General features: G+C 71.3%; 91 protein-coding genes and 1 pseudogene (1 of these 92 cut by a window edge). 41 read left to right on the forward strand and 51 right to left on the reverse strand.

All coding sequences use genetic code 11. The features are described from left to right. Both AB0L00_RS32630 and AB0L00_RS32635 read left to right on the forward strand, forming a co-directional pair. Positions 1-1,826, forward strand: the 3' portion of a protein-coding gene (locus AB0L00_RS32630; RefSeq protein WP_364440933.1) for a sodium-translocating pyrophosphatase. The gene continues 565 nt to the left of window position 1, outside the view; only the last 1,826 of its 2,391 coding nucleotides appear in the window; its start codon lies beyond the left edge, outside the window; it ends in the stop codon at positions 1,824-1,826. A gap of 333 nt (positions 1,827-2,159) precedes the next feature. After that, entirely contained in the window at positions 2,160-2,630 is a 471-nt protein-coding gene (locus AB0L00_RS32635) for a histidine phosphatase family protein (protein ID WP_364440935.1), read from the forward strand. A gap of 42 nt (positions 2,631-2,672) precedes the next feature. Here the strand turns inward: AB0L00_RS32635 and AB0L00_RS32640 are convergent, their stop codons facing one another. Beyond that, complete coding sequence (locus AB0L00_RS32640) at positions 2,673-3,044, reverse strand: hypothetical protein (RefSeq protein WP_364440937.1); 372 nt, start codon at positions 3,042-3,044, stop codon at positions 2,673-2,675. 347 nt (positions 3,045-3,391) lie between these two features. On the opposite strand from AB0L00_RS32640, the gene AB0L00_RS32645 reads away from it, so the two are divergent. Further along, positions 3,392-5,545, forward strand: coding sequence for an FUSC family protein (locus AB0L00_RS32645; RefSeq protein WP_364440938.1), 2,154 nt, complete (start codon positions 3,392-3,394; stop codon positions 5,543-5,545). Between the two features lie 41 nt (positions 5,546-5,586). Here AB0L00_RS32645 and serB read toward each other — a convergent pair whose 3' ends face one another. The 4 genes from serB to AB0L00_RS32665 form a co-directional block, all read right to left on the reverse strand. Then, positions 5,587-6,792: a phosphoserine phosphatase SerB gene (gene serB / locus AB0L00_RS32650; RefSeq protein WP_364440940.1), complete on the reverse strand. Its 1,206-nt coding sequence runs from the start codon at positions 6,790-6,792 to the stop codon at positions 5,587-5,589. A gap of 134 nt (positions 6,793-6,926) precedes the next feature. Next, entirely contained in the window at positions 6,927-7,970 is a 1,044-nt protein-coding gene (locus tag AB0L00_RS32655; protein ID WP_364440941.1) for an S-adenosylmethionine:tRNA ribosyltransferase-isomerase, read from the reverse strand. Next, positions 7,963-9,294, reverse strand: coding sequence for an MFS transporter (locus AB0L00_RS32660; RefSeq protein WP_364440942.1), 1,332 nt, complete (start codon positions 9,292-9,294; stop codon positions 7,963-7,965). The genes AB0L00_RS32655 and AB0L00_RS32660 overlap by 8 nt, the downstream gene beginning before the upstream one ends. Then, positions 9,291-9,959 carry an SDR family oxidoreductase gene (locus AB0L00_RS32665; protein ID WP_364440943.1) on the reverse strand — a complete coding sequence of 223 codons (669 nt, stop codon included), beginning with the start codon at positions 9,957-9,959 and terminating at the stop codon, positions 9,291-9,293. The genes AB0L00_RS32660 and AB0L00_RS32665 overlap by 4 nt, the downstream gene beginning before the upstream one ends. Positions 9,960-10,056: 97 nt before the next feature. Here AB0L00_RS32665 and AB0L00_RS32670 point away from each other — a divergent pair, with 97 nt between their 5' ends. From AB0L00_RS32670 to AB0L00_RS32700, 7 genes are all read left to right on the forward strand, one after another. Beyond that, the gene (locus AB0L00_RS32670) at positions 10,057-10,458 is read left to right on the forward strand and encodes a DUF2752 domain-containing protein (RefSeq protein WP_364440944.1); all 402 of its coding nucleotides are present in this window, start codon (positions 10,057-10,059) and stop codon (positions 10,456-10,458) included. Positions 10,459-10,469: 11 nt separating this feature from the next. Further along, a complete protein-coding gene (locus AB0L00_RS32675; protein ID WP_364440945.1) occupies positions 10,470-10,787 on the forward strand; it encodes a hypothetical protein in 318 nt (105 codons plus the stop codon). Between the two features lie 65 nt (positions 10,788-10,852). After that, complete coding sequence (locus AB0L00_RS32680; protein ID WP_364440947.1) at positions 10,853-11,959, forward strand: GAF domain-containing sensor histidine kinase; 1,107 nt, start codon at positions 10,853-10,855, stop codon at positions 11,957-11,959. Between the two features lie 164 nt (positions 11,960-12,123). After that, a complete protein-coding gene (locus AB0L00_RS32685) occupies positions 12,124-12,750 on the forward strand; it encodes a response regulator transcription factor (RefSeq protein ID WP_364440949.1) in 627 nt (208 codons plus the stop codon). Between the two features lie 115 nt (positions 12,751-12,865). After that, positions 12,866-13,615: a protein phosphatase 2C domain-containing protein gene (locus AB0L00_RS32690; protein ID WP_364440950.1), complete on the forward strand. Its 750-nt coding sequence runs from the start codon at positions 12,866-12,868 to the stop codon at positions 13,613-13,615. A 430-nt stretch (positions 13,616-14,045) separates the two neighbouring features. Beyond that, positions 14,046-14,372, forward strand: a complete 327-nt coding sequence (locus AB0L00_RS32695) for a DUF2752 domain-containing protein (protein WP_364441049.1) — start codon at positions 14,046-14,048, stop codon at positions 14,370-14,372. Positions 14,373-14,444: 72 nt separating this feature from the next. Then, positions 14,445-15,248: an RDD family protein gene (locus AB0L00_RS32700; protein ID WP_364440951.1), complete on the forward strand. Its 804-nt coding sequence runs from the start codon at positions 14,445-14,447 to the stop codon at positions 15,246-15,248. 67 nt (positions 15,249-15,315) lie between these two features. Here the strand turns inward: AB0L00_RS32700 and AB0L00_RS32705 are convergent, their stop codons facing one another. After that, positions 15,316-16,089 carry a hypothetical protein gene (locus AB0L00_RS32705; protein WP_364440953.1) on the reverse strand — a complete coding sequence of 258 codons (774 nt, stop codon included), beginning with the start codon at positions 16,087-16,089 and terminating at the stop codon, positions 15,316-15,318. 104 nt (positions 16,090-16,193) lie between these two features. Here AB0L00_RS32705 and AB0L00_RS32710 point away from each other — a divergent pair, with 104 nt between their 5' ends. Together AB0L00_RS32710 and AB0L00_RS32715 are read left to right on the forward strand one after the other, a co-directional pair. Next, complete coding sequence (locus AB0L00_RS32710; protein WP_364440955.1) at positions 16,194-16,991, forward strand: ABC transporter ATP-binding protein; 798 nt, start codon at positions 16,194-16,196, stop codon at positions 16,989-16,991. Positions 16,992-17,186: 195 nt separating this feature from the next. Then, positions 17,187-18,122 carry a PrsW family glutamic-type intramembrane protease gene (locus AB0L00_RS32715; RefSeq protein WP_364440956.1) on the forward strand — a complete coding sequence of 312 codons (936 nt, stop codon included), beginning with the start codon at positions 17,187-17,189 and terminating at the stop codon, positions 18,120-18,122. Between the two features lie 216 nt (positions 18,123-18,338). Here AB0L00_RS32715 and AB0L00_RS32720 read toward each other — a convergent pair whose 3' ends face one another. Continuing rightward, entirely contained in the window at positions 18,339-18,869 is a 531-nt protein-coding gene (locus AB0L00_RS32720; protein ID WP_364440957.1) for a hypothetical protein, read from the reverse strand. Positions 18,870-19,002: 133 nt separating this feature from the next. Between AB0L00_RS32720 and AB0L00_RS32725 the strand changes: the two genes are divergently transcribed. Next, positions 19,003-19,251 carry a hypothetical protein gene (locus AB0L00_RS32725; protein WP_345365921.1) on the forward strand — a complete coding sequence of 83 codons (249 nt, stop codon included), beginning with the start codon at positions 19,003-19,005 and terminating at the stop codon, positions 19,249-19,251. 66 nt (positions 19,252-19,317) lie between these two features. On the opposite strand, the gene AB0L00_RS32730 is transcribed toward AB0L00_RS32725, so the two are convergent. Beyond that, on the reverse strand, positions 19,318-20,226 hold the full coding sequence (locus tag AB0L00_RS32730) for a Rieske 2Fe-2S domain-containing protein (RefSeq protein ID WP_364440958.1): 909 nt from the start codon (positions 20,224-20,226) through the stop codon (positions 19,318-19,320). Between the two features lie 201 nt (positions 20,227-20,427). On the opposite strand from AB0L00_RS32730, the gene AB0L00_RS32735 reads away from it, so the two are divergent. The 3 genes from AB0L00_RS32735 to AB0L00_RS32745 all read left to right on the forward strand — a co-directional run bounded on the left by AB0L00_RS32735 (position 20,428) and on the right by AB0L00_RS32745 (position 22,596). After that, on the forward strand, positions 20,428-20,880 hold the full coding sequence (locus AB0L00_RS32735; protein ID WP_364440959.1) for an NfeD family protein: 453 nt from the start codon (positions 20,428-20,430) through the stop codon (positions 20,878-20,880). Continuing rightward, complete coding sequence (locus tag AB0L00_RS32740; RefSeq protein WP_364440960.1) at positions 20,862-21,938, forward strand: SPFH domain-containing protein; 1,077 nt, start codon at positions 20,862-20,864, stop codon at positions 21,936-21,938. The genes AB0L00_RS32735 and AB0L00_RS32740 overlap by 19 nt, the downstream gene beginning before the upstream one ends. Positions 21,939-22,023: 85 nt before the next feature. Then, a complete protein-coding gene (locus tag AB0L00_RS32745) occupies positions 22,024-22,596 on the forward strand; it encodes an NAD(P)H-dependent oxidoreductase (protein WP_364440962.1) in 573 nt (190 codons plus the stop codon). Between the two features lie 18 nt (positions 22,597-22,614). Here AB0L00_RS32745 and AB0L00_RS32750 read toward each other — a convergent pair whose 3' ends face one another. After that, positions 22,615-23,127 carry an O-acetyl-ADP-ribose deacetylase gene (locus tag AB0L00_RS32750; protein ID WP_364440963.1) on the reverse strand — a complete coding sequence of 171 codons (513 nt, stop codon included), beginning with the start codon at positions 23,125-23,127 and terminating at the stop codon, positions 22,615-22,617. Between the two features lie 154 nt (positions 23,128-23,281). Here AB0L00_RS32750 and AB0L00_RS32755 point away from each other — a divergent pair, with 154 nt between their 5' ends. Continuing rightward, positions 23,282-23,788, forward strand: coding sequence for a hypothetical protein (locus AB0L00_RS32755; RefSeq protein WP_364440964.1), 507 nt, complete (start codon positions 23,282-23,284; stop codon positions 23,786-23,788). Between the two features lie 106 nt (positions 23,789-23,894). Here the strand turns inward: AB0L00_RS32755 and AB0L00_RS32760 are convergent, their stop codons facing one another. After that, positions 23,895-25,136: a lipase family protein gene (locus tag AB0L00_RS32760; protein ID WP_364440965.1), complete on the reverse strand. Its 1,242-nt coding sequence runs from the start codon at positions 25,134-25,136 to the stop codon at positions 23,895-23,897. A gap of 179 nt (positions 25,137-25,315) precedes the next feature. After that, a complete protein-coding gene (locus AB0L00_RS32765) occupies positions 25,316-25,777 on the reverse strand; it encodes a hypothetical protein (protein ID WP_364440966.1) in 462 nt (153 codons plus the stop codon). Positions 25,778-25,868: 91 nt separating this feature from the next. On the opposite strand from AB0L00_RS32765, the gene AB0L00_RS32770 reads away from it, so the two are divergent. After that, a complete protein-coding gene (locus AB0L00_RS32770) occupies positions 25,869-26,477 on the forward strand; it encodes an HAD family phosphatase (protein WP_364440967.1) in 609 nt (202 codons plus the stop codon). 40 nt (positions 26,478-26,517) lie between these two features. Here AB0L00_RS32770 and AB0L00_RS32775 read toward each other — a convergent pair whose 3' ends face one another. Continuing rightward, on the reverse strand, positions 26,518-26,613 hold the full coding sequence (locus tag AB0L00_RS32775; protein WP_364440969.1) for a DUF397 domain-containing protein: 96 nt from the start codon (positions 26,611-26,613) through the stop codon (positions 26,518-26,520). Positions 26,614-26,632: 19 nt separating this feature from the next. Beyond that, positions 26,633-27,496: a helix-turn-helix transcriptional regulator gene (locus AB0L00_RS32780; RefSeq protein WP_364440970.1), complete on the reverse strand. Its 864-nt coding sequence runs from the start codon at positions 27,494-27,496 to the stop codon at positions 26,633-26,635. A 201-nt stretch (positions 27,497-27,697) separates the two neighbouring features. On the opposite strand from AB0L00_RS32780, the gene AB0L00_RS32785 reads away from it, so the two are divergent. Next, entirely contained in the window at positions 27,698-28,225 is a 528-nt protein-coding gene (locus tag AB0L00_RS32785; protein ID WP_364440971.1) for an ATP-binding protein, read from the forward strand. 56 nt (positions 28,226-28,281) lie between these two features. Here the strand turns inward: AB0L00_RS32785 and AB0L00_RS32790 are convergent, their stop codons facing one another. Both AB0L00_RS32790 and AB0L00_RS32795 read right to left on the reverse strand, forming a co-directional pair. Beyond that, positions 28,282-28,767: a Fur family transcriptional regulator gene (locus tag AB0L00_RS32790; RefSeq protein ID WP_364440972.1), complete on the reverse strand. Its 486-nt coding sequence runs from the start codon at positions 28,765-28,767 to the stop codon at positions 28,282-28,284. Positions 28,768-28,835: 68 nt separating this feature from the next. After that, positions 28,836-29,996, reverse strand: coding sequence for an aminotransferase class V-fold PLP-dependent enzyme (locus AB0L00_RS32795; RefSeq protein ID WP_364440974.1), 1,161 nt, complete (start codon positions 29,994-29,996; stop codon positions 28,836-28,838). A gap of 65 nt (positions 29,997-30,061) precedes the next feature. On the opposite strand from AB0L00_RS32795, the gene AB0L00_RS32800 reads away from it, so the two are divergent. After that, positions 30,062-31,117 carry a CapA family protein gene (locus AB0L00_RS32800; protein WP_364440975.1) on the forward strand — a complete coding sequence of 352 codons (1,056 nt, stop codon included), beginning with the start codon at positions 30,062-30,064 and terminating at the stop codon, positions 31,115-31,117. Here the strand turns inward: AB0L00_RS32800 and AB0L00_RS32805 are convergent, their stop codons facing one another. Continuing rightward, on the reverse strand, positions 31,118-32,407 hold the full coding sequence (locus AB0L00_RS32805) for a GH1 family beta-glucosidase (RefSeq protein WP_364440976.1): 1,290 nt from the start codon (positions 32,405-32,407) through the stop codon (positions 31,118-31,120). It lies immediately after the preceding gene. A gap of 148 nt (positions 32,408-32,555) precedes the next feature. On the opposite strand from AB0L00_RS32805, the gene AB0L00_RS32810 reads away from it, so the two are divergent. Further along, positions 32,556-33,110 (forward strand): TetR/AcrR family transcriptional regulator, encoded by a 555-nt coding sequence (locus AB0L00_RS32810; protein ID WP_364441050.1) that lies wholly within the window; start codon positions 32,556-32,558, stop codon positions 33,108-33,110. 165 nt (positions 33,111-33,275) lie between these two features. On the opposite strand, the gene AB0L00_RS32815 is transcribed toward AB0L00_RS32810, so the two are convergent. The 3 genes from AB0L00_RS32815 to AB0L00_RS32825 form a co-directional block, all read right to left on the reverse strand. Further along, positions 33,276-33,854 (reverse strand): biotin transporter BioY, encoded by a 579-nt coding sequence (locus tag AB0L00_RS32815; RefSeq protein WP_345365886.1) that lies wholly within the window; start codon positions 33,852-33,854, stop codon positions 33,276-33,278. A 224-nt stretch (positions 33,855-34,078) separates the two neighbouring features. Further along, positions 34,079-35,716 carry a ribosomal protection-like ABC-F family protein gene (gene abc-f, locus AB0L00_RS32820; RefSeq protein ID WP_364440977.1) on the reverse strand — a complete coding sequence of 546 codons (1,638 nt, stop codon included), beginning with the start codon at positions 35,714-35,716 and terminating at the stop codon, positions 34,079-34,081. A 309-nt stretch (positions 35,717-36,025) separates the two neighbouring features. Then, positions 36,026-36,922 carry an SDR family oxidoreductase gene (locus AB0L00_RS32825; RefSeq protein ID WP_364440979.1) on the reverse strand — a complete coding sequence of 299 codons (897 nt, stop codon included), beginning with the start codon at positions 36,920-36,922 and terminating at the stop codon, positions 36,026-36,028. A gap of 444 nt (positions 36,923-37,366) precedes the next feature. Here AB0L00_RS32825 and AB0L00_RS32830 point away from each other — a divergent pair, with 444 nt between their 5' ends. The 3 genes from AB0L00_RS32830 (at position 37,367) to AB0L00_RS32840 (ending at position 39,461) form a co-directional block, all read left to right on the forward strand. Then, complete coding sequence (locus AB0L00_RS32830; protein ID WP_364440980.1) at positions 37,367-38,011, forward strand: helix-turn-helix domain-containing protein; 645 nt, start codon at positions 37,367-37,369, stop codon at positions 38,009-38,011. Between the two features lie 3 nt (positions 38,012-38,014). Further along, the gene (locus AB0L00_RS32835; RefSeq protein ID WP_364440981.1) at positions 38,015-38,392 is read left to right on the forward strand and encodes a hypothetical protein; all 378 of its coding nucleotides are present in this window, start codon (positions 38,015-38,017) and stop codon (positions 38,390-38,392) included. Between the two features lie 145 nt (positions 38,393-38,537). Continuing rightward, entirely contained in the window at positions 38,538-39,461 is a 924-nt protein-coding gene (locus tag AB0L00_RS32840) for a hypothetical protein (RefSeq protein ID WP_364440982.1), read from the forward strand. Between the two features lie 318 nt (positions 39,462-39,779). Here AB0L00_RS32840 and AB0L00_RS32845 read toward each other — a convergent pair whose 3' ends face one another. The 3 genes and pseudogenes from AB0L00_RS32845 to AB0L00_RS32855 all read right to left on the reverse strand — a co-directional run. Further along, positions 39,780-40,208 (reverse strand): ATP-binding protein, encoded by a 429-nt coding sequence (locus AB0L00_RS32845; RefSeq protein ID WP_364440984.1) that lies wholly within the window; start codon positions 40,206-40,208, stop codon positions 39,780-39,782. A 74-nt stretch (positions 40,209-40,282) separates the two neighbouring features. Further along, positions 40,283-40,591 carry a hypothetical protein gene (locus AB0L00_RS32850; protein ID WP_364440985.1) on the reverse strand — a complete coding sequence of 103 codons (309 nt, stop codon included), beginning with the start codon at positions 40,589-40,591 and terminating at the stop codon, positions 40,283-40,285. 119 nt (positions 40,592-40,710) lie between these two features. After that, positions 40,711-40,842: pseudogene (locus tag AB0L00_RS32855) on the reverse strand (integrase core domain-containing protein); the annotation flags it as partial. On the opposite strand from AB0L00_RS32855, the gene AB0L00_RS32860 reads away from it, so the two are divergent. Continuing rightward, complete coding sequence (locus AB0L00_RS32860) at positions 40,841-41,209, forward strand: DUF5753 domain-containing protein (RefSeq protein ID WP_364440987.1); 369 nt, start codon at positions 40,841-40,843, stop codon at positions 41,207-41,209. The pseudogene AB0L00_RS32855 and the gene AB0L00_RS32860 sit on opposite strands and share 2 nt — an antisense overlap. A 23-nt stretch (positions 41,210-41,232) precedes the next feature. On the opposite strand, the gene AB0L00_RS32865 is transcribed toward AB0L00_RS32860, so the two are convergent. From AB0L00_RS32865 to AB0L00_RS32920, 12 genes are all read right to left on the reverse strand, one after another. Further along, positions 41,233-41,508 (reverse strand): hypothetical protein, encoded by a 276-nt coding sequence (locus tag AB0L00_RS32865; RefSeq protein WP_364440988.1) that lies wholly within the window; start codon positions 41,506-41,508, stop codon positions 41,233-41,235. A 56-nt stretch (positions 41,509-41,564) separates the two neighbouring features. Then, entirely contained in the window at positions 41,565-42,170 is a 606-nt protein-coding gene (locus AB0L00_RS32870; RefSeq protein ID WP_364440989.1) for a response regulator transcription factor, read from the reverse strand. Between the two features lie 32 nt (positions 42,171-42,202). After that, complete coding sequence (locus tag AB0L00_RS32875) at positions 42,203-43,360, reverse strand: sensor histidine kinase (protein ID WP_364440990.1); 1,158 nt, start codon at positions 43,358-43,360, stop codon at positions 42,203-42,205. Further along, complete coding sequence (locus tag AB0L00_RS32880; RefSeq protein WP_364440991.1) at positions 43,360-44,103, reverse strand: ABC transporter permease; 744 nt, start codon at positions 44,101-44,103, stop codon at positions 43,360-43,362. The genes AB0L00_RS32875 and AB0L00_RS32880 overlap by 1 nt, the downstream gene beginning before the upstream one ends. 29 nt (positions 44,104-44,132) lie before the next feature. Next, positions 44,133-45,014 (reverse strand): ABC transporter ATP-binding protein, encoded by an 882-nt coding sequence (locus AB0L00_RS32885; RefSeq protein ID WP_364440992.1) that lies wholly within the window; start codon positions 45,012-45,014, stop codon positions 44,133-44,135. Positions 45,015-45,094: 80 nt separating this feature from the next. Then, positions 45,095-45,760: a response regulator transcription factor gene (locus tag AB0L00_RS32890; RefSeq protein WP_345365870.1), complete on the reverse strand. Its 666-nt coding sequence runs from the start codon at positions 45,758-45,760 to the stop codon at positions 45,095-45,097. Beyond that, on the reverse strand, positions 45,757-46,869 hold the full coding sequence (locus AB0L00_RS32895; RefSeq protein WP_364440993.1) for a histidine kinase: 1,113 nt from the start codon (positions 46,867-46,869) through the stop codon (positions 45,757-45,759). The genes AB0L00_RS32890 and AB0L00_RS32895 overlap by 4 nt, the downstream gene beginning before the upstream one ends. Positions 46,870-47,311: 442 nt before the next feature. Beyond that, positions 47,312-47,893, reverse strand: coding sequence for a septal ring lytic transglycosylase RlpA family protein (locus tag AB0L00_RS32900; RefSeq protein ID WP_364440994.1), 582 nt, complete (start codon positions 47,891-47,893; stop codon positions 47,312-47,314). A 279-nt stretch (positions 47,894-48,172) separates the two neighbouring features. After that, entirely contained in the window at positions 48,173-49,282 is a 1,110-nt protein-coding gene (locus AB0L00_RS32905; RefSeq protein ID WP_364440996.1) for a ferritin-like domain-containing protein, read from the reverse strand. A 90-nt stretch (positions 49,283-49,372) separates the two neighbouring features. Continuing rightward, positions 49,373-50,239 carry an NAD(P)-dependent oxidoreductase gene (locus AB0L00_RS32910; protein WP_364440998.1) on the reverse strand — a complete coding sequence of 289 codons (867 nt, stop codon included), beginning with the start codon at positions 50,237-50,239 and terminating at the stop codon, positions 49,373-49,375. A gap of 78 nt (positions 50,240-50,317) precedes the next feature. Then, positions 50,318-51,067 (reverse strand): IclR family transcriptional regulator, encoded by a 750-nt coding sequence (locus AB0L00_RS32915; protein WP_364441052.1) that lies wholly within the window; start codon positions 51,065-51,067, stop codon positions 50,318-50,320. A 142-nt stretch (positions 51,068-51,209) separates the two neighbouring features. Next, on the reverse strand, positions 51,210-52,271 hold the full coding sequence (locus tag AB0L00_RS32920) for a hypothetical protein (protein ID WP_364440999.1): 1,062 nt from the start codon (positions 52,269-52,271) through the stop codon (positions 51,210-51,212). Between the two features lie 490 nt (positions 52,272-52,761). Between AB0L00_RS32920 and AB0L00_RS32925 the strand changes: the two genes are divergently transcribed. Together AB0L00_RS32925 and AB0L00_RS32930 are read left to right on the forward strand one after the other, a co-directional pair. Continuing rightward, on the forward strand, positions 52,762-53,109 hold the full coding sequence (locus tag AB0L00_RS32925; RefSeq protein WP_364441000.1) for a hypothetical protein: 348 nt from the start codon (positions 52,762-52,764) through the stop codon (positions 53,107-53,109). A 129-nt stretch (positions 53,110-53,238) separates the two neighbouring features. Continuing rightward, positions 53,239-53,472, forward strand: coding sequence for a zf-TFIIB domain-containing protein (locus AB0L00_RS32930; protein ID WP_364441053.1), 234 nt, complete (start codon positions 53,239-53,241; stop codon positions 53,470-53,472). On the opposite strand, the gene AB0L00_RS32935 is transcribed toward AB0L00_RS32930, so the two are convergent. The 5 genes from AB0L00_RS32935 to AB0L00_RS32955 all read right to left on the reverse strand — a co-directional run bounded on the left by AB0L00_RS32935 (position 53,456) and on the right by AB0L00_RS32955 (position 60,400). Then, positions 53,456-55,720, reverse strand: coding sequence for an ATP-binding cassette domain-containing protein (locus tag AB0L00_RS32935; protein WP_364441001.1), 2,265 nt, complete (start codon positions 55,718-55,720; stop codon positions 53,456-53,458). The genes AB0L00_RS32930 and AB0L00_RS32935 overlap by 17 nt on opposite strands. After that, positions 55,717-57,423: a thiol reductant ABC exporter subunit CydD gene (cydD, locus tag AB0L00_RS32940; protein WP_364441002.1), complete on the reverse strand. Its 1,707-nt coding sequence runs from the start codon at positions 57,421-57,423 to the stop codon at positions 55,717-55,719. Before cydD ends, AB0L00_RS32935 begins: the two co-directional genes overlap by 4 nt. Continuing rightward, a complete protein-coding gene (locus AB0L00_RS32945; protein ID WP_364441003.1) occupies positions 57,423-58,298 on the reverse strand; it encodes a cytochrome d ubiquinol oxidase subunit II in 876 nt (291 codons plus the stop codon). The genes cydD and AB0L00_RS32945 overlap by 1 nt, the downstream gene beginning before the upstream one ends. A gap of 13 nt (positions 58,299-58,311) precedes the next feature. Continuing rightward, positions 58,312-59,478 (reverse strand): cytochrome ubiquinol oxidase subunit I, encoded by a 1,167-nt coding sequence (locus AB0L00_RS32950; RefSeq protein ID WP_364441004.1) that lies wholly within the window; start codon positions 59,476-59,478, stop codon positions 58,312-58,314. A gap of 247 nt (positions 59,479-59,725) precedes the next feature. After that, positions 59,726-60,400 (reverse strand): response regulator transcription factor, encoded by a 675-nt coding sequence (locus AB0L00_RS32955; protein WP_364441005.1) that lies wholly within the window; start codon positions 60,398-60,400, stop codon positions 59,726-59,728. A 319-nt stretch (positions 60,401-60,719) separates the two neighbouring features. Here AB0L00_RS32955 and AB0L00_RS32960 point away from each other — a divergent pair, with 319 nt between their 5' ends. The 3 genes from AB0L00_RS32960 to AB0L00_RS32970 all read left to right on the forward strand — a co-directional run bounded on the left by AB0L00_RS32960 (position 60,720) and on the right by AB0L00_RS32970 (position 64,924). Next, a complete protein-coding gene (locus AB0L00_RS32960; RefSeq protein WP_364441006.1) occupies positions 60,720-61,934 on the forward strand; it encodes a serine hydrolase domain-containing protein in 1,215 nt (404 codons plus the stop codon). 187 nt (positions 61,935-62,121) lie between these two features. Next, positions 62,122-62,520 (forward strand): VOC family protein, encoded by a 399-nt coding sequence (locus AB0L00_RS32965; RefSeq protein ID WP_364441007.1) that lies wholly within the window; start codon positions 62,122-62,124, stop codon positions 62,518-62,520. 511 nt (positions 62,521-63,031) lie between these two features. Then, positions 63,032-64,924 carry a substrate-binding and VWA domain-containing protein gene (locus AB0L00_RS32970; RefSeq protein WP_364441008.1) on the forward strand — a complete coding sequence of 631 codons (1,893 nt, stop codon included), beginning with the start codon at positions 63,032-63,034 and terminating at the stop codon, positions 64,922-64,924. 14 nt (positions 64,925-64,938) lie between these two features. Here AB0L00_RS32970 and AB0L00_RS32975 read toward each other — a convergent pair whose 3' ends face one another. From AB0L00_RS32975 to AB0L00_RS32985, 3 genes are all read right to left on the reverse strand, one after another. Then, positions 64,939-65,604, reverse strand: a complete 666-nt coding sequence (locus tag AB0L00_RS32975) for a TMEM175 family protein (RefSeq protein WP_364441009.1) — start codon at positions 65,602-65,604, stop codon at positions 64,939-64,941. 302 nt (positions 65,605-65,906) lie between these two features. Continuing rightward, the gene (locus AB0L00_RS32980) at positions 65,907-66,383 is read right to left on the reverse strand and encodes a GNAT family N-acetyltransferase (protein ID WP_364441010.1); all 477 of its coding nucleotides are present in this window, start codon (positions 66,381-66,383) and stop codon (positions 65,907-65,909) included. A 10-nt stretch (positions 66,384-66,393) separates the two neighbouring features. Continuing rightward, entirely contained in the window at positions 66,394-67,512 is a 1,119-nt protein-coding gene (locus tag AB0L00_RS32985; protein ID WP_364441012.1) for a hypothetical protein, read from the reverse strand. Between the two features lie 556 nt (positions 67,513-68,068). Here AB0L00_RS32985 and AB0L00_RS32990 point away from each other — a divergent pair. Continuing rightward, positions 68,069-68,308 (forward strand): hypothetical protein, encoded by a 240-nt coding sequence (locus AB0L00_RS32990; protein WP_345365833.1) that lies wholly within the window; start codon positions 68,069-68,071, stop codon positions 68,306-68,308. Between the two features lie 28 nt (positions 68,309-68,336). Next, a complete protein-coding gene (locus AB0L00_RS32995) occupies positions 68,337-68,762 on the forward strand; it encodes an ATP-binding protein (RefSeq protein WP_345365830.1) in 426 nt (141 codons plus the stop codon). Positions 68,763-68,841: 79 nt separating this feature from the next. Here AB0L00_RS32995 and AB0L00_RS33000 read toward each other — a convergent pair whose 3' ends face one another. Then, positions 68,842-69,969 carry a sensor histidine kinase gene (locus AB0L00_RS33000; RefSeq protein WP_364441015.1) on the reverse strand — a complete coding sequence of 376 codons (1,128 nt, stop codon included), beginning with the start codon at positions 69,967-69,969 and terminating at the stop codon, positions 68,842-68,844. 171 nt (positions 69,970-70,140) lie between these two features. Between AB0L00_RS33000 and AB0L00_RS33005 the strand changes: the two genes are divergently transcribed. From AB0L00_RS33005 to AB0L00_RS33015, 3 genes are read left to right on the forward strand one after another with little or no spacing between them, the layout of a single operon-like run. Further along, positions 70,141-71,880, forward strand: a complete 1,740-nt coding sequence (locus AB0L00_RS33005; RefSeq protein WP_364441017.1) for a fatty acyl-AMP ligase — start codon at positions 70,141-70,143, stop codon at positions 71,878-71,880. A gap of 13 nt (positions 71,881-71,893) precedes the next feature. Next, positions 71,894-74,557 (forward strand): MMPL family transporter, encoded by a 2,664-nt coding sequence (locus AB0L00_RS33010; protein WP_364441019.1) that lies wholly within the window; start codon positions 71,894-71,896, stop codon positions 74,555-74,557. A gap of 2 nt (positions 74,558-74,559) precedes the next feature. Further along, positions 74,560-75,594 (forward strand): alpha/beta hydrolase family protein, encoded by a 1,035-nt coding sequence (locus AB0L00_RS33015; protein ID WP_364441021.1) that lies wholly within the window; start codon positions 74,560-74,562, stop codon positions 75,592-75,594. Positions 75,595-75,674: 80 nt separating this feature from the next. Here AB0L00_RS33015 and AB0L00_RS33020 read toward each other — a convergent pair whose 3' ends face one another. Further along, on the reverse strand, positions 75,675-76,139 hold the full coding sequence (locus AB0L00_RS33020) for a hypothetical protein (RefSeq protein ID WP_364441023.1): 465 nt from the start codon (positions 76,137-76,139) through the stop codon (positions 75,675-75,677). A 230-nt stretch (positions 76,140-76,369) separates the two neighbouring features. Next, a complete protein-coding gene (locus AB0L00_RS33025) occupies positions 76,370-76,807 on the reverse strand; it encodes a hypothetical protein (RefSeq protein WP_364441025.1) in 438 nt (145 codons plus the stop codon). 240 nt (positions 76,808-77,047) lie between these two features. Between AB0L00_RS33025 and AB0L00_RS33030 the strand changes: the two genes are divergently transcribed. The 3 genes from AB0L00_RS33030 to AB0L00_RS33040 all read left to right on the forward strand — a co-directional run bounded on the left by AB0L00_RS33030 (position 77,048) and on the right by AB0L00_RS33040 (position 80,449). Further along, positions 77,048-77,170, forward strand: a complete 123-nt coding sequence (locus AB0L00_RS33030; RefSeq protein ID WP_364441027.1) for a hypothetical protein — start codon at positions 77,048-77,050, stop codon at positions 77,168-77,170. A gap of 216 nt (positions 77,171-77,386) precedes the next feature. Next, the gene (locus tag AB0L00_RS33035) at positions 77,387-78,682 is read left to right on the forward strand and encodes an MFS transporter (protein ID WP_364441029.1); all 1,296 of its coding nucleotides are present in this window, start codon (positions 77,387-77,389) and stop codon (positions 78,680-78,682) included. Between the two features lie 420 nt (positions 78,683-79,102). Then, positions 79,103-80,449, forward strand: a complete 1,347-nt coding sequence (locus AB0L00_RS33040; RefSeq protein WP_364441030.1) for a sialidase family protein — start codon at positions 79,103-79,105, stop codon at positions 80,447-80,449. 101 nt (positions 80,450-80,550) lie between these two features. Here the strand turns inward: AB0L00_RS33040 and AB0L00_RS33045 are convergent, their stop codons facing one another. After that, entirely contained in the window at positions 80,551-81,093 is a 543-nt protein-coding gene (locus AB0L00_RS33045) for a YceI family protein (RefSeq protein ID WP_364441032.1), read from the reverse strand. A gap of 107 nt (positions 81,094-81,200) precedes the next feature. On the opposite strand from AB0L00_RS33045, the gene AB0L00_RS33050 reads away from it, so the two are divergent. After that, entirely contained in the window at positions 81,201-82,091 is an 891-nt protein-coding gene (locus AB0L00_RS33050; RefSeq protein ID WP_364441033.1) for a LysR family transcriptional regulator, read from the forward strand. 159 nt (positions 82,092-82,250) lie between these two features. Here the strand turns inward: AB0L00_RS33050 and AB0L00_RS33055 are convergent, their stop codons facing one another. Continuing rightward, complete coding sequence (locus AB0L00_RS33055; protein ID WP_364441035.1) at positions 82,251-83,486, reverse strand: hypothetical protein; 1,236 nt, start codon at positions 83,484-83,486, stop codon at positions 82,251-82,253. 205 nt (positions 83,487-83,691) lie between these two features. Here AB0L00_RS33055 and AB0L00_RS33060 point away from each other — a divergent pair, with 205 nt between their 5' ends. Continuing rightward, positions 83,692-84,303 carry an RNA polymerase sigma factor gene (locus AB0L00_RS33060; RefSeq protein ID WP_364441037.1) on the forward strand — a complete coding sequence of 204 codons (612 nt, stop codon included), beginning with the start codon at positions 83,692-83,694 and terminating at the stop codon, positions 84,301-84,303. Beyond that, positions 84,300-85,313 (forward strand): CU044_5270 family protein, encoded by a 1,014-nt coding sequence (locus tag AB0L00_RS33065; RefSeq protein ID WP_364441038.1) that lies wholly within the window; start codon positions 84,300-84,302, stop codon positions 85,311-85,313. Before AB0L00_RS33060 ends, AB0L00_RS33065 begins: the two co-directional genes overlap by 4 nt. 148 nt (positions 85,314-85,461) lie before the next feature. On the opposite strand, the gene AB0L00_RS33070 is transcribed toward AB0L00_RS33065, so the two are convergent. The 4 genes from AB0L00_RS33070 to AB0L00_RS33085 form a co-directional block, all read right to left on the reverse strand. Then, positions 85,462-86,268 (reverse strand): alpha/beta fold hydrolase, encoded by an 807-nt coding sequence (locus AB0L00_RS33070; protein ID WP_345365799.1) that lies wholly within the window; start codon positions 86,266-86,268, stop codon positions 85,462-85,464. Position 86,269: 1 nt separating this feature from the next. Further along, the gene (locus AB0L00_RS33075) at positions 86,270-86,491 is read right to left on the reverse strand and encodes an MbtH family protein (protein WP_364441040.1); all 222 of its coding nucleotides are present in this window, start codon (positions 86,489-86,491) and stop codon (positions 86,270-86,272) included. Beyond that, complete coding sequence (locus tag AB0L00_RS33080) at positions 86,488-90,231, reverse strand: amino acid adenylation domain-containing protein (RefSeq protein WP_364441041.1); 3,744 nt, start codon at positions 90,229-90,231, stop codon at positions 86,488-86,490. The genes AB0L00_RS33075 and AB0L00_RS33080 overlap by 4 nt, the downstream gene beginning before the upstream one ends. Continuing rightward, on the reverse strand, positions 90,228-99,281 hold a 9,054-nt coding region (locus AB0L00_RS33085), incomplete at its 5' end, for an amino acid adenylation domain-containing protein (protein WP_364441042.1). The genes AB0L00_RS33080 and AB0L00_RS33085, both read right to left, overlap by 4 nt.

Raw genomic sequence — 99,281 nt, forward strand, 5'->3', positions numbered from 1 at the left:
CGCTGCTCGCGATGTTCATGCGGGTCGGTGGCGGCATCTTCACCAAGGCGGCCGACGTCGGCGCGGACCTCGTCGGCAAGGTCGAGCAGGGCATCCCGGAGGACGACCCGCGCAACGCGGCGACGATCGCCGACAACGTGGGAGACAACGTCGGGGACTGCGCCGGCATGGCGGCCGACCTGTTCGAGTCGTACGCCGTCACGCTCGTCGCGGCGCTCATCCTCGGCCGGGTCGCGTTCGGCACCGAGGGCCTGGTCTTTCCGCTGATCGTGCCGATGATCGGCGTGATCACCGCGGTGGTCGGCGTCTTCGCGGTCGCGCCGCGGGCCAAGGACCGGTCGGGCATGACCGCGATCAACCGCGGCTTCTTCATCTCGGCGATCATCTCCGCGATCGCGGTCGCGGTGGCGACGTTCCTGTACCTGCCCGACTCGTTCGCCAAGCTGCACGGGGCCAACGCCTCGATCACCGGCGACTCGAACCTCGCCGACGTCGATCCGCGCTGGGTCGCTCTCGGCGCCGTGCTGATCGGCATCGTGCTGGCCAGCGCGATCCAGCTGCTCACCGGCTACTTCACCGAGACGAACCGCCGTCCGGTCAAGGAGACCACCGACAGCGCCCGTACGGGCCCGGCGACCGTCATCCTGGCCGGCATCTCGCTCGGCCTGGAGTCGGCCGTCTACACCGCGCTGGTGATCGCCGCGGCCGTCTACGGCGCGTTCCTGCTCGGGTTCGACAACACGACCGTCGCGCTGTTCGCGGTCGCGCTCGCCGGCACGGGTCTGCTCACCACGGTCGGCGTGATCGTCTCGATGGACACGTTCGGCCCGGTGTCCGACAACGCGCAGGGCATCGCGGAGATGTCCGGTGACGTCGAGGGAGAGGCCGCCGGCGTGCTGGAGCGCCTCGACGCGGTCGGCAACACCACGAAGGCGATCACCAAGGGCATCGCCATCGCCACCGCGGTGCTCGCGGCGACCGCGCTGTTCGGCTCGTTCCGCACGACGGTGGTCAACGAGCTGTCCGGCGCCAGCGACAGCGTCAAGAAGGCCCTCGGCCCGACGTTCCGGACCTTCAACCTGGGCGTCGACAACCCGAACGTCCTGGTCGGCCTGATCATCGGCGCCTCGGTGGTGTTCCTGTTCTCCGGTCTGGCGATCTCGGCGGTCGGCCGCGCGGCCGGACGTGTCGTGGTCGAGGTACGCGAGCAGTTCCGCACCAAGCCCGGGATCATGGACTTCACCGAGAAGCCCGACTACGACCGGGTGGTCAGCATCTGCACCGCCGACGCGCAGCGCGAGCTGGCCACGCCCGGTCTGCTGGCGATCATGACGCCGATCGCGGTCGGCTTCGCGCTCGGGTACGCGCCGCTCGGCGCGTACCTCGCGGGCGCGATCGCGGCCGGCGCGCTGATGGCGGTGTTCCTGGCCAACTCCGGTGGCGCCTGGGACAACGCCAAGAAGCTCGTCGAGGAGGGCCACCTCGGCGGCAAGGGCTCGGAGGCGCACGCGGCCACGGTCATCGGCGACACGGTCGGCGACCCGTTCAAGGACACCGCGGGCCCGGCGATCAACCCGCTGATCAAGGTGATGAACCTCGTGTCGCTGCTGATCGCCCAGGCCGTCGTCACGTACGCCGCGAACACCGCCCTGCGGGTCGTCGTCACCGTCATCGCGGTCGGCGTCATCGTCGGCGCGATCGTCGTGTCGAAGCGGCGGGCCTCCTCCATCGGCGGGGAGGCCGAGCCGGCCGTCGAGAGCGGCGCGAAGGCGCCGGGCGGCGCGGAGGACACGGACGAGGAGGCCGCGTCGGCCAAGGCGTCGTGACCGCATCAGCCACTCTGTGAAGAGGGCAGAGGGGGCCGGACGGATCACCGTCCGGCCCTCTCCGCGTGTAGGGACCCTGGCCGGGTGCTCGCCTGAGGCCATCGCGCCGCAACCCCTGGCCGGTGCGTCTCGGGCCAGGAGGCGGGGCGTGGTCGGGGCACCGTGGTCGAGGCACCGTGGTCGGAACACTGCGGGGAGGCGGCAGACTGGAGGCATGCAGAAGTCCCAGCCGTCCGGCGCGAAGGGGTTCGCGATCCTCGTCGGCGTGATGTTCGCGATCGTCCTGACGATCATGCTGATCGCCGTGATCTTCTCGCCGCACCACCGCGTCTGATGCCCACGCTGATCGTGCTGCGGCACGCCAAGGCCGAGTCCCCGCTCGGCACGGCCGACATCGATCGGCCGCTCGCCAAGCGGGGACGGCGCGACGCGCGGGCGGCCGGCGACGAGTTGCGCGCCACCGGCCGCGTCCCCGATCGAGTGATCTGCTCGCCGGCCCTGCGTACCCGGCAGACCCTTCAGGAGCTGCGGCTGGACGCCCCGGTGGACATCGAGGACGGGGTGTACGACAACGATCCCGAGGCGATCCTCGACCTGCTGCGCGGTCGGCCCGATGCCCCTGGAACGCTTCTGCTGGTCGGACACAACCCATCCATGCATCGGTTGGTGTCCGACCTCAGCGGCGGGGCGGGCGAGGGCTTCCCGACGACCGCGACGGCGGTCATCGAGTTCGACGGGGACTGGAGTGACCTATGGCCGGGCATCGGCCGTCTGGCGTCGCTGTGGACTCCGCGCGCCCGGTAGTCGTCGCAGCGTCGACACGACGGCCGTCATCACCGAAGACCGTCAGCCGCAGTGCGACGGACGCCCCGAGTACCACACCTTCCAGCCGGGACCGGTGCCGCCTCCCCAGTCGATGCAGGTGTGCGGCGCCGTGACCTTCACCGGGCCGGCGTAGGTGCCGTAGGTGCCGTAGTTGTTGATGTACTTGAAGTTGTAATGCGTCTTGGTCCCGGTGTTCTTCGCGATGGAGGCGAGCATCTTCGTGCGCTTGCCGACGTAGGCGCGCTTCTTCCACGTGACCACGCAGTCCGTGCGGCCGTTGTAGAGCAGGTAGACGGTGGCGATCTTGCCGAGATCATGGTGGCCGATGACGTGGTAGCTGCCGCCGCCGCAGGCCGCGATCGGTGAAGACGCCGCGTCCGCGGGACCGGTCACCGCAATCGATCCGGCGATTGCCGCCGCGGTACTGAGCGCCAGCACCGCTTTCCGCATGAAGCCGTGCACGAATTCGTCCCTTCTGTTGGTGATCTTGATGGTTCGGCAGCCTAGAGGACGATGATCACGTCGCGTGTGCTTATCGGGACGGTCCGATGTCCCTCTTTCGGAAGCGGACGGAGCGTGGTGGCACCGGCCGGGGCATGCGGGAGAGGCGACAGACTGGTGGCATTGACCTGACGCGCCCGCCGCGCCGCGTACGGGACTCGGCATGCCGGTCGCCGTAGCCGCGATTACCTGGCCTTTCGTAGGCTTACTCCGGGTGGTTCCGGACGAAGGGGCGTGTTTTGCGGTCGTCGCTTGCCTGGCTGCGGGAGACGTACGCGGAGTCCGAGGGGCGCGCGTCGCCGATGTACGGCGTGGTGGCCTCCATCGGCATCGCCGTCCCGCTGGTGATCGGGACGGTGACCGGGCATCCGGCCCAGGGCGGCGTGGCGGCTCTCGGGGCCTTCTTCGTGGTCAACACCACGCCCCAGGGCCCGTACGGCGCCCGCGCCCGCGCGCTGCTCGCGGCGGTCCTGGTGGTGACGGGCTTCTCCGTGCTCGGCGGCCTGCTGGCCGGTCACCCTCTGCTCGCGGTGGTCGTCGTGCCCGTCGTCGCGGCGCTGGCCGCGGCCGTCCCCTGGCTGGGCGTGACGGCGACACTGGTCATGATCGCCGCGACGGTCCGGCCGGCGGGCAGCCCGGTGCTGTTCAACGGCTTCCTGGAGATGCTCGGCGGGCTGTTCGTCGCCCTGCTCATGGTCGTTCCCCTGCTCACCCGCCGCCTGCAGCCGCTGCGAGCCGCACTCGCGGAGGCGGGCGGCTCGGTGGCCTACGCACTGGACCTCCTGGCCGAGCCGGAGCCACAGGCGGGCGAGTGGGAGCGGCGGCGCCGCCAGGCGTACGACGCGATCAGGAAGGCTCGGGCGACGTACGGGCTGTACCTGTCGGGCGGGCGGGACGACGAACAGCGCCCGAGACGGCTGATCGACGCGTTCAACCGCGTCATGGACGAGACCGTCGCGCTGCGCACGCACCTCGAGGCGGCGCGGCAGACGTCCCCGCCCGAGGAGTGGGAGCGCGAGCGCCGGGTCGCCGTCGCAGCGATCGCCGCCCGGCTGCGGCTGGTCGCCGGAGGGATCGCGGCGGGCGGCGGCACACCGCTCGGCGCGGACCAGCCGGTCGCGCTGCACCGGTTCGCCCGGGTCAGCGAGGAGGTACGCCAGGCGTGGCTCCCGGACGACCTGGTACGGACGGCGCTCATCGTGCAGGTCCGGCAGTCGATCGGCCGGATGGCCGCGACCGTCGACGGCGCCCGGGAGATCATCGCCCCCGGCCTGAAGATCGGGATCGACTCGCCGCGCCTCCCCGAACGCCCGACGGGCGGCTGGACCCGCTTCACCGAGGGCGTCCGTACGCGCTCGCCCGGCTTCCGGCACTCCACACGCATGGGGGTGGCGATCGCCGTCGCCATGGCCCTCACCACCTGGCTGCACCTGACGCACGGCCACTGGCTGACCATCACGGTCGTCGCCAGCCTGCGCGACTCGTACGGCGACACGGTGACGCGGGTCGTGAAGCGGATCGGCGGCACGGCGATCGGCGCGATCGTCGCCGCGCTGGCCCTCGCGCTCGTGCCGCACCAGGCCACGCTCATCGTGCTGGTCTTCATCGGCGCGGCCATCGGGTTCACGGTGCGGCCGGTGAACCACGGCCACTGGATGGCCGTCGCCACGCCGATGATCATGTTGCTGATCGACTACTCCGCCCCGATGAGCTGGTCCGCCGCCGGGTGGCGGATCGGGCTGACCGTCGTGGGCGGGCTGTTCGCGCTGGCCGCCGCCCGGGTGCTCTGGCCGGCCGGCACGATCGGCCTCCTGCCCGGCCGGCTGGCCCGCCTGATGCGGGCGCACGCCGGGCTGGCCAGGGCCGTCGCGGCGCGCTTCGACGGCGATCCCGAGACGTCCGTCCGCAGGCGGATGGAGGACGCCGCGGCGGCGGCCGCCGACGTCGAGGAGTCGGCGACCCGGCTCGGGCACGAGCCGGCGCCACCGGCGGAGCTGGTACGGCGGCTGCTCGACGCCACGTCGATCGCCCGGCGGCTGCGCGACGACGTGCAGGCCGTCGGCACGCTCTGGGAGGACCGGACGGACGCCGGCCCGCTGCCCGCCATCCTCGAACGGGTCGCCGACCAACTCGACGAGAGCGCGGACGCCCTGCTGTCCCCCGACGGCGCCGTCGCCGAACTGCGGCTGGACGACCTTCTGGAGGAGTTCGACCGGCACCTGGCCGAGCTGACACGCCGCCGCCGCGTCGAGCTGGACGACGTGGGAACGGACGCGGTCACGACGCTGCGCCGCTCACTGGTCCAGGTCGCGGCCGCCCGGCACGCGCTGCGCGGCCTCGCCTCCGACGCCGAACGCCTCCGTCGGACCGTCCTGAGCGACGCGACCCCGTGACTCGCCGTTTCCTGCGGTCGGCCTGATCGACGCGGCGCTGGTCAGAGCAGGCCGGCGTCCTCGGCGTCCGCGGCGTCGATGTCCTCACGGGAGATGCCCAGCAGGAAGGCGATGCTGTCCATGTAGGGCACGTTGAGGGCCGTGTCGGCGGCCTCGCGTACGACGGGCTTGGCGTTGTAGGCGATGCCGAGCCCGGCGGCGGCGAGCATGTCGAGGTCGTTCGCGCCGTCACCGATCGCGACGGTCTGGCTGATCGGCACGCCGGCGTCGGCCGCGAACCGGCGCAGCGCCTCCGCCTTGCCCGCCCGGTCGACGATGGGGCCGACGAGCTGCCCGGTGAGCTTGCCGTTCTCGACCTCGAGCACGTTGGCGGCCGTGTAGTCGATGCCGAGGTCCGCCGCGAGCGCGTCGGTGATCTGGGTGAACCCGCCGCTGACGATCGCGAACTTGTAGTCGAGCCGCTTCAGCGTGCGCACGAGGGTGCGGACGCCCGGCGAGAACTCGATGCGGTCGCGCACCTGCGCCAGGACGCCCTCGTCGAGCCCGGCCAGCATCGCGACCCGCTCCCGAAGCGCGCCCTCGAAGTCGAGCTCCCCGCGCATAGCGGCCTCGGTGATCTCGGCGACCTTGGCCTCCAGCCCGGCGTGCTCGGCGATGAACTCGATGACCTCGCCCTGGATGAGGGTCGAGTCGACGTCCATCACGATGAGCCGCTTCGCCCGCCGGGCGAGCCCGCCGCGCTGGACGGCCACGTCGACGTGCTGCTCGGCCGCCTCCGCGGCGAGCGCGGCGCGCAGGCCGTCGGGGTCGGCGCCGGACACGTCCATCTCGATGCACGTGACCGGGTGGTGGGCGAGCCGCTCGATGCGGTCGATGTTGGCGCCGTGCGCCGCCACGCGCCCCGCCATCCCGGCCATCGCGGCGGGCGTCAGCGGGTGGCCGAGGATGGTGACGTGCAACCGGCCGCGGCGGCGCCGCGGGTTGCCGTTGCCGGTCCCCGTGGCCAGCTCGATCTCCATGCCGAGGTCGGCGGCGATCTTCTCTGCGGCGGCCCAGACCTGGCCGATGTCGGTGTCGGGACCGTACGAGACGAGGACACCGAGCACCAACCGGCCGCGGATCACGACCTGCTCGACGTCGGCGACGGTGACGGGAAAGGCGGCGAGAGTACTGAACAGGCGGGACGTGACTCCGGGGCGGTCACGGCCGGTCAGCGTGATCAGCAGCGTGCGCGTCTTGGCATCCATGCTGTTCACCACGGTACTTGGCCCTCATAGTGCGCCGCTCGACGGTCCACCATCCGGACACCGAGGGTTCGCCGCCCGGACCCTTCGCGCCCGCCTGGCGTTACCGCAGGTCACCCCCTTTCAGGACACGTCCCTCAGGGCAGCAGCAGGTTGACGTCGCCGAACTCGTGCCATCGGTAGCCGCCCGCCAGGGCCTCGGTGTAGACGCGTTCGAGCAGCTCCTCTCCGGCGATCGCGGTGAGCATCCGCAGGTGCGAGGAGCGCGGTTCGTGCAGCCCGGTGAGCAGACCGTCCACCACCCGTACGCCCTTGTCCGGGGTGACCACGTGTGAGGTCCAGCCGTGCGCGGCCCGGACGAACCCCTTGTCGGTGACGGCGCTCTCCAGCGCGCGTACGACGGTCGTCCCCACGGCGATCACCCGGCCTCCTTGCGAGTCTCCCCCGACCGACCGACCCCGACCGACCTCCCGGCGCACGTGGTTGACGAGTGCCGCCGTGGTGGCCGGGACCTCGTAGCGCTCCGGGTACGGCGGCTCGTCCTTCTCCGGGGACGCCACGCCGGTGTGCAGGGTCAGCGGCGCGAGGAGCACGCCGCGCGCGACGAGGCGGGTCACCAGGTCGGCGGTGAAGGGACGTCCCGCGCTCGGCATCTCGGCGCTGCCGGAGGCGTCCTGCCGGGCCAGTGCCTCGGCGAAGACGGTCTGGTACGCCGCAGCCGGCTGGTCGCGGCTGACGTAGCCGTACCGGATCGGCACGCCGTGGCGCCGCAGGTACGGCTCCACGTCGGTGTCGAGGCGTGCCCGCCAGAGCCGGGGCGTGTACCGGTCCAGGAGGGTCAGCGTCGCGCCGCCGGGCAGGGGGAACCACTCGCCCGGGCAGCCGCCCGCGTACGGCTCGGAGGCCCGGCCGGTCCGCAGCCGTAGCTCGACGAGCCAGCAGTCCGGGTCCGACGGCACCGGGCCGGAGAAGTGGACGGCCAGCCGGTCGAGTCGTACGGCGGCGGGCAGGGTCGTCGAGGTGTTGAAGACCAGCAGGTCGCCGGGCCGGAGCAGGTCCGGCAGATCGGTGAACGCGTGGTGCGTCACGCCGTCCCGGGTGGCCGCGAGCAGGCGGACGGCGTCGCGGCGCGCCGGGGGTTCGTGTGCCTCGAGGTCGGGCGGAAGGGCGAAGTCAAGCACGGGGGGCCTCCACACGGTGCGCGGCCGTGGCCGCGATGACGGCGATGACGAAGGTGCACACGAGCCCGGCGCCCAGACCCGCCGCGTTGACCAGCGCGCCGGCCACGCCGACGGCGAGCGACGCGCCGAGGGTGTCGGAGATCTGCAGGGCCGAGGAGTTGGCGCCCTGCTCGGACGGGGCGGACAGGGCGAGCACCTGCACGCTGAGGGTCGGGAAGGCCATGCCCATCCCGAGCCCGCCGACGATCCAGGCGGGGATCGCCGCCCAGCCGGAGACGTACAGGGCCACGGCGATCCCGGCGACTCCGATGGCCAGGAGGGTCGCGCCCAGCACCGCGAACCGCGCCCGCGAGCCGCCGGTGGACCTGCCCTGCAGCCAGGACCCACCGCTCCAGCCGAGGGCTCCCGCGGTCAGCACGACCCCGGCGGCGGTGGGGGTGAAACCGTGGCGGGTGATGAGCGCGAGCGGGATGAACACCTCGGTGCCGGACATCGTGCCCATCAGGAGGCCGCGCATCGCGATCGCGGTCGGCAGGCCCCGGCCGAGGCGCAGCGTGCCACGCGGCAGCAGCACCCGCAGGCCGTACGCGAGGCCGGCCAGGCCGGGCAGCGCGAGCGGCGAGCGGTGGTCGATGCCCCACAGCAGGAGGGCGGCGCCGACGGCCAGTGCGACGGCGGCGAGCGTACGGCCCCGGGGGAGCGCGCCGCGCGTCCGGGAGCCGCGCAGGGCCGGGATCAGCATGGCCGCGGCGGGCACGATGAGGGGAACGAGGCCGAGGAAGACCCAGCGCCAGCCGAGGTGCTCGGCGACCAGCCCGCCGACGGACGGGCCGACCAGCGACGGCACGACCCAGGCGGCCGACATGGCGGCGAACACCCGCGGCCGGGACGTCTCCGGGTAGACCCCCGCGACGATCACGTACAGCGGGACGACCGCCAGGCCGGAGCCGAGGCCCTGGACGGCCCGGCCCGCCACGAACCAGGTCATCGCCGGGGCGGTCCCCACGATGACCAGCCCGGTCACGAAGACCGCCAGCCCGGTGAACAGAGGCATGGCGGGGCCGCGTGCGTCCGCCCAGCCGCCCGCCAGCACGTTGCCCACCAGCCCGGTGATGAAGACCGCACTGAAGCCCCAGGCGTACATCGACAGGCCGCCCAGGTCGCGCGCTGCCACCGGCATGGCCGTGCCGACCGCCATCTGTTCGAACGCCAGCAGCGTGACGACGACCAGGATGCCGATCGTGGTCGTGCGGTACGGGCCGGTCAGCAGCCGGGGGCGCGGTTCCCGGCCGGTCGTCTCCGCGGTCTCGGCCGGGGCGCTCACAGGTCGCCCACCGCGTACCGGCCGCTCGCGGGGCGTTCGCCGATCAGTCTGCGGAGGGCGGGGACGGCGACGTCCTCGGGGAGGGGCGCGGCGTCCGCGTCCTCACCGGCGTCGGCGAGCATCCGCGTGCGCATCTCGCCGGGGTCGACCCACCACACGGCGATCTCGGGCTCCTCCGCGGCCAGAACGTTGGACAGCTGGTCGAGCGCGGCCTTCGTCGCGCCGTACCCGCCCCAGCCCTCGTACGGCTCGCGGGCGGCGTCCGAGGTGACGTTGACGATGGCGCCCCGGCGGGCGCGAAGGGCCGGCAGCACGCCCTGGATGAGCGCGAGCGGTCCGAGCACGTTGACCGCGAACGCGCGCTCCAGCTCGGGCGAGGGGTACTCGGCCAGCCGGGGCAGCGGCGTCGCGCCGAGCGTGCTCGCGTTGTTGACGAGGAGGTCGAGCCCGTCCGACGCCCGTACGAGCGCTTCCCGGTGGGCGGGGTCGGCGATGTCGCCGGCGAGGGCGGTGACGTCCACGCCCGCGGCGGCCAGGTCGGCGGAGATCTTCTCCAGGTCGGACGCCCCCCTGGCGTCGAGGATCAGACTCCAGCCGTCCTGGGCGAGCGCGCGGGCCAGCGCCAGGCCGAGCCCCCGGGACGCTCCGGTGATCAGTGCCTTCATGTCCTCGACGTTAAGCCCGTACCGCGTGACCGGCATCGGTCGCGGGACCTGGTCCGGCAGGGCTGATGGTCGTAGGTCCTTCGGGCACACTTGTCGTGTGAGCAACGGGCGGATGGCGATCGGGCGGCCGTGGGGGGTGCCCGCACGGGTGGCGCTGCTGGTCGCGGTCGTCGTCGGCCTGGCCGCGCTGCGCATCCCGCGCCCGCCCACGCTGTGCGTCCTGCGGCAGTACACCGGGGTCCCCTGCCCGCTGTGCGGGTTCACGACGGCGGCGGTCCACCTCGGCCACGCCGACATCGTGGGCGCCTTCGGCGCATCGCCGCTGGCTGTGGCGGTGTGCGCCGGGTTCGTGCTCGTTCCAATCGCGCGGCGTTCCCGGTTGAGCACGCTCTGGCAACGATCGTCCCGTAGAACGCGACAGATCGTCCCAATCGTCGCTATCGTCGCACCTCTGATCGTCTCCGAGGTCTGGCAGCTCGCCCGCTTCGGCATCATCTGACTGGAGGAACCGTGGGATACCCGCCTCAGGGCCCGCCCGGGTACGGTGACGGCCCGCCGTCCGCTCCGCCTCCGCCGCCCGGATACGGCGGCGGCTATGGACAGCCCGCCCAGCCGCAGTCGAGCACTCCGCAGGTGCTCTCGATCATCGGCATCATCTGCTGGTTCTGCTGCTCGCCGGCGGCCATCGTGCTCGGCTTCGTCGCCCAGGGCCAGTTCCGCGCCCAGGGGCGGCCCGACACGATCGCCAGGGTGGCCTGGATCGGCGGCATCGTCGCGCTGGCCCTCGGCATCGTGAGCGCGATCGTCCGGCTGCAAGCCGGCAGCTGACGGTCTCCCGCGGGGTCCCCGCCCGGATCGGGCGGGGACGCTGCGCGGCGGTACGGTCGTGAGCCGTGGACACCGATCGGGACGCCACGCTGCACGCCGTCAGCACGGCGGTGCTCGCGGTCACGCGGCACCTGTCCGTGCACGAGGTCCTGCAGGTGATCGTCCGGGCCGCCGCCCAGCTCCTCGACGCCCGCTACGCCGCGCTCGGCGTGCCCGACGACGAGGGCTCGTTCGCCGAGTTCGTCGTGGAGGGCGTCTCGGACGAGCAGTGGAAGCGGATCGGCCCACTGCCCCGGCAGCACGGGCTGCTCGCGCTGATGCTGCGTGACGACCGCGCGCAGCGGCTGCCGGACGTGCGCAAGGACCCGGCGTTCGAGGGCTGGCCGACCGCGCACCCGGTCCTCAAGGACTTCCTCGGCGTCCCGATCAAGGACGGAACCGAGACCCTCGGCATCATCTTCCTCGCCAACCGCCGTACGCCGGGCGGTTTCACGGCCGCCGACGAGGACCTGCTCACCCTCTTCGCGGCCCATGCCGCGATCGCGATGACGAACGCGCGGCTGTACGAACGGAACCGCGAGCTCACCGTGATCGAGGAGCGCGCCCGGCTGGCGCGCGAGCTGCACGACGCGGTGGCGCAGAAGCTGTTCTCGCTCCGCCTGACCGCCGCGGCCGCCCTGTCCGCGCCCGACCCCCGTGCCGAGCTCGAACGCGTCCAGACGCTCGCCAAGGAGGCCCTCGCGGAGCTGCGGGAGGTCATCTTCGAGCTGCGCCCCGCCGAGCTCGAGGGAGACGGGCTCGCGGAGTCGCTGCGCAAGCACGTACGGGTCCTGGACCGCGCCTGGGGCTCGGGGCGCGGGCGCCGGCCACGGGTCCGGTTCGAGGGCGAGGACGTCGCCCTGCCGGCCGAGGTCGAGGCGGTGGCGTACCGCGTCGCCCAGGAGGCCCTGTACAACGCCCTCCGCCACGGCGACCCCTCGGAGGTGACGGTGCGGCTGACGGCCGGCGCGCTGGAGGTCCACGACGACGGCACCGGCTTCGACGTCGGGGCCGGCGCGCGCGACGGTCTGGGGCTGGCGTCCATGCGCGAACGCGCGGAGTCGGTCGGCGGGCGCCTGACGGTCGACTCGTCCCCCGCCGGCACGGTCGTACGCCTGGAGGTGCCGGCATGACCCGCGTGCTGATCGCCGACGACCGTCCGGTCGTAGGCCTGGAGGTGCCGGCATGACCCGCATGTTGATCGCCGACGACCGTTCGATCGTACGCCCGGAGGTGCCCGCATGATCGGGATGCTGATCGCCGATGACCGTCCGGTCGTACGCCTGGAGGTGTCCGCATGATCCGGGTGCTGATCGCCGACGACCATCCGGTCGTGCGCCAGGGGCTGCGCACGTTCCTCGGCGTGCAGGACGACATCGAGGTCGTCGGCGAGGCCGCCGACGGCGCGGAGGCGGTCTCCCGGGCGGAGGCCCTGAATCCCGACGTCGTCCTCCTGGACCTGAAGATGCCCGGCGTCGACGGGCCGACCGCGCTGCGCGAGCTGCGCGCCCGCGGCATCGAGTCCCGCGTCCTCGTGCTCACCAGCGTCGGCGAGCGGGAGCACGTCCTGCCGACCGTACGCGCCGGCGCCTCCGGGTACCTCTACAAGGACGTCGACCCGCAGGCCCTGGTGCAGGCGATCCGCGCCGTCCACGACGGGCACATGCTGTTCGCGCCGGAGGCGACCGAGGCGATGCTGGCGCCCGCGCCGGTGGATCCGGGTGCCGGGACGCTCACCGAACGCGAGCGCGAGGTTCTCGTCGAGATCGCCCGGGGCCGGTCCAACCGCGAGATCGCCCGGACGCTGGTCGTTTCCGAGAAGACCGTCAAGACGCACGTTTCGAACATCCTGCTTAAGCTTGGGCTGCAGGATCGCACCCAAGCGGCCCTGTACGCCGTGCGTCACGGCCTCGCCGATCGGTGACTCGCGAGTATTCGCGTGAGATCGAGGAGGCGTAAGACGCGTCGGTCGAATATCTTGATGAACCTCAGTAGTCGGCTGAGTGAACCGCATCGCCGAGGATGTCATCGGAATTCACATGAGAGTCGCCATTCGCTACGCCGCGGGGTCGGACGTCGGCCGTACCCGCGAGAACAACGAAGACTCGGCGTATGCGGGCCCATGGCTGCTCGCAGTCGCCGATGGGATGGGGGGCCACGTCGGCGGGGAGATCGCAAGCTCCCTCGCCGTCCAGGCCCTCGCGCCGACCGACGCCGAGGTCCCACAGCCAGCGCTGGTGGACACGCTCGAACACGCCGTGCTGTCGGCCAACCAGGCCATCGCGCAGCGGGTCGCGCAGGAGCCGGCGCTGCAGTCGATGGGCACGACCTGCACCGCGATGCTGTGGTCTGGCACCCAGCTCGCGCTCGCGCACATCGGGGACTCCCGCGCGTACATGCTGCGGGACACCATCCTGTACCAGATCACCGAGGACCACACGCTGGAGAAGATGCTCACCGGCGAGGACGGCGCGGCGCCCCATCTGGCCAACCGCCTCGTCCGGGTGCTCGACGGCAAGTCGGACCGCAAGCCCGACATGTCGCTGCGTGAGGCCCTGCCGGGCGATCGCTACCTGCTGTGCTCGGACGGCCTGACCGGCCCGGTCGACGCCGAGACGTTGCATCAGGTCCTGACGACCCAGCCGGAGCCGGAGGCGGCCGTTCGCGCGCTGATCGATCTGGCCAATCAGGGTGGTGGACCGGACAACATCACCGTCATCGTGGTGGACGTCGTCCCGGAGGGCGCGGACGCGAAGCCCCCGGTCGTCGTGGGCGCCGCCCAGCGCTGACGACGGGCCTGGACGCCGTCCGGCATTGACGACGGTCGTGGACGCCGTCCGGCGCTGACGACCGTCGTGGGTGCCGTCCGGTCTTGACGACGGTCGCGTCGGCACCGTCCGGCGTTGACGACTGTCGTGGACGCCGTCCGGCGCCGAGGACGGTGGTGGACGCCGCCCGGTATCGATGTCGGCCGGCCCCGAATGTCTCCGTGCGGTCACGTTCTGGGCTCTGGGGCCCATCTGACTTGACCGTTACCCGCCTTGCTGCGATATAGGTCCCACAGGCGTACAACGGCACGGGGTTGGAGGGCGGAGTTTGGACGTCGCACGGGGGACGAGGGTCACCCCTGGTGCGCCGACCGCGCCGGCGCGGATGCTCGCCTCCTTCACCGCCGCCGCAGGGGACGGGGTACGGGGCGTGGCGATCCGCACGGGGAGCATGGCCGTTGCGGCCGTACTCGCGGCGCTAGTGCATCGTGCCCACGATCCCGGCATACTGTGTCCGCTTCGGCGGTTCACCGGAGTCCCCTGCCCTCTTTGTGGCGGTACCACCGTCTTCATGGAGTTGGGGGCCGCCCACCCGGTCAGAGCCGTCCTCGCGAATCCGTTCGCTCTCGCGGGGGCGATCGGTCTGGCCACGGCGCCTTTGGGGATCGGGCGCCGATGGTGGACGATCGAGCCGCGCGCCCGCACTGCACTGCTCGGCGTCGTGCTGGGCCTGTCCTGGCTATGGCAGCTCGCCCGGTTCGGGCTCCTGCAGTGGTGAATTCCATATCGCGTCACGGCGACCGCGGGCCCGGCTTGGCAGACGGGCGTCATTCGATGAAGGAGTAAGAGCGTGAGCACCCCCTACGACCCGTACGGCCAGGGCCAGCAGCCCGGGTACGGTCAGCAGCCCGGATACGGGCAGCAGCAGCCCGGGTACGGCCAGCAGCAGCCGGGCTACGGGCAGCAGCAGCCGGGCTACGGGCAGCAGCAGCCCGGATATGGGCAGCAGCAGCCGGGCTATGGCCAGCAGCAGCCCGGGTACGGCCAGCAGCAGCCCGGCTATGGCCAGCAGCAGCCCGGATACGGGCAGGACTACGGCCAGCAGCAGCAGGGGTACGGCCAGCAGCCCGGCTATGGCCAGCAGCAGCCCGGATACGGCCAGCAGGACTACGGGCAGCAGGGCTATGGCCAGCAGCCCGCCGCGTACGGCCAGCAGTACCCGCAGCAGGGCTACGGCGCCGGTTACAACCAGGGGCAGTACGCCAGCTGGTTCTCCCGGGTCGGCGCCACGCTGGTCGACGGACTGATCGTCGGCGTGCCATACGGCCTGCTCTACGGCATCGGCATCGCGATCGGCGGTGGCGGCGGCGCCCTGGTCGTGTTCCTGGGGTTCCTCGCCGCGGTCGGGCTCGGCCTCTGGCTGTGCCACCAGGAGGGTACGACCGGTCAGACGCCCGGCAAGCGCGCCCTCGGCATCAAGCTGATCGGCGAGACCACCGGTCAGCCGATCGGGTTCGGCATGGCGTTCGTGCGCCGGCTCGCCCACTTCCTCGACGGCGCCGCCTGCTACATCGGCTACCTGTGGCCGCTCTGGGACGACAAGAGCCAGACGTTCGCCGACAAGGTCTGCACCACGATCGTCGTCCAGGCCTGAGATCCAGGATCGGGACAGACGCCCCGGCGACCGCGAGAGCGATCGCCGGGGCGTTTCACGTACGGGGTCAGCGGACGGGGTCCAGGACGCTGTTGTAGGCGGCGACCCGGGCCCGGCGGACCGCGCGGTCGAGGGTGCGGAGAGCCTCGGAGCGGCGCTGGACGTGCGCGGCGGACAGGCCGGCGCTCTCGGTGGAACGTGCCAGATCGACCACGACGGCCAGCCGGCTCGCGAGCGCCGCGACCCGGTGCGCGCGTGCGGGGTACCCCGGCGCGAGGCCGCCGACGTGCTCGTGCCGGTGCGACTCGCGCAGCGCGCCCAGCGCCTCGGCGATCTCCGGCCGCCACTCCTGCCCGCCGTCCACGGACAGGAGCGCCTCGGTGGCGTCCCGTACCGCCAGCGTCAACTGACGATCGGCCTCCGGCAGCGCGGGGGTGTCCGAGGCGCCGGAGCGGGTCTCGTGAACCTCCCAGCGGGTGCCGACGTACGAGGAGCCCCGGCGGTCCTCCGCCGGAATGAGGCCGAGCGACCGCTCGCGCGTCGTGGCGAGGACGGCCTCCCCGGCGTCGATCGCCGCCGTGTTGAAATCCGGCGGGCCGGTCAGCCCGAGCGGGTCGCCCGGTGCGGGCAGCGCGAGGCGCAGCCCGATGAGTCCGGCGACGCGGAGCGCGCCGAGACCCTGGCGCAGCGGAAGCTCGCCGCTCTCGCCGGGTACGCCGGCGACCACGTGCGGGCCGCCCTGGCGCTCGACGACATCGGCCGCCTCGTCGAGCCCCACATGGCCGGTCAGCCAGGCGTTGCCCCAGGCGACAAGCCCGGTGGAAGGGAGAGTGAGGCGCATGCCGACCACCATAAGCGTTTCATAATGCCGTAGGTTCATTCCGAGACCCGGACAGCGCCCGGCGGCATCCCGCCGGTCGCTGCGCGCTCTAGGGGAAGGATGCGATGGCCGGCGAGGTACTACGACTCAAGGGCGTCGAGGTCCGACGCGAAGGCGCGTCGCTCCTGCGCGACGTCGACTGGACGGTCCAGGAAGACGAGCGATGGGTCATCGTCGGCCCGAACGGCGCCGGCAAGACGACCTTGCTCCAGGTCGCCGCCGCCATGCTGTTCCCCACCGAGGGCGAGGTGGAGCTGCTGGGCGAGGCACTCGGCAAGACCGACGTCTTCGAGCTGCGGCCCCGCATCGGCCTGTCCAGCGCGGCGATCGCCGACAAGATCCCGGCCGACGAGAAGGTCATCGACATCGTCTTGACGGCGTCGTACGCCATCATCGGCCGGTGGAAAGAGGAGTACGACTCCACGGACGTCACCCGGGCGGTCGAACTCCTCGACGCGCTCGGCTGCGCGCACCTGATCCGCCGCCGGTTCTCCACCCTGTCCGAGGGCGAGCGCAAGCGGGTGTCGATCGCCCGCGCGCTCATGCCCGACCCCGAGCTGCTGCTCCTGGACGAACCGGCCGCCGGCCTCGACCTCGGCGGCCGCGAGGACCTGGTGGCGCGCCTCACCGCCCTGTCCAACGACCGCCTCGCGCCCACGATGGCCCTCGTCACGCACCACGTCGAGGAGGTGCCCGAGGGGTTCACGCACGCGCTGCTGCTGCGCCGAGGCTCGGTCGTCGCCACCGGGAAGGTCGACGAGGTCTTCACCGAAGAGCTGCTGTCGGAGTGCTTCGGCCTGCCCCTGAAGATCGAGCGGCAGGACGGCCGCTGGCACGCGCACGCGGTCGCCCCCCGCCCCTGAGCCGGCTCGAGACGACCGACCCCCGAGGACCGGCCGAGTCGCCCTGCCGGCCGGTCCCGCTCTCCGCGCCGCGGGACGGCCCGACCCCGATCCCTCGATCGCCGGTCAGCGGCGTTTTTCGGCTCATCGGCCCGGGTAGACGCCGACCGATCGGCGCATGAATCCCGGTACGGGTCGAGGCGACGGGAGCGGGCGATGGGCACACCCACCTTTCAGGCTCCGCGGCGGACCGCGCGGCCATGGCTCCGGGTGTTCGTCACCGGACTGGTGCTGTGGGTGCTGACCGTCCTCGTCATCCTGCTCACGCAGAACCCGAACCTGATCCCCACCCTCGTTCTGCTGGGCAGCTTCCTGGTACCGGTGACGTTCGTCGTCTGGGCGTTCGAACGCCGTGACACGGGCGAGCTGACGCCGACGCTGGTGTTCAGCACCTTCCTCACCGGCGGGGTGCTGGGCGTGCTGGCCGCCTCCCTGCTGGAGACGTACCTGCTGCACCCGTCGCCCTGGCTGTTCGTCGGGGTCGGGCTGATCGAAGAGGCCGTCAAGCTGTGCGCGCTGGCCTTCCTCACCCGGCACCTGGCGACCAAGACGATGCGCGACGGAATGATCCTCGGCGCGGCCGTCGGGTTCGGCTTCGCCGCCTTCGAGTCGGCCGGCTACGCCTTCACCGCGCTGTTCACCGAGAACGGCCTGTCGTTGATGCAGGTGGTCCAGACCGAACTCCTCCGCGGCCTGCTCGCCCCCGTGGGCCACGGCCTGTGGACGGGGATCCTCGGCGGCGTGCTGTTCCGGGCCAGCACCCGGCACCACTTCCTGATCACCTACCGGCTGATCGTGGCCTACGTCGGCGTCTCGCTCCTGCACGCCCTGTGGGACTCGATGCACTCCATCGCGCTGGTCGTCACCCTGCTGCTCACCGGGAGTCCCGCGCAGTACCGGCTGCTCGAGATGGGCTGGATGCCGAGGCCCACCGACGAGCAGGTGCGCCTGTTCACGTTCCTGTCGTGGGCGGGACTCGCCGTCATCTCCGTGATCGGCATCGCCTGGCTGGTGGGCCTGTGGCACTCGACCCGCCGCCCCTACAACCCGCCCCCCGGCTGGCGCATCCCCACCGCCACCCCGCCCCACTGAGACCACGGACCCGGCCGTTCCCGTTACCGCTTGATTACTCTCAGCCTCTGTTGCACAATGGTCCCAGCCTCTTGCGCTGAGCCTGAGGAAGTGAGCCCGGCTCTTCTCCGGACGGTGATGGGTCGGGTTTCGCGCTGTCAGATCAGCCTCGGGCATTAGCCCAGGGAAGTGAGCCCGGCTCCTGTCCGGACGGTCAGCAGCCGGGTTTCGCGTTCTTCAGCAAAGGTCTCCCAGATCGCGTATCCGATCGATGCTCGGCGCGATGCGACGGCGCCATTCGCCGGCGGTGCCGTAGGCCCAGGCGAACGCGTCGGGAAGCCACAACCCCGGCTCTTCGTACGGCCTCGCATGCCGGTAGCCGAGATTCGCGCCGGCCTTGTGAAGAGTCTCAAGCAGGCATTGGCGATCCAAGCGATCCTGGCCGTCCTGGCTTTCGATCACTAGTTGTGACACGCCATGATCTATGAGGTCGGTCGCCAGGGTGACGAGGCACTCGGCGCGGACACGGGGTCTCTTCCCCCGGCCTATGTAGAGGGTGACCCTGATATCCGGGCGGCGAACAAGGGCGTCCAGGATGAGCCGCCGTCTACGGTCCGACTCGGATTTGAAGTGCCAGCGCCGTTGTCCCGGCAGGCATAGCTCGCGTGCCAGTCGACGGACATCGCCGAGGCTCGCGGTGGGGACGACCGCTGCGCAGAGGATGTATCTGCTGCGAACGGACTCGTCGACGAAGGCATGAAGCGTCACGAGGCATGAGCGTATGAGTGTTCAAGTGGGCACGCACAGTAATTGTGTTAATTCGGTGACATCTCTCTCTCGGTCTGATTGGGAGGTTTAAGGGACGGGTATCAATCGAATATGTGTTCGAAAGAGGTGTGGTGTGAAGGGTGACCGGGTTGAGGTTGTTATCGATGCCGGAGGGGCGACCCGTACCTATGAGGTGGCGGCGACGCGCGCCGGGCGGCGGGTCGAGGTCGTCACGCGGCGGGGTGTGGTCGAGGTCGTCGAGGTCACTCGGAACGGCACTCCCGTACGGACCGCCCGGTTCATGGCGAGCCGCATCCTCGCGCTGGTGGAGCACCCGGTGAACGACCGCGGAGAGTCGCGGGCCGAGGCCGACGAGGAGTAGTACCGGGCCGCCGTGACGGGCCTTCGGGCGGGGAAGGCGCCGTACGGCGGGCGGGATGGAACGGTCCTATCGGGCCGGGCGCACCTGGATCATGCCGTTGTCGCCCATCCGCGTCTCGAAGGCGGGCTGCCGGCCGGTGGCGGGGCCGTGCACGACGGTGCCGTCGCCGACCCGGAACGTGCTGCCGTGCCAGGGGCAGACGATGCAGGTCTCCTCGTTGACCTCGATCACGCGGCCCTGATGCAGGGGCCCGTCCAAGTGGGAGCACCGGTCGGCGAGGACGTGCACGTCATCGCCCTCCCGCAGCACGAACAGGCTGATGTAGCCGAGGTTCCGGTGAACCGGCCAGCCGTCCGGCAGCTCGTCGATCGAGCACAGGTCGTGCCAGCCCAGCGGGCCGAGGTGCGTGATGGACTCGGCGTGACTCGGCCCGGCCGACTGCCGGAACGCCAGGTGCCCGCCGAGGTACGCCCCGGCGACCAGCGCGGTCAGGCCCGCGAAGGACAACGCCTTGCCCGCACCGGTGAAGCCGCGCCTGCGGGCGAGGAGCGAGACGGCGTAGAGCGTGCTGCCGGCCGCGTTGCTGAGCGCGTGGACCAGGCCGACGCGCTGTTGTTCGCTGTGCAGGGCCGACCAGTCCGCGACCCCGGTCAGAACGGTCGGGACCGACGCCGCCAACCCGGTCGCCAGCAGCACTTCGGCCGCCGTTTCAGTGCCGGGCAGCAGGTCGAGTACGGCGGCCGAGACGAAACAGCCGATCGGGACATCGGTCAATGGCGGGTGGGCCGGGTGGCCCAACGGAACTCCGTGCAGCAGATCCTTGACGGGGCCTGGGGGCAGCAACCGCCGTACGACCTTGGTGATCGACCGCGCGGCCCCGTCGAGGGCGTCGGCGTGCTCGAGATCTTCGGCGACCTTCAAGGGACGGGGCCGCACCAGCGACCGGGGGATCCTGCTCACCCGTTGGCGGTTCACCGCACCTCCTCGGATGGCTTCGCTTTTCGGACATTAGTCTGCCGTCCTACGTCCCCATCACGGGGGGTCCTACCCGTCTCGATTTCCCCTGGCACATAGGGGTCCGGCCCGAACGGCAAGTATCGCCTCTTCGGACGGCGGCAATCGGCGCGTACGGAGTTACCGTGGACTCAGGGCCGTGCGTCACCGAAGGAGTCCCCGATGCCGGCGTGGGTCGTCTGGCTGGTCGTGGCCGCAGTTCTCGGAATCGCCGAGGTGACCACGCTGACGTTCGCGCTCGGGCTGATGGCGGTCGGGGCGCTCGTCGCCGCCGTGAGCGCGTCGGTCGGCGTTCCCCTGCTGGTCCAGGTGATCGTGTTCGGCGCGACCTCCGCCGCCGGGCTGGCCGCCGTACGCCCGATCGCCCTTCGGCACGTCCGGCAGCCGCCGTTGCTGCGGAGCGGCACCGCGGCGCTCGTGGGACGTGAGGCGCTGACCATCACCGAGGTCTCCCGCTACTCGGGCCGGGTGCGCATCGGCGGCGAGGAGTGGAGCGCGCGCCCGTACGACCCCGGAGTCGTGATTCCAGAGGGGGCGGCCGTGGACGTCCTCGCCATCGAAGGCGTCACCGCCCTCGTACATCCTCGGGAGGACTCATGGCCGACCTCGCCGTAGCAGGCATCGTCGCGCTGGTCATCGCGCTGCTCCTGGTGGCGACCGTGGTGATGCGGACCGTGTGGATCGTGCCCCAGGCCCGCGCGCGGAACGTCGAACGTTTCGGCCGCTACCGCAAGACCCTCCAGCCGGGCCTGAACTTCATCGTGCCGTTCGCGGACCGGGTGAAGCCGCTGATCGACCTGCGCGAGCAGGTCGTGGCGTTCCAGGGGCAGCCGGTCATCACCGAGGACAACGTCGTCGTGCACATCGACACGGTGCTGTTCTTCCAGGTCACCGATCCGCGGGCGGCGGACTACGAGATCGTCGACTACATCAAGGCGATCGAGCAGCTCACCGCCACCCAGCTGCGCAACGTGATCGGCACGCTCGACCTGGAGGCCACTCTCTCCTCCCGCGACCGGATCAACACCGCGCTGCGCGGCGTGCTGGACGACGCGTCCGGCAAGTGGGGCATCCGGGTGACCCGCGTGGAGATCAAGGCGATCGAACCGCCGCAGTCCATCAAGGACGCGATGGAGAAGCAGATGCGGGCCGAGCGCGAGAAGCGGGCCACCATCCTGCAGGCCGAAGGCGTACGGCAGTCCCGGATCCTGACCGCCGAAGGGGAGAAGCAGGGGGCGATCCTCCAGGCGGAGGGCGCGCGGCAGGCCGCGATCCTCAAGGCCGAGGGTGAGGCGAAGGCCATCGAGCAGGTCTTCACCTCGATCCACCAGAACGACCCCGATCCGAAGCTGCTCGCCTACCAGTACCTCCAGACGCTGCCGAAGATCGCGGCAGGGGAGGGCAACTCCTTCTGGGTCATCCCCGGCGAGGTCACCTCCGCGCTGCGGGCGGTCAGCGCCGCGTTCGGCGGCCAGGCCGAGCAGTCGGGGGAGCCCCGGAAGGCCGAGCGGGCAGGCGGCCGCGCCGCGGCACACGAGGAACCCGAACCGGCCGCGCGCGTGCCGGAACCGCGGCCGGGAGCCATCGGCGGCCCGGAGGAGCAGACCGCCCTGCGGGAGCACACGCCGCCCTTCGAACTCGCCCCGGGCCGGGTGGACGCCGCCACCGAGTGACCTGGGTCAGGCGCGAGATGCCGTAAAGAAGCCGTAAACCCCCTCTCGCATGGTGGGACCACACCGAGCAGGACGGGAGGGGGACATGGTGCGACTGGCCGTCATCATCGCCAGCACCCGCAACGGCCGGTTCGGCCCCACGGTGGCCGAGTGGTTCACCGTACGGGCCCGGCGGCGCGGGGATCTCGAGATCGACCTGGTCGACCTGGCCGAGACGCGGCTCCCCTCGACCCTCTGCGACCACGACGAGGCCGTACCGCCGAGGGTCGCGGAGTTCGGCGCGCGCCTGGCCACCGCGGACGCGTTCGTGGTCGTGACGCCGGAGTACAACCGGAGCTTTCCCGCTCCGCTCAAGACCGCGATCGACTGGCTGTACGAGGAGTGGCACGCCAAGCCCGTCGCCTTCGTCGCGTACGGCCGGGAGTCCGGTGGCCTGCACGCCGTCGCCCAGCTCCGGCAGATCTTCACCGAACTGCACGCGGTGCCGATCGCGGCGACGATCAGCCTGCCCTGCTACTGGGACCTGTTCGCCGCCGACGGCACCTGGCCGAAGGCCACCGCCGCCTGCAACGCCGCCGTCACGCCGCTGCTCGACCAGATCGTCTGGTGGGCCCGCGCCCTGCGCGACGCCCGTACGGCCCGGCCCTACACCGCCTGAGAGACGCTTCGGTCCCGCTCAGTCCGCGAGCGCCCGCGCGAACGCGTCGTGGACGTCCTCGGTGAAGAGCACGAACCGCACCTCGCTCACCCGGCTCGGCGTCGCCCGTACCGTGCCGACCGCGATCCGCGCGGCGTCTTCCAGCGGCCAGCCGTAGATGCCGGCGGACACGGCGGGGAACGCGACGGTCGCGGCGCCCAGCTCGTCGGCGACCCGCAGCGACTCCCGGTAGCAGGAGGCGAGCAGTTCGGACCGGTCCTGGGACCGGGAGTACACCGGGCCGACCGTGTGGATCACCCAGCGCGCGGACAGCCGCCCGGCGGTCGTCGCGACCGCCTGCCCGGTCGGGAGTCCTCCGCCGTACCGGGACGCGCGCAGTTCCCGGCACGCGGCCAGGATCTCGGGGCCGCCCCGCCGGTGGATCGCGCCGTCCACACCGCCCCCGCCGAGGAGCGAGGAGTTCGCGGCGTTGACGACCGCGTCGACCTCCTGCTCGGTGATGTCGCCTTGGATCAGCGTGATGCGCGTCATGTGGCTCCATTCGTATTTGCGGCTATATTACGATTTTCTGGTGGACTGTCCGGCTTACCGGGAGATACTGGCCTCATGACACCCTTTAAGTCTGATGGTAAAAGGGTGGATCTGTTAATATTATCGTATCGTTCAGGTAAGAAGGTGACCTGACGTGCTGAAAACGGCAATAGCCGCAAGCGGCCTAGTGGCCACGACCATGGCGGCATCGCTGATCGGAGCCGCGCCGGCGTTCGCGCAAGACGACCCGGCTGCCGGATCGTCCCTCCGGGGAACGGTATTCATCCCGTCCGGCGTCGTGCTCAAGCAGCCGGTGCTGGTACCGGAACGAATACCGAGTCTGGAGGAGCGGTTGCGGTCCCAGGAGATCGCGACCGCCCTGGAGCATCAGATCACGCTGGAGCAGATGAAGTCTCAAGAGCGTCAGACCGCTCTCGAGCATGAAAAGGCCATCGAGCAGATGAAGTCCCAGGAGCGCCAGGCGGCTCTGGACCACGAAAAACTGGCCGAGGAGATGAAACTGCAAGAGATCCAGACGAGCCTGGAGAATAAGAAACGGATCGAGCAGTCGAAATTCCCGGAGGAACAGAGGACTACCCACCAGAGCGCCGGTGAGCGGCAGACCGCTGTCGGTCAGGGCGCTGGGGAAGCAGCGGAGTGATCGACCGTGGCATTCCGATAGCGCCATGGCGTCGGCCGGGAGTCTGCCGGCGGAAAAGTCTCAGGCCACCGGTCGGCCCGGTGGCCTGAGGCGTGCGGTTCGGATTCTACGTGCAGGTGTTCCCGGGAGTCCGGCCGGCGAAGCGGTCGGTGAGGAAGGACAGCACGTCGCTCTGCCGGACGACCATCTCGACGGCGTGCTCTCCGAGGAGGTCGCGGACGACCTGCACGGTGGCGCCCTTGGCGCACCACGTCCGGGTCAGGGTGTCGTCCTGGGCGACGGGGACGATCTCGTCGGTGTCGGCGTGGTAGTCGTAGATCGGCGTCGTCGGCGCCGCCGCGCCCATGGTGTTCTTCTTGAGCATCGCGGCCACGGAGGGGACCGACAGCGGGTCGGGCACGGTGGTGTAGTCCGCGAGCTTCTTGAACGCGAAGCCGGTGAGCAGGTCGGTGAGGCACTTGCCGCGCGCCTTCTGCAGCGCCTCCTTGCCCTCGGCGTTGGTCAGGTCGTCGATGCCGGCCTCGGGGTACTCCGCGGCCAGACTGACGGTGGCGGCGGCTTCGAAGCCGGAGAAGACCCCGCCGTCCAGCGACCGCGCCACCGCCGCCGGGTCGGCCGGAGTCCCGCCCATGGCCGCCCCGACGAGCCTGACGTCCGGAGCGTACGAGGGCTGCAGTTCGGCGGCCCAGCCGGTGGCCTGGGCGCCGCCGGAGTAACCGTTCAGGGCCCAGGGGTTGGTCGTGCCGACGCCACCGGCGCCGAGGTTCCGTACGGCCCGGATCCCGTCGAGCACCGCGTGCCCGGCCTGCGGGCCGCCCATGAACACCGACTTCGGGCCCTCGAAGTCGGGCATCGCGACCGCCCAGCCCTTGGCCAGTACGGCGGCCGGGTAGATCGCGGACGAGGCCGCGTACCCCTGGCCCGAGGAGACTCCGTACGACGGTGCGCACTGCGTGCCGGTGGAGTCCTCGGCCGCCTGCACCGAGACGATGGGCCGCGGACCGCCGCCCGTCCACGCCTTCTTCGGGACGAGCAGCGTCGTGACCGCCAGCTCGGGCCGGCCGTGCGAGTCGTCGGCGCGGTAGGAGATCTGCCACACGTCGGTCGTGGTGGCCAGGTCGCCCACCTTCGGAGTGATCTTCCGGTCGGCGACGACCTGACCCGGCTGGTACGAGCCGATGTCGGCGGGCGCGCTGTAGAAGGGGTCCTGGTCCGGCGGGACCGAACCGGCCGGCGGCGGATCGGCGGCGGAGGCGGTGCCGGCCGCGAGGGTCAGGGCGGCGGCGGCGATCGGCAGCGCGCGGACGGTTCTGGCGACGAGCCGAAGGCGGGGGACGGCCGTTGTCATCGGTCACTCCAGCGGGAGGCGGGCACCGGACCTCATCGATGCGGGGCCTGGACTATCTCCCGCCCGCCGCCGGGGTGATAGGCGAGCACCATCAATCGGCGGCCTGCGATTTGCGACCGATGTGATAAACGGTCACTTACTCGGGCGCCGTAGGGTCGAAATGGTGGCGGAAGGACGCATCACTCGGGGGCGGGCGCGACCGGTGTGCCGCCGGCGAGTGCCGCCTGCCGGATCTGTTCTGCGATCCGGTCGGCCCGGCCTTCCCGGTTCAGCCAGAGGGCGAGGTTCGACTTCTGGACCGCCCATCCGGTGCAGGCGGGCCGGCCGTCCACGACGATGACCAGGCCGCCGGAGCTCGGCACGACGGCCTGGATCGTCCGCAGCTCGACGCGTTCGGTCCGGTACTTGTTGCGGAGCACGAGTTCGGTCGACGTGAGGCCGATCGACGGCCGGAGGAAGGCGCACCCGAGCCACACGACGAAGCAGGGCAGAACGAGGAGCGCACCGACGAATCCCAAATCCCGCTCCTCGACCAGCGCCGCCACGAATCCGATCTCCAGCAGGATCCCGACGAGCATCACCAGCACCGCTAACGTCCGTGCGGCGACCCCCATCCGCCAGGTGATCCGAGGCGTTTCCACGGCTTGATCCTGCCACCGGTTCCACCGCCGGGCCAGGTGCGGATTCCCTGTCCAGGTGAACACTTGGACTCGGACCACCGTCCTAAAGATCATGGTGGTTCGCGCGGTCGTCTTTGATATCGGGGGTGTCTTGGAGATCACCCCGAAGATGGACTTCGATCAGCGATGGGAGAAGCGACTCGGGTTCGCTCCCGGTGAGATCGGGGGGCGGATGGCCGATGTCTGGGCGGCAGGGGCGGTCGGCACGATCACCGAAGATGACGTGCACCGGGCGGTCGGGGAGCGGCTCGGGCTTTCCGAACAGCAGGTCGATGAGCTCATGGCGGACATGTGGAAGCAGTACCTCGGCGTCGCCAACACCGACCTGATCGAGTACGCACGTGCGCTGCGTTCACGGTGTCGGACGGGGATACTGAGTAACAGCTTCGTCGGCGCCCGGGAGCGTGAACAGGCCGCCTACGGATTCGAAGATCTGGTGGACGAGATCGTGTATTCGCACGAAGTCGGCATGTGCAAGCCCGATCCGTGGATCTATGAACTCACCTGCGCACGTCTCGGTGTCTCACCCGAGGAGATGGTGTTCCTCGACGATGTCGAGGTCGCCGTCGACGCGGCGAGCCGGGCCGGCATCCACGCGGTGCTGTATCGGGACAACGACCAGGCGATCGGCGAGATCGAGGCGCTACTGGCAACGGATTGATCAGGCGGTGAGCGCTTGACCGAGGGGCAAGAGCCGCCCGTCACCTATCCGCGATTGCGACTTCCACGCACTCGCCGGTCTGGCTGCTCAGGCTGGCCTTGCGCCAGGTGATGCGGACGATGACGTGCTCAGGCATGGCCGGTTGTCCCCGCTGATCAGGTCTGGATCGTTCGGTCGGCGATCATCGCCAATGTATCGTCCGGGCTGAGCGCTACTGCGGTCAAGTGCTGGAAGGCCACTCGGTATCTGTCGACTTGGTCTGGTTCTTCGATGAAGAGTTCGCCGGCCGCCGTGTCCACGTGAACAGCATCCGGATCCTCCGACCCGGGAAACTCCAGGATCGCGAAACTGCCACCCGCCACCCCTGGGTGAACCCCTGTCCGAAAAGGGATTACTTGTAGGGTGACCTTGGGCAACGTGGCGATGTCCTGCAAGTGTTTCAGCTGGTCCCGCATCACTTCCGGACCACCGACCGGTCGGTGTAGCGCCGCTTCATCGATGATGGCCCAGAGGCGCAGGGGGTCGGGCCCGCGGAGAGCGTTCTGCCGCGCGATGCGGACTTCCACTCGACGATCGACCTCCTCGAGGTTGATCTCTGCCGGTCCGCCCGCCACGACGGCGCGGGCGTAGTCCGCCGTCTGCAGGAGGCCAGGGATCATCAGGGGTTGGAAGGTGAGCAGTGCCTTGGCCTCTGCCTCCAAGCCGATATAAGTGGAATACGCGTCAGACAGCATGTCCCGGTAGGGATGCCACCAGCCCCGTTGTCGACCCTCGCGTGCCAACTGAGTCAGCTCTTCGCGCTGGCGTACATCCGTTATGCCGTAAATATCAAGAAGGTCTTGTATGTCGCGCGGATTTGGGCGCAGCCACTCCCCTCGTTCGATTCGGGTGAGTTTGCCGGCGGACCATTCGAGTCTTTTGGAGGCATCGGTACTGGACAGCCCCGCAGCCGCACGGAGTCGCCGGAGCTCTGCCGATAGACGGCGACGTCGCAAAGTGGGGCTTTTTCTGCTGGGCACGATCTTCTCCCGGCCGTTGATTGCTGTCCGAAGCGACAGTAGAGCAGCCCGTGATCAATTTCAGGAAATCAGACATTCATCGAAAATAGTACAACACTCAAAGTTAGTATTGTGATTTTGTTTGCTAGCGTGCATCATCATTGCCAACTCGGTTCCTTGGGCTGCGGCGGCCCGAGGGGGACTACAGAGAGTGGTCTTCTGATGACTTCTGAAGCGACAGGCATCCCGGATGGCGAGCTGCCTTCACCGATCGGTCGGCCCGATGGTTCGTGGATCGCCTTACGAGCTCATAGCGCGTCAGTGGGGATCGCTCGGCGTTTCACCATCGACGTCGTCTCTGATGGCGATGTGTGCTCGGACCACGTGTACAACGTCGCGGTCGTCGTCTCAGAGCTGGTCACCAATGGCCTTCGCGCCGCTGCCGATCTGGTGGCCGAGGGGCTGGCCGACCAGTGGCGGCATCACGATCGGCCTGTCCGTCTTGGCGTCAAGGTGACGCGGCGGTGGACGCAGGTGTCCGTCGTCGACCCTGACCCACGACCTCTGCGTCCGGTTGATCCGGACAACAGTCTGGCCGAGGGCGGACGGGGGCTTCACATCGTCGACGTGCTGTCGGCGTCGTGCTGGGTGGTCTACGGTCGCGAAGGCAAGACCATCCATGCTGTGCTGGCCGCGCCCGGTGTGGAACTGACACCGGCTGAGCGTGCGGCGCTTCAGCGACCCCGCTGAATCGCCGCGCACCGGCCCGAGATCTCCGCCTGGTCATGGGGGATATGCGCGGTCGGTCAGGTGCGGTTCCGCACCGGCTCCCGACGGCAGTCCGGGCAGTGGCCCCAGAACGTGACGTCGGCCTCGTCGACGAGGTAACCCGCGTCGTGGGCGGGCTCGAGGCACGGTGCGTCGCCGACGAAGCAGTCGACGTCCGTGACGCGGCCGCACTCCCGGCAGACGAGGTGGTGGTGGTTGTCGCCGACCCGCCCCTCGAACCGCGCCGGGCTGCCGGCCGGCTCGATCCGGCGCACGAGGCCGGCGCCGGTGAGGGCGTGCAACGCCTCGTACACGGCCTGGACGGACACCCGGCCGAGCCGCTCGCGCACGCGCGCGGTGACCGTGTCGACGTCGAGGTGGTCGCCCGAGCGTACGGTGTCGAGGATCGCCAACCGGGCGGCGGTGACGCGGAACCCGGCAGCACGCAGCTCGGCGGCCGCAGCGTCGCCGTGCCCCCGGTCCTTGGCCTCACCCACGCTGTCCCCCTGGTTGAAGTCGCTCATACCAAGGATAGGTGCAGCCTTGACCGGACAACGGTCGTCCTAAATGTTGATCTAGCTGGAGATACTCCTCAGAGCGCGGTGATGAGCCGGCGGATCTCGTCCTCGGTGGTGTAGTAGTGCACCGACGCCCGCACCCGCGGCTCGGGCCGCGCGCCCTCGTCGTAGCGGTAGGTCTGCTGGGACACCCGCACGTGGATCCGTTGTTCGGCGAGCGATGCGACGATATCGGCGGCGTCCCGGTCCCGGTGCGTGAACGTCACGATGCCCGACCGGTGCAGCCCCCGGTCCCGTACGGTGACGCCCGGGATCTCCGCGAGGGCCGTGCGCAGCAGCGCGCCGAGCTCCAGGACGCGCTCCTCGATGGCCGCCAGGCCGATCGCCAGGGCGTACTCCGCGGCGGCGCCCAGGCCGAGCTGCCCGGCGACGGACCGCTCCCACGACTCGAACCGGCGGGCGTCGCCCCGCAGCTCGTACGACTCCGGTCCCGTCCAGTCCGCAGCCCGCAGGTCGAGGAACGGCGGGTCGAGGAGGTCGAGCGCCGACCGCCGTACGTAGAGGAGACCGGTGCCGCGTGGTCCGCGCAGGAACTTGCGGCCCGTGGCCGACAGCAGGTCGCAGCCGATCTCTCCGACGTCCACCGCGAGCTGGCCGACGGACTGGCAGGCGTCGAGCAGGTACAGCGCGCCGGCCGCCCGGGCCAGGCGGCCGACCTCCGCGACCGGGTTGATCAGGCCGTCGTGGGTGGGGACGTGGTTGATCGCTACGAGCCGTACGTCGTCGTCGAGCGCGGCCGCGAGGGCGTCGAGCGAGATCTGGCCGTACTCGTCGTCCGGGACGACCTCCACCTTCACACCCTGCCGGCGGGCCGCGTGGAGGAAGGCGATCGTGTTGCTGGAGTACTCCCCGGCGCTGGTGAGGACGCGGTCGCCGGGCCGGAACGGGATGCCGTAGAACGCCATGTCCCAGGCGCGCGTGGCGCTCTCCGCGTAGGCGATCTCGTCGGGGTGCGCGCCAATGAGGCGGGCGAGGGAGTCGTACGTCCCGGCGAGCCGGGCCGTGGCGGCGTCGGCGGCCTCGTACCCGCCGATGCGCGCTTCGAGGTCGAGGTGGTCGCGCATCGTCTCGACCACGACCCGTGGTGGCAGCGCCGATCCGGCGGCGTTCAGGTGCACGACCTCCCGGCAGCCGGGGGTCTCGGCGCGGATGCTCGCGATGTCGAGCAAGATCACTCCATTTATCCGGAATGCGGAAAAGATGCCATCCTGGTGATCCTTTCCCGGAGATGGTGGGCGTGATGCGGCGAACGATGGTGACGGCCGCGCTGGCCGGTGTGGCGGCCGCGGCGGCGGCCTGCGGCGGCGGTGGCGCGGCGAAGAGCCCGCACGCCTCCGCGCCGTCCGGCAAGGCGACGGGCGAGGCCAAGGACGGGCCGATCACGGTGGCGTTCGCCGGGGACGTCCACTTCAACGGCCCCCTTCGCGCCCGCCTGGCCGACCCCGCCACCGCGCTCGGCCCGACCATCCCCGAGCTGACGCGCGCCGACCTCGCCATGGTCAACCTGGAGACGGCCATCACCACGCGTGGGACGAAGGCGCCGAAGCAGTTCACGTTCCGGGCGCCGCCGAGCGCGTTCGACGCACTGCGGGCCGCCGGCGTCGACGTGGTGACCATGGCCAACAACCACGCCATGGACTACGGCCCGGTCGGCCTGCGCGACTCGCTCGCGGCCATCAAGAAGTCGGGCTTCCCCACCGTCGGCATCGGCGCGAACGCCGCCCAGGCCTTCCGGCCGTACTACGTGACGGTCAAGGGCGACCGCATCGCGATCCTCGGCGCCACCCAGGTCCTGGACGACAACCTGACCACCGCCTGGACGGCGACCGCGACGAAGGGCGGGCTCGCCTCGGCCAAGAACGTCCCGCGCCTCGTCAACGAGGTGCGCGCGGCGCGCCGCAACGCCGACACCGTCATCGTGTACCTGCACTGGGGGCAGGAGAAGAACCCCTGCCCGCTGCCCCGTCAGAAGACGCTGGCCCGAGCCCTCGTCCGGGCCGGCGCGGACGTGGTCGTCGGCGGGCACGCCCACATCCCCCTCGGCGGCGGGTACATGAAGGGCCGGTACGTGGACTACGGCCTCGGCAACTACTTCTTCACCGCCCCGGGCCGCAACGACCCGGACTCCGGCATCCTCGAGATCACCCTGCGGAAGCGGAAGGTGCTGGGGGCCGCGTGGAAGCCGGCCTACATCACCAAGGGCGTGCCACGGCTGCTCGACGGTGCGGCGGCGACCCGGGCGCACGCCAAGTGGGAGCGGCTGCGCCGCTGCACCGGTCTCACCGCCGGACCCTGATCAGGACGAGCCCGCGATCAGGTCGCGGTACCAGCCGTACGACGCGCGCGGCGTGCGCCGCTGGGTGGCGTAGTCGACGTGCACGAGTCCGAAGCGCGGGTGGTAGCCCTCGGCCCACTCGAAGTTGTCGAGCAGCGACCAGACGAAGTAACCGCGCACGTCGACGCCGTCGTGCATCGCCGCCTGTACGGCGCCGACGTGCGCGTTCAGGAAGCCGATGCGGGCGTCGTCGGCCAGTGACTCGTCGTAGGAGCAGCCGCTCTCGGTGATGTACACCGGCGGGAGCGCGGCGCCGTACCGGTCCCGCAGGTCGACCAGGAGCCGGTGCAGCCCGTCCGGGACGACCGGCCAGCCCATCCCCGTCGTCGGGAAGCCGGTCAGGTCGCGCATCGCGAAGGGCAGGGCGTCGTCGGCCGGGGCGGCGATCCCGGTCGGGTGGTAGTAGTTCACGCCGAGCGCGTCGATCGGCGCGCCGATCACCTCCAGGTCGCCGTCCTGGACGTGGGACATGTCCAGGCCGAGGTCGGGGTAGCGGCCGAGCAGGATCGGGTCGGCGAACTGCCAGTTCAGCAGGTCGTCGAAGGCGGCGGCCGCCTCGGCGTCCTCGGCGGTGTCGTCGACCGGCCACGCCGGGGTGTAGTGGTTGGCGATCCCGACCCGCTCCGCACCGGCGTCGCGCAGGGCGGCGACGGCGAGGCCGTGGCCGAGGAGCTGATGGTGGGCGGTGGGCAGCGCGTCGAGCATGAGCGCCTGGCCCGGCGCGTAGATCCCGAAGGCGTAGCCGTACGCCATCACGACCATCGGCTCGTTCAGCGTGATCCACAGGTCGACGCGGTCGGCCAGCCGTTCGGCGACGAGCGCGGCGTACTCGGCGAAGCGGTGGGCGGTGTCGCGGTTCATCCACCCGCCGGCGTCCTCGAGCGGCTGGGGGAGGTCCCAGTGGTACAGCGTGGGCACGGCCGCGATCCCGCGTTCGGCGAGGCCGTCGACGAGGCGGTCGTAGAAGTCCAGGCCCTTGGGGTTGACCGCGCCGCTGCCGGCGGGCTGGACGCGGGGCCAGGCGATGGAGAAGCGGTACGCGCGGGCGCCGAGGCCGGCGATCAGGTCGAGGTCCTCGGCCCACCGGTGGTAGTGGTCGCAGGCGACGTCGGCGGTGTGCCCGTCCCGTACGCGGCCGGGCTCCCGGCAGAACGTGTCCCACGTGGACGGCCCCCGGCCGTCCTCCTCCGTGGCGCCCTCGATCTGGAACGCCGCGGTCGCGACACCCCATTGAAAGTCCGTGGGGAACACGGCCCACCTCCCCGCAAACGTGAACGGACCTCGGATATTACGCGCCGGTATCTCCGTCGGAAAAGGCATGATTGGACGTGTGACGACGGATAGCTCGGCGCTGCGCCGCCGACCTGCGCAACGACGGAGTGCCGAACGCGTCCAGCGCATGCTCGACGCGTGTGCGGAGATCCTCGACGAATCCGGGTACGACGGCCTGTCCACCACCAAGATCGCCCAGCGGGCCGAGGTCGCGATCGGCTCGGTCTACCAGTTCTTCCCGGACAAGAAGGCGATCGCGCAGCAGCTCGCGCTCCGCAACCTGGACATGTTCGGCGACCGGGTGGAGCGGGCGCTCGCCGAGCGACGCTACGCGCACTGGTACGACGCCGTCGGCACGGTCATCGAGATCTTCGTCGACATGCACCGTACGGTCCCGGGCTTCCGGGTGCTGCGCTTCGGGGACATCGCGGACGTCCACCTGCTCGACGTCGCCGCCGAGAACAACGCCGTCGTCGCGGACCGGCTGAAGACGCTCCTCGTCTCGGCGTTCGACCTGCCGGACGACGGGGACTTCGCCCGCGCGCTGGCCGTCTCCGTCGAGGCGGCGGACGCGGTGCTCAAGCTGGCCTTCCGCAATCAGCCGGACGGCGACCCGGCGCTGCTCGCCGAGGTCGAGCGGCTCATCCACGGCTACCTGGCCGACCACCTCGGCGGCCGCTGAGAACGAGGCCCGCGCCGACGACGAGAGCCGCAATGACGACGAGGCCCGCAATGACAACGGGCCCGTGATGACGACGAGGGCCCGTGATGACAACGGGGGCTCGCAAAGACGACGAGGGCCCGGCCCCCTGTATCGGGAGCCGGGCCCTCATCTCATGCGGGGGCGTCAGCGGCGGAGGAGCCGCCAGGCGCCGGGCAGCAGCCCGGCCGCGAGCGCGATCTTGATCGCGTCGCCGACCAGGAACGGCCGGACGCCCATCGAGAGGGCCTGGCCCAGGTCGCTGTGGGTCCAGGCCATCAGCCACGGCACCCCGACCGCGTAGATCACGGCGAGGCCGAGGGCCATCGTGCCCACGGTCCGCAGCGGCGACCGGTCGCCGCCCCGGGCGGCCAGGGCGCCCACGACGGCGCCCGCCAGCACGAAGCCGAGGACGTAACCGAACGACGCCATCCGCCATCCGGACGCGCCGTCGGCGAACCACGGTACGCCGACCATTCCGGCGAGCGCGTACAGCGCCATGGACAGGGCGCCGCGGCGGAACCCGAGCGCCGCGCCCGACAGCAGGACCGCGAACGTCTGGCCGGTCACCGGCACCGGCGTTCCCGGGATGGGCACGCTGACCTGCGCGGCCAGTCCGACGAAGACCGCCGCGCCGACGACCAGCGCGACGTCGCGGACCAGCCGGCCCGGCACCAGGTCGCCGAGGACGGCCGGACGGCTCGCCACAGCCTGCGAGTTGGACACGTAGAACCTCCCTTTCGAGGGTTATCGCGCTCATTGTCCCTTCCAGGACCGGCGATGAGCGCGCGGCGGCCCCGCCAAAAGATGGCCCCTCGGCTTTGTAACCGGTCCCCCTCGGGGACGGCTCGAGGTCTCACTCCCCGGCGGGCGCGCCCGTCTCGGGTCTCACTCCCCGGCGGGCGCGCCCGTCTCGGGTCTCACCCCCGGCGGCGCGCCCGTCCTGGGTCTCACTCGCCGGCGGGCGCGCCCGTCTCGAGCAGCCGGCCCTCCGACAGCCGCAGCCAGCGGCTCACCCCGATCTCGGCGAGGAACCGTTCGTCGTGGCTGACCACGACGAAGGCGCCCTCATAGGCGTTCAGGGCACTCTCCAACTGGCCGACGCTCACCAGGTCGAGGTTGTTGGTCGGCTCGTCCAGCAGCAGGAGCTGGGGCGCGGGTTCGGCGAACAGGACACAGGCGAGCGTGGCGCGCAGCCGTTCGCCGCCGGACAGCACCCCGACCGGAAGGTGCACGCGCGATCCCCGGAACAGGAAGCGGGCGAGAAGGTTCATCCGCTGCGACTCCGGCATCCCGGGCGCGTACGCCGCGAGGTTCTGCGCCACGGTGCGGTCCGGATCGAGCAGGTCGAGCCGCTGGGACAGGTACGCGACCCGGCCGTCGGCCCGCCTCGTCTCGCCGCCGTCCGGATCCAGCTCGCCGTTGACCAGGCGCAGCAGGGTGGACTTGCCGCCGCCGTTCGGCCCGGTGAGCGCGATCCGCTCCGGCCCACGGATGACGAGGTCGACGCCCTCGTCGGCGTAGATCGCACGATCTCCGTGGCGGACCTGCATCCGCTCGCCCAGGAAGACGGTACGGCCGGCCGGGACGTTAGTCTCGGGCAGCTCCAGCGTGATCCGCTGATCGTCGCGCAGCGCGCGGCTCGCCTCGTCCAGCCGCGCCTTGGCCCCGGCCACCCGCGTGGCGTGCGTCTCGTCCGCCTTGCCCGCCGACTCCTGGGCACGTCGCTTCCGCGCCCCGGCAAGGATCTTGGGCAGGCCGGCGTTCTGGAGGTTCCGCGCGGCGTTGCTCGCCCGGCGTTCGGCCCGCTCCCGGGCCTGCTGCATCTCCCGCTTCTCCCGCTTGACCTCCTGTTCGGCGGCGCGGATGTTCTTCTCGGCGACCTCCCGCTCGGCGCGTACGGCCGCCTCGTAGGCGGTGAAGTTCCCGCCGTGGAAGCGGACCTCGCCACGGTCGAGTTCGGCGATGCGATCCATGCGGTCGAGCAGCTCCCGGTCGTGGCTGACCAGCAGCAGGCAGCCCTTCCAGTCCTCGAGGACCGCAAAAAGCCTGCGGCGCGCGTCCAGGTCGAGGTTGTTGGTCGGTTCGTCGAGCATCAGCACGTCGGGCCGCCGCAGCAGTTCGGCCGCGAGGCCGAGCGACACGATCTGGCCGCCGCTGAGCGTACGCAGGCACCGGGCCAGGTCGACGTCCCCGAGGCCGAGCCGGTCGAGCTGCGCCTGCGTGCGGTCCTCGATGTCCCAGTCGTCGCCGACCGTGGCGAAGTTCTCCTCGCTGGCGTCGCCGGCCTCGATGGCGTCGATCGCGCGGATCACCGAGGCGACCCCGAGGACCTCCGCCACGGTCAGGTCACCGGTGAGGGGCAGCGTCTGCGGGAGGTAGCCGAGCACGCCCTCGACGGACACGGTGCCGCCGCCGGGCCGGTACTCACCGGCGATCAGCTTGAGCAGGGTGCTCTTCCCGGCGCCGTTCGGCGCGACGAGGCCCGTACGGCCACCGCCCACGGAGAAGGACAGGTCCTGGAAGACAGGGGTGTCGTCGGGCCAGGAGAAGGACAGGTTCGAGCAGACGATGAAAGCGTCGGACATGAGAGAGCCCTCGGGTCGAACGCGGGGCGCAACGGCCATCCGCAGGGGAACAGGGAAGGGTGAAACGACCGTTCGGCCACGTCGGCGGCGCTCCCGCGCGCCCGCCGGTGGCCGTCATGTCCGGGTATCAGCCGGAGATGTCGTCGTCACCAACCACGTCTGCACTCCCTGAATCGGGGCTACTCAGCCGTTACCATACCAGGCCTGTCACCGCCGACCCTGGCACTGAGCCGTGCGCAGCCCCCCACCTGGCGGTGGAGCTGTTGAGGGTGCTGACGGCCATCCGGAAGCGAGCGCCTGGCCTCGGCGCTAGTTCTCCTCCTCCTGAAGCAGGTCCGCGATGAGACCGCAGTGTGCGGGTTCCCAGCCGAGCAGGGCCCGGGTGCGTCGACTCGACGCGGGGGCATCGAGTCCGACGAAGGCGGCCAGGAAGCCGAAGTGCCTCCCGGCGTCTTCCGGCGCGACGGGCGCTGCGGGAACCCCCAGCCGGCGAGCGATGGCCGCGGCGATGTCCCGCAGGGCGATGCCCTCCTCGGCGACGGCGTGCAGCCGGGACCCCGCGGGCGCGGATTCGAGGGCGCGCAGGTAGAGGCGGCCGACGTCGCGTGTGCCGGTGGCGGGCCATCGATTGGTTCCGTCGCCGAGGTATCCGGCTACTCCCGTGGCCTGGGCGATGGCGATGAGGCCGGAGGCGAAACCGTGACGGCCGTGGCCGTGCACCGTCGGCGGCAGGCGGACGACCGAGGTCCGTACGCCCTGCTCGGCGAGCGCGATCACCCGGTTCTCCGCGTCGATCCGCGGCCCGCCGGGCCACACGTCCTGCTCGGCGAGCCGCCCTCGGAAGCCGGCGAGCATCAACCCGAGCAGTCCGTTCGTGCCGACGAAGGGCTTCCCCGTTCCCTGCAGAGCGGCGCCCATCGTCTCGATCGCGCGCAGGTCGGCGGCGGCCGCGCCGCCCAGGTCCCCCGAGCGCATCTCCTCGTTCTTGAACGCCAGGTGGATGACGCCGTCGGCCTCGCGGACCGCGGCGCTCAGGCCTTCGAGGTCGTCGAGATCGCCCCGCCGGACCTCGGCGCCGAGCGCCCGTACGGCCGCCGCCGACCGCTCGGAGCGGGCCAGCCCGAGGACGCTGTGACCGGCCGACCTCAGTTCGGGAATGACGGCCGAGGCGATGTGCCCTGAGGCGCCGGTGACGAATACCCGCATTGCTGGGCCTCCTTCGCGGCCGCGCCGAGGCGGCAGACGTCGCGCCGCCCGGTTCCTCCAGGTGAACGGCCTCCGTGGCATCCGGCCACGGGGCCTCCGCAAAACCCGTTGGCGGACCACGGCGACCATTGCTGCCTTTCCGGAGGCCGTGCGAGAGAACGAGGAGGTGGTACCCGTGAACGTGTCGACATGGGTGCTCCCCTCCGGGGTCGCGGTCGGACGGTAGGTCGTCCGGGGGCGCCGTTCACGAGCACTCCCGAAAGGCACGACCATGCATTTCACCTCTGAGCAGCGCCTCGACGACGGCGTCCTCGAACGCGAATTCACGCTCGGCGAGATCCCCGGCATCCTGCGGACACCGCCCGTTCGTGTCGCTGAGGGGAGGCACGTCCCTTGGCGAACTATAAGACCGATCGGTCGGTTTTATAGTGTACCGTCGGCGTCATGGACGGCGAGGAGCGGCGAGACGGCCGCCGGCTGCGGGGACGGCGCACCCGGGAGGCGGTTCTGGACGCCGCCGTGACGTTGGCCTCGGTGCACGGTCTGGAGGGGCTGTCGTTCGGGCGGCTCGCCGAGCATCTCGGCACGAGCAAGTCCGGGTTGTTCGCCCACTGGAGGGACAAGGAACACCTCCAACTGGACGCGATCGACTGGGCACGCCGCCAATGGACCGACCGCGTCATGGCCCCCGCCCTGCGCACGCCGCCCGGCCTGCGCAGGGTCTTCGCGCTCCACGAGGCACGGCTGGCCTTCTACGCCGATGGCGTGCTGCCCGGAGGCTGTTTCTTCCTCGCCGCGCAGACGGAGTTCGACGACCGGCCCGGCGCCGTCCACGCCAAGACGGCCGAGTCGCTCCACGACTGGCTGGAGTTCATCCGGTCGCTGATCGAGGAGGCGATCGCCCTCGGCGAGCTCACCGACCGGGTCGATCCCGGCCAGCTCGCCTACGAGATCGACGCGCTGGGCGAGTCGGCGGTGGTCCACGCGCGGCTCGTCGACCACCAGGTCACCTTCGCCCGCGCCCGCCGCGCCGTGCTGGACCGGCTACGCGCCAACGCCACCGATCCCGCCATCCTCCCGGAGGACTGAACCGTGCTGAGAACGAGCTGGACCCCTGGCCCGGCCACCCCGGACGGGCAGGTGCTCGTCAGTGTCACCGCCTTCACCGCGAACCACCTGTGGGAGATGCCGGGGATCTACCGGGCCGGCACCCGGCTGGCGCGGTTGTGGCCGACCCTCGACGGCGCCGTCGGCCACTGGCTGTGGGCGGAGCCCCTGCGGCGCAGGTCGGGATCGGTCTCCGTCTGGCGGACCCGGCAGGCCATGCGCGACTTCGTCGCCCTGCCGGTCCACCGGCAGATCATGCGCACGTACCGGAACCGCGGGACGCTGCGGTCCACCACGTGGACCATGGCCGATCCGGAACCACCCGAGGTGTGGCGCCAGGCGATGGAGTTCCTCCACCGTTAGCGGGAGCCGATCACCTGGCGCGGTTCCGCCGTTCGAGTGGCGGATCGACGGTCCCCCAGCACGGTCTCGGTAGTGCCGGTCATAAGGGCCGGCATCTCCGCCACTCGGCGGAGGGAGAGACAACGCAAAGGGAACCCTCATGGGTATGAACAGCGAAGTCCCGAAAGATCGGTTCGAGGGCGTCATCTCGCGCTTGCGCGACGACGCTGCTCCCGCAGGATCGGATCGGGGCACAGAGACGGCGACCGTGCGCGTACGGGAACGCGACGGCGTGGCGCTCGAACTGGCGACATGGCAACTCGCGGAGCTACAGCGCGAGGCACCGGAGCACGTCGCCGACCTGGCCCGCCAGTGCGTCGAACTCATCGACGCCCGGCACGCGGCGTGGTTCGCCGAGACCCGGGCGCAGGCCTTCCTCGACGCGGCCAGGGAGATGCTCGGCTGGTTCACGTGGGTGCCCAGTGGACTGGACTGGGCCTCCGGCAGGGTGAGCACGCAGCTTCCCGGCCATCCGAAGAACAGCTTTCTGGCATGGCTCATCGAAGGCGGACCCGAACCGGGACGGTCGGCCAAGATGAACTGCTGGGAGGCCCACATGTACATCGCCTACTGCGCCGGCTTCGTCGGCGAGGCGTGGCTGAGGCGGATCCACGTCAACGCGCACGCCGCCGCCAAGGCCGCCCGCTACGGCCGCAGGTACTACACGAGCCTGATGGAACAGATGTGTCCCAGCGAGCGGAGCCGGCTCGAGGTCGACCCGGTGACCAAGATCAGCACGCCCGACATCCCGGCGGGGTCTGTGATCTTCATGGGCGGGCCGAACCACGTGGTGGTCAGTCGTGGCACCCGGGACGACAGGGGCCACCAGGAGGTCGTCAGCCACTGGGGCTGGGGACTGCAGAAGACGACGCTGGACAAACTGATCGAGTGGTACGACATCATCCGGGCGATGAAGGCGCTCGACGACGTCCCGGCCGTGCTCTTGGCGCGGAACCCGGACATCCCGGTCTTCCGCCCGCTAGTCATCGAGTTCGCGACGCCAATCTGGATGCTCCGGGACGTCCGCTGAGTCGTCACACCGGGTAGACCGCATCGACCAGGCGCACCGGCGTGAAACCCGATATCGCGACTGTGCCGACGGCCGTAACGCCGGCTGACGTCACTGACGGTGATCTGTTTCCCGGGCTCCTCACATCGAGGAGCCCGGGAAAAGCGCGTAGCGGCCGCCGTCCTGCACGGATAGGCCCCATCTCGCGACGCGACCCGGACCTTGCCGTCGTTATCGCCGGGCCGAACGCGACGATCCGGACGTCTGGCCGGCCACACCGACGGCAACCTGTCCACACTGACGGCAATCACAGGCGCAGGCGCTGTAGGCCGTGGGGCGTCAGGAGGCTGACGGCAGCAGGCTTCCGTCGATGACGTCGAAGGTGGCGCGTACGGTCTTGCCGGGTTCGGCGGGGTGGACGGTGACGCGGGCGAGTTCTTCGGCGATCCACAGGCCGAAGTGGCCGACCTCGCCGGGGAGGTCCTGTACGGGCAGTTCGGGGGAGGCGTCGGTGACGTCGATGACGACGGCCACCTTGTTCCCGCTGCGTACGGTGAGAGCGAGGGTGACAGGGGCGGCGCCGTGGGCGATGGCGTTGGTCACCAGTTCGCTGGTGACCAGGACGACATCCTCGACCAGGTCGGCATCCCAGCCCAGCAGGACGGCAGCGGCCAGGGCGCGGGCGGTGACGACGGCGTAGGGGTCGCCGTCGAGCCGACAGGACCATTGTTTCTCGCATGGAGTGCTGCCGCTGCAGTTGGGAGACATTTCACGGACCTCCGGGAGGTGTCGGCGACCGCGGCGACCCGGCGTCGGGGGAAGGCCGTGGCCGCCGCGGTGGCTCATTCACGGTTCGGGCAGCCGAGGACCTGGGTGATGCGGGCGGCGGCGATGTCGAGGTTGTCGACGTGGGCGATCCGGTCGCCGAACGACCAGCAGAACCACCACAGCCCCGCCTGATCCTGGCGCAGCGCGAGGTCGTCGTTCAGCGGCGGCGCGAGCGGATTCACCACCCGCAGTAACGCCGCCTGCCCCTCGGAGGTGAGGATCCGCGCGTACCACCCCTCCGCTCGCAGTCGTTCGGCGAGCTCTTCCAGGACTTCGACGCGTTTTCCGAGCGCCCCGCCGGTGCTGGATGAAGCAGATGCCATGAGTGCTCTTTTCGTGTGTTCGAAGAAATGAGAAGTGGAGTCGTCTGCTACAGCTGAGATCGCTTGTGAACAGGCGATGGGACACGGCGCACATATCGATATTTCACCGACTGGGCACGCTAGGTGTATTGACCCGCAGGGTTGTTGACGCGGGTGATGGGTGGTTTGCCGCCGAGTGCGGTGTGGCAGCGGTGGTGGTTGTAGGTGTGGAGGAAGTCTGCCAGGGCAGCGGTGCGGTCTTCGTTGCTAGTGTCTCGCCTATGGGCGGTGATCGACGAAGCCGCCATCCGGCGCATTGTCGGCAGCCCGAAGATCATGCGCGAGCAGTTGTATCGACTCATAGAGGCCGCCGATGAGGGCAGGACGACGATCCAGGTGGTTCCGTTCCGTGCGGGGGCGCACGCGGGAACGACGGGGCCGTTCGTCATCTTGGGATTTCCACGGCCGACCGATCCCAACGTGGTCTACATCGAGACTCTTCCCGGCGATATCTATCTCGAAGATCCCGAGGACGTTACACTCTATATGGTCGCATTCGACCGGCTCGTCGCCGCGGCCCTGTATCCCGTTGAATCACTAGCGCTCATCGAGCAGGTGGCCGGCGATCTTCCCGAGTAGCGCAGAGAGACAGAAAAATATCCCTAAAGCCCGAACTCTCCGGCGATGCATGGCGGAAGAGCAGCAAAAGCAGCAAAAGCAGCCAAAATGGCAACTGCGTCGAGGTTGCCGTGGTGCGCGGATAGGTTAACCCTGGGGCGTACGGAACGCTCGGTGAATGCCGCCAGCTCCGGCTCGCGGACAGGGTGGGCCAGGGCGACTCGGGCGGCTATGGCGGCGGTATCCGAGAGTTCGGTACGCCCGCCGCGAGCGATGCCTTCCAGGCCATCCACCCCAGGTTGGATGGCCTGGAAGATCATCTACTCCGGCATACGGGCCGGACGGGTGGCCGGTTCACGCCGTCGACGCGGAAGATCTAGAGCCAGCCCTGGCGCTGGGCGGTGCGGACGGCCTCGATGCGGTTGCGGGCGCCGGTCTTGCGGATCGCCGCGGACAGGTAGTTGCGGACCGTTCCCTCCGACAGGTGCAGCTTCCGCGCCACGTCGCCGATGGTCGAGCCGTCGGCGGCCGCGGCCAGCGCCTCGCGCTCGCGCGGGGACAGGGGGTTCGGGCCCGCGCTGAGCGCGGCGGCGGCGAGGGCCGGGTCGATGACGCGTTCGCCGGCCAGCACACGCCGGATCGCGGCCGCCAGCTCGCGCGCCGGGCTGTCCTTGACCAGGAAGGCCGACGCGCCCGCCTCCATGGCACTGCGCAGATAGCCCGGACGGCCGAACGTCGTCAGGATGATCACTCGGCAATCCGGCAGGGCCTTGCGCAGCGCGGCGGCGGTGTCGATGCCGTTGCGGCCGGGCATCTCGATGTCGAGCAGCGCGACGTCGGGGCGCGTCCGCGCGGCGACGGCCAGGGCCTCGTCACCGTCGGCGGCCTCGCCGATCACCTCGATGTCGTCCTCGAGGCTCAGCAGGGTGGCGAGCGCGCCACGCACCATGCCCTGATCCTCGGCCAGCAGTACGCGAATCATCCCGTGATCCTTCTCGATACCCGATGACCTTCTCACGCGGTCGGCGCCGGCGCGTCCAGGGGAGCGCGCACGATCAGCCGGAAACCGCCGTCCGGGCCCCGGCCGGACTCGACCGACCCGCCGGCCAGCGCGACCCGTTCGCCGAGCCCCGTCAGGCCGTTGCCGCCGACGCCCGGAGAGCCGCCGTCCGCCGCCGGGCCCGCCCCGTCGTCGCTGATCTGGAGGACGGCGTCCGCGCCGACGCGGGTCACCGAGATGTCGGCGGTACGGGCGCGGGAGTGCCGGACGATGTTGGTGACGCCTTCGCGGACCGCCCAGGCGAACAGGTCGTCCACCCCGTCCGGCAGGGGCGTCCCGGAGGTGCTGATCGCCGGCTCGATCTCCGCGGCGACCAGTACCCCGCGGGCGTTGTCCAGTTCTTCGGCGAGGTCGCGCCGCCGGTAGCCGCTGACCGCCGCGCGGACGTCCGTCAGCGCCTGCCGCGCGACCGTCTCGATGTCCTTCATCTCACCGAGGCTCCTGGCCGGGTCGCGGTCGGCGATGCGCACCGCGACCTCGCTCTTCAGGACGATCAGCGACAGCGTGTGGCCGAGCAGGTCGTGCAGGTCGCGCGCGATCCGCAGCCGCTCCTCGTTCGCGGCGAGCCGGGCGACCTCGCCGCGCGCCTCCTGGAGCTGCGCGATCAGGATTCGGCTGCCCCGGAAGCTCAGCATGATCAGGCTGATGGTGAACGTCTGGAAGGTCAGCAGGAACACCGTGCCGCCCGAGACATGGGTGATCTCGCAGAGCGCGAAGGTCAGCGCGGTCGCGGCGAGGACACCGCGCATCGCCCACGCGGGCGGCAGCGTCATCGCGTACCCGACGCCGAGGTAGATCGGCAGGCCGGCCCACTCCCCACCGAACAGGAGCGGGTAGCCGACGGCCATGGCCGTGACGATCCCGAGCAGGACCCAGGTGCGGCGGGTCGTCTCCCCGGACCAGACCCGGTTGCCGGCGGCCAGCGCGAGAAAGGTTCCCACGAACGTCAGGAGCGCGACGACCGACACCACGATGCGGGCCGTGGAGCGTTCGTGACCCAGGTCGGCAAGCGGCCAGATGAGCAGGTAGACCATGCCGATCGATATCCCGACGAGACGGCGCCAACGGGAGGGGCTCGCCCCGTTGGCGCCTTCAGGGAAGAAGGGGTTCATCAGGACCGAACGGTAGCGCGGCGGTAGGCCGCGATGGCCAGAACTCCGAGGACGACCGCCCAGCCGGCGAGGACCAGGCCGTCGGAGGCGGCCGGGACGTGCCCGCCGGCGGCGCTCCAGCCCAGCTTGGCGAATCGGTTGGACGGCAGCCAGTGGGAGACGTCGCGCAGCGCCTTGGGCAGCGAGTCGACCGGCATCCACAGGCCGCCGAGGATCGAGAGGCTGAAGTAGCAGGCCAGGGTGACCGGGTGGGCGGCGTCCGCGCCGACCAGCGAGCCGATCAGGGTGCCGAGCGCGGCGAACGGCAGCGTGCCGAGCCACATGAGGCCGACCATGGCGGCCCACTCACCGGGCGACAGGTGCACGTGCTGCGTCAGCACGCCGGCCAGCCCGACCAGGATGATCGACGGCAGGGCCAGGACCATCGACGCGAACGTCTTAACCGTGATCACCGCCCAGGGGCGCATCGGGGTCACCTGGAGCTGCCGCAGCCAGCCGCTCTGCCGCTCGCCGGCGAGGCGGGCCCCCGTCGTGGTCAGCGCGGCCCCGACCGCGCCGAACGAGGCCATCGCCACCAGCAGGTACGTCCGGGCGTCGAGGCCGGTGCCGGCGACCGTACCGGAGCCCTTGCCGAAGGCGTTGGACCAGAGGAGGTAGAAGGCGACCGGGATGGCCATCGTGAAGAAGACGAAGCGCCGGTCGCGGAACATGCGCCGGATCTCCAGGGCCAGGTAGCGAAGCATCGCGCGCGTCCTTTCGGGTTCTGGAGTGGTCAGCGGTCGTGGGTCAGGGAGAGGAAGGCGTCCTCGAGATCGGCGCCCTTGACCTCCAGGTCGCTGACCCGAAGGCCCGTGGCGTACAGCGCCTGGACGGTCGCGTCCGGGTCGGTGGTGCGCAGCCGGGCGATCGCCCCGCGCACGTCGATCGCGCTGACGCCCGGCAGCGCGTCCAGGCCGGCCGTGGGCTGGTCGCCGATCGTGAACCGGACGGTGCCGGTCCCGACCGCCGCCTTGATCTCCTGCGGGCTGCCGTCCGCGACGACTCGGCCCCGGGCGATGACGATGACCCGGTCGGCGTTCTCGTCCGCCTCTTCCAGGTAGTGGGTGGCGAACAGGACGGTCCGGCCGGTGGCGGCGTACTCCCGCATGCTCGCCCAGAACGACCGGCGGGACTCGACGTCCATCGCCGCGGTGGGCTCGTCCAGGACCAGGAGCCGGGGCGCGCCGGCGACGGCGATCGCGAAGCGCACCCGCTGCGCCTGTCCGCCGGAGAGCCGGTCGGCCCGGCGCCCGGCGAGGTCGGTCAGGTTCGCCAGCGTGAGGATCTCCGCCAGCGGCATCGGGTCGGGGTACAGGCCGCGGACGAAGGAGACGACCTCGCGGACGGTCAGTCCGGGGACGAGGTCGCCGTCCTGCAGCATCGCCCCGACCCGGCCGCGCTTGACCGCGGCGTCGGGCTCGTCGCCGAAGACGCGGATCTCGCCCGCCGACGGCCGTACGAGACCGAGCAGCATTCCGATGGAGGTGGACTTGCCGGCTCCATTCGGGCCGAGCAGCGCGACGGTGCTGCCGGCCTCGATCGTGAGGTCCAGGCCCTCGACGGCGCGGACCGATCCGTAGCTCTTGGCGACCCCGGTGAAGGCGATGGCGTTCATGTCAAGAACGTTAGATTCGTGCCGGTCAGCGCCCTAGTGTGCTCGATCCTGGCTTCACGATGACATTTGTCATCGCCGGTTCAGGGCCGGGGCCGTACGAGCCCCTGGTCGTAGGCGAAGATCACCAACTGCACCCGGTCGCGCGCGTGCAGCTTCGTCATGATCCGATGGACGTAGGTCTTCGCGGTGGCCGGGCTGAGGTGCAGCTTGGCGGCGATCTCCTCGTTGGTGAGGCCGTACGCGATCTGCAGCAGGACCTCCCGCTCCCGCTCGCTCAGCACCTCGAGATCCTTGCCGCCCGGCTCCGGCTGCTGCGGCTGCGCGACGAACTCCTTGATCACCCGGCTGGTCAGGCCCCGGCCCAGCAGCGCCTCCCCCGAGGCGACCACCCGGATCGCCTCCAAGAGGTCGTCCGGGTCGGTGTCCTTGAGGAGGAACCCGCCGGCCCCCGCCCGCAGGGCGCCGAAGATGTACTCGTCGTGCTGGAACGTCGTGAGGATCAGGACGTGCACGTTCGGCAGCGTGGGGTCGGACGTGATCCGGCGGGTGGCCTCGATACCGTCCATGCCGGGCATCCGGATGTCCATGAGGGCGACGTCCGGCACGGTGGCGCGGGCCAACTCGACGGCCTGGGTGCCGTTGGCCGCCTCGGCCACGACGTGCATGTCCTCGGTCGAGTCGATCAGCATACGGAACCCGGCCCGTACGGTCGTCTGGTCGTCGGCCAGCAGGACGCGAATCGTCATGCGGATGCCTCCTTCAGCGGCAGACGCGCGTGCACGCGGAAACCGCCGCCGGGCAGCGGCGTGGTGTCCAGGCGGCCGCCGGTGGCGGTGACGCGTTCGCGCATGCCCTGGATGCCGATTCCGCCGCCCTCGCCGGGCGTGACCGGAGCGCCGTCGTTGACGACGGAGACGTCCAGGTGATCGTTCGAACAGCCGACCGCGACGACGACCTTGGTGACGTCCTTCGCATGCCGGCTGATGTTGGTCAGGCTCTCCTGGACGATCCGGTACACCGTGAAGCCGATGATCGCCGGGATCTGCCGGTCGCATGCGTGGCACTTGTACGTCACCGGCAGGCCGCTGAGCTTGGACTGCTCGATGAGCGGCTCGAGGTCCCCGATGCCGCGTTCGGGGTTCTTGAGCGGAGCGGTGCCCTCGCGGAGCAGGTTCAACGTGCTGCGGATCTCCCGCAGGGCCGAGTTGCTGATCCCGCTGATCTGCTTCAGGGAGTCCCGGCCCGTGGACGGATCCCGGTCGATGATCCGGGAACTCACCGACGACAGCACGTTGATCGACATCAGCGCGTGGCCGACGATGTCGTGCAGTTCCCGGGCGATGCGCACGCGTTCCTCCGCGGCCCTGCGTCGTGCCTCCTCCTCGCGTTCCCGCTCGGCGCGTTCGGCCCGCTCCTCGACGTCGCGGACGTAGAGCTTCTGGGTCCGCACCCAGGCCCCGGCGAGGACCGCGAACACCACCCAGCCGAGATCCTGGACGTTGTGCAGGGTGTACGAGGGGATGGCGCCGACCATCTCGGAGACGATGAATCCGATGAGGATCGTGCCGACCGCCGCGGCCAGCGCCATGCCGCGGGAGCAGTAGCGGCCGACCGCGTACAGGGCGACGAAGGCCGCCGGGGTCATCGGGTACGACCACCGCAGCAGGAACGCGAGTATCGCGGTGAACAGCAGGACGCCGGCGAGTGTCACCAGAGGGAGGCGTTTCTTCGCCAGCAGCAGGGTCGCGCTGGCCGCGCTCAGCGGTACCTGGATCCTCAGATCCCTGTTTCCGTAAATGAACAGGATCGACATAGCGAAGATCCCGACCGACAGGATGACGTCGGCCGGAGTCACGAATCTCCCGGCCCGCACGGTGGAGCCCCTCACAGCCACATTCCGATCATCGGTCGATACTTGTCTCGGCAACCCCAAAAAACGGCAAAGCCGCAGGTCAACCGGGGGTGTACGCGGAAGTGTCAACCAAGGGTGGACGGAATGCCCTGTCCCTCTCACATAGCGTAGCTACTGCAAGAACACGGACCACCTTAAACGGCCGACGCGTCGTGATGAATTGGGGGATTCAACGGGGGACACGACGCGACGGCCGGATCCGCAGGCCTTGGATCTGTACCCGTCCAGGCTGCGAAGGTGAACGCCCGCGAGCTGTGCTTCTTTGGGGGAAGGGGCCGGTCGCGGGCGTTCACTCATTCCCAGGGCCCGTCGGCCTCCGTCCCAGGCTCCGCCAGGGCCCGCCGGCCCCGTCCGGGGAGCCCGTCGGCGCTCGTTCCAGGGTCCGTCAGACGCTCGCCAGCACTTCGTACCGGACCGGGATCACTCCGGAGAGGACCCCGCCGATCGCGCGCATCGCCGCCGTGGACAGGTCCAGGCACCGACCCGGGACGAAGGGCCCCCGGTCGTTGATCCGCACGATGACGGACCGGGCGTTGCTCAGGTTGACCACCCGGACCCGCGCTCCCATCGGCAGCGTGCGGTGCGCCGCCGTGAGGGCCTCCGGGTCGTACGGCGCGCCGCTCGCGGTCGCCGTGCCCGCTCCGTAGAACGACGCCTCGCAGCTACCGCGGTCCAGGACCCTGGGCCGCGGCGCGCGGCGGGTCCGCTTCCGAGCCGTGCGCTGCCGCGCGGGCCGGGCCCGGACCGGGCCGCGGCGCAGAGCCCGGCTCACCCGCCCGGGGGCCTGCGGCGGGGCCGCGGGGACGGCCGCCGCGCCGACGTCCGCCCGAGGCGCGGATCGGCCGGACCCGATCAGGGTCGCGACGGTCGCGGCGAGCGTCGCGGCGGCCAGCCCGGCGGCCGCGAGCAGGCCGGTACGGAGGTGTGCGGATCGGCGAGTCTGGCGATGTCGGCCGGAACCACCCACAGAACGTCCTTCGGTAGGGGACAGGGCATCGGGCGCCGACCGGAGTTCCGGCCGGCGCCCGGACGGCGCGGAACACCGAGGTCCCACGCGCAAGTCCCCGACGATAGGGGGCGACGGACCGTGACCACGCGTAACTCGCCGTTTTCGGTGGGTGTTCCGCCGCCCTAAGGCCTGTCCGGTGGATCTTGTGACGCTCTATGGCAGGCGGGCGGACCGGCCGGAGCCGCACGCATTCCTTGCCGTCACAGACCGACCGACACGTGATCCACCGGTCACGACCTAGTCGGTCGCGGCGCCCTCGGCGATCGCCGCGTGCACCTCGGCGTGGCGTTCGGCCAGCTCCTGTTCGTGCTTGGCCCGGTCCAGGTCCTCGGCGATCTGCTCGTCCTGCTTCATGAGCTGGACGAGGTCGCCCTTGGCGGCGTCGAGCACACCCATGTCGGCGTACGCCTTCTGCACCTTGTCGCCCCACAGGCCGATGTCGCGGACGCACGGGACGATCCGGCTGAACAGCAGCGACTGGTAGAGCTGGTACACCGAGCCGTTGTCGACGTAGTCCATGCACTCCTTCACCGGCATGCCCAGCGTCTCGAAGATCTCCTTGCCCTTGAAGCGGTCGCGCATCAGGTAGCAGCCCTCGACGACGAACTCCTCGCGCTCGGCCCGCTCCTTCTCGGTGAGCTCGGAGTAGTAGTCCTTCAGCGCGAGCCGGCCGAACGCGACGTGCCGCGCCTCGTCCTGCATGACGTACGCGAGGAGCTGCTTGACCAGCGGGTTGGTCGACATGTCGCGGTAGAGGCCGAAGGACGCCAGGGCCAGGCCCTCGATCAGCACCTGCATGCCGAGGTAGGGCAGGTCCCAGCGGCCGTCGGTGAGCGACTCCTCCAGGAGCTTGGCCAGGTCCTGGTTGATCGGGTAGTACATGCCGAGCTTCTCGTCGACGAACTTCTTGTACAGCTCGACGTGCCGGGCCTCGTCCATGACCTGCGTCGCGGCGTAGAACTTGGAGTCCAGCTCGGGCACGGACTCGACGATCCGCGCCGAGACCGTCAGCGCGCCCTGCTCACCGTGCAGGAACTGGCTGAACAGCCACGCGCCCTGGTGCCTGCCGAACTCGTCGCGGGCCTCCTGCGGCATGCGCTCCCAGATGTCGGAGCCGACGAGCGGGTTGAACTCGTCGGGGAACCCGGCGACGTTGTTGACGTCGACGGGGATGTCCCAGTCGATGCGCTTCTGGGCGTCCCACTGCTTGTCCTTGCCCTTCTGGTACAGGGCGAGCAGGCGGTCCCGGCCGTCGTCGTACTCCCAGGTGAACCGCGCCGCGCCTGCGGCGGGTACGTCCCAGGTGCCGTCGGGAACGGGGATCGTGTAGCGGTCGCGCATCGTCATCGGGGGAACCTCCCGAGGGACCCGAGGGGGATCGGCTTTACATTTGTTGGTAGCACGTAAAGCAGGCCCCGTGAAGGTCGTTCCCGATATTCACTCCGAATCGGAGGGACGAGCGGCGTAGTAGACGGCGGCCATGTCCTCGTTCCCGTGACCGAGCTCGACCGTCCGCCGCAGCTGATCGCGTACGGCCTCGGCCAGACGAGGCTCCGCGCCCGCGGCCCGCCCGGCCGACGCGACCAGACCGGCGTCCTTGGCGGCGCCGACCGCCTTGAAACTCGGCTGGAGCTCCCCGGACAGGATCGCCTTGCCCTTCAGCTGGGCGTACTGCGAGTCGAGCGAGCCGCCCGCGATCGTCTCGAGGAAGAGCCGCGGATCCAGGCCGAACGCCTCCGCCAGGGCGATCGCCTCGCCGGTGGCCGTGGTCAGCGCGAGCACCCAGCTGTTGAGCACCAGCTTCAGCCGGGAGGCCTCGGTGCCCTCGCCCACCCAGACCGTACGGGAGCCGATCGCGTCGAAGACCCGCTCCGCGCGCTCGTCCCGGGGACCGGCGGCCAAGACGATGAGCGCCGCGTCCTCGGCGGGCTTGCGGGTGCCGAGCACCGGGCAGTCGATGAACGTCACCTCGCGCCGGTGGGCCAGGGCCGCGAGACGGTCGGCGGCCTCGGCCCCGACCGTGCTCAGCTGCGCCCAGACCGCGTCCTCCTCCATCGCCGGAAGCACGCCGGCCATGACGTTCTCGACGGCCTCGCCGTCGTGCAGCATCGTGACGACGACGTCCGCGCCGTCGGCGGCCTCGGCGGGCTCGTCGCACACGCGGGCGCCGTCGGCGGCGAGCGGCTCCGCCTTGGCCCGGGTGCGGTTCCACACGCGTACGGCGTGTCCGGCGCCCAGCAGGTTGCGGGCGATCGGCTCGCCCATGATTCCGGTTCCGAGTACGGCGACGGTGAGATTGTCCATGGCGTCTCCTCTACCCGGGCCGTCGCGCGCGATCCGAGTCGGCCCGGCATTTCCGACCACTGCGTTACAAAGGGGGCTTCAGGGGGAGAGGCGCCGGGCGAGCTGCCCGGCGGTGCGGCGCATGATGGGCACGACGTCCTCGATCACCTCGTGGGTGAGGCGACCGTGCGGCCCGGACACCGAGATGGCGGTCAGGGTGGGCGTGTCCGTCACCGGTACGGCGACGCAGCGCACCCCGATCTCCTGCTCCTGCTCGTCGAGGGCGTAACCGCGCTGCCGGATGCGCGCCAGCTCCTCCAGCAGCGCCGCCGGATCGGTGATGGTGTGCGGCGTGTACGCGGGCATGCCGGTACGGGCGATGATCTCCCGGACCACCGGCTCGGGCAACTGCGCCAGCAGGGCCTTGCCCACCCCGGTGCAGTGCGGCAGGACCCGCCGGCCGACCTCGGTGAACATCCGCATCGAGTGCCGCGACGGCACCTGCGCGACGTACACCGCCTCATCGCCCTCCAGCAGCGCCATGTTGGCCGTCTCGCCGACCTCGTCGACCAGTTGCGCGAGCGCCGGGCGGGCCCACGAGCCGAGCAGGCGCTCCGAGGTCTCCCCGAGCCGGATCAACCGCGGACCGAGCGCATACCGCTTCGACGGCCCCTGCCGGACGTACCCGCGGTTCACCAGCGTCCGCATCAGCCGGTAGATGGTCGGCATCGGCAGCCCGGACACCTCGGCGAGCTCGGTGAGGGCCAGCTGACCGCCCGCGTCGGCCAGATGCTCGAGCAGCTCGAACGCGCGCTCCAGCGAGCGCACGCCCGACGTGGATCGCTCCACCGGCGGTTCCCCTTCGGGGAGCGCCGTCGGCGGGTGAGCGGACGGCACTACCGGCTCCTCGGTCGCCACGCGGACTCCTCTCGACACCTGACGGAAGTGTAGAAAGAACGTTTCGCTTCGCCGAAACGCTCACCGGCCGTGGTTACGCTCCGCGATCGTGCGGTAGTAGTGGGGAGATCGCCTCACGGGCTCCCGGCCCGTCCCCCCGGAGGCCGACAGGCGTTTGTGGGGGTACAGCTGTGAAGGCGGTGTCCAGGACGGTGCTGACCGCCGTCGGTACGGCCGCGCTGACCGTTCCGGTGGTCGCGTGGCAGGTCCCGCTCCCGGAGTCGGCCGTGCCCGCCTCCGCCCTGCTCGGACCCGCCGCGCTGAGTGCGTCGGCGGCGCCGGTGCGGGACGTACGGGTCGACGCCTCCGTCGCGGTCGCCGCGGTGACGCCCGGAATGGTGGAGTACACCGTGCTGGTCAGGCCGATCGGCGGTCCGGCGCTCGGAGTACGGCTGGTGCTGACGACCGAGGCGCCCGCGAGCTGGGAGCCGCCCGCGCCGTCCTGCGCGGCGAGCGGGTCGATGACCGTGCTCCGCTGCGACCTCGGCGACCTGACCACGGCGCGAACGCTCCGCGTGCGGGTACGGACGGGCGAGTCCTCTCGGGGGGAGCCGCCCGTCACCGCCGAGGTGAGCGCGAGCAACGCCTCGCAACGGTCGGTGACCTTGCTGCGGACCGTCCTGCCGTCCGGCCGTGCCCGGCCGGCCCCGACGGTCTCGTCCAGCACGGTCTCGTCCAGCGCCGCGCCGGCAGCGAGCCCGTACGCCCTCGGTGCCGGGTCGGCCTCCGCTGCCCCGCCGGCCGACGGGACCGCGATCGCGCCGTCTCCCGACGTGTCGCCACGGCAGGCCGCGTCCCCCGGCATGGCCGGCGTGATGTCACCGCCGGCACCGGCCAAGGCGGGCGCCGCCGCCGTGTCGCCAGGGCGGCAGGCCGGGTCACCCGGTATGGCGGGCGTGTCGTCACCGGCGGCGCCGACGAAGGCGGGCACCACCCCGTCCGTACGGACCCCGGCGACCGCCTCGCCGTCCGCGTCCCTGCGGACCGCGCCTTCCGGATCACCCTCCTCTGGCTCGGCATCCGGCCCAGGAACACCGTCGATCGCCGCGTCACCCGGAGCCTCGATGACCGCCGGGTCACCGGCCGGGCCGGGCACCGCCGGACCGTCCGGCGTTCCGGGCGCTTCCCGGCCGACCGGTGGCACAGGGACACGGAACGCCGCGCCCAAGACGGCGCCAGGGCGGACACCACGTCTCTCCGGCGCGGGGCGTCGACATGGAGCACGTCCCGGGCCCGGTACGCCGGCCGGAGCCCACGGTGCCGAAGGATCCGCCACCGGCCCGTCCCCGGCCCGGCCTCCGGCCCCAGGCCAGGCTCGAACTCCGGCTTCCGCCTTGGTCCCCGGTCAGGCTCGGACCCCGGCTTCCGTACCGGTCCCCGGTCGGCCTCAGGGCGAGCCGGCCACAGGCGGAGCGGCGCGGCCGTCCACCAAGGGCGGCTCGTCCGCCAAGCACGCGCAGCCGCCTACGGCGGACGGCCCTGCGGTTCCGCCGGCTCGACCGGCCGAACTCGGCGGACCGATCGGCGCGGCGGGCGCGGGGGCCGGAGTCGGGCCCCAGGACGGGCCGGCGGCTCCCGCCGCTCCGGTGGCGGGCGCCGGCGGGCGGCCGTCCGCCGGCCCCACGACGCCGGTGCTGCCGAGTGTCGCGCTGACCCCGACGGCGATGGCCCCCCGGTCCGAGGGGACGTCCGAGCTGACGGCCGTCACGCCGACCGGCTCGCTCCGGGAGGGGCGGCGGTCCTGGACGGCCGTACTCGGCGTCGCCGTGGTCACGGAGGCGCTCCTGCTGTGGCTCGCCGGTCTGGTGATCGTGCGGCGGGCTCAGATCACGCTGCCGCTCTGGAGAGGAAGCCGGGAACGGAGACCGGGAACGGGAGCCGGGCCGGACCCGGCGGGACCGGTCCGGCCGAAGACGTTGGGACCGACCCGCTGAAGCCTTCCTTCCGAAAACCTCATGATCGTATAGGCGTCGCGCGAAAAACGTTCCCTCTTACGGCGATCGTTATTAGTCTTGCTGATCGCCGAATTCGTTCACAGGGGAGCCGCAATGGCTGTGACGGGGATGACGTGTCCGAAGTGTTCCGGCGAGTGGGACGTTCGGGAACGCAATGGGGTGATGATCGAGGAATGCGTCGGCTGCCACGGCGTCTTCCTGGACCGCGGGGAGCTGGATCGACTGATCGACGCCGAGAGCGACTACCTGGCCAATCTCGACGCGGACACCGACTCCGCCGGGTCCTACCACGGTCGGCACCGGCGGGGGATCATGCACCAGATCTTCACGCCGGTGGAATAGCGCTGCTGATGCTCGGGTGGTTTTCGGCCTCCCATAGATCCCGATAAGGGCCGGGCCTTTTCGCGAGGTGGCGGTGGGTGCCGCGCTGAACGATCCGGCCCCGGTCGAGCACGACGATCTCATCGGCGGCCGCGAGGGGTGCCAGCCGGTGGGTGACGAGCACGACCGTGCGCCGGTCGGTGAGCAGGTCGGCGACGATCCGGTCCGCGGTCACGAGGTCGAGGCCCTCGGTGGGCTCGTCCAGGACGAGCACCGGCGGATCGGCCAGCAGCGCGCGGGCGAGCAGCAGCCGCTGCCGCTGCCCGCCGGAAAGCCGGGTGCCGCCGACCGGGGTGTCCCAGCCCTCGGGCAGCGCCGCGATCCAGTCGAGCAGCCCGGCCCGGCGCGCGGCGTCGGCCGCCTCGGCCTCGGTGGCACCGGGCCGGGCCAGCGTCACGTTGGCCCGGATCGAGGCGTTGAAGACGTGCGCGTCCTGCGTGAGGCCGCGGACGGTCGCCCGTACGGCGCGCGGGTCGTGGGAGCTCAGCGGCGCGTCGCCCAGCAGGACCGCGCCCTCGGGGCGCACCTCGCCGGTCATGACACCGAGCAGGGTGCTCTTGCCCGCGCCGCTCGCTCCGACCACGGCGATCTTCCGCCCGGCCGGGACGCGCAGGTCGACTCCGTCCAGCGCCGGCACGGACCCGTAGGCCACCCGGACCCCGCGCAGTTCGATGACCGGGGCCGGGACGAGAGCCGAGACCAGAGCGGGAGGCGAAACCGGGACCCGAGCGGGAGGCGAAACCGCGGCCGAGACCGGAGCGGGGGCCGAGACCGGGGCCGGGGCGAGAGCCGGGGCGGCAGCCGAAACCGGGGCGGTAGCCGAGACCGGGGCGGGCCCAGGGGAGGTAGCCGAGACCTGGATCGGAGCGGCAGCCGAAACCGGGGCCGGAGCGGGAGGCGAAACCGCGGCCGAGACCAGGGTCGGGGCGGCAGCCGAGACCGGGGCCGGAGCGGGAGGCGAAACCGCGGCCGAGACCAGGGTCGGGGCGGAAGCCGAGACCGGGGCCGGGCCGGGGGCGGAGGCCGCGAGTGGGGCCGGTGCGATCACCGGGCGTGGGTGCGATCGGTCACCGGCCCGCAGCAGGTCGAGCACGCGGCGGGCGGCGGGCCGGACCTCGGACAGCCGCCGGGCGGCGTCGGCGACGGGCAGTACCGCGTCGACCGCGGCCAAGGCGGTCAGCGTCAGCACGGTGACGAGAACACCGTCCGCGCCGTTCCGTCGCGCCGTCCAGAGCACGGCGAGCACGGTCGCGCCCTGAAGGGCCGCGCCGAGCGCCGCGACCACCGCTTCGACCGTCCCGGCCCGCCGCTCCAGCCGGGCCAGCCGGGCGGCGGCGGCCTCGGCACGGGCGACGAATCGCTCGGTCGCGCCGAACGCCGCGAGGTCCACCGCACCGCGATCCAGGTCGAGGCCGTGGACCGCGAGGTCGGCGCGGGCCTCGGCGGCCCGGCGGGCGTCGGACCGTGCGGTGCGGGCGGCGAGGGCGGGCAGCGCCGCACCGGCGAGCACGACACCGGCGGCCAGCACCGCGCCGGCCGCGGGCAGCAGTAGCGCCGTCATCGCGATCGCCGCCAGACCCGTGAGCCACGACACCGAGGCGGGCAGCACGCAGCGCAGCAGCAGATCCTGGACGGCCTCGACGTCGGCGACCATCCGCTGCACCGCGTCCGCGTCCCGTGGTGCCGGCCGTGGTGCCGCCCCGGCCGGGTCGGTGGAGCGGCGCAGCGCCTCGTAGACGCGGACGCGCAGCCCGGCGAGGACGCGGAGTGCGGCGTCGTGGCCGACGAGTCGTTCGGCGTACCGAAGGACGCCCCGGAACAGCGCGAACGCCCGTACACCCACGATCGCCAGGGCGAGCGCGGACAGTGCCGGGTGCTGTCCCGCCCGCGCGATGAGCCAGGCGGCGGTCGCGGTCAGCGCGACCGCGCACAACTCGGCGCTCGTCCCGGCGGCCACCGCCCCGGCCAGGCGGGGCACCTCCCGGCCCTCGATCAGCCCGCCCACCTCCCGTGCCTTGACCAGCGCGCTCCCCTCCCCGCTCGCGGTCGACCCGCGTCCATTCCGGTCCTTGCGCAACCCGCGCCGCTCCGGTGCTCTGGTCGGCTTGTTCCCCTCGCGGTCCCGGATCGGCCCGCGGCCCTTCCGGTCCTCGATGGGCTGGGGCATCTTCCACGCCTGTCCGTCCCGCCGTGCCCGCACGCCGATCACGCGTACACCTCCCGCCCGGTCAGGTGGAACACGCGGTCGGCGATGGACAACAGCGCCGGACGGTGCGCGACCAGCAGCGCGGTACGCCCGTCGAGCAGCCGGGCGGCCGCGTCCGCGACCGCCGCCTCGGCGGCCAGGTCGAGTCGCGCGGTCGGCTCGTCCAGCACCACGATCGGCGCGTCCATCAGGTAGGCGCGGGCGATCGCGATGCGCTGCCGCTGCCCGGTGGACAGGCCGAGACCGCGCTCGCCGAGCGGCGCGTCGTACCCGCCCGGCAGCTCGGCGATGAACTCGTGGGCGGCGGCGGCCTCCGCGGCGGCCCGTACGGCGTCGGCCCCAGCTTCGGGACGGCCGAGGCGGATGTTGTCGGCGACCGTGCCGGCGAACAGGTGTGGGCGCTGCGGCACGTACGCGACGCGGCTGCGCCACGCGGTCAGGTCGAGCTCGTCGAGGCCGACGCCGTCGACGCGGATCCGGCCTCCCTCGGGGTCGAGGAAGCCGAGCACCGTCCGCAACAGGGTCGTCTTGCCGGCGCCGCTCGGACCGGCGAGCGCGACCCGTTCGCCCGGCTCGACGGTCAGTGACAGGCGGTCGAGGACCGGTGCGTCGGCCCCGGGGTAGCGCACGACCAGGTCCTCGACCTCGATCCGCGCCGCCCGTCGCTCCGCCACCGTTCGGACCCGTTCCGTCGCCGTCCGGGCCGGTTCCGCCGCCGCCGACGGGGCCCACTCTGTCGCCGTGCGGGCCGGTTCCGTCGTCCACGGGGCCTGCTCCGTCGTGGACTTCCGTCCCGTCGCCGGGCCGGTCGGCTTCGCCGCCGATTCGGTCTGCTCCCTCGTTGGGAACGAGCGCGGACCGCCGCCTGGTTCGGCGAGGGTCTCCGTCACCTGGTCGAGGACGGCACGTCCCTCGGCGGCGGCGTGGAACCGGGTCCCGAGGAGCCGCAGTGGCAGGTACGCCTCCGGTGCCAGCAACAGGACCAGCAGCGCCGTCCGCAGGTCGATCGAGCCGTCCAGCAGCCGGAGCCCGGCGGGTACGGCCACGAGCGCGACCGACAGCGTGCCGACGACCTCCAGCACGAAGGAGGACAGGAAGGCGATGCGGAGGGTACGCACGGTCGCCCGCCGGTGGCCGTCGGCCATGGCGCGGACCACCTTCGTCTGCGCCTCGTCGCGGCCGTACGCCCGGAGCGTCGGCAGCCCGGCGACGACGTCGAGGAAGTGCCCGCCCAGCCGGTGCAACGAGCCCCACTGCCGCCGGGTCGCCTCCTTGGTCCGCCACCCCACGAGCGCGCCGAACACCGGGATGAGTGGCAGCGTCACCGCGATGACCAGCGCCGACGGCCAGTCGGCGACCGCAAGCCGTACGAGCACGACGACCGGGACGATCGCGGCGGCGTAGCGCTGGGGGAGGTAGCCGGCGTAGAAGGCGTCGAGTGCGTCGAGGCCGCGACCGAGCAGCGTGACGTCCACGGCCGGTCCCCGGCCGGTCCCGGCTCGCAGGAGCCGGTGGCGCAGCTCCTCCTTGCGCCGTGCCGCCACCCGCCGGAACACGCTGCCCTTACCGGCGATGAGGACGGCGCGGCCGGCCACGACCACGGCCAGGGGCAGCAACGTCGCGCTCCCGGCCAGCACCCGGGACAGCAGGTCGGCCTGGGCCGCCACGAGCACGCCCTGCGCGAGCGCGAAGAGGATGTAGGCCATCACAGGTACGACGGCCGTTCGACCCGGCCGCGGAAGATCCACCACACCCACGCCTGGGCCGCGACCAGGACCGGGACCAGCGGACCGGTGACCGCGAGCGTCAGCGTGGCGCCACCCGTCAAGGAGACGTCCGGCAGGTTCAGGCCGCCGAGAACCGGCACCGCCGTGATCGCCAGCGCGGAGGCGGCGAGCGCCCACCCGTCCCGCGCCCGGCCTCCCGTACCGCCGGGCCGTGCGAGCACGCCCCACACGGCGGCCAGCACCGCGGCGAGCGCGACCGCGAGGGGCGCCGTCCTCCCGAGCTCGCCGGCCCCGGCGCCGACGGCGCAGGGCACGCCCGCGAGGAGCGTGATCCGGACGACCCACCGCGCCATCGCGCGCGGTGCCTCGCCGCCGAGCCGTACGACGGCGAAGACGGCGCCGTGCAGCGCGAACAGGCCGCACGTCGTCACCGCGAACAGCGGTCCGCCGCCGCCCAGCAGCACGCCGATCGCCACACCCCAGGACGCGGCGACACCCCAACTGCCCGCGACGATCGCCGCGTCCCAGATCTTCCGCCAGACCGGTCCCTCGCGGCGTCCTCGCAGCCACAGCCCCATGTCCCGGAGCATCCAGGCGCAGACGAGGACGACCAGCGCGCCCCAGACCCGGCCGAACAGGTCGGCCTCCAGGACGGGGAACAGCGCGGTCAGCAGACCGGCGGAGGCGACCAGCCACACCTCGTTCCCGAGGAAGAACGGAGCGATCGCCGCGAGGGTCAGCCGCCGGTCGCGGCCGAGGAACGGCAGCAGCATGCCCACGCCGATGTCGGCGCCGGCCAGCACGAAGTACCCGACGACGAAGAAGCCGAGCAGGAAGAACGCGAAGGTGTCCACGATGCGCTCCGGATCAGAAGGAGGGGACGGGCTCGGACGGGGCGGCGATCTCGGACCGGCCGAGCGCGGCGGCATCCGGGCCGCGGCGCGCGTACCGCCGGAGCAGCGCGATGTTCACCACGACGAGGGCCGCGAACAGGACCGTCACTCCGGTGACCGCCGCGAGCATCGCTCCGTGGCCCATCGGGCGTACGGCGTCCTCGGTGCGCAGCACGCCGTAGATCAGCCAGGGCTGGCGCCCGGTCTCGCGGTAGATCCAGCCGGCGAGCACGGCCACGTACGGCAGGGGCAGCGTCACCGTCACGACGCGCAGAAAGATCCGCCCCCGCAGCAGCCAGCCGGTGAACGGCAGCTTCACCAGCGCCATGAGGGCGACGACGAACATCCACGCCCAGGCGGCCATCATCACGTCCGCGCTGAGCCCGCTCAGGGGCCGCACACCCCCGTCGTCGTGCACGTAGGGGAACTGGACGCCGCCGAACGCCGCCGTCGGCAGGACGGCGAGCAGGACCGAGACGAGGCCGATCCGCAGCGACCGGCGGTAGAACTCCGGTTCGCGGGAGCGCAGCAGGTGCCAGGAGCTCACCGCGGCCATGAAGAATCCGGCGGTCAGGAACGCGCCGGAGAGGACGTGCCCGAGCGGCAGTAGCGCCGCCGGATTGGTGAAGAGGGCGCCGGCGGAGTCGACGCGCAGCTCACCACCGGACCGCACGTATCCGACGGGATGGTTCAGGAAGCCGTTCGCGACGAGGATGAAGTACGCCGACGCGTACGCGGTCAGCGTGACGATCCAGATCAGCGCCAGGTGGGCGTGGCGGTTGAGCCGGTCCCACCCGAAGATCCACAACCCGAGGAACGTCGACTCGACGAAGAACGCGACCAGTGTCTCCATGGCGAGCGGCGCCCCGAAGACGTCCCGGGCGTGATCCGTCAGTCCCGGCCAGTTCAGCCCGAACTGGAACTCCATCAACAGTCCGGTGACGATCCCCACCGCGTAGTTGATGACGTACAGCTGACCCCAGAACCGCACCATCCGCAGGTGGACGGCACCGCCCCCGAACACCGCCCTCGTCTGGACGATCGCGACGAGCGTCGCGAGGCCGAGCGTCAGCGCGACGAAAAGGAAATGCGTGCCCGCCGTGAGGGCGAACAACGCTCGGGCGAGTGACAGGGTGCTCAACGATCCTCCAGGTCCGGTCGCGGTCTTCATGCGACGGGGCCCGTGGAAGCTCCCCGGGCCAGGCACCCTGCAAGCAAAGTCGATCAGGTGGCCGTCCGGCGTCCTGCTGCACGCGACATTCGCCGTACACCTCGCGATGCAAGCCTGGTCAACGCCCTACCGCCCGCGCGGTAGACCCTCCTCCGAAAGAAGGAGAGGTCAGCCGAGCGAGAAGGGAGCGTGGCGGTCCGCCCCCGGGCCGGGCGGGTCAGCCGAGCCAGCCGGGCCGCACCAGACCGGACTCGTAGGCCAGGACGACGAGTTGTGCCCGGTCGCGGGCGCGCAGCTTGGTCAGGACCCGGCTCACGTGGGTCTTCGCCGTCGCCGGGCTGACGACGAGCCGCTCGGCGATCTCGTCGTTGGACAGCCCGGCCGCGACGAGGCCGAGGACCTCGCGCTCGCGGTCGGTCAGGGCGTTCAGCTCGACGGACGGCGGCGGCTCCTTGATGCGCGCGGCGAACTCCGCGATCAGACGGCGGGTCACCGACGGAGCGAGCAGCGCGTCGCCGCGCGCCGCGACGCGTACGGCGTGGATCAGCTCGATCGGCTCGGTATCCTTCACCATGAAGCCGCTGGCCCCGGCCTTGAGCGCGCCGTAGACGTAGTCGTCCAGGTCGAACGTCGTCAGGATCACCACCTTGACGTCCCGGAGGCGTTCGTCGGCGACGATCCGCCGGGTGGCCTCCAGCCCGTCGAGGACGGGCATCCGGATGTCCATCAGGACGACGTCGGGCCGTTCGGCCGCCGCGAGCCGTACCGCCTCGGATCCGTCGCCGGCCTCGGCGATCACGCTGATGTCGTCCTCGTGGTCGAGGATCGAGCGGAACCCGGCCCGTACGAGCGTCTGGTCGTCGGCTAGGACGACCCTGATGGGGGAGCGCACGCGCCCCATCATCACACCGACGGGCCGGGCGCGGGTTCCCGCTCAATGACCCTGATCGTTTCCGCCGCTCTGCCAGGGGCGGTCGGACGGTCCGGGGCTTGCCGGGAATCCGCAGGTCCGCGCCGCGGGCGGTGACCCGGACCGGGTCGGCCGGCCCGCGCCGCGCGGACGGCCGCACCCTGATGGACCACGGCCGAGTCCCTAGGGGACACCGGGGTCTGTACGGCACCTGAGGACGAGCGAGGGTTGGGTCTCGCGGCTGACCCGTGCCTGGTCAAGCACGCCTTAGCGTGAAGTTGATCAAGATTGAGGAGACGAGATGCCCAGGTACGCCCGAATGGTCGGCGCGACGTTCGCCGCTGCGGCGGCACTGACGATGAGCACGTACGGATCCGTGAGCGCGGCGCAGACCACCGGCTCCACCACCGGGGCCGCGCGGGCACGCGCCGCCGTGTCGGCAGCGGCGCCGTACGCCGATGTGCGCGAGATCCTGCAGCGGCTGACCACCGCCGACGGGGCGCCGGGAGCGCTGGCCGTGGTGAGTGACGCGCACGGCCGTACGGTGATGACGAGCGGCGTCGCGGACACCGGTACCAACGCGCCGATCGCCGCCGGTAGCCGGTTCCGTATCGGCAGCATGACGAAGACGTTCGTCGCCACCGTGGTGCTGCAACTCGTCGGCGAGCACAGAGTGGAGCTCGACGCGCCGGTCGAGCGGTACCTGCCCGGCGTGATCAGAGGCAACGGCAACGACGGCCGTGACATCACGGTGCGGCAGCTCCTCCAGCACACGAGCGGCGTGCCGAACTACCTGGAGTACCTGACCCCGCAGCAGATCCTGGACGATCCCCTCGCCCATCACGACGTGCGGGAACTCGTGGACATCGCCCTCGCCCACCCGCCGCTGTTCTCGCCCGGGACCGGCTGGAAGTACTCCAACACCAACTACCTGCTGGCCGGAATGCTCATCGAGAAGGTCACCGGCCACCCCTACGGCCAGGAGATCGGCCGGCGCATCATCCACCGGCTCGGCCTGCGCGACACCTCCGTTCCCGGCGACGAGACGGGCATCCCCGGCACGCACCCGCGGGGATACGCCAAGCCGGGACCCTCCGGTCTCCTCGACGTGACCGAGTTCAACCCCTCGATCGCCGGCGCCTCCGGAGCGATGATCTCCAGCGGAGCCGACCTGGACCGGTTCCTCGGCGCACTGGTGAACGGGCGCCTGCTGCGCCCGGCGGAGCTGCGGGCCATGATGACCACCCGGCCGACCGGCGACTCGTCCGGGCGCGCGTACGGCCTGGGCCTGCAGAGCATGCCGCTGCCCTGCGGCGGCCTGTACTGGGGGCACGACGGTGACATCGTCGGGTTCAAGACGATGGGCGGTGTCACCCCCGACGGCCGAGCCGTGACCGTGATGGCGAATCTCGACCCGGGCGGCAGCAACGCCCAAAGCACCGACATGCACACCGCCGTCACCACGGCCCTGTGCGAACCCAGCCCAGTCGCACCTTCAGGGCACGGCGTGTCCTGAGGCGGGTCGACGGCGCGTGCATCCACCGGGGTCCCCGCACGGAGGGGGCCCGGTGCCTCGTGGGTCACGCCGCGGGCTTGAGGACGACCTTGGTCACGGAAAGGCCCCGGCGAATACCGGGCGGCTTCTGCCCGGTATTGGGTCTACCGTCGCATCATCACAGGTCAGAACCCACTGGGAGCGTGCCATGCACTTCGCTTCGATCCGCGTCATCACCGAGGACGTCGCCCGGCTCGTCGAGTTCTACGAGAAGGCCACGGGTCAGGCGGCCAAGCGGTCCACGGACGACTTCGCCGAGATCATCACCCCGGCCGGGACGCTCGCCATCGCGAGCACCCGCACGGTGCAGGGGCTCGGCGCGAACGCGCCCCGGCCGGCGGCCAACCAGAGCGTGATCATCGAGTTCCGTGTCGAGGACGTCGACGCGGAGTACGAGAACCTCCAGCGGTTCGAGGTCGACTTCGTCACCGAGCCCGTCACTCAGCCCTGGGGCAACCGGTCACTGCTGTTCCGCGACCCGGACGGCAACCTGGTCAACTTCTTCGCGCCCGCCACCCCGGAGGCCCTGAAGCGCTACGAGCGGTAGGGCGGCTGTCGGCGTAATTACTCGGTGAAGCCGCCGGAATCAGCTCCGTATCGGGAGGAACCGGCCCGGCGGCGCGCCCCTTTCCCGGGTGTTATGCCTCGTCACTCAGCGCTGATTATTCCTTTAGCCCGTTTTGCCACACTTGTACCAGGCGCTACAGTTCCGCGTCGTATCTCCGACGGTCGAGATGGGGACAGTCGTGCGCGGAAACCGCCGCAAGAGGCCGGGTCGTGGCGGTATGTCGGAATATGTGGGGTTCGAGGAATCGACACCGGTCGGCGGTGAGGCGCCTCGCGACCGTGACGCGTCCACCTCACCGCCTGCGGACGGGTACGGAGCGCCGAGCAGCGACCACGTGCCTGTGGGCGACCGGCGGAACGAGCCGTACGACCAGGCACCCACCGGCGGACCTCGCAGCGGGGGGCCTGCCGACTGGCTTCCGTACGCCCCGGCGACTTCCCCGTATCCCGCTGAGAATGACGACGGTGGGCCCGCTGCGACGCCTTCGGAGGTGACTCGCCCCGACCTGTTCGGGCGCGACGACGCCGCCGGCGGCGTCGAGCGCTCCGCCACGGGGCCCCGCGAGCGCCCGGCGGTCTCCGCCGGGTTGGGCGCGACCGGTGCCGGAATCCGCCCTCCGGATCCCTGGGACATCGGTCCCGGCCACGTGACACACGATCGCGCCGCGCGGCGCCGTAAGATCCGGGCGCTGACCGGTCTGCTCGCGGGGGTCACCGTCGTGGTGCTCCTGATCGCGGTGGCCGTGTACGCGCTGTCCGGCAAGCCGGAGTGCGGCGGCCGCCCGGTGGCGCTGAACGTCGTCGCGGCACCGGAGATCGCGCCGGCCATCGTCGAAATCACCCGGGCGTTCAACAAGCAACACCACTCCATCGACGGCAGGTGCGTCCAGGCCGGCGTGCAGGCGGCGGACCCGGCCGGAGTGGCCAGAATGCTCTCCGGCGCGGTGTCGGCACCGGGGACGGCCAGGCCGGATGTCTGGATCCCCGACTCCTCCCTCTGGCTCGCCATGGCCCACGTCTCCTCGGCTGCGGCCGAGGGCGGTCCGGCTCCGCTGTCCGTGGCCAGGACACCGGTCGTCGTCGCGACGACGCGCTCGCTCGCCACCGCGATGTCCGGGCAGAAGGTTCCGCTGAGCTGGGAGACGCTGCTCAGGTCGGTGGCGGCGCCCTCCTCCGGTGCCGGTGACAAGGCCGCCGTCTCGGCGAATTCCGTCCGGCTGCAGATCCTCGACCCGGCGAGTCAGGCGGCCGGCATCGGCACGATCGTCATGACCCGGGCCCTGCTCCAGCGCGACCCGAACGCCCTCCCGATCTTCAGCCGACTCGTTCAGGACGTGCGAAAGAACGTCTCGCCGACCACACAGGCCCTGCTCGCCGGCATGTCCCGGAAGCAGGACGGCAAGGCTCCCGTGCTGATCGCTCCCGAGCAGGCGGTGTGGAAGTACAACCACGCCACGACCGACCCGGCGGCCGTGCTCTATCCCCGTGAGGGCCAGCTCAGCCTCGACTACCCGTTCGCGGTGACCACCGGCGACCGTACCCGCGTCAGCGCCACGGCCCTGCTGGCGCAGGCGATGAACACCGGACAGGCGCGGGCCGCCGTCCAGGCACTCGGTTTCCGTACCCCGGACGGCCGTCCCGGCAAGGACTTCGCCGCCGGCGGGCTGAACACTCAGATCCCGCGGGCGCTGCCGACCCCGTCGGCCGACGACGTCACTCAGACGATGCAGGTATGGAGCAAACTGTCGTTGCGTGCCCGCGCGCTGTGCGTTCTCGACGTGTCGGGGTCGATGGCCGAGCCGGTCCGCGGCGGGATGAGCCGCTTGCAGGCGACCGTGAAGATAGGAACCGGCGCACTGGCCACCCTGCCCGACGACACCGATGTCGGCCTGTGGACGTTCTCCACTCGCCTGGTCGGCACCCGGGACTATCGCGTCGACGTGCCGATCGGGCCGCTCTCGACCCGGGCAGGATCGAGCACACGCCGTGCGGCGATCCTCGGCGTGCTCGGCCGGGTACGACCGAAGCCGGACGGCGACACCGGTCTGTACGACACCGTGCTCGCGGCGGTCCGCTCGCTGCGGAAAACCTACAAGCAGGGCTATTACAACAACGTCCTCCTGCTCACCGACGGCAAGAACGACGACCCTTCCGGCATCTCCCTCAGCGAACTGCGGCGCGCGCTCGGGAAGGAGAACGACCCCGACAGGCCGATCCCGGTCCTGGCCATCGGCTTCGGCCCGTCCGTCGACATGAAGACGATGCAGAGCATCGCCGAGGAGACCAACGGCGCCGCGTATCACGCGACGGACTCATCGGACGTGCAGCGGATTCTGCAGGAGATAATCGCCCAACGAATCTGCTCCACGCGAAAGTGCCGCTGAGCCTTCGCGGCGGCTCAGGGATGCCGGCGCAGCCGTTCGATCAGCGCGCCCCCGTAGGCGGCGGCGAAAGGCGCCAGCAGCCAGGCGACGGGAATGCCGGGCACCGACCAGGCGAGCGCGCCCATCACCACGAAGAACGCACCGACCGCCCAGGAGCTGTTCGCGCCACGCCGTACCTGTGCTCGATCCGCGTGCTCGGACAGCACCGGGGTACGGTGCGCGATCTCCTTCAGCGCCCCCTCGCAGATGAGCACCGCGGCCTCCGACAACGCGAACACGCAGATCGCCAGCGGGTTGTCGAAGGCCTCTCCGATCAGCGCCGTCGGGAACGGCAGGAAGGCGACGAGCAGCAGCAACGGCGCGTGCCAGGCCGTGAACGCGCGATTCAGGCGGACGACCTGGTCCATCAGCACGTGGTGTCTGCGCCAGACGGTCCACAGCAGGACGAAGGCCAGGACGAAGACGAAGAAGGACTCCCATTCATGCGTCAGGAACCGCCAGAGACTCGCGGTGTCCTTCAGCGCCTCGCCCTCGGGACGCTTGATCTCGATCACGAGGAGCGTCATCGCGATCGCGAAGATGGCGTCGGTGAACATCGCCAACCGCTCGGGCGTGTGCCCCGGCGCCAGCGTGCTCTCCGGTGCCGACGGGACCCGTTCGTCGACTTCCCCGATCGTCATCCAAGACCCCCTCGACACAGTGACTGACCATCACTTTCCGGGCGAATCCCGGACAAGCCAGGCTGATCTTAGGTCAGGCCTCACCGTACGAACCTGGGATCGCGGCGTGATCGCTGGCGATCGGTGTGCATAGGGAGCAGCAGGCGCCAGGGATCAAGAACGGGTGGCATGGCACCACACGTCAAGTCGGGCACGGCGTGGACGGGGAAGCCGCCATCGGGGCCGTTCGCGGGGGGTCAGGTTCCGTCGCGGAGATCTATGACGCGGAGCGGGACGAGACCTGCCTCTCCGTCGATTACGACTCAGCGCAACGCTTTCGCCAGTGCACGATTGATGCGAGCGTCGCGGTCCCGGTAAGAGGCGATCGCTTCGTAGCCGACTCCGGAGTAGAGGGCGAGCGCCTCGAGATTGCGGGCGCCGGTTTCGAGGATGGCGCGCGTCGCTCCGGCTTCCTTGGCCGCCTTCTCCAGCTCGGCGAGGATTCGCCGACCGAGGCCGTGCCCGCGGTGGGGCGGCCGGACGTACATCTTTTTGATCTCCGTGACACTGGGTTCGTGGGCCCGCATTCCACCGCAAGCCACAGGAGCTTCCTCGACATAGGCGACGAGGAAAAGACCCTCCGGCGGGGTGAAGGTTTCCGGGTCGGCTTCGGGAGGGTCGGCGAATCCGTACAGCTTGAGTTGCTCGGCGTACAGGGAGCGTACGAGCTGTTCGGCATCAGGGTGATCGTAGGGACGAGGCCGGATGAGAATCCCCTCGGGTCGGATTGCGCGAGTCATGTCTCCATGGTCACGCAGTGCGGAGCGCGGCATCCAATTCCGGAAGCAGGTCGGCGACGTAGGGATTACGGGCACGGCGTCCGAACGCCTGCCGGAGTCCGCGCAAGAGCACACGGCAGCGCCCGGATTGCACTTCCGGCAACCGTGACAGAGCTGCCCGCGTTGCCCTCGTGGCAGTCTCAAGGTCATGGTTCAGCAGATGCGCCTGCACGAGATAGCAGCCATGGAGCAGGGCCGAGCGCTGGTAGTCGCCCCGGGGCCCTGACGACGTGAGCGGCGTCAGCAACTCGATCGCCTCGATCAGGAGTCTCCTACGCTCGGAGGGACGACGGCCGGCCAGGTCCACGAGAGCCTGACCTGCCTCCGCGGAGAGCTGGTCCGCATTGAAGTAGTACAGAAAGCCCGGATCGTCGGTGGTCCGTGATTCCAGGAGCCGCCGGGCGGTCTCCGCGTTATCGCGGAAGCCGTGTACATCCCCGGCCGCGGCATAGGCAGTGGCGAGCCGCCCGGCGAGGCGTGCGCGTGTCGTCGGACGTGCGGCGCGCGTCGAGTCGACCGCAGCCTCGGCCAGACGTATCGCGTCCTCCGGCCGACCGGCATGAGCCGATTGATACGCGAGCATCCCGACCATGTTGGCCGCGCTCTCCTGAGCGAGTGCGCGAATCCTGGAGTCGGGTGAGTCGGACACCGTACGCGCGGCACGAGTGGCCAGCAGGAGATATCGCTGTCCGGTGCCGTGATCGCCGGCGTCACAGTGCATCCAGCCGGAGAGTTGGGCGAGATCACCTGCGGCGAGGAGCAGTCGATCATGCACGTCCGCGCGACATACGGCGTTGCGCAGGAGATCCAGCACCGCGTGGAGTTCGTTGTCCACATAGCGGAGGCTGAGTGCTCCGCCTCCGGCACGGTCGTCAAGGCGGCGGAGGTCGGCGATATGCCGAGTGATCAGCTCCACGAGCGGCGGCTCGACGTGGTCGGTACGCAGGCCGCCGATCGGTCGCGGGCGCCCTCGAAAGCCATCAAGCGCCGGGATTATGAGCCGACTTCCCGACGCTGCGACGTATCGGACGGTTCCGTGACCGATCAACTCGTCCATTTGCCGGATCACGTCATCGACCGACCAGGACATTCCTAGATTGTCATCAGTCGATCTCAGCGAAGAACTCACTACCCTGCGGCCAGGCCACAGCGCTTCCGGAGTGACCATCTCGCAAAGTCGAGCCGAGAGAACGTCGGCAGCGATCTGCGGGTACGGCTCATATGGGCAATAGTCGCGTTTCGTCCAGGAGTACGGCGTTGTGGGATGGATTCGTTCGCTAACGCGGCCCCGAGAGTCCAGCCAGGCGTTGATGGCGCGACCTAAGTCGCGAGGTTTCCAGTGCGCTCGCTGCAGGTAGGTGGCGAGAGGGCTGCCAGTCGATGCCATGCCTTACCTCCGGTCACTCATTCACCTAGAAATTTAGGTTGCGTCCTTCCTGTAGTGCAGCGGGTTCACGACATTCACCGGGTGTCGCCAGCCATCACGGCCTTCACGCGTTCGACGACTTCTGCACCTCGATGCGCCGATGTGACCTGAGGGGGCGGAACGCGCGAAGCGACGACCTAGCTACAGAGGGGAAGCGAAAAGCGTGCCTAATGGCGAAATACCGTCAAGTCCGGGCGGCAAGCCGATCACGTATCTCACGATGCTCGCCGAGAGACTGCGCGCGGAGGGTTGGTACGCCCGCGTCATGGGCTCCTGCAAGGCCCCGTCCGTACGGGTGGTCAACCCGACGACCCCGCCCTTGAACGATGACATCACCGTCGGGCCGGACGGAGCCGGGCTGTGGTGGTTCCGGTGGTCATTCGGTGTACGGATCGCTCACGTCGACAACCTCGACATCGCGGCCGCCCGCATCATCCAGGTCCTCAGTCCGACCCACTGACACCAGCCACGATCGATGGAGGTCGTACATGGTCACCGACGGCGAGACGCAGGTCCCTTACGAACAGCGGCAGTGGGTGTGCCGATTGGATCAGGACCCCGAAGCCGTGATCACCGCCCGGGCGCTGACGGGCACCGTCCTGGCCGGGTGGGACGCGGATCTCGTCGAAGACGCGATCCTGGTCACCAGCGAGTTGGTGACCAACGCCCTCGCCCACGGCTCGGCCCCCGTAACGCTGGCCATCACGGTACGGACGGAACCCGAGCCCACCGTCATCCTCGACGTCACGGACGCCTCGCCCGTACTCCCCGTACAGGATCTCCCTGGTGAGGTCGGACACTTCGGCCTGTGGATCGCCGAAGAACTCGCTCGCGTCACCATCCACCCCGGTCCGAACGGCAAGACGGTACGCGCCGAGTTCGTCCTCTTCGATTCACCGGTGGGCCGGCGATAGAGCCGACTCCGTACCGTGGATCCGCTGGCGATCGGTGTGCATCGGGAGCAGCAGGCGCCAGGGATCACGAACGGGATCGTCAGGCGGGGGTGAGGGGGAGGGTCGCGTGGATCAGGAAGCCGCCGCCGGGGCGGTTGGTCGTGGTCAGGGTGCCGCCGACGGCGGTGGCGCGTTCGCGCATGCCGCGGATGCCGTTGCCCTCGGTGGTGGCGGAGCCGCGCCCGTCGTCGGCGATCTCCACCGTCACCTGGTCCGGGTCGTACCGCACCAGGACGGTCGCGGTCGCCGGGCCGGCGTGGCGTACGGCGTTGGTGAGGGATTCCTGGACGATGCGGTAGGCGGCCAGGTCGACCGGTGACGGCAGGGGCGCGCGTTCGCCGGAGACGGTGAGGTCGACGGGCAGCCCGGCGGTCTTCGTCTGGTCGATCAGCTCGTCCAGGTGGTCGAGCGACGGCGCGGGGGCGAGCGGCTGGGCCTCGTCGACCTGGCGGAGCACGCCGAGCGTCGCCCGCAGCTCCCGTAGGGTCTCCTTGCTCGCGTCCTTGATGGCGCTCAGCGCGGCGTACGCCTGCTCGGGGTCGCGCCGGTGCAGGGCGGCTCCGGCCTGCACGTTGATCAGCGAGATCTTGTGGGCGAGAACGTCGTGCAGTTCGCGGGCGATGCGGAGCCGCTCCTCGGTGACGTGCCGGCGGGACTCCTCCTCGCGGGTGCGCTCGGCCTCGGCGACGCGTCGCCGGGCCTCGTCCAGGTACGCCCGGTGGTAGCGCGTCACCTCCCCGGCGATGACGACGACGAGCACCCAGGCCAGGACGCCGAGGAACCGCCCGCCGTGCGGCGGCCCGACGGCGAACTCCGCCCAGGCGAAGATCGCCAGCCCCGCCGCGGTCCCGACGTACGCGGCGACCCGCTGCCCCTGTGCCGCCGCCAGGTACGAGGTGACCGCGAACGTGAGCATCTCCGCGCCGTCGGGGAACGGGCCGATGTAGTAGTACGCGGTCGACACCCCCACGACGGTGACCGCGAGGACCGGCGCCCGGCGACGGATGGCCAGCGCGGCGACACCGACGGCCATCATGGCGTACGCCCGCGCGTGGACGGGGCGGAAGCCCCCGGCATGCCACACCGTGCTGAAGGCGACGAGCGCGCCCACGACCGCGGCGAGCAGGATGTCGGCGCGCGGCCCGCGCGGCAGCCGGGGCTTTCTCACGTCTTGCACCGTAATGCAGCTTGCCCGGTTGTCACCGAGGTGACAAGGACGGGGCGGCGAATGTGGTTCGGGAGGGAAGCAGCGGGTTCAGGCCCTGCGATAGCTTCACGCGGTCACGATGATCACGGGTGGTGTCGGCCTTGCGGCCGTGGCGAGGCAGGGAGTGCGGACATGGCACTGAGCGGTCGTCGTCTCGACCCCGGGTCCCTCGACGAGCCTCTCATCGTGTCGGTGGCCCGCCGGGCGGCCGAGATGCCGTCCGCGCCGGCCCTGACGTTCGTGGACTACGCCGCCGATCCGGCGGGCGAACGCCGCGACCTGACCTGGGGGCAACTGCACCGGCGGGCGCGGGCGATCGCCGCCCGGCTGCGCGAGGTCGCCGAACCCGGTGAGCGCGTCGCGCTGCTCATGCCGCAGAGCCTGGAGTACCTCACCACGATGGTCGGCGCGATGTACGCCCGGGTCATCGCCGTGCCGCTGTTCTCCCCGGACCTGCCGGGCCATGCCGAGCGGCTGATCCGCTCGTACGGCGACGCGGACCCGTCCGTGGTCGTGACCGTCGCCTCCGCGCTCCCGCAGGTCGAACGCTTCCTCGACGAGCAGAGCGCGCCCCGGCCCAAGGACATCGTCCTCACCGACACGGTCGACGTCTCGCTCGCCGCCTCCTGGCCGGGCGAGGAACTCGGCCTTGACGACGTCGCGTACCTGCAGTACACCTCCGGGTCGACCCGCGCGCCGGCCGGCGTGCAGATCACCCACCGGAACATCACCGCCAACGCGCTGCAGGTGTGGGCCGGCTACGACGCGCGGCCGCGGGAGACGGTCGGCGTGAGCTGGCTGCCGCTGTTCCACGACATGGGGCTGATCCTGGCGCTGGCCCTGCCGCTGGTGCACGGCAACCACCTCGTCCTGACCGACCCGGTGGCGTTCGTGATGGAGCCGCTGCGCTGGCTGGAGCTGCTGTCCGAGCACGACGACGTGATCACGGCGGGGCCGAACTTCGCGTACGAGTACTGCGCCTCCCGGGTCACCGAGGAGGAGAAGGCCCGGCTGCGGCTCGGCGGCGTACGGGTCGCGCTGAACGGCGCGGAGCCGATCCGGCCGGACACGGTGCGCGGCTTCGCCGCGGCGTTCGGGTCGGCGGGGCTGCGGTCCGAGGCGCAGTCCCCGGGGTACGGCCTGGCCGAGGCCACCGTGTACGTCTCCAGCAAGACGCGCGGCGAGCCGCGGTTCACCGCCTTCGACCGGGTGGCACTGGCCGAGGGCGAGGCACGGCCCGGCGGCGACACCGTCCTCGTGTCCTGCGGTACGCCGACCGGCCAGCACGTGGCCATCGTCGACCCGGAGTCGCGGGTCGAGCTGCCGGACGGGCGGGTCGGCGAGATCTGGGTCAACGGGCCGAACGTCTCACCCGGCTACTGGCGCAACCCGGACAAGACCGCCGAGGTGTTCGGTGCCGTCCTGGAGGATCCGGCCGACGGGCTGCCCGCCGAGGGCTGGCTGCGCACCGGCGACCTCGGCGTCGTCCACGACGGCGAGTTGTACGTCACCGGCCGGATCAAGGACCTCATCATCGTCGACGGCCGCAACCACTATCCACAGGATGTGGAAGTCAGCGCGCAGGAGGCGCACGAGGGGATCAGGCGCGACCACGTGGCGGCGTTCGCGCTCGCGGGCGAGGACGGCGAACGGGTCGTGGTCGTCGCCGAGCGCGGCCGGCGCGGCCAGGGCGTCCCCGTGGAGGACGTCGCCCGCGCCGTACGGAGCGCGGTGAGCGCCGCCCACGAGCTGCGGCTGCACGACTTCGTGCTCGTGGAGCCGGGCGGGGTCCCGCGTACGTCCAGCGGCAAGATCGCCCGCAGTGCCTGCCGGGAGCGGTATCTCGCCGGGACGCTGCCCGTGATCCGGTAGACGAAAGGCAGCGATGTTCGCCGGTCTGGGACGTCTCGTCCATCGACGACGGCTGAGCTGTCTCGCCCTGTGCCTGGCGTTCGCGGTGCTGTCCGGGATGTGGGGCTCGGGCGCGGTCGCGCGGCTGAAGAGCGGCGGCTTCGACGACCCGCACTCCTCGTCCTCGCTCGTCGCCAAGCTGTCCGCGCAGTACTTCAGCAACTCCACGCCCGACGTCTTCGTCATCTACCGCAGCGACCGGCTGACCATCGACGACCCCCGCTTCCGCGGCGCGGTCGTCACGACCCTCGCCCGCCTGCCGCAGAACCGGATCCGTAACGTCCTGACGTACTGGAGCCAGACGCCGCGCGTCGCCGAGCTGGCGTCCAAGGACCGGCACGCGACGTTCGCGGCCGTGCAGCTCGCGGGCGACGACTCGGCCAAGGCCGCGGCGTACGACGCCATCAAGGACATGTTCGCCGCGCCCGGCCTCAGCGTGCGGGTCGGCGGCGGCGTGCCGCTCGCCAAGGAGTTCAACACCCAGACGCAGGGCGACCTCGCCCGCGCGGAGACGATCTCCTTCCCGGTGCTGCTGGTCCTGATGCTGCTGGTGTTCGGCAGCCTCGGATCGTTCTGGCTACCGCTCGTCGTCGGCGCCTTCTCCATCGTCGGGGCGTTCACCGTGCTGCGGCTGCTGACGATGGTCACGGACGTCTCGTCCTTCAGCGCCGAGGTCATCACGATGATGGGCCTCGGCCTGGCGATCGACTACTCGCTGTTCATCGTCAACCGGTTCCGGGAGGAGCTGGCGCGCGGCGCCGACCGGCCGACCGCCCTGGCGAACACGATGGCGACCGCGGGCCGCACGATCGCGTTCTCCGGCATCACGGTGACGACCGCGCTCAGCGGGCTGCTGCTGTTCCCGCAGATGTTCCTGCGCTCGGTCGGCCTCGGCGGCATGGCGGTCGTCGCCGTCGCGATCGTCGGCGCGCTCATCCTGCTGCCCGCGCTGCTCGCCCTGCTCGGCCATCGCGTGGAGTTCGGCCGGATGCCCTGGCGCCGCCGCCGAATCCGGAAGGACCGGCGCGAGGGCGGCCCGTGGTACCGCCTGGCGACCGGCGTCATGCGCCACCCGATCCTGTACTTCGTCGCCGTCATGGCGGTCCTCGGCGTACTGACGACGCCGTTCCTGCACGTACGGTTCGGCACGACCGACGTGCGCGTGCTGCCGACGAGCAGCCCGAACCGCCAGCTGTACGAGGCGTTCCAGCGGGAGTTCCCCACCGGCTCGAAGGACCCGATCGACGTCGTCCTGTCCGGCGATCTCATCCCGAAGAACTTCGTGCCGTCGAAGAAGCGGCCGGTGCCGTCGTTCATCACCGACTACGAGGGCCGGCTGCGACGCCTGCCCGGCGTCACGAGCGTGGAGATCACCGGGTACGCCGACAAGTACGCCGCGGTGCGCATCTCGGTCCGCCATCAGTACGGCGCGATGACCGACCAGGCCCGTGACCTCGTCCGCCGCATCCGCGCGGTCCCGCCGCAGCGGGAGGCGCTGTACGCAGACGTCGGCGGCTCCACGGCCGCGCAGATGGACATGATGGACAGTCTGCGGCGCGGCCTGCCCACGGTCGGCGCGGTGATCGGGCTCGTCACGTTCCTGCTGCTGTTCATGGCGTTCGGGTCGATCGTGCTGCCGCTCAAGGCCGTCACCATGAACCTGCTGTCCCTCGGAGCGTCGTTCGGCGCGATCGTGTGGGGCTTCCAGGACGGCCACCTCGCGGGCCTGCTGCGCTTCACCCCGACCGGTACGACCGAGCCGACGACCATCATTCTCGTCCTGCTCACCGTCTTCGGCCTGTCGATGGACTACGAGGTCTTCCTGCTCAGCCGCGTCCGCGAGGAGTGGGACCGCACGCGGGACAACGCCAGGTCCGTCGCCGTCGGGCTGCAGCGCACCGGCGGCATCATCTCCAGCGCGGCCCTGCTGTTCCTCGTGGTGATCGCGGTGTTCTCCACCGCGGAGATCACCCTGGTCAAGCTCATCGGCGTCGGAATGTTCGTGGCGATCGTCGTGGACGCCTCCCTCGTCCGGATGCTGCTGGTCCCGGCGACGATGCGCTTCCTCGGCCCGGCGAACTGGTGGCTGCCCCGCCCGCTGCGCGCCCTCCACTCCCACCTCGACCTCGGCGAACACGACGAACCCCCGCAGCCTTCGGAGAGCGTCGCCTCGCCCGCGGAGAGCACCCCGGTGGATGAGGAGCCCGTACGCGTTCCAGAGAGCGTTCCGGCCCTGGAAGACGTGCTCGTCGAGACCGTGCCCGTGCCCAGGGCACGGCGGCAGGCGCAGCGGCTGGCCGAGCTCAGGGCGGAGCGGCGGGCGCTGCGGACCGTCCCGGACCGTACGGCCGCCGCCGAACTCGTCGACCACGGACACGGCCCCGGCCGTCGCGATGACGCGGGCCCGGCCACCGCCGTCACCGGAGAGCCCGAGGCCGTCGTCGAGCACGGCGCCACCGGCGAGCCCACGCTCGCCGACGAGATTCTGCGCCGGGTGGCGGCCGTCAACGGCCGCGCCCCGGTATCCCGTCAGACAAGCGAGGAGGCGGGCGACGGCCGCAGCGCCCCGCGTCCGCAGCGAGAGATCGTTCCCAACCCGGACGGACCCGGGTGGCACTGGAAAGCACCGGAGGAATGAGCATGCCAGGTACTCCGCTCCGCCGCGCCGTCGCGTCGACCATGGGCGCAGCCCTGGCCGTCGCCATGGCGGGCGCGTCGCCCGCCGCCGCGGCGAGCAAACCGAGCAACAAGGTCCCCAGTACCGCCAAGGCGAGCGACGGGGCGCGCGTCACCTCGCAGAAGTGGCTGACCGGCCACGAGGTCGACCTGACGGTCAAGTCCGTCGCGCTCGGCCAGTCGGTGAAGGTGCGGATCCTGGTGCCGAAGGGCTGGAAGACCTCGACGACCAAGCGGTACCCGGTGCTGTACGCCCTGCACGGCGGCCGCGACCACTACCAGTCGTGGACCCGCAGCACCGACATCGAGACCTATGCGTACAAGTACAACGTCATGGTCGTCATGCCGGAAGGCGGCGTGAACGGGTCATATACGAACTGGTACAACTACGGCAAGTACGGCAGTCCGCAGTGGGAGACCTTCCATAACTTCGAGGTCCGGGAGATCGTGGAGCGCGCCTACCACGCCGGGACCGCGCGGGCCGTCATGGGCAACTCCTCCGGCGGCGAGGGCGCGATCACGTACGCCGAGCGCTACCCCGGCCTCTACCGGTACGCCGCCTCGTTCAGTGGCGTGCTGTCACTGCGGTCGCCGGGTGTGCCGGCGCTGCTGATGTTCACGATCGTCGGTGCCGGCGACGGCACGGACCCGTTCCGCATCTGGGGCGTACCGGTCGCCGACGACGTCAACTGGCGCCAGCACGACCCGCTCTACCTGATCACGCGCCTCAAGGGCACCGGCGTCTACATCTCCTCGGGCACCACCGGCAAGCCCGGCCCCGGCGACAACCCCAAGACCGCGCCGTGGGACATCGGCCTGCTCAGCGAGCGGATGGTCGGCGCCACGAACGTGACCTTCCTCCAGAAGGCCCAGCAGCTCGGCGTCCCGATCACCTCGCACATCTACGGCGACGGCCGGCACTCCTGGCCCGCGTGGACGCGCGAGATGCACACCGCCTGGCCCAAGCTGATGGCGGCCATCGGCGCCAAGCGCGTCTGACCCCTCCCGGCCCGCCGAATGACCGCCGCCGGAACCCTCGGCGGTCATCCGGCCGGCCGGGCCGGGCGTGGCGCCCGGCGCTACGTGGTGGGCCGCGGGTAGCGGGTCCTCCCTGAGAAGAGAGCGCTGTCCGCGTTCGTGTCGCTGGCCCAGTGCGCGTTCTTCACGGCCCGGTTGTACGTGTGCACGGCCGGGTTGAACTGGGGCGCGTCAGTTAAGACGAACTGGGGAGTGGAGCAGCCCCAGTTGGCATAGCCCGGGATGTAGGCGCTGCCCGGGAACTGGCGGTAGCTGTTGTCGAGCTGCTTCTTGACGTGCACGTGGGCGATGACGACCACGGTCCAGTTCCTGAAGGTGACCCGGTAGGGGAGGACGAAGGTGTGATCCCAGTCCGGGTTGCCGGCATCGGCGTCGTGCATCGAGATGAAGAGCGGCCGCGCGTGGTTGTTCACCAACTCGGTGATGACGTCCGCCCCGGTGAAGGTCGGCGTCCCGCCGCCCTGACACTTGGCCGGATCCCACCCTGGGGGCAGTTGTTGCGTCATGTCGGGTCCTCCAGACATGCAGGGAAAGGCCTTCAACCTACGACCGGATGGTCGCGCTGTGGAATCGGACGGCCACAGTCGGTCCTGGCCGACCCCGGCCGCCGACCAGGGCTTGAGAAACACCGGCCGGGCGCTGCGAGGACGCAACCTGATGAGACCTCGTTCTAGCGATCTTCGGGCTCCCTCCGCCGACAGTGGAAGGAGCCCGAAGAGACAGTTCATGTCCGGCGTTAGATGCTGTCGACCGTTGTCGAGTACTTCTTTCCGGTCTTGAGGCCGACTTCCGCGTATACGGACACGCGCCCGCTCCTGGCCACGGTGACCGGGCCGGCGTAATACCGGTAGTTCCCGCCGTCGCGGTCAATGCCGGCGTTGCTCTCCAGGGCGACGTAGAGCCAATTCGTCTTGCCGGCGTACGCGCTCGCGGGACGGGTGACGGCGCACATCCGCGTGGGCGAGTGCGCGTAGGACTTCTGATACCAGTACGTGTAACCGACGGTGACCCTCGTGCCGCCGAGAAGGGGAACGTTGACGGCCGCCTTCGAACGGTACGTGTACCCCGAGCAGGGGGCGCTGGCCGCGTCGGCTCCTGACGCCATGGACATCAGGGCTCCGGTGGCGATTCCGACGGCGGCCAGCGCCGCAGCCGCCTTCGTACGGAAATTCACGTTCTCGGGTCTCCTGCCAGTTTCGGATGAGCGGGTCAGCTGTTCCTTCTCGACCGTGTCCTGCACGAGACGTTGCTCCCAGCCGCTGCGTGACATCAGTAATCAGTGACGCACGTCACATTGCCGCGATGTCACAGGAATCGGGTGACGGTCGTCTCGGGTTTGTCAGGGCGCCGCGCGAATGACCCGCGCGGCGCGCGACTCCATGCGTGAGGACGCATCGAGAGGAGTTGAGACGACATGGCCGACACCGAGAACTGGGTCCCGAAGAATTGGGTCCCGAAGAACTGGGTCCCGAAGAACTGGGTCCCGAAGAACTGGGTCCCGAAGAACTGGGTTCCGGGGAACCGGATCTCCCGCTGACCAGGCGAGCGCCTGAGAAGCTGATCTCAGCCGCTATGTCCTGAGATCCGATGCCGGCCCGGGGGCGGGCCCCGGTTCCCCCCTATGCACCGCCCCCGGACCGGCCGATGGGCCATACGCCGATGATCCGCTGTCTCTCGCGCGGACGACCTCGTTCACCGTCGCGACCTGTGCGGTGCACCGGCGTCAGGACACGAGAAAGCGAGCATCCTTCGCATGGTGGCGGATTCCTCTTCGCCCGCCGAATCGGACAAGGCGCTCACCGGCCCGCAGAGCGTCGAAAGTGCCAGGACCGGGTACGGCGCCGTATTCGCGGTCAAGGAATTCCGGACCGTCTTCGTGGCCCATGTCCTTTCGGTGCTGGGCGGCGTCCTCGCCGAGGTATCGCTGGCCGTCCTGGTCTTCCGGCAGACCCACTCGGCGCTGTTGACGGGCCTCGTCTTCGCCCTCGGCTTCCTGCCCTACGCGCTCAGCGGGATCACGCTGTCCGGCATCGCCGACCGTTATCCGCCCCGCCGTGTGCTGGTCGCCTGCGACCTGCTGTCGGCGGGTTGTGTGGCCCTGATGGCCGTCCCGGCGACCCCGTTCGCGGCCCTGTTCCTGCTCCGTCTCGCCGTCGCGATGATCTCGCCGCTGTTCACCGGCACCCGGGCGGCGAGCCTCGCGGACATCCTGCAGGGCGACCGGTACGTCCTGGGCCGCTCGCTGATCCGGATCGTCTCGCAGAGTTCCCAGGTCATCGGCTACGGGCTGGGCGGCCTGGCGCTGGCGTGGGTATCGCCCCGCACCGCGCTCCGCGTCACCATCCTCACGTTCCTCGCGTCCGCCCTGCTGCTACGTCTGGGCACCCGTGACCGGCCCGCCCGGACAACAGGAAGCGGCGCGATGGCGCGTGATTCCATCGCCTCGGCCGGCCGGTTGCTCGGCGACGCCCGCATCCGCGCGCTGCTGCTGATGTGGTGGGTTCCACCGATGTTCTTCGTGGTCGCCGAGGGGGTCGCCGCCCCCTTCGCCGACGCCTCTGGGGCGGGCTCCACCGGCTTCGGCCTGTTCCTGGCCGCGATGCCCGCCGGCACCGTGGTGAGCGAGGCGCTGGTCGGCACCCTGCTCAGCCCCGCCGCCCGCGAGCGCCTCACGCTACCGCTCGCGGCCGTATCGCTGCTGCCACTGGCCGCATTCGCGGTCCACCCGCCGCTGCCGCTCGCGATCGGATTAATGCTGCTCACCGGACTGTCCGCCGCGTACACGCTCGGCATGGACCGGTGGTTCGTCCACGCGGTACCCGAAGAGATGCGAGGCCGGGCCATGTCCCTGCTGGGCGCCGGCATCATGACCCTCCAGGGCCTCGGCATGGCCGTCGGCGGCGCCGTCGCCGCCGTGGTTCCCCCCTACCTGGTGATCTGCGCGGCCGGGCTGCTGGGCACGGTGAGCGTCCTGGGCGTGCTGCGTTCCGTACGCAGACATCAGGCCCCACCACGATCGGAACATCGCTCGCCGCCCCAAGGGGCGTGAGAGGAGCTCGGTCAACGGGCGCCGGACCCTCGGGCGATTCACCATTTATCCGGATGCGCTGGGCGCGTGATCCGTCGTTCACCGAGCCTTTGGCCCGGCACCGCAGCCGCGACCGCGGATGACCACGCCACGGAGCCCTCGGGAGGGTGAGGCTGACGCTGTGAAGAGCTTGGTCACGCTGAGTCAAGAGGGGGGACAAAGATGATCTTGAGGCTGTAGCGTCGGTCGTGCCGTTCGGCGTCTGCTGGGAACACGCTGCCCGGCTAGGCGGCAGCGTTCCCTGTGGAGACACCCCCATCGAGGATGAGGAAGGCACCGTTGAAACGACGTTCAAGGTCAGTGCTGGCCGTGGCGGCCGCCGTGGCCGCCTGCACCGTTTCGGCTCAGCCCGCCTTCGCGGATGGTTCCGACCCTGCCAGCGTGGTGCCGATCTCGGGTACCAGTGCGCTGCCGGCGGGTTGTGGGCTGCCCGAGGGCGACGGTTACGTGCTGAACCCGAACACCGAGGTTCAGCCCATGGTCGCGCGGGATCCGAAGCGGCCGCGGCACCTCGTCGCGGTGTACCAGCAGGACCGGTGGAACCGGTACGGCAGCAACGGAGCCGTCACCGCCGTGTCCGACGACTACGGCGCGACCTGGCATCGGTCGGCGACGCAGCCCGCGTTCTCCCGATGCAACGGCGGTACGGCGGCCAACGGCGGGGACTACGACGTCACGACGGACCACTGGGTCACGATCACGCCCTCCGGTACGGCGGTGGCCGCGTCGTTCTCGCTGTCACGTACCGGTCAGGTCACGGCGATGCTGGTGTCGCGCTCCGGTGACGGCGGCGAGCACTGGGACGCCCCGGTGACCCTGCAGCGGGACGACGACCCGCAGTACTTCAACGACCGCCCGGCGGTCACCGCCGATCCGTACCACCCGGGCGTGGTGTACGCGGTGTGGGACCGGTCCTACAGCGGGTCGAACGGCGACTGGGGACAGCCGGTCTACCTGGCGAAGTCGACCGACGACGGGAAGACCTGGTCCACGAAGAAGGTGTACGACTTCCCCACCAACAGCGGCGCACTCGGTACCGTGCTGACACCGATGGCCGACGGGACGCTGTTGATCGGCATGCACCAGGAGACCGACACCACCGCCGCCACCCAGGTCATCCGCTCGACCGACGGCGGCGACACGTGGTCGGCGCCGACGCTGGACGTCGCGGCCCCGTTCACCGTGGCTACCAAGATCCCGGACCCCGACAACTCGGGTGACCCGGTGCGCAACGCCACGGAGCCGCTGCTGGCGGTCCAGCCGAACAGCAAGGTGGTGAACGCGGTCTGGCAGAGCCAGGACGCCGACGGCACCTTCCACGTCGCGTACGCGCGGTCCACCGATGACGGGAAGACCTGGTCCAGCCCGGTTCGCGTGGACAAGACGCCCACCGGTTCGGCCGCGGTACCGGCGATCGCCGTGTCCCCCGGCGGCACCGTGGCGGTCACGTACTACGACTTCCGGAAGAACACGTCGGCGGCCACCCTGCCCACCGACTTCTGGGCCGTGACCTGCTCGTCGGACTGCACGAAGTCCGCATCGTGGCGCGAGCAGCACATCGAGGGCTCGTTCGACGCGCGGAAGGCGCCGTTGACGAGTTCCGGCCGGATGATCGGTGACTACACCGGCCTGGTCTCGACCGGCTCGGCCTTCGTGGCCGTGTACGGCGTGACCACCGGCGACACCGCCAACCCGGTGGACGTCCACAGCGCGACCTTCTACAACTGACCGACCGGGCGCGACCCGCCGGCGCTTCTCGCGTCGGCGGGTCGCGCCATACGGTGCGGCGGAGATTCCGCGTCGAGTGGTGTTCCTACCGGGGGCGAGTGCTAGGTCCGCCGGACAGCGGTGACGTCGAACTCCAGCGTCACCTTCTTGCCGACCAGGCCCGTGGCGGCGGTCCAGTTCACACCCCAGTCCGCCCTGTTGATCACGGTGCTGCCCTTGAAGCGAATGCGGACCTCGCCCTGCGGGTCGTGTTCGGTGCCGGTCTGCTCAAGGGCAACGGTGACCGGTTTGGTCACGCCGCGGATGGTCAGGTCACCGGTGAGCTCGAAAGCGGTCTCGCCGACCTGCCGTGCCCCGGTCGAGGTGAAAGTGATGGTCGGATGGTCGTTCAGGTTCAGGAATCTGCCGCGCAGCAGGTCGTCGCGCTTGGCGTTGTCTGTCTGGATGCTGCCGGCCTGGATCGTGAGCTCGACGCGCGACTTCGACGGATCGTCGCCGTCCAAGCGACCCCCGCCTTCGAATTCCTCGAACCGCCCGCGCACCTTGGGGCCGATCGTGTGCCGGGCGACGAAGCCGATCCGGGTGTGGGCGGTATCAAGGGCGTAGTCGCCGCTCAGCTCCCCGAGCGCAGCCGTGATTGCCATACTGGTCCGCTCCCATGAGAAGGAAGAGTGAGGAATCCAGCATTGAGGCAGGTCAACGGCGGATCAATGTAAGCTTCGTTGAGCGATCCATAAGTCTGGAGTTATCGATGGAGCTTCGGGACATCGAGATCTTCCTGACGTTGGCCGAGGAACTGCACTTCGGCCGCACCGCCGAACGACTCCACGTGTCCCAGGCCCGCGTCAGTCAGGCCATCGGCCAACAAGAGCGGCGTCTCGGCGTGGCCCTGTTCGATCGCACCAGCCGCCGCGTGAGCCTGACCCCGGTCGGCCGACGCCTCCGCGAGGATCTGCAACAAGCCCTCGACCTCCTCCGAGAGGGACTCGCCCGCGCCGAAGCAGCCGGCCTGAGCGGGGGCCGGACTCTGCGGCTGGGTGTCTTCGGACATGCCGGACACGAACTACGCCCACTCGTCGACATGTTCCGCACCCGTCACCCTGGCAGCGATGTCCAGTTCAACGAGATCACCGGCAGCGACGCGTTCGCCTCCCTGCGCGCCGGAGTGAACGACATCAATGTGCTGTGGCTGCCCGTCGTCGAAGCGGATCTCACCGTGGGCCCCACCGTGCTGACCGGAAGCCGCGTGCTGGCGGTGTCGGCCGACCATCCGCTCGCCGAGCGCGGCTCCGCCTCCCTGGAGGACCTCGCCGACAACCACGTCGCCGACCTCGGCCCCGACGCCCCCGAGTACTGGGTCGCCGCCATGGTCCCCATGCGTACGCCGAGCGGTCGCCGTATCCCGCGCGGGCCCGCCGCGCGGACCTTCCATGAGGTCCTTTCCCTGGTCGCCGCCGGGCAGTGCGTCCACCCGCTGGGCGAGATAGCCGCCCGCTACAACAACCCTCCCGACATCGTCTTCCTGCCCATGCGCGATGCCCCTGACCTTCAATGGGCCCTGACCTGGCGCTCCACCGCCGACAGCCCCGCCATCCGCGCGCTGGCCCAGATCGCCGTCGATCTCGGCCCCATCGCGCTGTGACGGCGACAGCGGGCGGCAGCCCGCGCTACCGCTGCGCTGCCACGCCGCCGATCACGACAGTGCTCCGAAGGTCGTCCTCCTCGACCGGACGCGGCCTCACCTGATCAGCCACGATCGCCGGACGGAGTGGTCCCGTCCCGCGATCCGTGTCGGCTGAAGTTACGCGTGGTGTGCGAGGAAGGGATAGGGGCCGCCGCTCGTCTCGGAGTCACCGGTGGCGCCGACCGCCCACAGCCCGCCCCCCGGAATGGCGGCGGCGCCATTGACGCCCCCGTCTCCGGCCTGCGGGATCGAGCCGCGCGACCAGCGCTTTCCGTCCCAGCGCAACGTGTACATGTGGTACGGGGAATCCGTGTCCCCGACCGCCCACACGCTCCGACCGTTCTTCACCACGTCGTTGATCTCTCCGGAACCGTCGGGCACAGGGGTGCTGGACCACTTGTGGCCGTTCCAGTGCAGCATGATCGGGAGACGGCTTCCGCCGCGGGAGCCGGCCTGCCCGGCGCCGACCACCCAGACGTCGTTGGCCGACAGCGCCCGGACCGCCGCCACGCGCCTGGTCCACCGGTCGCCGATCGCGGGTTCCTTCAGCCGTTTCCAGGTGCGGCCGTTCCAATGCAGGAGCACCAGGTGCTCGCGGCCCTGAGAGTTGCCGAAGTCGGTGCCGGCGGCCCAGACGTCGTGGGAATTCCGGACGGCCATGCCGGACAGCAGCCAGTTGTCGCCGAGCCGGGGCAGCGCCATGCGCCGCCACTGGCGGCCGTTCCACCGCTGGACGTACCCCTGTGCGACCTGGGTGCGGGAGTCGTAGGTGCCCCCGATGAGCCACGCGTCCTTCGGCCCGCCGGCGGCGACGAGGGTCCCGGACGACTGTTGCGCGCCGGGGATGGCCGGGTAGCTCATCGGGGTCCAGCGTCGCCCGTCCCAGTGCAGCATCGCGCAGTCCGCGCTGGCCCACACGTCGTTGCGGCCCGTGGCGGTGAGGAAGTTGATGCGGCCGACGGCGGGCATGGTCACCGAGGACCAGGAGCGCCCGTTCCAGCGCAGCATCAGGGTCGGGAACATCTCCTTCTCCATCTGGCAGATGTCCGGGGTCGCGTCCGCTCGCCCCACGGCCGTGCCGGCGAGGTCGCCCCGCGCGGCGGCCGAGGGATGGCCGACGATGCTGCTGACCTTGAACCCGCCCGCCCAGGCGTCCGTGCGTCCGGTGGTGACCACGCTCGTCAGGTTGGCCCGGCCCTTGACGGGGATCGCGGACCGGTGCCAGCCGGGACCGGGCTTGACGGGCTCCGCCGAGGCCGCGGGAGCGCCGATGGCGAGCGCGGTGGCCGAAATCGCCGCCGCGAGAGCGCCGAGCCGGGCCGCGCCGCGGCCTCGCCGAGGAATGAAGGTCATCAAGAGTCCTTTCGAAGAACTACGGTCGACTCCTGATCACCCGATGTCGCCACGGTGGTTCCCACCGCGGCCCGGCCTGGCCGCTGCCGCCGCACATGGGCCGGGCCCGAGGCGAGTGAATCCGATTGGGAACTCATCCGGGCCGTCCGGGTGAAAACCGGTCGCACATGGTCCGTTCCGCACGAGACCAGAAATCGGAGACCGGATGAGAACACAGCCGTATGTGGCTGCGACGGCGCGGGAGAGTATGGACGACGCCGCGTTGATACAGCAGTCCCTACGAGAGCCCGAGGCGTTCGCGCAGGTGTACGACCGCCATGCCGCGCACATTCACCGCTACGTGACCCGCCGGCTCGGAGCGGATGCCGCGGACGACGTGGTGGCCGACACCTTTCTGGACGCGTTCCGGCAGCGCCGCAGGTACCACTTCGACCGGACGGATGCCCGGCCGTGGCTGTACGGCATCGCCGCGAACATCATCGGCAAGCGCCGGCGTTCGGAGATACGGATGCTGCAGGCGCTCGCGAAGACGGGATCCGACCCGGTCGCGCAAAGCTACGGGGACGGCGTCGACGACCGGGTGGCGGCCTCCGCCGCCAGGCAGCCCATCGCTCGCGCGCTGGCCGCGTTGTCGCCGAAGTACCGCGAGGTGCTCCTGCTCATCGCCTGGGCCGACCTGTCCTATGAGGAGACCGCCGAGGCGCTGGGCATCTCGGTCGGCACCGTACGGTCACGGCTGCACCGGGCCCGAAAGAAGGTCCGCGAGGCGCTCGGCGGACACAATCCCACTTCCAGCATGGAGGAGCTCGACCGATGAACGACCTCGACCTGGTGCGTGAGATGCGTGCCGACGCTCCGGAGCCCTCGGCCGGCCAGCTGGCGGCCGGCCGTGACCGTCTGCGATCGGCGTTCGGTTCCCCCGCCGCCTCGGCGCGGTCCCGCCCCGCGCTGATCCGACGTCCGGCGATCATCGCTGGTGGCCTGGCACTCGCGGCGGCGGCCACAGCCGTCGTCGTCACGGTCGGCGGATCGGGGCGGCAGGAGGGCCATGTCGGTCCCCGGCCGTCCTCCATCCAACTGGCGGCGGCCACCGAGGTGCTGAACAAGGCCGCGCGGACCGTCGAGGCCCGGCCGGCGCCGAAGTTCGAACCGCACCAGTGGCTCTACTACCGCTTCACCGCGTACCAGCATGCCGCCGGCGGCGAGACCGACCAATCCTGGATCCGGATGGACGGGATGCAGGATGCCTCCATGGTGGGTGGAAAGCTCGTGGTCACGCGGCACTCGACGGCCGAGTCCGCGGAGGGCACACCGCTGGGCGCCTATCGGCTGCTGGCCTCGCTGCCCACCGACCCGCACGCTCTCCTCGCCACGCTGTACGCCAAGGTCGGATCCGAACCGCGTGGCGGCGGTCAGAGCAAGCAGGAGCTGGCGTTCGAGAACATTCAGCAGTTGCTGTGGAACTCGCCGGCGGGCGCTCCGCCGCGCGTCCAAGGAACGCTCTACCGGGCGCTGGCGCAACTGCCCGGCATCCAGGTCAAGCGCGACTTCCAGTACGCGCCCAGGCGTACGGCCATCGCCGTCTTCCACCTTCCCACCAGCGCGATCCTGCTCGACCCGACCAGCTACCAGATGATCGGCTGGGCGAGCGTCAGCGACGGCCACCGCCCGCCCGCTCCTAAACCGTCCAACGCCGCCGAAGCGCGCCAAATGGCCCACGACCCGAAGAAGTACCCCTGGAACTCCCCGGCCCTGCCCGCGGGTACCGTCATCAACTCCTTCTACCGCGATCATGTGGCCGTCGTCAGCGCCCCTGGCCGACGCTGACCAGCCCGGCCCTGTCCTCGGCGACGCCGACAGTCGTCCCCGAGGACAGGGCCGTAGTCGTCAGGTCCCGGAACCACAGGGGCAGCGAAGAGAACGGGCCGTGACGAACGCTCGGTCAACCGACGCCCGGCCCCCGTAAGGTCACCGCCTATCTGGACACGCTGGGCGCGTCATCCGTGGCTCGCCGAGCCTTCGGTCCGGCATGGCGGCCACCGCCGTCCGAGGCGACGGCCTCCTGGATCGCCGCCAGGACGGCGTCCCGGTGCGGGACCACGTAGAAGTGGTCACCGGGGAAGACCCGCAGCGTGAACTCACCGGTGGTCAGTTCGGCCCAGCGTTCGGCCTGCGCGATGGTGACGATCGGGTCGGCGTTCCCGGAGAACGCGGTGATCGGGAGGTCGAGGCGCGGGCCGGGCTCGTGCCGGTACGTCTCGATCAGCCGGAAGTCGCTCCGCACGTACGGGAGGACGAGCTCGCGCAGCTGCGGGTCGGCGAGGGCCCGCGCGTCCGTGCCGCCGAGCCGGACCAGCTCGGCGACGAAGGCGTCGTCGTCCTTGTCGTGGAGGACCTCATCGGCCGGGCCGCCCGGCCGGTCGTGGGAGGCGCGGGACGCGGAGACGAACAGGTGCGTCGGCGGGACCCCGCGCGCGGTCAGCAGGCGGGCGGTCTCGTGGGCGATGGTCGCCCCCATGCTGTGCCCGAACAGCGCGACCGGCCGGTCCAGCAGCGGGCCGAGCGCCTCGGTGACGGCACGGGCGATTCGCCCCGCGTCGTCGACGAGGGGCTCGAACAGCCGGTCCGCCCGGCCGGGGTACTCCGCGATGTGGACCTCGACCTCCGTGGCCGCCATGGCCAACGGGCGGTAGAACGCAGCCGAGCCGCCCGCGTGGGGAAAGCAGATCAGCCGCGTCGCCGCGGCCGGCCGGGCCTGGAAGCAGCGGAGCCAGCCCGGCACGTCAGCCCCTCTCGTCCTGTTCCATGGCCGCGATGAGGCTCTTCGGGCGCATGTCGGTCCAGTGCTCGTTGACGTAGTCGAGGCAGGCCTGCCGGGTGTCCTCGCCGTGCGCGACGGTCCATCCCGCGGGCACGTCCGCGAACGTCGGCCACAGGGAGTGCTGCCCCTCCTCGTTGACGAGGACGAGGTAACGACCGTCGGGGTCTTCGAACGGGTTGGTCATGTCTCCAGACTCTCCTTCAACTTCGCGGCGATTCGGGCCAGCGGGCCGGGATCGGCCATCTCGGTGTGCGCGCAGTCGACCGGGTGCCGCTCGACGCGGCCGGCGTGCGGTGCCCAGATGTCGGCGGGCGGCGCCTCGGTGTTGCGCGCGGCGGTGAACAGCAGCAGGTCCCCGTCGAACCGGCCGGGGACGAACCGCCGCCCGTTGCGCAGGGCGTTCAGGTAGGCGCGGTACAGGCCCTCCAGGCGGCGGCCGTCGATCCCGCCGAGCGCGCTGCCCTCCAGGAGGGCGGCGACGTCCTCCGCCGTCACGTCGTCGGCGACGTCGAACCCGAGGTCGCGGAGCAGGTCCGGCAGCGGCACGTCGGCGTCCGGGTCCCCGTCGAGGGGGTAGGAGTCCATCAGCGCGAGCAGCGCGACCTGTTCGCCGTCCGCCCGCAGCCGTACGGCCATGGCGTGCGCGATCAGGCCGCCGAGCGACCAGCCCAGCAGGTGGTACGGCCCGGTCGGCTGGACGGTGCGGAGGACGGCGACGTAGTCGGCGGCCATCTCCTCCATCGATCCGGGCAGTTCCTCGTCGCGGGCGATGCCGCGTGCCTGCAGGCCGTACATCGGGCGGTCCGGCAGGTGGCGCAGCAGACCCGCGTACGACCAGGCCACGCCGACCGCCGGGTGTACGCAGAACAGCGGCGGCCGGTCGCTCCCCGCGCGCAGCGGCAGCAGCACGTCGAGCGGCGCCGTCCCGCCGGCGACCGCGGCCGTCCCGTCGGCGGTCCGGGCGTCGGTCGTGTCGAGGCGGCGGGCGAGCGCCGCGACCGTCGGGGCCTCGAACAGCGTGCGGACCGGCAGGCCGGCGCCCAGCTCGGCGCGGACCCGGCCGGTCAGGCGGGTGGCGAGCAGGGAGTCCCCGCCGAGCTCGAAGAACCCGTCGTCGACCCCGACCCGGTCGAGGCCCAGTACCTCCGCGAACAGGCCGCACAGGATCTCCTCCAGCGGACCCAGCGGCGGCCGGGAGGACCCGGCGAGCCCCGGCGCGGGCAGCGCCGCGCGGTCGAGCTTGCCGCTCGGGCTGAGCGGGAGGGCGTCCAGGACGACGATGGCGGAGGGCACCAGGTGGCCGGGCAGGGTCCGCGCCGCCGCCTCCCGAAGCTCGGCCGGGTCGGCGTCGCCGGTGACGTACGCGACGAGGCGGCGGTCGCCCGGCCGGTCCTCGCGGACGACGACCGCGGCCTGCCGGACGCCCTCCCGCTCGGTGAGCACCGTCTCGATCTCGCCCGGCTCGATCCGGAAGCCGCGCACCTTGACCTGCGCGTCCGTACGGCCGAGGTACTCCAGGCGGCCGTCGGCCCGCCGCCGGACGAGGTCCCCGGTCCGGTACATGCGGCCCGGCCCGAACGGGTCGGCCACGAAGCGTTCGGCGGTCTGCGCGGGCCGGTTCAGGTAGCCGCGGGCCAGGCCGATCCCGGCGACGTACAGCTCGCCGGGCACGCCGGGCGGCACGGGCCGCAGCCTGGCGTCCAGGACGTACACCCGCGCGCCGGTGATCGGCAGCCCGATCGTCGAGGCGTCGTCGGTGAGCGGCGCGCTCATCGTCGCCGCCACGGTCGTCTCCGTCGGCCCGTACGCGTTGATCATCCGGCGGCCGGGCGCCCAGCGTTCGACGAGACCGGGCGGGCACGCCTCGCCGCCGACGACGAGGGTGCGCGGGTTCGCCAGGCCCTCCGGGGCAACGCCGGCGAGCACGGCCGGGGCGACGAAGCCGTGCGTCACCTGCCGCAGCGCGTCGCGGAGCGCCTCGCCGCCGTACACGTCCGGGGGCACGATCGTCACCGTCCCGCCCGAGGCGAGGCCCATGAGCAGCTCGAACACCGACGCGTCGAAGCTCGGCGAGGAGAAGTGCAGCGTCCGGTCGCCCGGCGCCAGGCCGAATCCCGCGATCTCGGTCGCGGCGAGGCCGGCCAGGCCCGCGTGCGTGACGACGACGCCCTTCGGCCGCCCGGTCGACCCGGAGGTGTAGATGACGTACGCCGCGTTCTCCGGCCGTACCGGTCTGGTGGGGACGTCGCGTCCGATCGTCGGCGGGGGCAGGCGCGGTCCGTCGTACGGGAGCGGCACGCCGGGGTGGGCGATCACGCAGGCGGGGCGGGCGTCGTCCAGCATGTACGCGACGCGGTCCGGCGGATAGCCGGGGTCGATCGGCAGGTACGCGCCGCCCGCCCGGCTGACGGCGAGGGCCGAGACGACGAACTCCGCCGATCGCGGCAGCGCGATCGCCACGACCGTCTCCGTGCCGACACCGAGCCCGGCCAGCTCGCCGGCGAGCGCCCCGGCCCGCGCCCACAACTCCGCGTACGTGAGCGTCTCGGAGCCCCCGACGGTCGTGACGGCGGGGGCGTCGGGGGTCTGCTCGACCCAGGTCCCGACCAGTTCCGGGAGCGTACGGGGCGGTGCGGCGGGCGGGCCGGCCGCCCAGTCGCCCAGGATCCGGGCGCGTTCGCCCGGAAGGAGGACGTCCAGGTCCGCGACGGGGGTGTCGGGCCGCGCGGCCATCGCGCGCAGCAGGCGTTCGACGCGGGCGAGCAGCAGCCCGGCCTCCGCGTCGTCGTACGCGTCGGGCCGGTGGTCGAGGCGCAGCCACAGCCGGTCGCCGCCGAGCGGCGCGCCGACCAGCGCGAGGGGGTAGTGCGTCGCGTCGAAGAGGTCCACGCGGGTCAGCCGTACGTCGCCGAGCGCGATATCCCCAGGCTGGGGATAGTTCTCGAACGCGGTCATCGTGTCGAACAGCGGCGTCCGGCTGACCTCGGTCAACCCGGCGTGCTGGTGGGGGAACAGCTCGGCCTGCTCCTCCTGCAGGCGGGTCAGCAGGGCCGCGACCGACCGCTCCTCGTCGATCCGGACGCGCACGGGGACGGTGTTGACGAACAGCCCGACCATCCGCTCGACGCCGGGGATCTCCGTTGGCCGGCCGGACACCGCCGCACCGAACACGACGTCGTCGCGGCCGGTCAGCCGGGACAGCAGCAGTCCCCACGCCCCCTGGACGAGCGTGTTCGCCGTGAGGCCGTGCCGCCGGACGGCGGACAGGTCCAGGCCGACCTCCGTGGTGACCCGTCGCGGCGGCAGCGGCGGCCCGGCCGCCGTCGCGGGGGCGACCAGCGTCGGCTCCTCCACCCCGTCGAGGGCCTTCCCCCACGCCTCGCGGGCCGCCGTACGGTCCCGGCCGGCCAGCCATTCGAGGTACCGCTTGTACGGCGTGACGGGAGCGGGCTCGCCGCCGAGGTACAGCGTGAAGAACTCCTCCGCCAGGACCGGCATCGACCAGCCGTCCAGGAGGATGTGGTGGCTCGTGACGATGAGCCGGTTTCGCTCCGGCCCCTCCGGCACGAGGGTGAACCGCAGCAGCGGCGGCCGGGCCAGGTCGAACGGCCGGGTTCGTTCGCGCTCGGCGACCGCGTCGGGGTCGCCGGTCGCCTCCTCCCAGGGCAGCGGCACCTCGCGGTGCACGAGCTGGACCGGCTCGCCGTTCTTGCGCTGCCGGAAGCCGCACCGCAGGTTCGCGTGCCGGGCGAGCAGCGCGGACGCGGCGCGCTTCAGCGCCGCGACGTCGAGGGGGCCCGCAAGGTCGAGCACGAGCTGCGTCGCGTACAGGTCCCGGTCGTCCAGCGCGGCGTGGAAGTACAGCCCCTGCTGGAGGGGGGACAGCGGCAGGACGTCCTCCAGCCGCCCGCGTCCGGTGGTCACAGCTCCTCCAGCTCGGCCTCGAACTCGTCGATCTCGTCCTGGCCGAGGTGGACCAGGGAGAGGTCCGACGGCGTGTGCCCGCCGTCCTCCGTGACGGCCAGCTCCCGCAGCGCCGCCGCCCACTCCTCGGCGAGCGCCCGCACGTCGTCCTCGTCGTAGAGGCCGGACGCGTACGACCAGGTCACCTTCAGGTGCGGGCCGTCCGGCAGGTCGGGGGTGACCGCGTTGACGTCGATGCCGTGTGGCAGCGGCGTGCCCGGACCGTGGCCCATGCCGAGCAGGTCGGACTCCGGCGCGGTGGACCAGTCGCCCTGTCCGGGGTTCACCCGGCCCTGGTAGTTGAAGCCGAGCTGCGGCGTCACGGTGAGCGTGCCGCGCGTCGCCGGGGTGAGGTGCCGCAGCAGCCCGTACCCGAGACCCTCGCCGGGGACGGCGCGGAGCTGTTCCTTGACGCGTTTCAGGGCGGGGCCCGGATCGTCGGTGCCGGGGGCCAGCCGCACCGGGTACAGGGCGGTGAACCACCCGACCGTGCGGGACAGGTCCGCGCCCAGGTCGGCGCGGCCGTGGCCCTCCAGGTCGACGAGCAGGCCGTCGCGCCCGTGCCGGCGGCGCACGGCCAGGGCCAGCGCGGTGAGCAGGACGTCGTTCACGGTGCCGTGGAAGGCCGCCGGAACGGTCGTCAGCAGCGGTTCGGTGACCTCGGGCGGCAGGCTCGTCCGCACGTGCCGTACGGTCTCGGCGGTGTCCCGCGTCGGGTCCAGGGCCCGGCGGGCCAGCGGTGGATCGTCCTCCAGCGCGGCCCAGTGCGGGAGTTCGTCCACAAGCTGTGGATCGTTCGCCGCCGCGACGAGCCGCCGCGCCCACCCGCGGAACGACGTCGGGACCGGGTCGAGCGGGTGGTCCTCCAGTGCCAGCACGAGGTCGGGGAGCAGGATCCGCCACGAGACGCCGTCGACGACGAGGTGGTGCAGCGTCAGCAACAATCGGCCCGGCGCGTCGCCCGCGTCGAACCAGACCACCCGCACCGTCGCGCCCGTCGCCGGGTCCAGGGCCCGCCGCGCCGCGTCCGCGTGCTCCGCGATGCCGTCCAGGCCCTCGACCCGGGTGACGTGCGGCCGCCCCGTACCGGGCGGCGTGATCTCGGCGTGTCGCCCGTCGAACCGCAGGCGCAGCGCGTCGTGGTGGTCCACGAGCGTCTCGACGGCCCGCGTCAGCCGGTCCAGGCCCAGGCCGGGCGGCACGGTGAGCAGCGCCGACTGGTGCAGTGAGCCGCCCAGCCCGGCGAACCAGCTCATGATCGGCGTGAGCGGCACCGGCCCGACGCCCGCCCCTTCCGGCTCCGGCGTCGCGCCGTCCTGGCCGGCGGGCCGCGCGACCGCCGCCAGCGCCCCGGGCGTCCGGTGCCGGAACACCTCCCGCGCCGTGACGACGAGGCCCTCGCGCCGGGTCCGCGCGACGAGCTGGATCGCGACGATGCTGTCCCCGCCCAGGTCGAAGAAGCCGTCGTCGGCGCCGACCGGCCCGTCCAGGCCGAGGACCTCGGCGAACAGCCGGCAGAGCAGTTCCTCCTCCCGCGTGCGCGGCGCGCGGCCCGACGCGCGGAACTCGGGCGCGGGCAGCGCCGCGCGGTCGAGCTTCCCGCTAGCGGTGAGCGGCAGTGCGGGCAGTGGGACGACGGCCGCCGGGACCATGTACTCCGGCAGCCGGTCGCGGACGAACGCCCGCAGCTCGGCCGGGTCGGCGTCGCCCACGACGTACGCGACGAGACGCCGCCCGCCGGGCGGTTCCTCCCGGACGAGCACGGCGGCCTGGGACACGGCCTCGTGCCCGGTCAGCACGGACTCCACCTCGCCCGGCTCCACCCGGAAGCCGCGGATCTTGATCTGGTGGTCCGTACGGCCGAGGTACTCCAGCCGCCCGTCGGCGCGGTGCCGGACGAGGTCGCCGGTGCGGTACATCCGCTCGCCCGGCGCGCCGTACGGGTCGGCGACGAAGCGGTCCGCCGTGAGGTCCGGCCGGCCGAGGTAGCCGCGGGCCAGGCTGAGACCGGCGGCGTACAGCTCTCCGGGCACGCCGGGCGGGACCGGCCGCAGGTACTCGTCGAGCACGTACACGCGGGTGTTCGCCACCGGGGCGCCCATCGGCGGGACGACCCGGCCGGACAGCGGCGCGCTGACGGTGGTGGCCACCGTCGTCTCCGTCGGGCCGTACGCGTTGATCATGCGGTGGTCGCGCGACCAGCGCTCCACGAGCTCGGGCGGGCAGGCCTCACCGGCGACGACCAGTGTCAGTCCCGGCGGCAGTCCGTCGAGGGTGGGCAGCGCGGCCGGCGGCAGCGTCGCGTGCGTGACACGCCGCTCGGCGGCCAGCTCGGCCAGCGGCGCGCCGGGGACGAGACGGTCGGCCGGCGCCAGCACGAGAGTCGCCCCGGACAGGAGCGCGGCGAGCTCCCAGAACGCCGCGTCGAAGCCCGGCGACGCGAACTGCAGCACCCGGCTCCCCGGGCCGATCCCCAGACGTTCGCGCTGCGTCGCCGCCAGGCTCGCGATCCCCCGGTGGGTGACGACGACCCCCTTCGGCCGTCCCGTCGACCCGGACGTGTAGATCACGTACGCCGCGCCGTCGACCCGACCGCTCCGGGAGGGCACGGCGTTCGGCGGGCCGTCGGGTGTCTCGACGCCCTCCTCGGTGACCACGCACACCGGGTCGGCGTCCGCCAGCAGGTACGCGACGCGGTCCGGCGGATAGGTGATGTCGATCGGCAGGTACGCCGCGCCGGTCATGGCGACGGCCAGCTCCGTCACGACGAGGCCGACGGACCGGGGCAGGGCGATCGCCACGATCCGCTCCGGCCCGGCGCCCAGCTCGGCGAGCCGGTCCGCGAGCTCCGCCGCACGCGCGGCCAGGTCGGCGTACGTCAGCTCCTCGTCCTCGAAGACGACCGCCGTCGCGTCCGGTGTCGCGGCCGCCTGCGCCCGGAACAGCTCGGCCAGCGTCGCGTCCGGCACCGGCCGGGCGGTGTCGCCCCACTCCACCAGCATCCGGCGGCGTTCGCCGTCGTCCAGCAGGTCGATCGCGCCGATGCGGGCATCGGGGTCGGCGGCGACGGCGATCAGGAGACGGCCCAGTCGCGCGGCGATGGCCTCGGCGGTCGCCGCGTCGAACAGGTCCGTCGCGTACTCCAGCACCCCCTCGAGGCTCTCCTCCAGGCTCAGCGTCAGGTCGAACTTGGCGACCCCGGCGTGCAGCGGTAGCGGCTCGGCGGTGCCGCCGCCGGAGAGCCGGAGTTCGGCCGAGGGGTTGTTCTGGAAGGCGAGCATGACCTGGAAGAGCGGGTGGCGGGCCAGGCTGCGGGGTGGGTTGAGGATTTCCACGAGGCGTTCGAAGGGCAGGTCCTGGTGTTGGTAGGCGGCCAGGTCGGTGTCGCGGACGCGGTCGACGAGTTCGCGGAACGTCGGATCGCCGTCGGTACGCGTGCGCAGGACGAGGGTGTTGACGAACATGCCCACCAGGTCGTCGAGGGCCTGGTCGGTGCGTCCGGCGATGGGCGTGCCGATGGGGATGTCGGTGCCGGCGCCGAGGCGGGTGAGCAGCGCGGCGAGGGCCGCCTGCACGACCATGAACACGCTGGCGTTCGTCCGCCGGGCCAGCGCCCTGACCCTCTCGGCGTCGAGCCGTACGGGCACCTGTCCGCCCTGGTGGGACGCCTGGGCGGGGCGGGGGCGGTCGGTGGGCAGGTCGAGCTGGTCGGGGAGGTCGGCGAGGGTGTCGCGCCAGTAGGCGACCTGCCGGGAGATCAGGCTGTCCGGGTCGTCTTCGGAGCCGAGCAGGTTCCGCTGCCAGAGGGCGTAGTCGGCGTACTGCACCGGCAGCGGTTCCCAGGCGGGCGGCCGGTCCTCGGTGCGAGCGGCGTAGGCGGTGATCAGGTCGCGGGCCAGGGGCGCGAAGGACCAGCCGTCGGCGGCGATGTGGTGCAGCACCAGCAACAGCACCTGCTCGCCGGGCCCGGTCACGTACAGGTGGGCGCGGATCGGGATCTTCACCGCGAGGTCGAAGCCGTACGCCGCGTCCCGGGCCAGAGCCGCCGCGACATCGTCGGTCTCCTCGACCCGGAGCTCGGGCCGCTCGTCCTCCAGGATCACCTGGTACGGGGCGCCGTCCGACTCCGGGAAGATCGTTCGTAGCGCCTCGTGCCGGGCGACCACGTCGGCCAGTGCCGCCCGCAGCGCGTCGACGTCCACCTCGCCGGTCAGCCGGAACGCCAGCGGCATCGCGTACGTGGCGCTGCGGCCCTCGAGCCGGGCCAGGTACCAGAGGCGTCGCTGCGCGTACGACAGCGGTGGGGCCGCCGCCGTGCGGGAAGATGGCGTGAGCGGCGGTCGGCCCGTGTCCGCTCCCTCGGCGACCTCGGCGAGGCCGGCGACCGTGGGCGTCTCGAACAGTGCCCGGACCGGGATCTCGACGCCGAGGACGGCGCGGACGCGGGCGACGACGCGGGTGGCCAGCAGTGAGTCCCCGCCCAGTTCGAAGAATCCGTCGTCGACTCCGACGACCGGCGTGCCCAGCACCTCCGCGAAGACCCCGCACAAGACCTCCTCGACCGGCGTCCGGGGGCCGCGCGACGACGCTCCGACCTCCGGCGCGGGCAGCGCCCGGCGGTCGACCTTGCCGTTGGGCGTCAGCGGCAGCGCCTCCAGGACCACGATCGAGGACGGCAGCATGTAGTCCGGCAGGCTCTGCCCCGCGAACTTCCGCAGCTCTGCCGGGTCCGCCGGCCCGACGACGTACGCGGTGACGCGCCGGTCGCCGGGCCGGTCCTCCCGCACGACGGCGACGGCCTGCGAGACGGACTCGTGCGCGGTCAGCACGGTCTCGATCTCGCCCAGCTCGATGCGAAACCCCCGGATCTTCACCTGGTGGTCGACCCGGCCGAGGTACTCGATCCGCCCATCGGCGCGATACCGCGCGAGGTCGCCGGTGCGGTACATGCGGCCGGGCCCGTACGGGTCGGCCGTGAACCGTTCGGCCGTCAGGTCCGGGCGGCCGAGGTACCCGCGCGCCAGCCCCGCCCCGGCGATGTACAGCTCGCCGGGGACGCCCGGCGGCACCGGCCGCAGCGCGGCGTCGAGGATGTAGACCCGTGTGTTCGCGAGGGGACGCCCGATCGGCGGCCGGGCCGCCGAAGCCTCGTCGAGCTCCACGCCGGTGGACCAGATCGTCGTCTCGGTCGGGCCGTACAGGTTGCGGACCGAGCAGCCGCGCTCGAGCAGGGCGCGGGCGAGCCCGGCGGGCAGCGCCTCCCCGCCCACGAGCACCCGGAGCCCGCCGAGGTCGGGAGGCTCGGGAAGCTTGGTGAGCTCCTGCCAGAGGGTCGGGGTGGCCTGCATGACGGTGGCGTCCGCGAGGAGCCGGCCGAGCCGCGCGGGGTCGGCGACCTCCTCCTCGCGCGCGAGCCGGACCCGGGCCCCGGCCAGCAGCGGCGAGTAGATCTCCGGCACCGAGATGTCGAAGCCGACCGTGGTCACCGCGACGAGCGTGTCGTCCGGCGTGAGCGGAACCTGCTCGGCCATCGAGAGCAGGAGGTTCGTGACGGTGCCGTGCGGCACGACGACGCCCTTCGGCCGTCCGGTCGACCCGGACGTGTAGATCACGTACGCCGGGTGGTCCGGCCGCGAGTCCCGCGCGGCGACGGGCCCGGCGGGCGCGTCCGGTCGCAGCGGCAGCCGGACCGAGCTCAGCCCGCGGGGGAGTACGTGCGCCGTCGCCTCGCAGGTCACCGCCGCGACCGGCCGGGCGTCCTCGATCATCATCGCGATGCGGTCGGCGGGGAAGCGCATGTCGATGGGCAGGTAGGCCGCGCCCGTCTTGTGCACGGCGAGCAGCGCGACGACGAGTTCGGCGGTACGCGGCAGGGCCAGGGCGACGAGCCGTTCGGGGCCCGCGCCGTGCTTCTCGACCAGGTGGCGGGCCAGCCGGTCCGCCTCCTCGTTCAGCCGCGCGTACGTGAACGTCACCGGGGCGGCCGGGTCGTCGAGCGTGCCCGCGACGAGCGCCGGGGCGTCCGGCGTCCGGGCCACCTGCGCCTCGAAGAGTTCGGGGGGCGTGACGTCGGGGACCGGACGGGCCGTGGTGTTCCACTCCTCCAGGACCCGATGCCGTTCCCTTTCGTCGAGGACGTCGAGGTCGCGCAGCGCGACGTCCGGATCCGCGACGGCCGCGCGGAGCAGCCGGACGAACCGCGTGACGATCGTCTCGGCGGTCGCCTCGTCGAACAGGTCGGTCGCGTACTCCAGCACCCCGCTCAGCCCGTCACCGTCCCCCAGCACGAAGTGCAGGTCGAACTTGGCGGTCGCGGTGTCCGCGTCCAGGGGTTCGGCGGTGAGGCCGGGGAGGTCGAGCCGCGCGCGCGGGTTGTTCTGGAAGGCGAGCATGACCTGGAAGAGCGGGTGGCGGGCCAGGCTGCGGGGTGGGTTGAGGATTTCCACGAGGCGTTCGAAGGGCAGGTCCTGGTGTTGGTAGGCGGCTAGGTCGGTGTCGCGGACGCGGTCGACGAGTTCGCGGAAGGTCGGGTTTCCGGTGGTGTCGGTGCGCAGGACGAGGGTGTTGACGAACATGCCGACGAGGTCGTCGAGGGCCTGGTCGGTGCGCCCGGCGATGGGCGTGCCGATGGGGATGTCGGTGCCGGCGCCGAGGCGGGTGAGCAGCGCGGCGAGAGCGGCCTGCACGACCATGAACACGCTGCTGTGCGCGCTCCGGGCCAACGCGGCGATCCCGGCGCGGAGCTCCGGATCGATGTCCACCGGAACCCTTTTGCCCTGGTAGGAGGCCTGGGCGGGGCGGGGACGGTCGGTGGGCAGGTCGAGTTGCTCAGGGAGGTCGGCGAGGGCGTCGCGCCAGTAGGTGATCTGTCGGGAGATGAGGCTGTCGGGGTCGTCTTCGGAGCCGAGCAGGTTCCGCTGCCAGAGGGCGTAGTCGGCGTACTGCACCGGCAGCGGTTCCCAGGCGGGCGGCCGGTCCTCGGTGCGAGCGGCGTAGGCGGTGATCAGGTCGCGGGCCAGGGGCGCGAAGGACCAGCCGTCGGCGGCGATGTGGTGCAGCACCAGCAACAGCACCTGCTCGCCGGGCCCGGTCACGTACAGGTGAGCGCGGATCGGGATCTCCACCGACAGATCGAAGCCTGCGGCCGCGTCCCGGACCGGCGCGGCCGACAGGCCATCGACCTCGGCGACCCGTAGCCCGGGCCGCACGTCATCAAGGATCACCTGGCAGGGTTCGCCGTCGACCTGCCGATAGACGGTCCGCAACACCTCGTGCCGGGCGACCACGTCGGTCAGTGCCGACCGTAGCGCGTCGACGTCCACCTCGCCGGTCAGCCGGAGCGCCAGCGGCATGGTGTACGTGGCGCTGCGGCCCTCCAGTTGGTCGAGGAACCACAGTCGCTGCTGCGCGTACGACAGCGGAAGCCGATCCGGCCGCGACGCCGGCCCGAGCTTCGGCTGGGAGCCGTGGCGGGCATCGTCGAGCCGCTCGGCCAGCGCGGCGACGGTCGGGGCGTCGAAGAGGGTCCGCACACCGACCTCGACGTCGAGCACGGCGCGGATCCGGCTGACCATGCGGATCGCCAGAAGCGAGTCGCCGCCGAGGGCGAAGAAGTCGTCCTCCGGGCCGACGCGGTCGACCCCCAGCAGTTCGGCGAACAGCCCGCACAGGATCTCCTCGGTCGCCGTCCGGGGTGTCCGCGAGGAGGCGGCGGAGAACTCGGGCTCGGGCAGCGCCCGGCGATCCAGCTTGCCGCTGGGGGTCAGCGGCAGCTCGTCGAGGACCACGATCGCGGCCGGGACCATGGCCTCGGGAAGGCTGCGAGCGGCATGCGCACGCAGGTCCGCTTTCAGCCGGGCGGGATCGGTCTCGGCCGCCCGCGCCACGACGTACCCGACCAGCCGGACCCCGTCCGTGCCGTACGGCCGGGCGGCGACGGCGCAGTGGGCGACGTCCTCGTGGCCGGCGAGGGTGTTCTCGATTTCGCCGAGTTCGATGCGGACGCCGCGGATCTTGACCTGGTGGTCGGTGCGGCCGAGGTATTCGAGGTGGCCGTGGTGGTTCCAGCGTGCGAGGTCTCCGGTGCGGTACATCCGCTGTCCGGTTCCGTACGGGTCGGCGATGAACCGTTCGGCGGTCAGGGCGGGCCGGTCGTGGTACCCGCGGGCGAGTTGGTCCCCGGCGAGGTACAGCTCGCCGGGCACGCCGGGCGGGACGGGCCGTAGGGCCGCGTCGAGGACGTAGGCGCGGGTGTTCCAGATGGGCCGCCCGATGGGAACGCTCGCGGAGCCCGGTTCGTAGCGCCATGAGGTGACATCGACGGATGCCTCGGTCGGCCCGTACAGATTGTGCAGCTCCGTGTCGGGGAACAGTTCGTGGAACCGTGCGGCCAGTTCCGGTGGCAGCGCTTCGCCGCTGCACAGCACCCGGTGCAGCCCCGTGCAGCCTGTCGCCTCCGGTTCGGTGAGGAACGCGGCCAGCATCGACGGGACGAAGTGCGCGGTCGTCACGTCCTGGCGCTTGATCAGCCGGGCGAGGTAGCGGGCGTCACGGTGGCCGTCGGGCCGGGCGATGACGAGCGCGGCACCGGTCTGCAGGGGCCAGAAGAACTCCCACACCGACACGTCGAACGTCGCCGGGGTCTTCTGCACCACCCGGTCACCGGGCCCCAGCCCGTACTCGCTCTGCATCCACAGCAGCCGGTTGACGATCCCGGCGTGCGGGACGACGACGCCCTTGGGGCGTCCGGTGGAACCCGACGTGTAGATCACGTACGCGGTGTCGTCCGGGGTCGTCGTACGGACCGGGGCGGTGTCGGCGAACCCGGCCAGTTCCTCGTCCACCTCCGGATCGTCGATGATCAGCGATGGCGTCTCGCCCGGCAGCCGGTCCGCGACCCCGGCCGTGGTGACGACGACGGTCGGCCGGGTGTCGGCGAGGACGTACGCGACCCGGTCGGCCGGGTGATCCGGGTCGACCGGAAGGTACGCCGCGCCCGCCTTGACGACGGC

The sequence above is a fragment of the Actinoallomurus sp. NPDC052308 genome, from assembly GCF_040679195.1.
In the GTDB taxonomy this organism is placed as follows: Bacteria; Actinomycetota; Actinomycetes; order Streptosporangiales; family Streptosporangiaceae; genus Actinoallomurus; species Actinoallomurus liliacearum.

Coding starts and splice junctions, on each gene's coding strand:
- AB0L00_RS32635 (WP_364440935.1), top strand. CDS start 2,160: ATGCCCACGCTGATCGTGCTGCGGCACGCCAAGGCCGAGTCCCCGCTC.
- serB (WP_364440940.1), bottom strand. CDS start 6,792: ATGGATGCCAAGACGCGCACGCTGCTGATCACGCTGACCGGCCGTGAC.
- AB0L00_RS32665 (WP_364440943.1), bottom strand. CDS start 9,959: ATGAAGGCACTGATCACCGGAGCGTCCCGGGGGCTCGGCCTGGCGCTG.
- AB0L00_RS32685 (WP_364440949.1), top strand. CDS start 12,124: ATGATCCGGGTGCTGATCGCCGACGACCATCCGGTCGTGCGCCAGGGG.
- AB0L00_RS32690 (WP_364440950.1), top strand. CDS start 12,866: ATGAGAGTCGCCATTCGCTACGCCGCGGGGTCGGACGTCGGCCGTACC.
- AB0L00_RS32695 (WP_364441049.1), top strand. CDS start 14,046: ATGGCCGTTGCGGCCGTACTCGCGGCGCTAGTGCATCGTGCCCACGAT.
- AB0L00_RS32705 (WP_364440953.1), bottom strand. CDS start 16,089: ATGCGCCTCACTCTCCCTTCCACCGGGCTTGTCGCCTGGGGCAACGCC.
- AB0L00_RS32710 (WP_364440955.1), top strand. CDS start 16,194: ATGGCCGGCGAGGTACTACGACTCAAGGGCGTCGAGGTCCGACGCGAA.
- AB0L00_RS32715 (WP_364440956.1), top strand. CDS start 17,187: ATGGGCACACCCACCTTTCAGGCTCCGCGGCGGACCGCGCGGCCATGG.
- AB0L00_RS32735 (WP_364440959.1), top strand. CDS start 20,428: ATGCCGGCGTGGGTCGTCTGGCTGGTCGTGGCCGCAGTTCTCGGAATC.
- AB0L00_RS32740 (WP_364440960.1), top strand. CDS start 20,862: ATGGCCGACCTCGCCGTAGCAGGCATCGTCGCGCTGGTCATCGCGCTG.
- AB0L00_RS32745 (WP_364440962.1), top strand. CDS start 22,024: ATGGTGCGACTGGCCGTCATCATCGCCAGCACCCGCAACGGCCGGTTC.
- AB0L00_RS32750 (WP_364440963.1), bottom strand. CDS start 23,127: ATGACGCGCATCACGCTGATCCAAGGCGACATCACCGAGCAGGAGGTC.
- AB0L00_RS32760 (WP_364440965.1), bottom strand. CDS start 25,136: ATGACAACGGCCGTCCCCCGCCTTCGGCTCGTCGCCAGAACCGTCCGC.
- AB0L00_RS32770 (WP_364440967.1), top strand. CDS start 25,869: ATGGTGGTTCGCGCGGTCGTCTTTGATATCGGGGGTGTCTTGGAGATC.
- AB0L00_RS32775 (WP_364440969.1), bottom strand. CDS start 26,613: ATGCCTGAGCACGTCATCGTCCGCATCACCTGGCGCAAGGCCAGCCTG.
- AB0L00_RS32785 (WP_364440971.1), top strand. CDS start 27,698: ATGACTTCTGAAGCGACAGGCATCCCGGATGGCGAGCTGCCTTCACCG.
- AB0L00_RS32790 (WP_364440972.1), bottom strand. CDS start 28,767: ATGAGCGACTTCAACCAGGGGGACAGCGTGGGTGAGGCCAAGGACCGG.
- AB0L00_RS32800 (WP_364440975.1), top strand. CDS start 30,062: ATGCGGCGAACGATGGTGACGGCCGCGCTGGCCGGTGTGGCGGCCGCG.
- AB0L00_RS32810 (WP_364441050.1), top strand. CDS start 32,556: ATGCTCGACGCGTGTGCGGAGATCCTCGACGAATCCGGGTACGACGGC.
- abc-f (WP_364440977.1), bottom strand. CDS start 35,716: ATGTCCGACGCTTTCATCGTCTGCTCGAACCTGTCCTTCTCCTGGCCC.
- AB0L00_RS32825 (WP_364440979.1), bottom strand. CDS start 36,922: ATGCGGGTATTCGTCACCGGCGCCTCAGGGCACATCGCCTCGGCCGTC.
- AB0L00_RS32830 (WP_364440980.1), top strand. CDS start 37,367: ATGGACGGCGAGGAGCGGCGAGACGGCCGCCGGCTGCGGGGACGGCGC.
- AB0L00_RS32840 (WP_364440982.1), top strand. CDS start 38,538: ATGAACAGCGAAGTCCCGAAAGATCGGTTCGAGGGCGTCATCTCGCGC.
- AB0L00_RS32845 (WP_364440984.1), bottom strand. CDS start 40,208: ATGTCTCCCAACTGCAGCGGCAGCACTCCATGCGAGAAACAATGGTCC.
- AB0L00_RS32850 (WP_364440985.1), bottom strand. CDS start 40,591: ATGGCATCTGCTTCATCCAGCACCGGCGGGGCGCTCGGAAAACGCGTC.
- AB0L00_RS32865 (WP_364440988.1), bottom strand. CDS start 41,508: ATGATCTTCCAGGCCATCCAACCTGGGGTGGATGGCCTGGAAGGCATC.
- AB0L00_RS32870 (WP_364440989.1), bottom strand. CDS start 42,170: ATGATTCGCGTACTGCTGGCCGAGGATCAGGGCATGGTGCGTGGCGCG.
- AB0L00_RS32875 (WP_364440990.1), bottom strand. CDS start 43,360: ATGAACCCCTTCTTCCCTGAAGGCGCCAACGGGGCGAGCCCCTCCCGT.
- AB0L00_RS32880 (WP_364440991.1), bottom strand. CDS start 44,103: ATGCTTCGCTACCTGGCCCTGGAGATCCGGCGCATGTTCCGCGACCGG.
- AB0L00_RS32885 (WP_364440992.1), bottom strand. CDS start 45,014: ATGAACGCCATCGCCTTCACCGGGGTCGCCAAGAGCTACGGATCGGTC.
- AB0L00_RS32890 (WP_345365870.1), bottom strand. CDS start 45,760: ATGACGATTCGCGTCCTGCTGGCCGACGACCAGACGACCGTACGGGCC.
- AB0L00_RS32905 (WP_364440996.1), bottom strand. CDS start 49,282: ATGACGATGCGCGACCGCTACACGATCCCCGTTCCCGACGGCACCTGG.
- AB0L00_RS32910 (WP_364440998.1), bottom strand. CDS start 50,239: ATGGACAATCTCACCGTCGCCGTACTCGGAACCGGAATCATGGGCGAG.
- AB0L00_RS32930 (WP_364441053.1), top strand. CDS start 53,239: ATGACGTGTCCGAAGTGTTCCGGCGAGTGGGACGTTCGGGAACGCAAT.
- cydD (WP_364441002.1), bottom strand. CDS start 57,423: ATGGCCTACATCCTCTTCGCGCTCGCGCAGGGCGTGCTCGTGGCGGCC.
- AB0L00_RS32960 (WP_364441006.1), top strand. CDS start 60,720: ATGCCCAGGTACGCCCGAATGGTCGGCGCGACGTTCGCCGCTGCGGCG.
- AB0L00_RS32965 (WP_364441007.1), top strand. CDS start 62,122: ATGCACTTCGCTTCGATCCGCGTCATCACCGAGGACGTCGCCCGGCTC.
- AB0L00_RS32975 (WP_364441009.1), bottom strand. CDS start 65,604: ATGACGATCGGGGAAGTCGACGAACGGGTCCCGTCGGCACCGGAGAGC.
- AB0L00_RS32980 (WP_364441010.1), bottom strand. CDS start 66,383: ATGACTCGCGCAATCCGACCCGAGGGGATTCTCATCCGGCCTCGTCCC.
- AB0L00_RS32985 (WP_364441012.1), bottom strand. CDS start 67,512: ATGTCCTGGTCGGTCGATGACGTGATCCGGCAAATGGACGAGTTGATC.
- AB0L00_RS32990 (WP_345365833.1), top strand. CDS start 68,069: ATGCTCGCCGAGAGACTGCGCGCGGAGGGTTGGTACGCCCGCGTCATG.
- AB0L00_RS32995 (WP_345365830.1), top strand. CDS start 68,337: ATGGTCACCGACGGCGAGACGCAGGTCCCTTACGAACAGCGGCAGTGG.
- AB0L00_RS33005 (WP_364441017.1), top strand. CDS start 70,141: ATGGCACTGAGCGGTCGTCGTCTCGACCCCGGGTCCCTCGACGAGCCT.
- AB0L00_RS33010 (WP_364441019.1), top strand. CDS start 71,894: ATGTTCGCCGGTCTGGGACGTCTCGTCCATCGACGACGGCTGAGCTGT.
- AB0L00_RS33015 (WP_364441021.1), top strand. CDS start 74,560: ATGCCAGGTACTCCGCTCCGCCGCGCCGTCGCGTCGACCATGGGCGCA.
- AB0L00_RS33020 (WP_364441023.1), bottom strand. CDS start 76,139: ATGACGCAACAACTGCCCCCAGGGTGGGATCCGGCCAAGTGTCAGGGC.
- AB0L00_RS33030 (WP_364441027.1), top strand. CDS start 77,048: ATGGCCGACACCGAGAACTGGGTCCCGAAGAATTGGGTCCCGAAGAAC.
- AB0L00_RS33035 (WP_364441029.1), top strand. CDS start 77,387: ATGGTGGCGGATTCCTCTTCGCCCGCCGAATCGGACAAGGCGCTCACC.
- AB0L00_RS33045 (WP_364441032.1), bottom strand. CDS start 81,093: ATGGCAATCACGGCTGCGCTCGGGGAGCTGAGCGGCGACTACGCCCTT.
- AB0L00_RS33050 (WP_364441033.1), top strand. CDS start 81,201: ATGGAGCTTCGGGACATCGAGATCTTCCTGACGTTGGCCGAGGAACTG.
- AB0L00_RS33055 (WP_364441035.1), bottom strand. CDS start 83,486: ATGACCTTCATTCCTCGGCGAGGCCGCGGCGCGGCCCGGCTCGGCGCT.
- AB0L00_RS33060 (WP_364441037.1), top strand. CDS start 83,692: ATGAGAACACAGCCGTATGTGGCTGCGACGGCGCGGGAGAGTATGGAC.
- AB0L00_RS33065 (WP_364441038.1), top strand. CDS start 84,300: ATGAACGACCTCGACCTGGTGCGTGAGATGCGTGCCGACGCTCCGGAG.
- AB0L00_RS33075 (WP_364441040.1), bottom strand. CDS start 86,491: ATGACCAACCCGTTCGAAGACCCCGACGGTCGTTACCTCGTCCTCGTC.